This window comes from Belliella calami (assembly GCF_022549695.1).
In the GTDB taxonomy this organism is placed as follows: Bacteria; Bacteroidota; Bacteroidia; order Cytophagales; family Cyclobacteriaceae; genus Belliella; species Belliella calami.
Map to the genome: position 1 here is coordinate 1 of NZ_JAKZGS010000016.1, position 96,077 is coordinate 96,077.

The following is a 96,077-nucleotide window of genomic DNA, read 5'->3' on the forward strand; positions in this document are numbered from 1 at the left end:
TCCGCAACCAGTGGGCAGGCTTCGAGGGGGCTCCGATGACCTATTTTGGTTCATTGGAAATTGATGTTGCAGATTTTTCAAAAAGTGGCAATCCGGATAAAAACGCCTTGGGGGTGAATGTACTGCATGATGAATATGGAGCATTCATAGAAACAGAAATGATTGCTTCCTATGCCTCGAGGATTCAGGTATCTGAAAGAACCTCGGTCAGGTTGGGGATGGGAGTGAACTATAACAGGGTAAGGTTGGATGGGAACAACCTGACGACAGAGCAGTCAAATGATCCGAAAATAGCCCAATACCTCAATGGTTTTGCGAACATGCAGGTATTGGATTTCAACATAGGATTGGCGTTGACCCATCCCAATTACTATGTGTCTTATGCAGTGCACAATGTAAATCAGGGAGCTATAAATTCAGGAGATTCGTTTATGGATCGCAAACCCAGGGTAGGGATTGTTCAGGCAGGTTATAGAAATGCGATCAGTACAAATTTGGCAATAGCGACCAACTTTATGTATCGGAGCCAAGAAGATCTTCCCGACAATATTGAGTTCAATTTCAAGGTGTTGATGATGGACAAAATCTGGCTGGGTGCCGGCCATAGGATAGATTATGCAAACAATTTCCAGCTTGGTGTATTGCTGCCAATCATGCGGATAGGTTATGTATATGAATTGCCAATGAACAAATCCTACCTTTTGCCAAACACTACCCATGAGTTTTTGGCGGTGATTCCACTATTCAGGAAAAACATAAGGTCAGACAAAAAAGAGGTGCTTATATGGTGATTATTAAAGCAAATGCTAAAACTGGATACAAAAATTAAGATTTGATTTAAAGGGGATTTGTCGGGAATCAACAGAAAAGTTTGCTCTTATAAGTAAATCTAACACGCAAAGAAAAGGTGAAAAGTTTAGCAACTTTTCACCTTTTCTTTCATTGAAATACTATTGCAGAAAATCATGCCCTCATTAATCCCAGATTATTGTAGCAACTGACTTTGCAGGAATGGAGTAGGTTATCTGCCTATCATTTTCCTTTATTTTGATTTCTTTGGTGGTTTGGTTGTTGTTGGCGATTACCATTACTTTTTCTCCAGAATTATCTGAGAAGGCGACGTGCTCCAATCCTCCAAAATCACCTGAAGTAGTCGATCCAATCCTCCAATCACCTGGCCTCACGAATTTGGAAAAGTGACCCAAAGAATAATATTCAACATTTCTGGTCACTTGACCAGTAGAATTGTTGATGGTAACTACTCCTCGGCAATCTTGACAGCCATTGTTCAGTGGACCATGGTTTTGATCAAGAGCCAAATTCCACATTAGAACATTTTTAGACCAATTTCTCGTGGTTCCAATCAAAATATTGCTCATATTCCATTGGAGGTTGTCACTGAAATTAGTTGCCCATTCACCTCCAGAAATTTCTGTGAAATAAAGCCCTCTATCAGTATGCGCATTGTGAACGAGGCTCATGGAATTTACATTTCCTGCATACCCATGAAATGCTGATCCAGCTACAAAGGATTTCGTGATTGGATCGTTGAGAATAGAAATAGCATAGTTGGTATTATCCCAATTATGATCATAGAGGATGATTTCTGTTTGGACACCATTTTCTGCAAATTTTGGTCCTAGAAAATCACGGATAAAGACATTTTGCTCCGAAGGGGACATTTCCATACAAGGATAGCCTGCTGTAAAATGCAAAGGCTCATTTTGGACAGAAATAGATTTGATTCCGATATTTTCTGCTTTGTATGCCTCGATGTATTTGACAAAATAGTCGGAATAAACTTCATAGGATTCTGTTTTTAACCTTCCACCTCTCAAATTGTTATTTGTTTTCATCCATGCAGGAGGACTCCAAGGTGATCCCATGATATTGATAGCTGGGGCAATATTCGAAATTTCCTGTAAGACAGGTACCACATCTTCCTTATCCTTTGCGATGGAAAATTTTTCCAAATTGTAATCTGTTTGACCACTGGGCAGGTCATTGTATGTGTAATCGCTCAGTGAGAAATCAGATGCACCGATTGTCATTCTCAGATAGGACAAACCGATTCCCTGATTTGGATCGAAGAGCTCTCTGAGTAAATTGGTTCTTTGTGCAGCCGACATCTTTTGGTTGATCAAATAGGCTGAAGACCCTGTGACCGCAGCTCCAAACCCCTCAATCGTCTGTTTTTTATCACCCGAGTCAATGGTTATCGTCGGTATTTGGTTTTCAACAAGCTCGGTAATGGATAAATCTGATTCTTTGCTGAGTAACTTGCTCTGATCTCCTGTGGTCAGCCATATTTCAGCTTTTCCTAACTCTTCTATTTGCCTAGGCGGCTCAAAAGTTGGGTCTGTATCACTCGAACATGCGAGATTGAAACCTAAAATCCCTACTATAAATAAACTTAAGTTTCTGTTTTTTCGATATTGAAATTTACCTTTCTCCATAACTGACCTTACCATTTAAAACTAGCTACACTTCTGCCACTTACAGATGCGATCTTTTGTTCATCTTCAAACGCAATGACAAAATCTTGATCATCATTGTTTTGATTAAGTACAATAAGTACTGTTTCTCCATCTGGTGTCTTGAATGCTACATTTGGAAGGTTTTCCAACATGTTGGATTCAATCCTGATTGATCCCGATGGGATAAACTTCGATGCATGCGCCACAATGTAGTATGCCACATTTCTTTCTACAAAATTGTCACCTATTGTAAGCGCTCCCAAGCACATAGTACATCCACCATCCGAAGTATAAGGTCTCTGGGCTTCATCAGCTGCCAAATTCCACTCCAAGACAGTTTTTGCCCAATTTCTTGTGCCATTTATTATTAATGTATTCATGTGCCACATCAAATCATCTTCAAAATTTCCTTTTGCGGAAGTCCATTGTTCTGTGAAATATATGTTTTTATCAGGATGGGCATTTTTGACTTCGGACATCGCATCAATTTCACCTAAATACATGTGAAAGGCTGAACCATCAATATATTTTGCTGCCTCTGCATCATTCAAAACAGTAATTGGGTATTCTGGATGATCACAATTATGGTCATAAATTATAATTTTGGTTTCAATACCCTCTTTCACAAAAGCAGGACCCAGGTTTGATTTGATAAACTCAGCTTGTTCTTCAGCTTCCATCAACATGCTTGGATTATTGCCGGGATGCTCAGGTTCATTTTGGATTGTTACCGCGTAAATTGGAATACCATGCGAATCCATAGCTTGAAGGTATTTTACAAAATAGGATGCATATGTTTGATAAAACTCGGGTTTTAGCTTTCCTCCAATTTGACTGTCATTGGTCTTCATCCATGAAGGAGCACTCCAGGGAGACCCCATGATTTTGATTTTGGGGTTGATTTCAAGGATTTCCTTAAGTGTTGGGATCAAGTAGAGGGTGTCGTAAGCCAGGTGGAAATGTTCCAAATTTGGATTTGTTGAATCATCAGCATAAGAATAGACAGTCTCGTCCAAATCCGAAGCACCGATGGAGATTCTTAAGAAATTAATTCCAACAGCATCGTCTTTTCTGGAAAACAATTCTTCAAGAACTTCTTTTCTTTTTTTAGCATCAAGTTTTGTCTGAAGCAACATGGCGCTACCACCAGTAAGTGTAAACCCAAACCCATCCATTTCCTGAAAGGTTTTGGAAGCATCGATTTGAATGGTTGTTAGTCCGTCAGTTGCAATTTTTTCATCAATTTTTGTTTCTGCTTTTGTCAATAGAATTGATTGATCCGCCTTGGATTCAAACTTGACAAAATCTGCAAATATCGATTTAGTATTTTCACTATTTGATTTATTGCAGGATACCAAGAGTAAGAGAGATAATCCAAGAACTAGAAATGGGTGAAATGTTTTTTTTGAAAAATTCATTTATATATGTTTTTTAAAAAGGCTAGGCTTTGTCAACCTAGCCTTTGTGTAATTACTGTTTGACAAATGTGTAGGTACACTCACTGTAATCTTCTGCGATTGTGATGGTAACTAGATAAGAACCTGATTGGGTAATCCCTTTGAAGTTTGGCCCTTTGTTGACCATAGTTCCACTCAGTTGATTGCTGTCAGTGCCAAATTCTATATCCCACGGAGAGTTGATTTTGATATCAAACCCAGCACTTAGGTTGGTAGTAACCTCAAATTTATATGGATTGATATAAGTCATAGGGATTTCATCTCTATCATCCCATCCATTATTTGCATCATCCCAATGGAAAATTTTTAGGTTATAATATTTCCAATTGAGTTTTCCGGAATTGAAATCAACTGAAATCTCGTATGCTTGATTTCTTTCTACACCTATTGAACCATCACCGATGCTATTATAATTTTCACCAGATCCATCAGCTTGGTCATTTAGGAAATAAGTTTTATCACTTTCGAGTGCAACATATCCATCAGATCTGAAAGTAGTACCTTCAAGATTCAATGTAGCCACGGTGTTTCCTTCAGAAATCAAGAATAATTGAGCAGGTATTGTAAAAGATCCAAAGTCAAAATTCCCTGTGACAGCATCTCCATTGGGGTTGTTGCTTCTTCCAATTACAGCATTATTGTCAGTACTTGGAGGTGGGGTTTCCGTTGCTTCGATTTGATAGCGATAACCTGAAGCGGATAGGTTGAGGGATATTTTGTAGTTGCCTTCAGAAGGGCCAGGAAGGTCTTCTATTTCAAAGTCAAGTGACCTAGCTGCTGATTCCAAGAGCAATGAACCTCCAAGATTGTTTGAAGTACCGCTACCTAAAATTCTTTTCAGCAACATTCCCCAATTACCATTTGCCCTAAAGATAAATCCTGCACCATCATAAGGTTTAAAGAAAGGAATTTCAGCTTCCCATATGCTATTTCCTCGGTAAGTAAGAGGAACATCACCTCCCCAGCCACCTTCTACGGCGTCACCGACTAAGCTCCATCTTTCAATTTTTGTAAATTCAAAGGTGTTTTCTGCAAGGTTTACCTGCACTTTGTATTCACCGCTTTCTTCTATCTGTATTTCATCACCACAAGCTTGCAAAATGCCATTTTCTCCACCTATTTTTCTCGAACCAACCATAGCCCGATCCCTAAAGTGAAAATTTTGACCTGAAGTCAATGAAGTGTATATTTCAAATATTCCTGTTTCAGTTCCATCTGCTTTTATCAATTGACGCATTGGAATCGCATTGCTTGGATTGTCACCTGTTTCAGTTGCCATCCCTGTAATGAATAAACTGTTTGGTTGATATTCATCGGCATAGGGGGTGACAGTAATTTCATGTCTTGAAATCGCTTCCTTTTCAATGGCTTTGGCAATTACCACCCATTCAAGATCAACTGATTCACCTTGCGGATAGCATGCCGCCCACAAAGCGTAGTTGATATCTGATGCCCGTGGTGACACATTCAATGCCCGACCACTGTTTGCAGGGATCATTTCCATCAATGCATCAGAGAAATCGCTACTTCCTGCCGGAACTAGTAAAAACCTGTAGTTTACAATAAAGCGGTTGCTGGTGACAGCTGCTCCCCATTCGAAATTGATGGTTTCATCAGGCTTCGTTTGGTCTAAGACAATGTTTGTATTGGAAGTATTTAGAATTGGTTCTGAAATTGTCCAGTTTCCAACAGGTTCCATATTGCTTCCGATTTCACATGCAGCCATTAGAATCGCTAGCAATAGGAAGAAGACGTTATTTTTGATATTATTTTTCATTTTGGGAGTTCGTTAGTTGATTAATTGTATCCTGGATTTTGTGTCAACAGCGGATTGCGGTTGATTTCCTGCTGGGGAATCGGTAACAGGAGCTTATCCTGTGTCATGTTGAAATTCTTTGGTTGATTTGTTCTCAAGTCAATTTCTACCAAATTATTCATTACTTCCACAGCTCTTCCAGAACGCTTAAGATCATTCCATCTTTGCGCTTCCTGAGCCAACTCTAATCTTCTCTCATTTTCAATTAGTAATCCAAGCTCCTCCGAATTTGTGGAACTTAGCTCTGGTAAATTTACTCTAGTTCTGATGCTATTCAATGCTTCGAGGGCTTCAGCAGTTCTTCCAAGTGCATTCAATGCCTCCGCTTTTAGCAAAATGATATCTCCAAGTCTAAAAATATACTGTCTGTTGGTACTTGCCCATCCATTTGCTTCTTTCCATTTATAGGCAAAAGGAATGACGCCATTCACTTGGAGTGACCAAAACTCATCTGCCCAAGGGGCACTTTCAAATAGGATGCTTGATTCTTTTCTTATCACATCACCCGCCTGGTCAAATGCATTGATAAGATTTTTGGATGGAGTCATGAATTTTCTCCAAGTATCACCACTTACAGAAGGAGGGAGGAGTAATTGAGGTCCAAAATTCGCCTCTGGTCCACCTATAAACTGAACTTCCATTATAGATTCAGCATTGTTGTAAGTATTGCCATCAAATAGATTTCTGTAATCTGCCAATAACCTATAGCCAGCAGGGCTGTTAATTACTGCATCTGTATATTCGAGCACTTTTGCATAGTCTCTGTCAGGTTTTTGGGCATATACTTTTGCCAAAAGTGCATGTGCTGCCCCTCTGGTCGCCCTTGCTTTATTGACAGAGGCATCTGACCCGTAACTGTCTGGCAATTTTTCATCCAATGCAAACTCCAAATCACTGATAATTTGTGCATATACATCATTCACAGAGCTTCTTGGTACCTGGGTAACTTCAGGATTGGTAGATGCTACTGGCTCCAAAATCAATGGTACACCTCCCCATAAATTTACCAATTGGAAATAATGATAGGCACGTAAAAATGCAGCCTCACCAAGGATTTGGGCTCTTCTGTTGCCAACTTCGATTTTAGGGTCATTGATTTCCGGAACTTTCTGTAAGGTGACATTTGCTTTGGCTATTGCAGAGTATAGTTGACTCCAATTGCTGAATAAGCGACCATTTACTGGCTGTATATCAAGATCAGCAACAGAAAACACCTCTGGATTATCTCCACCAGCATAGTAATTGTCCGAAATAATATCTGAGAAAATAACATTGTCCCAGATGTAATATTCTGACTGAAAGGAATCATATACTCCTGTTAATACCGCTTCCGCATCACTGGCTGTATTGTAAGCGTTTGATGAAGTTGCATCGGAAATAGGATTGAGGTCCAAGTAGCTATCACAAGCCCCGAATAGTGGGAGTGAAGCCAATATAAATATTCTTATTGATTTAAATTTCATGGTTTGTTGGGTTTAAAAGGAAATGTTTACACCAAAAATTATATTCTGTGTTTGTGGGTAGGTTCCAAAATCCACACCCATAATAGTGTTGCTGGCACCAAATGCATTCACTTCTGGGTCAAAGCCTTTGTAACCAGTAATTGTAAAGAGATTTTCACCAGTCACATAGGCTCTCAATCCAGTCAAGTTCAGTTTACTAATCAATGATTGTGGCGCATTGTAGCCCAAGGTAAGTGCTTGAACCCTCAGAAAAGATCCATCCTCTACAAATCTTGTCGAAATCCTGGAGTTGTTAGTATTACCCCAAGTTGCTCTGGGGATATCAGTGACATCTCCTGGTGCTCTCCAACGGTTGGCAACTACTGCACTTTGGTTTTTGGCATCTGTCATCCCTTCAATTTCAATTCTTGTTGCGTTGAAGACATCATTGCCTTGGACACCTCTCAAGAAGATCGATAAATCAAAATTCTTATATGAAAGTGTGTTTGTCAATCCATAAATGAAGTCAGGATGTGGGTTTCCTATAAATGTCCTGTCATCGGAAGCCGGGGTGAAAGTACTTTCTCCATTTTTGTCGATATAAAAAGCGTTGCCTGTAGTTGGGTCAACTCCTCCATAAACATAACCAAAGAATTGACCTAAAGGACGGCCTTCTACCGAGTAACTCACATCTCCTCTTCCAGCGATTCCACCTGCAATTATTTCTTCTCCAATAATATTGACCACATTATTTCTATTGATTGAAATATTGAAATCAGTAGTCCATTTGAGCTTTCCTTGTGTATTTACACTGCTCAACTGAAACTCCAAACCCTTGTTTTGCAATTGTCCGATGTTTTGAATTCCGTCATTGAATCCTGTGGAGCGAGGAAGTTGAACATTCAAAAGAAGATCAGAGGTGTTTTTGATATAAGCATCAGCTACAAAAATCAACCTAGAATCAAAAAACGAAGCATCTACACCCAAACTCAATTGTTCCGTGGTTTCCCATTTCAAATTTCTGTTTTCGATAGAACTTTGGAAACTGCCAGGAAGTATGGCGCCACCAATAGGGTAATTAGCACCATATGATACTCTTCCAACATAGGCATAACTGGAATTGGATATTTGGTCATTTCCTACTATTCCATAACCAAATCTGATTTTTAGATCATTCAAAGTGCTTTCCAAAGGCTTCATAAATTGCTCCTCTGACAATCTCCAACCAACAGAAAAGGAAGGGAAATAACCCCATCTGTTTCCTGGTCCAAACGTAGAAGAACCATCAGCCCTAAAATTGGCAGTCAATAAGTATTTTTCATTGAAATCATAAGTAATCCTACCCAAAAATGAAGCATTTGCTTTTTCTGATTTCGTATTGCTCGCTGACTGTATGATAGATCCAGCACTTGTGGTAGTTACCACATCGTTTGCAAATCCTCGGGTTTCAATATTGTTGTTTTCCCATAGGTACTTTTGAACAACAGATCCCAATAATGCTGAAAAATTGTGGTTTCCAGTCTGTTTCGAGTAAGTCAAAGTATTGTCAATGATATGATAGCTCATGCGATCTGTATTGTTTCTTGCAATACCTTCCATAGCTCTACCATAGCTGGTTCTGAATGGATCAAGGAAATAATCATACACGCCATTGCTCTGATCAATACCTACATTACTTCTAAATCTCAACTCAGGAGTGAAATCAATTTCGGCATATAGATTTCCCAAAACTCTTTGGTTTTTATATCCTCTTTGAGAACCATCAGTACTCGAAACAGGGTTTTCCCAATCTTGAAATGGATTGCTTGTGAAAGTTCCGTCAGGATTGTAGATACCAATATTGGGAGGGGTAGATAACATCCCCAATATCACTCCACCTTGGTTTACTGCTTGGTTATCGGCTACATCCACATCATGGTATTGCATGTAGTTTACATTGGCGCCTATTTTCAACCAATCGTTTACAAATTGCTCAAGGTTAATTTTAAAGTTATACCTGTCCATTTCTGCACTTCTTACAGCTCCTGTTTGCTGTGTCCAGCCACCTGAGATGTAATAAGTAGTTTGCTCGCTTTTACCCGAAACAGAAAGCTGATAGTTTTGGGATGATCCTCTTTGAAAAATTTCGTTTTGCCAATCAGTATTTTCTGTGTACCTACTCCAATCAGTAATCTGACCAAATTCTGTCATCAGATCCCTATATTGTTCACTGTTCAAAACATCCAATGTTCTCCAGGGCTGGGAGAATCCTCCATAAGAGCTTAGCTCAAATCTAGGTTTACCTGCTTTCCCTTTTTTGGTGGTAATCAATACGACACCATTCGCACCTTGAGCTCCATAGATTGCTGCTGATGAAGCATCTTTCAATACAGATATGTTTTCAATATCTGCAGGGTTGATGGTTCTGGTGTCGGTAGTAGGAACTCCATCTACTACGTACAATGGCTCACTGCTACCAGAAATGGAGTTGGTTCCTCTAATTCGAATACTGAAACCAGCCGATGGTTTTCCTGAAGGAGTAATTACTTGTACACCAGCCATTTTGCCTTGGATTAGATTTCCGAATTGATTATTGGGTCTTGCATCGAAGACCTCGGATCCGACAACACTCACTGCACCTGTAATGTCTTTGCGTGACTGCTCCCCATACCCAACCACTACGAATTCTTCCAAAGACTTAATGTCAGGAGCTAAGGAAATATTTAGAGTGTTTGAATTTCCGACCGCAACTTCTTGGGAGGTATATCCAATGAATGAAAATACTAGAAGTGCGCCTTCATTTGCTACAGCTAAGCTATAGTTCCCATCTACGTCTGTGACAGTTCCCGTACCAGTTCCCTTTACTAATATACTTACTCCTGGAAGTGGAAGGTTGGCTTCATCAGTGACCGTTCCACTGATATTTTTTGTCTGAGCCTCGACTGAGATTGGTATGCTCAACAATATGATGAAGAGACTTTTTAGCAAAACAATCGATATTTTTTGCTGTAAAATTTTAGCTTTCATAAGGTTTTCATGGGGTTTAAATTTGTTAAATGAATTAATTCAATAAAAAGGCTAATAGGTTTGATCCACCAAATATATTTTATTAGGAATCAGGTGCATTATTTTGCTTTACACTTTAACCACTACATAAAAATATTGACTACTTCAATTCTACTTCATTGCTATTAAAGTGTCATTGAATCAGGTTTTTACAGAAAAAAAAATCAAAAAAAATAACAATAAGTTAAATTTGTTGAAGCAGGTTTATAAATTGTGATGCTTTTAAGTAAGGCCTTAATAATACTTAAGTAATATTTCCTCGCTATATCCATTTAAACTAAAATTAATTCCAGTAAGATTAAACCCAAAAATGCCTAAAACCTTTACTGTAAAATGGCTTAATTCCACGCTTTGGATTTTGCTGATTTCCTCAAACTTCATATTGAAAGCCGACCAGGTAAATTTGCAAAACTTGAGTGCTCCCAATATGATGGGAGTGCCTTCAATAATCCATTACAATAGGAGTGATTTCAATGCAGACCCTCAATTTTGGACCATGTGTCAGGATAAGGAAGGAATTATATATTTTGGGAATAATGATGGTGCTCTAATTTTTGATGGAGAAACTTGGCAAAAGGTTTTTCTTCCCAATGGCTCTTCGGTGAGAAGTCTACATTATAGTGAAAGCGGTGAAGTATTCGCAGGAGGGTTCAATGAATTTGGGAAAATCGAAAGAAATGAATTTGGTGTATATCATTTCGAGTCTCTTACTGAATTGCTAAATCCAGAAAACCAAAATTTCGAATCAGTCTGGGACATCCAAGAGCTCAATGGTAAAATTGTATTTAGGACATTCAGAATGCTTTATATTTTCGAAAATGGAAAGTTCACGCTTGTTCCTGCCGATCAAGCATTCACTTTTTCTTCAAATGTAGACGGCAAGTTATTCATTCAAGACAATAATAGATTGAAATTATTGGACTTGAATGGGTTAAATTACAAGACTTTATTGGTGAAAGAACAATTGCAAGGGGAAGATTTGGTAGCTGTTTTGCCGGGTGGGAAAGTCAAAGATCAAGTAGTCTTGATTACCAAACAAGGCTCTTTGTATAGTCTTAACCTAGATGATGACGAACTGAAATTCATAGAAAGAATAATTCCTTTGGGATCAAATAATCTAATTACCTGTGGGTTGAAAACTAGTGAGAAACGCTATGTTTTTGGAACATTAAGCTCCAATATCTTGATTCGGGATGAAAATGGCGAGAAAATCAATGTAGATCAAGCGTTTGATCAATTGCAGGATCAAACAGTATTGAATATATATGAAACTAAGGAAGGGAATATTTGGGCGCTTCTAAACAATGGAATTGATTGTATTGATTTGAATTCTCCAGTAACAAGCGTTTTTGATAAAGCATCAGTCTATGACGTAAAAATGGCTCATGGGAATATTTATGTGGCAAGTAACCAAGGAGTTTATCTAGCTAAATCCAATTTGTCACCATCATTTTTTTCAAAACTTGATTTCAAAAAAATTGAAGGTATGGAAGGTCAAACTTGGACGATTCAGTTGTTTGAAAATCAAATTTTGGCTAGTCATGACAAGGGTGTTTTTGTAATTAAAGACAATGGTGAGAGGTATACTATTCCTGGGATTACAGGTATTTGGAAAATCATTCCAATAGATGGAAGCGGTGATAAGTTTTTTGCATGTGCTTATGATGGTTTGTTTCTTTTGAAATTCAATTCAAAAGACAACAGATTTGAATTGGTGCAAAAAGTCGAAGGATTTGGGGAGTCATCAAGAGACATTTTGCAGGATTCAGACCCTAATATCATTTGGGTTTGCCATGGGTACAAAGGAGTATATCGGTTGAGATTAAATGAAGAGTTTACAAGGGTTACTGGCTTAGAGCACTTCAAGGATCAGAATGGGCTGCCATCTCCGTTTAGTATCAATGTTTTTGATTTTTTAGGAGAAACTGTCTTTACGACAAATAATGGGATTTTCAGATATGATGAAACTCAAAAGAAATTTAATCCTGTAGATAAACTGGATAGGGTATTTGGCAAGGAATTGAATGTCAGAAACCTTCAAGTAAAAGGGAATAGACTTTGGTTTGTCCAAGATGATGAAGCAGGTTATGTATCAATAGACGCAAATGGTAACCTGAATTCAGATGAAAATAGAGGCTTGTTTTTAAGGATGAAAGGCGAATTTAATAGGTCTATGGAATGTATCTATCCTGTAGATGAAAGGTTGGTCATGATGGGTACAAGAAAGGGTTTGTTTGCTTTTGATCTGACTTATGGCAAATCAAATTTAAACCACCAAGTTCTATTTAGGAAGGTGACATTTCAAAAAGGGGAAGAAGAATTGCTTGGATCAATTTTCTCCAATGAAAAAACACCACTTGAATTGCCTAACAATACGACAAACCTGAAAGTCGAATTTGCTATTCCAAGTTTTGATGACCAAAAGGAAGTGCAGTATTCCTATTTATTGGAAGGAGTTGGGTTAGGTTGGTCAACATGGGAAGAAAAAGCATTTGTGGATTTCAACTATCTGAAAAGTGGAAAGTATGCTTTGCTGGTGAAAGCGAGAAGTAGGGTAGGTGAAATTTCGGAGGTTAATTCATTTTATTTTACAATCCTTCCCAAATGGTATCAGACAGGATTAGCCTTTGTATCATTCGCTATTTTGGCTGTGCTTACACTTTTTATGGTCATCTTCTTTGTTAGAAAAAAAATTAGCATCGAAAAAGAAAAAGCAAGGATAGATCAAACAGAAAAAACAAAAGTTTTGGAATTGCAGATTCATCAGATGAAGCTGGAAAATGAAAAGAGAAAGATTGAAAAAGACAAGGAGATTCTTGAAGAGGATATATTGTCCAAAAGTAAAGAACTGGCAAATTATACCATGTTATTGGTAAGAAAGAAAGAGCTTCTAAATGAACTGAATGAAGAGCTTTCTTCCATCAAAGAAGTCACCATCAATGAGAAAGTAAGGTCAAGGTTAAGAAAAATCCAAACTAAAATTAATTCTAATCTTAGGGATGAAGAATATCTCAAAGTCTTCGATATCAATTTTGAAAGGGTGCATCAGGCGTTTTTTGATGAATTGAAAACTGCTTATCCATACCTTACCCCCAAGGAGTTGAGGCTTTGTGCATTTGTAAAAATGAACCTTACCAACAAAGAAATAGCTTCAATCCTAAATATATCGGTAAGAGGCATAGAGACTGCCCGTTATAGATTAAAGAAAAGGCTCAGCCTTGATCATGCCGTCAATATGGTAGAATTCTTAGATTCACTTTCACATTTGGATATTGAAGAGGAGGAGTCTGAACAAGATTAAAAAGGGCTCAGCCTTCCATAACTTAATGTTTCCCCTATACTTCTTTCACCAGAAAAATATCCTTGAATTTCAATTTAGGCAAAAAGCTTCGCAAAATGTATTTGCTTTCTTGGAATGGTTTGATTTTTGGAATATGGTCTAGAAGGTTTTCTGGGGTATCTACCATATCTTCTTTACTGATAAAAGAATAGCCGATAAACATACCTTTCTCAAAAAGCAATGCAGTCTCTTCATCTGCACTTCTACCTCTTTCTTTGATGATCAATGTACCTTCTTCATCAGTAGTTTTTTGGAGAAATTCTCTGACGCGAGCATTGTATTCAGGAGGAATTTCTTGTCCACAGCAAGCACCTTTGCATTGGTTGGTAAGGTAATCATAGCAGGCTTCATTGGCTTTTTGTATTCCGCATAGCTTTGGACATAACTCATATTTCTCTACAGCCTCAAGCAAATACTTCCAAGCTTCACCGTGACTTTCAAATTGTCTGAGGCATGCTTGGCTGGGTTTTATTTTGGAAACTTGAAAACGTAAAAAACCAGCATTGTCCTCGTATTCAATAATGCCCCAAGTGCTGCTGATGAATTTTTGGGATTTATTGTATTTTGGCCATAGTCTTTTGATTTCATGGAGTTCTAGTAAGTAAGCCAGAAATTCATTTCCTGTCAATTCCCAACTCACATCGTGAATCTCGTTTTTGAGGTTAAGTTTGTCTTTTCCTTTCGTGTCTCCAGAAAAATGTCCCTTAAACCTGCTTTTGATATTCAGTGCTTTTCCTACGTAGATGACTTTTCCATTTACATCATGGAAATAGTAAATTCCTGTTTTTTCAGGAAGATTGGTGAATTTTTCTTTGGTTATGTTTGGTGGCAAAAATGCCTCTCCATTATTTTTCTTCAACATAGCCAAAACAGCCTCAGCATCTTTTTGGTATATTTTCTCAAATAGATATGCCGTAGCTTCAGCATCGCCAAAAGCCCTGTGTCTTGCCGATATTTGGATATCTAGGTGTTCACAGATTCTCCCCAAGCTGTAAGATTTATATCCCGGAAAAACCTTCCGACTCATTCTCACAGTACAGAGTTTGGGAGCTTTGTAATTGATGTTTGATTTTTCTAGTGCTTTTTGAATAAAAGTATAATCAAAACCTACATTATGGGCTATGAATACTCTGTCTTTCAATATGCCAAAAATTTCCTCGGCTACTTCTTCAAAAGTCGGCGAATCAGCTACCATTTGATTGTCTATACCTGTCAGACCTGTGATAAACCCTGGGATCAATCTCTCTGGATTGATTAGTGTCTGATAGCTGCTGAGAATTTGCTTTCCATCATGAATTATAATTGCTACTTCGGTAATCCCACCACCATCTCCTGGATTTCCTCCTGCTGTTTCGATATCTACTATTGCAAACTCTTGTTTCACTGAGAAATATTTTTATTCTAAGGTAACAGTTTCTGCAGAGAGTTGATTTCTTTCTTTCAATAAAATTGGCAGAAATGTTATTGTTAGGGGGTGGGTTTATGTGATTGCCAGTACGACCATGCCAGTCATGATGGCTATTCCAAAGCTTAGCAGCGTACCGATTAGGATATACTCGGTAAGCTTTCTATCCTTGGATTCTTTGAGATCACCAAAGCGGAAGACTGATTTGGCTGCCAGCAAAAAACCAATCGCTTCCCATCTTCCTATGATTACGAAAGTAAATACGAGAAGGCGTTCTAAAATACCGATATATTTGCCGGCATTGTCAAGAGATTGATTCTTGCCATCATTGATAGCATTGGACCATTTGGCCATGATTACCTGAATCAAGATCCCTGTCACAGCAGTAAGGAAGAGAAGTGATGTGCCATAGATCCAAATGGTGGGGTTTTCCATCCATATTTGGATTTCCAAGCTCGGCTTGTACCAAATCAGCCAAAAAACCAAAATGCTGATCAAATGCAAAACTTGATCTATGACAAACCATCTTGTTTTATTGTTTTTCTTTTGAAGATTCAGTTTGGTCAAATCGATCAGTCCATGGATGGCCATGAGCATCAATGCAAGAAGCCAGTACTGTAAGTCCCATAGCACCAATAGAACGAGTAATCCGTGGATTAAAATATGGAAGTACAGTTTAGGTGACTTTGCTTTTCTTTTCTCTTTTTCCTGTACCCAAGATTTTGGCTGAAGTACAAAATCTCCAATCAAATGTGCGAATAATAGCTTTACTAATAAGATCATCAGATGAGTTTTTGAAGTTTTTCCCTAAACACCTTTTCGATTTTGAGCACTTCCTCGATGTTTGAGCGATTCCATCTTCCACTGACAGAATTCTGCTTTATTTTCAATATTTCACCGATTTCTTCTTGGGTAATATTTGGACTTGTCAATACGATTTCTGCCAGTTCAGCTGATGATACAGACCAACTGTCCATGAACTTCGCAGCTAGTCTCAAGTACAGGTTTATCTCATTGTCGAAATCCTGCCATTGACTTTGGATTGCCAGGTTGGTTTTTTCCTTTTTTAGTTTCTCGAACTTTTCCCCTGCATAGATAAAAGCTGGTCCATTGCTTTCTGACACACGTTTTCCCGAAAATGTCTTTTCTCCAATCCCTATGGACATTCTTACATCCAGTGTACTGAGAAGCTTTTTTGCATCCTTTGGTTCGATTTTTTTGATCAATGCCTTTATTTCCAATGCTTTTTGTAGCGCCTCTTGAGGATCACCGATTTCTAACTGAAAGAAATCACCCCATACCAGCTCCCACTGCTCGGGTGTGGTTCCCCACTGAGATAGGAGTGATTTTAGAGGCTGCAACCATTTTTCTTGATCCAAGAGCTTCCTGGAGGCGATGATATCTCCTTTGATTATTGCTATCATAATTCAAATATCGTCGAAATAAACGATAATTCAAAATATCGTCGATACCAAGGATATGTGTAAATATCCCGGATATCAATGATAAATTTAAATATCGTCGAAATCGATGATGTTTAATGTTTTTGATCTGTTTCAGAGGATTTAAAAAAAAAATCAAATATGATTATCCGCAATGACACCTGAAACAGCTTATCATGCGAAATGTAAAATAAAGAAAGGCCAACAATCACTAATTAAAGCAATTGTTGGCCATGTTCATATAGGTTTGATAGGTAATATATTTGAGAAATTTAATTGCTCGATCAAAACTTGTCATTCTCGGCAAAGAAATTTACTATGTCTGATTAATACAAAACCCTAAATCTAATCGTGCCAGGAATTTCTTTCATGGCGTCAATCACTTCAGGTGAATATGCTTTGTCAATATCTGTGATCACATAACCGATTTTTTCATTGGTTTTCAAATATTGCCCAACGATATTGATTTCATGTTTGGCAAGACTATTATTGATTTTGGCCAATACACCAGGTTCGTTTTGGTGAATGTGGATCAGTCTATGCGCATCTTTCAAGAAAGGTAATTGGATATTAGGGAAGTTTACAGAATTGTAAGTATTACCTGTGTTGATGTATTCCATGATCTTTCCAGGGACGAATCGTGCGATGTTTTGCTGAGCCTCCAATGTAGATCCCCCAATATGAGGTGTCAGGATCGTATTTTTCATTCCGATCAATTCAGAATCAAGTGGTTCGGAATTGTTTTTTGGTTCTTCAGGAAATACATCGATCGCTGCTCCGGCAATATGACCAGACTCCAAAGCATCTTTGAGAGCCTTGATATCGACTACATGTCCTCTGCTAAGGTTTAGCAAGTAGGAGCCAGGCTTCATTTTGGCAATCTTGGACTTGTCAAGAATATTTTTGTTGTCTTTTCGTCCATCCACATGCAACGAAATCACATCACAAGTGCTCAGTAGCTCGTCCAAAGAATCTACTTTGGTCGCATTTCCAAGTGCTAGTTTTTCGATAACATCAAAATAATAGACATCCAAACCCATATTTTCTGCCAATACGGAAAGCTGGGCACCGATATTTCCGTAGCCAATGATCCCGAGCTTTTTACCACGAATCTCAAAACTTCCGGTAGCGGACTTATCCCAAATTCCTTTGTGCATCCCAAGACTTTTGTCGTGGAATCCACGCATCAAAAAAATGATCTCTGCAATAGCCATCTCTACTACAGATCGGGTATTGCTAAAAGGTGCATTGAAGACAGCGATACCTTTTTCCGTACAAGTCTCCAAATCAATCTGATTGGTACCGATACAAAATGCACCAATAGAAATAAGTCTATTTGCATTTTCCAATACTTTTTTGGTTACATTCGTTTTGGAACGAATACCCAAAATGCTGACATTTTTGATTTTTTCGGCAAGTTCATCCTCTGAAAGTGCAGAAGAGATTACCTCTACATTGTATCCTTCCTGATTCATCAAATCTACACCGATTGGGTGTACGTTTTCAAGAAGCAATACATTGATTCGGCTTTTTGGGTAAGAGAATTTTTTGTTCATTTTGTTTACATAAAGAATTTCATCTAAGCTTGGAGCTATATGATCTGCTTTGGAAGTGACTTTTGGTCGCGCTATATTCTCTGTGAAGGCATAAAATTTATTGGCCATCCCAGAGGCTTTGATTTCATAGTCAGTATATCCATCACCGATTACATAAATCTCACCTTCTAAGTTAAGATTTTTGATGGTTTCGGGCTTACCCCCATTTTTGGAAAGAATATTTTCCCTATCAAAATCTATGATTTTTCCGGATTCATCATACACAAATTCATTTGCGTACACATTTTCAGCCTTGATTCCATATTCTCCTACGATAGGAGTGATGAAGTCTTTGAATCCATTAGAAATGATAATGATATTATCGGCATTTTCATTAAAAAACTCTTTGTTTCTCTGAAACGATTTCGAAACTTTTTGCCTTAAAGCATCAATCAATACAGAAATTTGTGGCTTTGAAGCTTCCAAAATCTCCAACCTTCTTTCCAGACTTTCCCTAAAATTCAGCGAACCTTCCATCCCCATATCGGTAATGTCTTTGATGGCTTTTAGTTTTTCTTCTCGTTTAGGATCTTTTTCAAGACTGATTTCCCCTAGGACATCCAGTGCTTCTACTTGTGTAAATGTACTGTCGAAGTCAATGATGAATTTTGTATTATTGGGCATTATTGTAATGAAGTTTTAATGAATTGAAGTCCAAAATTAGGATATTATTAAAAAATAAACACTTTTATTGACAAAAATACTTTTGCAATGCTAAAGAATTCGCTACGAAATCGTTTGTATTCTATTTAAATGCATTATTTCGAAGAAAATTATTTTTGCTAACATTTATTCTGTGATTTCATTTCTTTACAAATGATGATAGACCTTTGTAGCTTCCTTTCACTGCTAACGATAAATATTCAAAAAAAGAAATTAAAACAAAGAGCAGTCACCCAAGACACAAAATCTTGGGTGACTATTTCAATTATTTAATAGACTTGATAAGTCTATCATTAAGCCCAACATAATCAGGATTTTTGGCTTCTTGTGCCATTTCTTTTGACTTGTTAGCACTTGCTACGGCTTCTTTTTTCATACCCAAAGCAAGCTCAATTTTAGCTTTGAGATGCATTGTCCAATATTTAGGGTCTGATTCTACCGACTTGTTTATCCATTCAAGGGCTATCGGAAGTTCCTTATTTGTAGTGAAATAGTAATTGGCTGCTTGATAATACAATCCTGGATTCGTCGGCTCTTGATCGATCACCAATTCCTTGATCTGACTCATTACGATTTCGTCCACTTCAGTTTCTATCCTAAACTTGACGCTTGCATTTTCCCATTTGATGGCAACAGATGCTCCAGTATCTGTCATATCAATAAAGCCAATTTCCATAGTTTCATATTTAGGCTTTGCTTTGCCAGCTTTTACATTAAAACGTACCAGATCATCAGAAGCGCTATAGCCGACAGCTCCCCATAATTTTGTGTTTTTTGAAAGTATTATTGTCCACTCATTTTTATTTGGGATTGAGTAGAGTGCGTATGAGCCTTCAGGGACATTCTTTCCTTCGATCTTCACGTCAGTAGAGAAAGTTATTATGGTCGCAGCATTGGCACCTGTTCTCCAAACTTCACCATAAGGTACAAGTTCACCGAAAATCTTCCGACCTTTGGTACTTGGTCGGCTGTATTCAATTTTGACATCACTCAATCCGATTTTCTGGGAGATACTCGATGCAGGACTTGCTTGTGGCATTTCGATTTGTTGTGCCACCAAAGTCACAGACATGCCCAAAATCAAAATAAATAAGAGTAAGCTTTGTTTTTGATTCATTTTTGTATGTTTATTTATTTAAAATTATATTTGTTAATGATCTTTTGATATGCGAAGCGATTGAAAGGTTCCTATTTTTACAAAATTATTTGATCAATTCAGTAATCCGCATCTAAATTTGAGGATTCTTTAGCTATGCTACAAACGATCGATTATTTAAAATTCGACATTTTGATTATAAATATTAAAACACTTTAATTTTCATGGGAATAGCAATAATATCACCAAATAGAAATCCAAGTGTATGGGTTCAGAATATCAAGAAAATTGATGACAGTATAGATATTCAGGTATATCCAAATATTCCAAGAAAAGATGATGTTGATCTTGTGATATTGTGGCAACATCCCAAAGGGATCTTGAGGGAATTTAAAAACCTGAAACTAATCTGCTCAATGGGGGCAGGTGTTGATCATATTTTATCTGATGATACCATTGATCCAAAATTGCCAATTACAAGGATAGTCGATGAAAAACTTACTTTTTCGATGACGAATTATTGTGTAATGGGAGTTCTCAATTTTCATAGACAAATGAAAAGATTCAGTGTGCAACAGTCCAACAAAAATTGGGATATGTCTAACCCCGAAATTGATGTCCATGTTGGAGTCCTTGGAGTAGGGGAGCTTGGTGGTGATGTGATCAAAAAACTTCAATCCCTGAACATAAAAGTTTCTGGTTATGGAAATTCTCCTAAAATTGGGCTGGATTATCCTTATTTTTTCGGGGATGAGTTAGAATTACTACTCAAAAAAGTGAATTTAATCATTTGTTTATTACCTTTGACAGCAGATACTGAGAATTTTCTAAACAAAGACTTTTTTAGAAAATGCAGTGAAGGAACATATATTATTAATGTTGCACGGGGCAAACATTTGGTGGAAGAAGATCTTTTGGAAGCTATTAGAGAAGGACATATCTCTGGTGCTTTGTTAGATGTTTTTAGAACAGAACCACTTCCAACTGACCATCCTTTTTGGAATGAAGAGAAAATCTCTATTACTCCACACATAGCAAGTGTGACTAATCCAGATGCCGCTGCCCCTCAAATTGTTGAAAATTATAACCGTTTATTGAATAATAAATTTTTAAAAAATTCTATCGATAGAATTAAGGGCTATTAAAGTATAAAAAATGTATAACAATTTTAAAATCGTTTGTCCAGTAGATTTTTCAGAATGTTCGCTCAATGCAATCGAATACGCAGCCAAGCTTGGAGAAAAGTATCAAGCGACACTTTATCTATTTCACGTACCAAACAAAGAAGATTATCAAAAGCTATCTTCAAATGGTCTGATGGTAGGGGACCAATATTCCTTCATCAACAAAAAGTTGGGGAATTTGGTACAGACAGTCAAGGTTGAAAGTATCCCTCTTGGATTGAAAGCATGTGAAGCACAAATTAAGGATGGGGAAATCGTTGAAACTATTTTGGAGTTTGCCAATGAGATCAAAGCAAATCTTATCATTATGGGTACAGAAGGAGTCAATGATTTCAAGAAAAACTATATAGGATCAAGATCAGCAGATCTGATTGGGAAGTCTGAAATAGATGTACTGATGATTCCTAGAAAAGTATTTTTCAAAGTTCCGAGAAAGTTTGTGTATGCTACAGATTATCATGATGAAGATAAATTAGCAATCCAAAAAGTAGTTCAGCTAGCAATCTTTTACGACTCTGAAATTGATATGGTTCATGTAAGTTCAAGAGCAAGGGGAATAGATAAACTTACACATCAATCTATGATCAGTGAACTATCCCCGTTAATCAAATACGAAAAAATAGCTTTTGTTCTCAAAACATACAGGGACTCGCCGGGTTTGGGTTTGGAAAATTATCTTATTTCTGCAAAAGGTGACATCCTGATTACGCTGAGCAAAAAAAAGAGCTGGTTTGACCAACTCTTTGCACAAAATCTCTCGAAAAAAATGTCTTATTTTATCAATAAGCCATTGTATGTGATCAAACAACCTTAAGGTTTTTTTCCTTTGAGACCAGAACCTATAAATTCAACAAATTCACTCCAAGTAGATTTATCTGTAAATACCTTTTTGAAAATTTTCATGTACTTTTCAAAAGATACTGTTCGACCTGAGTTTTCTTGTTTCGGCATAGTAAACTCAGGTTTTCTATGTTCCGATTGCTGAGTCAAGTCACTTTTTGTATTTTGGTTAGATTTGTAGCCTACTAATTCATCTGCCTTTTCGAAACTTTTCTTTGATCGTGAAATGTGTCCCATTTTCTCTTCTACCAACCCACGGTTGTTGTAAGCCACCGCATCTTCAGGATCCATTTCTATTGCCTTGTCATAATCATCCAATGCTCCTTGAAAATCCCCAATTCTATCTTTAAAATAAGCTCTGCTAGAATACCGATAAGGATTGCCTGGTTCTAAATTCAAAGCTCTATCGAATTCAGCGGCAGCTTCTTCATTCCTTTTCAAAAGGTGTAAAACTACAGCCCGATCACTAATGTAACTTGGATTATAGGGTTCAAATTGAATCAAGTAATCGAAATCCTCTAGGGCTAAGCTAAAGTTTCCCATTCGTGAATGTACCCTTGCTCTGAAAAAGTAATACTCGGTATTTTTTACATCATTTTCAATGCAGGCATTTACTGTATCCAAAGCCTCTTTAAACTTACCTTCTTTGAAGTATCCAACTCCTGTTTCAAAATTTGCCACTTGATTTTAATTTTGTTCTATTTAAATACAAAAATATACCTTAGAAAGTTTAGATTTTAGTAGTTTTGATTTAAAAATGCGCTTTTTAAAAGATGAAATCTTTCTATCTTTGAACTGTAAAATTTAGCTATGCCAAGTAAACCAGAAGATGTAATCAAAGACCTGAAAGCAGGTAAATATGCCCCTATTTATTTTTTGCAAGGTGAAGAACCTTTTTACATTGATGAAATCACAGATTTTATAGAGAAAAATGCTGTCCCTGAACATGAAAAGGGTTTCAATCAAACAGTCATGTATGGAAAAGATTCTCAGATGAGTTCTATCATAGGGAATGCCAGAAGGTTTCCCATGATGGCAGATCGTCAGGTAGTGATTGTCAAAGAAGCCCAAAATATTCCAAATTTAGGAAAAGAAGATACTGATACGCTGTTGTTGAACTATATTCAAAACCCGCTTCCTAGTACCATTCTGGTATTTGCCCACAAGTACAAGGTATTGGATGGAAGAAAAGCCTTGGCAAAGGAATTGGACAAAAAAGCTATACTTGTCAAATCTGAAAAAGTGCCCGAGTATAAGTTGGCACCGTGGATTGAAAATTATGTTTCTTCAAAAGGGCATAAAATTGATAACAAAACAGCAACCCTGCTGGCAGAAAGTATTGGGAATAACCTGGAGGTGATGACCAACGAAATCGGCAAAATGCTTATCAACTTTACAGAGAAAACACAGATTGACACCAGCCATGTCCACAAATATGTCGGTATCAATAAAGATTTTAATAATTTTGAACTTACAAAAGCCATAGGGGTAAAGGATATCATTAAGGCCAATAAAATCGTTCATTATTTTGGACAAAACCCTAAAGGTCACCCACTAATCCCGATGATTGCATTGATGTTCAATTACTTCAGCAAAATAGCAATCACCCACGATATGAAAGGTGCTTCTGATGCTGATTTGGCGAGAAAATTGGGAGTGAATCCATACTTCGTAAAAGAATACACCATAGCAGCCAAAAATTATCATTTGGGCAAGGTTATTGATGCCTTCGAATACATAAAAGAGGCAGATCTTCGATCCAAAGGAGTAGATGCCAACGGGATGAATGAATCCCAAATCCTTAAAGAATTGATATTCAAAATTATGCATTAACCAGCATATTGACATTATGAAGAAAACACTCGCATTGCTTTGGATGGCCATCACCGTTCAGCTGTCTTTTGCTCAGTCGGGCTTGTACCAAACAGGATCACAAAAAATTTTAGATGATAATTTCGAATTATTTGATAAGCAACTTTTTAGTGCATCTAAATATGAATTTGAAGAACTTAAAAACAAAGATCTTTCGAAAAATGACGAGGTTTTTGTAGACTTTCATCATGCTATCTCTGCATTGAAGATTAACAATCCAGGAGCATCAGATTTGGTATATAATTTTATCAGAAAACACCCTGATCATCCAAAAATCAATGAAGCTGCTCATATTTTGGGAAACTATTTTTTTGAAGGGAGAAACTACAGAGAAGCTATTCCTGCATACCAAAAAGTAGATGTAGATAATATTTGGCCTGAACAAAGAGCTGAAGTGCTTTTCAAAATGGGCTACGCACAGTTTCAACTTCAGGATTACAACAATGCATTGGTGAATTTCAATCTTGTAAAAAGAGAAAGGACAGAATATACACCTGATGCGAATTACTATGCGGGTTTTATCCACATGGAAAACAAACGATACGAAGAAGCAATTTCAAATTTTAAAGAGGCTGACAAATCAAATTTCTATTCTGGAAAAGTGCCCTACATGCTATCGGGAGTATATTACAGACAAGGACTTTATGACGACTTGATTGCTTATGCCGAACCAGTCTTGACAAACAGAAAAAATCTAGATAGAAAGGAAGAAATCCATCTTTATTTGGCTGAAGCTTATTTCGAAAAAAGAAATTTCCAAAAAGCGGGTCAGCAATATGATGAATTTGTAAATACCAGAAAAGGGACTTTGGAAAGACCACAAATCTACAAAGCTGGAGTAGCACAATATGAAGTTCAAAACTATCAGCGTGCAACAGATTATTTCAAAGTATCAGCAGTCGAAAATGATAAGATTGGACAGGTTTCAAGTTACTATCTCGGTCACTCTTACTTGAAATTGAATAACCCACAATTTGCTTCCACAAGTTTTAATGCTGCTTACAAAAGCGATGCAGATCCCAATATAAAAGAGGAAGCTTTGATAAATTATGCCAAGGTTAATCTTGAAAAAGGGAGTTTTCAAGAAGCGGTTACTGGACTTGACTCTTATTTGGAGATTTATCCTAGAGGGCAATACGCTAAGGAAGCAGAAGATCTTTTGGCCGATGCATTGATCAATACCAGTAATTATTTGCGTGCTATTGAGCAGATTGAAAGAATGCCTAGCAAATCAACACGGATCAATGCTGCATACCAGAAAGTTTCTTTTTATCAAGGTATTGTTTATTATCGAGATAAAAGAAATGATCTCGCTACAGCCTATTTTGATAAGGCAATCAATACACCTGCTGACAAGGATTTGGTGAATCAGGCACTTTTTTGGAAAGCAGAGAATTACGCAGCTAGGGAAAATCTTCCAGAAGCAATAAAGTCATATGAAAGACTACAAGCTCAAAGACCTCGATCAAATGACCCTTATTTGATCAAATCACACTATGGACTTGGTTATGCATATTTCAACTCCCAACAATATGTAAAGTCGGAAGCGCAGTTTAAGCTCTATACAGACAAGATCCAAAGAGCTGAAGACAAAGAAAACTACGATGATGCGATTATTAGATTGGGAGATACTTATTATGTTCAGAAAAAGTTTTCTGATGCTTTGAATACTTTCCAACGTGCCGTAAGGGAAGGCAATAACTACACTGATTATGCACATTTTAGATCAGGAGTAGTCTATAATTTTCAAAACAATAATCAAGAAGCCATCAATCAATTGAATCGGGTGATAGATAATTTCCCTTCAAGCTTGTACTTGGAAGATGCAATCTTCCAAAAGGCTCAAATAAACATGGAGATGACTAGGTATGCTGAAGCAAAAAGCGGCTTTAGCAGATTAATCACATCAAGACCAAATAGCCAATTTATCCCATTTGCACTGGAAGGTAGGGCAATTGCAAGTTACTCTTTGCAGCAGTATGAGGAGACGATCAATGATTATAAGAAAATTCTCGAAAACCATCCCAATTCCACCAATTCTGAGTCTGCTTTGGTGGGTCTTCAGGAGGCCTTGGCTTTGCAAAACAGATCAGGGGAATTTTCCAACTATCTGTCTCGCTATAGAAATGCAAATCCGGACAATAAAAGCTTGCAAAATGTGGAATTTGAAGCAGCGAAAAATCTTTTCTTCTCCAATTCTCACCAGCAATCAATCCGAGCTTTTGAAGAATATTTGAAAAACTATCCGCAATCCGCCAATAGGGCAGAAGCAATCTATTTTATTGGTGACGCTCATTCCAAACTAGGCAATCAGACTGAAGCTTTAAAATATTTCTATCAATTGGATGGCTTGAAAGAATCTCCACAAAGACTTAGAGCAGTACAAAGAATCGCTGCTTTGGAAGTAGAGAATAAAAATTATGTGAAGGCTCTACCTTACTTACGTGAATCTTCCAAAAGTGCTAGAAACAAACTGGAAGAATACGAAGCTTTCAAAGGTTTGATGGATTCGCATTATTATACCAACAAATATGACTCGGCTGTATTCTATGCTGATAGGATTATCAATTTGGGAAATGTAATGGCTGATGCAATTCCTTCTGCAATGCTCTTGAAATCAAAGGCATTTTTCCAAACTGGTAATGTAAATGCCGCAGAAGATGCTTTGATGACATTGATCAACGAATACAAGACGGTTCATGGAGCTGAAGGACTTTATCTTCTTGCAGAGAGTTACAATAAGAAGAAAAATTTCAATCAATCTAACGACGCAATTTTCGATTTCGCAGCACCATTTTCCGCCCATGCATATTGGTATGGCAAATGCTTTATTCTTCTTTCGGACAATTACCTTGCACTTGGTGAAGATTTCCAAGCCAAAGCTACTTTGGAATCGGTCGTAGAGCAGGCTCAAGATGAAGGAATCAAAAAATTGGCTCAAGAAAAATTAGCTCAAATCAAATAAAATCCGAGAATTATATTTAAATAGTTATGAATAAGAATTTGATTTTCAGATATATATTTATTGTATCTTTCTCCGGATTGTCTTTGCCTAACTTTGCCCAGCAAAGAGGTGAGGTGCAAGATCAAGAGTTCGTGATAAGAAAGGACAGGGTTTTGACAGTGCCTGTTCAGCCTAGGAATTTTGAAAGAATCCCTGTATTGCCAACCCCTAAGAGCACAGCAAACTTCAATTATTTGGTCAAACCATTCTTCTTGAACTTACCTCCATTGGAGATTGCACCAGAAGCTTCCCTTAAACAATTCCCGAGGACGAATGAAGAGTTGTTTCCAGGTTTTGTACGTGTAGGATATGGAAATTATGCTTCTCCAATTTTAGAAGCTAGGTATAATCTATGGGAAGATGGTGATTATAATATAGGTGCAAAAATTAAACATGAGGGTTTTTACACCGGCCCAGTAGGTGGAAAAAATTCTGCTGAGAACCACACCAATGTAGGCTTAGATGGGACTTTATTCAAAGATTACTTTGAGTTGTACGGCCATGTAGATTACATAAGGGATTTATACAATTTCTATGGATATGATCCGGAAAATGTGAATTTACAGGAATTTGTTACTCCCCAAAATATATTCAACACCTTCAAAATCAAAGCAGGTATTTCAAATTTGGAAAAGATGTCTGATTTGAATTATGATGCAAATCTAAACGTGAGACTTTTTAATGATAGTTTCATGGCAGTTGAAAATGAAATTGGAATTAATGGTCGAGCGGATTTTTGGTACAATGAAAACCTCAGAACGGCGGTTGATGCGAATTTATCCTTGACTACACCTTCTGATGAGTTTTATGCAGACATCAACAGAAACTATTTCAAAATCAAGCCTTATGTGGAATATAGGAGACAGGGATTGAGTATATTGGCAGGTGCAAATATTGTATTTGAAAACGACATCACAACGAATAAGAAATCAGACTTCCACATATTTCCGGCAATTTCAGGAAGCTATATGTTAAATGAAGCTTTTGGGATTTATGCAGGGGTGGAAGGTGATGTGAATAGAAAGACTTACTATGATTTTGTAATGGAAAATCCATTTTTGGGCCCAAGTGATGAGCTGCTGAATACTATTCAGAATTTTGTGGCTAGCGCTGGAGTAAAAGGAACCATCAATGCTGAGTTTACTTATGAAGCAGGAGTGAATGTTGGTAAATATGCCAACATGCATTTTTTCACAACCGCTCCAAGTGATAGTTTGAGATTCAATTTGGTATATGATACTGACACCAGAGTAATAAATTATACAGCCAGTGTAGGTTGGGAATACCAGGATTGGTACAAGCTGACTGGGTCTGTCAATTATTATCAATATACTCTGAATGATTTGTCTGCAGCTTTTCACAGACCAGAATGGGAGTTGATTTTGGGAAACACATTCAAGCCAACAGAAAAATTCCTGATCAATGCAAACATCAATGCAATGGGAGGAATTGTCGCTTACAAACCTACATTGGATGTGACTGAAACATTACCGACAATATTTGATTTGAACGTAAAACTTGACTATAAAATCAACAATCAAGTATCTGTATTTGCGGTCGGTAACAACTTGCTTAATCAATCAAATCAAAGATTTTTGAATTATCCTGTGAGAGGAATTCAGGGAATTGGAGGTTTGACAATTAAGTTTTAAATATATTAAGTGAATCCTTGGATTCTATAATTTGCGAATTGAACCAATTGTCTTAGTTTCGTAGATTGAACCAGAAAAAGAATTGATGTCCAATGAAGGAAAATAAAAACAACATAGATAATCAAGACCAAGATTATGGTTTTCCTTTTGTGGAATTAGTGCCGCTCAATGACTTTACAGCAGATCTTGTAGAAGGTATTGAGATCGAAGAAAATGTAGAGACACCAGAAGAAGTTGAAAGTCAGGTGATACTTACTGATTTGATCGCTAGTACAAACAATGAAGAAAAACCAGCTGCACAAATAATTGAAGCGAAGAACCGATTTAATGATCCCAAAAGTGAAGAGAAGAAAAAATCGGCAACTCCATTGATACTGGGGCTTATTTTATTGTTGTTTGCTGTTTTGGGTAGTATGGCTTATTTCTTGTACTATGTGCCAAATGCTGATAAAGATAAAACTTCCGATGCTATAGAATCCACCCAAACCCAAGAAGAAACTCCAAGTATAGTATCAGAAGAATTAACTGCAAATGATATAATTGAGGAAGAGGTTGTGGAAGTTGAGTTAGAGGAAGAAGAAATAGCTGTAACTAGCTCTGAACCTGAGCTGACAATCATCAATAGCAGAGAGGCAAATCCAAGATACTTTATTGTGGTGGGGAGTGTAGTCGCAGAGAGATATGCAAGAGAAGAAGTAAAGCAGTATCTGGAAAAAGGATATAATTCCTGGATCATTTTCCCTTATGGAGATATCAAAAATTACCGTATTGCCGTTGGTAAGTTTGACAATATAGAAACGGCCACCGAAGCTTGGGAAAAAGCAAAAGGTGAATTTGGAGATGCAATTTGGATTTTGAAATATTAATATGATTCTACTACAAACACTTTCTACTGACAACAACATGATGGTAGATAGTCTGGCAATTATGGACGCTGGAAACGGAGACATTGGTCTTCTAGATTTATTGATCAAAGGCGGATACATGATGATCCCGCTGTATGCTTTGTTTGTTTTGGCTATTTTCATCTTTGTCGAGCGGATCATTACGCTCAGGAAAGCTGAAAAATCCCCAAAACATCTGATGGATCAAATCAAAATCCTAGTCCAGGGCGGACAAGTTGAAAAAGCTAAAATTCTTTGTCAAGGTGAAACTAGCCCTGTTGCGAATATGATTGCCAAAGGCTTGGAAAGAATAGGCAGTCCTTTGAAAAACATTGAAGTGGCTATAGAGAATGTAGGTAAAATAGAAATCTATAAACTTGAAAAGAACCTTAATCTGTTAGCTACTGTTTCAGGAGCAGCGCCAATGATTGGGTTTCTGGGTACAGTTGCTGGTATGATTCGCGCGTTTATTGGAGTAGCCCAAGAAGAAGGAATGGTATCGCCAAAGTTACTTTCTACAGGTATCTACGAGGCGATGATCACTACTGCAGCTGGTTTGGTTGTAGGTATCATTGCATATTTGGGTTACAATTTCCTTGTCTCCCGAGTATCAAAACTAGTTCACAACATGGAGTATACCTCCATTGAGTTTATGGATATTTTACAAGATAAATAAGGATGGCACTACAATCAAAACACAAAGTAGAATCATCATTTAGCATGTCTTCAATGACAGATATTATTTTCTTGTTATTGATTTTCTTTATGTTGACTTCATCGTTTATCACTCCATCAGGTTTGCCTGTCAATCTGCCTTCTAGTGAAGCATCGGATATTGTAATGCAGGAAGTTACAGTTACTATAACCAAAGACCTTCGGTTTTCTGTTAATGATAAAGTATTAGATAGAGAAGCTATCAAAGGTGAATTGACTAATTTATTGAAAGAAAAGAAAGGTCAGGTCGTTCTACATATAGATAAGGAAGTTCCTGTCGAGTATTTGGTAGAAATAGGAGGTATTGCTGCCGGCCTAGAAGCGAATGTTTCCATAGCCACTAAACCATACAAATAGAAATGCAAGTTTGGGAAGAAAATGAAGAAGAAGCAGATAGCAAGCGCAAAGCTTGGATCATTACCATCGTTGTAAACGTGCTGGTACTGCTATTCATTTATTTCATGGTGGTTTGGAGACAACCTATCCCACCTTTACCTCAATATGGTTTGGAGTTGAATCTAGGTTTTTCTGACTTTGGAAGTGGAAATACACAAACACTTTCTCAGCCGAATGATGTAAAATCTGAAGTGACTACACCACCAGCACCGGGAGAAGTATCTTCAACTCCAACAGAACGCGCTACACCAGTTGCACAGCCTTCTGAAGCTGCTAAACCATCTACACCATCGAAATCGACTCTAGAAGCTAAATCAAAAACTGCTAGTCCTCTCAAAGGTGCTGAGAAAACTACACCAGTTACCAAAGAATCAACTCCAGTCAAAAAAGAAGCTACTTCAGTAACCCAACCAGCAAAGGCAGAGGCAGAAAAAACTACCCCAAAAGCTGTAGAACAACCTAAAGTTGACCAAAGAGCTTTGATGGGTGCTGGTGGTACTTCAGGAACAGGAAATCAGGCTGCAACAGGAAGTGCCCAAGGTTCTTCTGAAAAGTCTGGTGATGAAGGTAAACCTACTGGTACTGTAGATGGTCGGTCTTTGATGGGGTCAGGTACAGGACCAGGTGTAGCTGGACCAGGTGCTGGATACAATCTGGACCTTGCAGGATGGGATTTTGCATCAAAACCAAATATTAGAGATAATGTCTCTTCAAGAAATGGAAGGATAGTTTTTAAGATCACGGTAGATGATTCAGGGAAAATAGTGCAGGCTATTCCATTGGAATATAATGTTTCAAATGAGGTACTCGCTTATTACAGAACAGTCGTAAATCAAGTTTCCTTCAAACGTCAGAGTGGAAATCGAACTGCTGATTATTCTTCTGGGAAAATTACTTTTATCATCAAAGTAGATTAATTTTGGGTATGAATTATTCGCAAACATTGGACTATATGTTCAATGCACTACCCATGTTCCAAAGAATTGGTGCAGCAGCATTCAAAAAAGACCTTAGCAATACCATTTCCCTTTGCAACCATCTCGGTAATCCTGAATCCAAATTCAAGAGTATCCATGTAGCTGGGACAAATGGGAAAGGTAGTACATCACATTCCCTGTGCTCGATTCTGATGGAAGCAGGATATAAAGTAGGATTGTACACATCTCCACATCTCAAATCATTTACTGAAAGAATAAAAATCAACGGAAAAGATATTCCGGAAGGATCAGTCGTAGAATTTATAAATCAAAATAAGCCCTTTTTAGACGAATTGAAGCCAAGTTTTTTTGAAATGACCGTTGGGATGGCTTTTTGGTTTTTTGCACAAGAGGAAGTTGATATCGCGGTAATTGAAGTTGGAATGGGAGGTAGATTTGACAGTACAAATGTGATAGTTCCAGAAGTCTCTGTAATTACAAACATTGGTTTTGACCATGTTCAGTTCTTGGGTAATACGCTAGAGGCTATAGCGGGAGAAAAGGCAGGGATCATCAAAAAAAATGTTCCTGTAGTCATCAGTCAGAGGCAATCGGAAACAACCGACGTATTTGAAATTAAAGCCAAAGAAAATTATTCTGAAATTTACTTTGCTGAAGACACTTATTGTATAGAAAAAATTGGGGTTACTCCAGATTTGGAAGAAACTGTCTATAGAGTAGGGAAAGGTTCTGATACTTTTAGATTGAATCTAGATTTGATGGGAAACTATCAGCAAAAGAACCTAGGTGGAATTTTGAAAACCATCGATGTGCTTATTGCAAAAGGATACAATATCCACTTTTCGGATATTGAAATGGGAATTTCACAAGTTGTCAAAAACACAGGGCTAAAAGGGAGGTGGCAGACAATTTCCGATTCTCCAAAAGTCATCTGTGACACAGGACACAATGAAGAAGGTATAAAGTTTATTATCGATCAGATCAATCAAACTAAACACAATCAGCTATTTATGGTTATTGGAATGGTGAGTGATAAGGATGTATCAAAAGTTTTGTCAGTACTTCCCAAAGATGCATATTACTATTTTGTACAAGCAAATATACCAAGGGCGATGAAAGCAAATGATCTTTTCAATCTAGCTATCGTGGAAGGATTGAATGGTGAAGTAATGGAAGATGTGAATGAAGCTATTTCTACTGCTAAGAAAAAGGCAGACAAAGATGATTTAATATTTGTTGGAGGTAGTACCTTTGTGGTTGCAGAAATTAATGAGTTATAAAAATGGGTAGGAACAAGCTACAAAGATTTAAGGAGAACGAAGAAAACAGAAATGTTGTTCAAGATGGTAAGGAGATTTTTAAAAGTATAAAAGGAAATTGGAATAAGCTTCAATTTGAGAATTCACAACCTTTGGTAGTCGAGTTAGCTTGTGGAAGGGGAGAGTTTACGGTAGGATTGGCAAGAGAATATCCAGAACAGAATTTTATTGGTGTTGACATCAAAGGATCCAGAATCTGGAAGGGGAGTAAAATCGCAATTGCTGAAGGATTGGAAAATGTTGCATTCCTGAGAACCCAAATCCAGTTGCTTGAAGAATTTTTCGAGGAGGGCGAAATCTCTGAGCTTTGGATTACATTCCCTGATCCATTTCCTCGGGATGGAGATGAAAAGAGAAGACTAACCAGCCCTAGGTATTTGGATATGTACAAGCCAATGATCAAAGAAGGGGGGATTGTAAATTTCAAAACAGACAATACAGGATTGTTTGACTATACTTTGGAAGTGGTATCGGAACGCAGTGATTGTGAAATATTAGCCCATACCCATGATTTTTACCAATCCGAATTCAAAGATGATCATCATGGCATCAAAACTCGCTATGAAGGGATCTTTAGCGAAAAAGGGGAGAAGATCAAGTATTTAAAGTTTCGTTTCCAATAGAACTTATCCTGTTATAAAGCCCCGAAATATAAGATGATTCTCAGGATCTCGGAGTAAGGGTGTTTATAGTCATTTTACATTGTTTATGCGGAATAACTTATATGGTTCAATGACTATCTTCTTACTTACCGAAAGGCAAACAATAGATTGTTGGATGAATGATTATACATTCGGATGCTAACTTTTGTCAGTTTACCAGTATCCGCAATGTTGCAACTTCAAAAGCTACAACATTGCAGATACTCCTATTAAGTTTTTTTATGGGAAAAGTCTTGTAATCAGACAATATTGGAAATATCAACATTTTGTAAGTAAAAGCATTTTTTCACTTTGAGGTACAATTCATCCATGTCGATGGGTTTGGTAGTGTATTCATCCATCCCAACTTCCTTTACTTTTAGCTTGGCTTTTTCAGTAGCATCAGCTGTCACTGCTACTATTGGGATATTTTTGTTTTCAAAGCCACTTGCACCTGTTCTGATTGCAATAGTAGCTTCATAGCCATCCATTTCAGGCATTTGAAGATCCATTAGGATCAAATCAAATTTTTGGTTTTTTAGTTTTTGGATCGCTTCGATACCATGGTTCGCTATATCAAATGTTGTGTTTTTCCATTTTCGAAGTACTGATTTCATGACAAGTTGATTGACTGGGTTATCTTCCACTATTAGGATGTTTTTGCCTAACAGATCATATTCTCCGTCTTCTTCCTTGAGGTGAAAGCTGCTTTCAAAGGTATTTTGGGGTACATCAAAATCCATTTGTAAATTTACATTAGTGCCTTTTTCTGGGACACTAGTAATATTTATTTCACCCTTATGAAGCTCTATGAGTGCTTTCACGATACATAGCCCAAGACCAAACCCCCCAAATTTTCTTTTGTCATCAATCTGGGCTTGGATAAATGATTCAAAAACCCTGTCTAACTTTTCTTTTACAATACCGACCCCAGTGTCAGTGATGTTAATGCTTAACTTTAAAGTATTATCTTTTGAAGTTTCTGACTTGATTGTAAGCTTTACTTCACCGGTATTGGTGAATTTGATGGCATTATTGAGAACATTGATTAGGATTTGTTTGAATCTATCTTTGTCACCTAGGATATACTTTGGAAGTTGATTGATCTCCTCATATCTGAAATTCAGATTTTTTACTTTAGCTTGGTTTTCAGCTGTAGTCCTTATCTCCTTTATGATTTTTGGAAGATCAATTTGCTTTTTTTCAAGTTTCAACTCTTTCTTTTCTATTTTGGAATAATCAAGTATAGAATCAATAGAAGTCAGCAATTCAAGTGATGAAAATTGAATGATTTCAAGGTCTTTGTTGATCTTATCATCATTGGTATAAGACTGAATGGACTTTGATAGACCTATTACCGCATTCAATGGTGTTCTTAGCTCATGGCTGATGTTGGAAAGAAAAAATGATTTTATCTCGTTCGATTCTTGAGATCTTTGAAGTGCAATAGTTTGCATTCTGACTTTTTCTGATTTCAATTTTCTGATTCTGTTTGCCATAGATAAGGATAGAAAAATCACTTCGAAACCTGTGCCTATTTTTGAAGAGTTTTCGGTTATGAATGAATTCGGAATTAGACTGAAATTGTTTAAAATGAAAAAAATAAATCCCAGAAAAAAACTAAGAATACCCAAACTAAAAAATATATCCGGACCTGATTTTTTGATGTAAGAATTAATCACGGAAGTCACTATCAAAACCAAAAGAATAATCCCTAGGAAATTTACTAATGGATAATAAAGGTGTTTGTAATCACCAAGTATTATGACTGCTGAGATAAAAACAAAAACAATTGTATGAAGAATATTGAAAGCTTTATGAAGATTTAGATTGAATGATTTGACATCAAGATACACTTGGGAATATCTCCCAAATGCCAATGTAGAAAATGCAGCTGCAAACAGAATGCTATTTCTAGATAACCAATTTGCATTGGAGGAAATGTATTGGACAAAATATCCATCTAAAGAGAAATGTAAAAATCCTATCGAAAGGACGTATAGGGTGTATAGAATAAAGCTTTTTTCATTTATCCCAAAATAAAAAAACATGTAGACAGAACCAGCTAGCAACAAAATCCCATAAAAAACACCAAATACAAATTGCTCGAGATAGGATTCGATCATCAAGGAATTTGTGCTATGCAAGTTGAGTGGTAAGTTAATGACTTCTCCATCGCTTTGATATTGGATATAGAATTCGGAGGTTGAATTTGGATCCAATTCCAGAGGGAATATAATTTTTCTATGTTCGATAGGTCGATCACTGAAAGGAATCAAATCTCCACTCAACTGGGTGGAAATGCTACCGTCTTTCAGAATCTGGTGAAACTCGACAATATCTGTGATAGGTCTTCCAGTTTCAAAGAATAAGTTTAGTTTATCCGAAGAGTTGTTTTTAACCGAAAATCGTAGCCAATAATTGTCTTTTGTAAATCCCAAGTTGGTATTATCTCCTTCAATTTTCTGATATTCCAAATTAGGTGATCTCTCAATGATTTCCTCAATTGAAAAGATTGAACTTCCTACATTTGTGATTTGCGAAGATTCAAAGGTTGATATTGGTAAGAGAAATGAATCATCTTGAATTTCCGTCTGGGCAAGGATAAGTTGGTGATTGAAAAAAAATATAAGGAAATTAAGTAGAAGTGTGGTGAGTAGTTTTTGCTTCATTCAACATCATTTTGATCTATAATGATGCTATTTACGAATAAAAAATTAAATTGAACTTATCTAATAAAAATAATTTTAATTTGATACAAAATTGAATATTACTAAGTTTTTATTAAACAAAAATTAAAAAATCGTTTAAAAACAAAGTGATTAGTTTGATGATTGCTTTGTTAACTCGAAAGTGTATTTTGTTATAAAATTAGTGGTTTTTGTGAGTTGTGGCTGTTTAAATAGTATGTCCTCCATCAGCAGAAAATACAGCGCCGGTCGTATAAGATGCGCTGGTACTTGCCAGAAATAAAGCCATCAAACCTATTTCATCAGGACTGCCAATTCTTTTGATAGGCAATGTTTTCATCATTTCATCCATGGTTTTTTCATTACTCCAAAGAGGCTCGGAAAATTTTGTTTTGATCAATCCAGGACAAATAGCATTTACCCTGATTTTGTTTGAACCCCATTCTTTGGCAAAACCCTTGGTCAAAGATATCAAAGCTGATTTGCTTACAGAATATATTCCAAGTCCAAATTCGGGGGATATCCCACCGATTGAACTTATATTGATGACAGAAGGCGAGGAGGATTTTTTTAAAAAAGGGTAGCATAACTTCATCAATTCAAAAGGAGCCTTTACATTCACTTGCATTATTTTATCAAATGCCTCAAGGCTGGTTTCATGAATTGGACCAAAAACTGGGTTTGAAGCCGCATTGTTTACCAAAATATCAATTGAACCATATTTTTCAATTGTCATTTTTACCAATGTTTCCAATTCTTCTATTTTACCCACATTGCATGCAATCCCAAATACTTCATAACCTTTGCTTTTTAGTTTATCAGCTATTTGATTCAGAGTTTCTTGCTTTCGGCTTGAAATGACCACTTTGGCACCTGCAGCTGCAAAAATTTCGGCTATAGCATATCCAATTCCTCTACTGCCACCTGTAATCAATGCTACTTTATCATTCAGTGAAAATGCATTTGATAAATCCATTGTTTGTTTATGTTTTATTGGTTCATTAATTCTTTGAAATATGCCTATTGGACACTAGTTTCTATTCTAAGCTATCATTTTGCTTTCGTGTATCTAGGATGATTATTTAATGTTTGTAAAGATCATTTGACTTTATTTTTGCATTTAAGATAATCATATTACTTCCTATTGAGATATTAAAAGTACACTATAATCTTTGTATTGTCAAAAAAAATCCCATCCAATATGGAAGGGATTTTTTGTTTAAAAGTCAATTAATTGTGGTTGTGTTAAGCTTATTTTGTCAAGGCTTTTTCTCTCTGAACCTCGAGCATATCAGTAGGAGGAGGGGTATTGTCTCCCAATAGGTGTTGAACAAAATAATCTCCCATTCTCCAGAAGAAGTACTCTGTCATATCACCAAATCCATGTCTCTGTCCTGGTAAAATGATAAAATCAAACCGCTTATTGGCTTTGATCAAAGCATTTGCCATTCTGATGGTGTTTGCAGGATGTACGTTGTTGTCAACATCCCCAGTGACCAATAGAAGTTTACCTTTGAGGTTGTTTGCCAAATCTGGGTTTTTTTCAACTTTGTAAACAAAAGAAGTGTCTCCTTTTGGAGAAATCAATTCCTGAACACCATGATGCTTCTCTGACCACCATCTGTTGTAAATATTGTTTTCATGATTTCCAGCTGAAGATACGGCTACCTTGAAGAAATCAGGATAAACCAACATGGCTGCAGTTGACATAAATCCGCCTCCAGAATGTCCATGGATACCAACCCTATTTCTGTCGATAAATGGATGTCGATCTGCTAATTGTTCTACAGCTGCTTTTTTGTCCGCCAAACCATAATCCCTAAGATTTCCATAGCCATAATTGTGATACCATTTTGATCTTCCTGGATGACCACCCCGATTTCCTATAGTCACCACAACAAAGCCAAGTTGTGCTAATCTGTCTGTTCTGTCAAATCCTTTGCTGAAAGATTTGTTTACTGCCTCTGTCTGAGGCCCTGGATACACATATTCAATGATTGGGTAGATCTTTGTAGAATCAAAGTCAAAGGGCTTGTACATCACTCCAAATAGATCTGTGATCCCGTCATCAGCTTTGAATTTGAATGTTTCAGGGAATTTATATCCTGCGGCAAAAAGATTGGATAAATCTGCAACTTCCAAATCCATGATTTTCTTTCCTGTATTGTCATACAGCGAAGAAGCAGGAGTGGTGTTAACTCTTGAATAATTATTGACAAAATAATTTCCTTTGTCATTGGTAGATGAATTGTGGTTGAAATCACCAGGATTCAACAAAGTAATGGCTCCACCGTTTAAGCTGACTTTGTAAAGATGCTCATAATATGGGTCTTCTCCACTTTCTTTTCCATTTGCAACAAAGTAAAGAAACCTGCCTTTCTCATCTACTGTAGCAATTCTATCGGTATGAAAAGATCCTGATGTAAGCTGCCTCTTGAGGTTTCCATTTTTATCATAAAGATAATAATGTCCCCAACCGTCTCTTTCTGACCAATGGATTATTTCATTACCATTATTTATAAGCTCTGGTTTGTTGATGTCAATGTAAGTGTTGCTGCGCTCTTCTATTACTACAGTTTTGGTTCCTTCTGAAAGATTCCACCGAACGATATCAATCTTTTTGAGATCTCTGGATGTAATCGACAAATAGAAGCTGTTTTCATCACCCAACCAAGTGATTGGTGTAAAGTCGTCATCTCTAGTGACTTTGAGTCTTGAAGCTGTATAAAGCCCAATTGTCTGATCTTTGAAAGTGTTTACATATAACTTAGACATGTCCTTGGATTCAAAAGAATAATGCATCAGGTCGGTGATAGGCTGTTCTTTCTCACCAGGCATGGCATATTTATAGGTTTCCAAAGTAGGTCTTGGATCCTTTGTATTTTGGATTACCCATAGATCCTTCACTTTTCTTACATCAGACCTTGTGAAAATAAACTGATTGCTGTTTTCAGACCAAATTATCCCAGCACGTTTTCTTTTGTCTTTATTCTTTTCTTCATCTACATTATCTTCTCCACGACCACCACCATAAGAAAAGTCCTTTTCACCATCTTCTGTCAATTGATTCTCTACAATCGTGCTGTCTTTTTCATCTTTGACTGCTTTCAGGAAATTTTCCTTGTCCATCCAAAATAGATTGTCATGTTTTGCAAAAACCACTTTTGAAGAATCTGGAGAAATATTTGCCCAAGCCAGTCGCTTTGCATCTTCTTCAGGATCCTCTACCTCGGTCAGCTGCTGGTTTTGCAAATTGTATCTGAAAACAAAGGTCTTTTTCTCAAGAGAATCCTTAGCACTCTTGTTTTTTTCTTTGATTTCATCCCAATCCTTCTTCAATACATCTTGGGTACTTTTGATTTTGAATTGGATAGTGTTTTCATCTTCCAAAAACTTTAAGCTTGTAATATCTAAATGTTGTCCATCAAATGGATCTTTGACGATTTTTGTCAACTCAGCAGCTAATTTATCTTTGTCAAAAAACTCCTTCTTGGTTTTTGCAGCTGGATCTACGATGTACCAATTCTTACCATTGGTAGTTTCGTAAGTGTACCAAAACCGATCAGACTTTTTAAGCCAATGAGGATCCACATCTGTCGAGAATACCATTTTTTTGACTTTTTCTGGAGAAAATCTCGAAGCAAGTTCGTAGTTTCCTTTTTTGGGTGATTCTTGTGCTTCAACAATTCCTATAGAAATGAACAACACAAGAAAAGCGTATATTTTCTTCATAAATGTATTTGATAATTACGTAAAAATATCAAATCGTCTCGCTAGGATCGAACCACTGATGTAAAACTTAGCAAGAGTAACCCTTTCTCTTTTAAAAGGTCAAGAACCTCTACCTTGAAAAATTAAAAATGGCAAAAGCAAAGTTGATAATTTGGATACTCTAAAATTCTAAGGGTTATAAAAAATGTAAGCAGCTAGTTTTTTTACTTCAATTGCATTCTCAAAATTGGATAAGGATTCCCTTGATCATCCAATTCAGTTCTTTCATACGCAACAAATCCAAATTTCTGATAAAATCCCACTGCATGTATATTTTGCTCGTTGACATCTACTTTGTTAGCTTTCAATTCATTCACGGCATACTCAAGCAGCATCCTCCCCAAGTTTTTTCCAATGTAATCAGGAGAAAAAAACAACATTTCAATTTTGAAGTCAAAAACCCCAATAAATCCAATCAGATTATCACCCTGGATCAAACAGAAAACATCTAGCTCACTGAAATCCATAGACTGGACCAATTTTTTGATTGATTCAAAATCTGATGGTATTAAAAATGAATGTGTTGCCAAAACTGACTTTTCCCAAACATCAATTAGTTGTGCGCTATGGTTGTTCGAGTAAGGGATTATTTGAAATTTATGATTTTCCAAGATTTTGAAATCAAATTTTTAATTAAAATAAGCTGCCCTGTACAATGTTTGGTTTTGTTGCTTGGATTGTTCCTTTTAGCATGTCTTGCATCAACTTGATAAATCCAGGCTTCCAATTGTCAATATGGATTTTTATTTCTTTGTTTTCATAATTTACTGGTCCACTTAGTCTTTCATATCCTATCAGCATGCTCCAAATGGTATAAAATGTGATTTCAGGTTGTAATTCAGGCCTGATACTTCCATCTTTGATTCCTTGGGAAACCATCTGAATTCCAAATTTGCCACAGTCATGGTGAATGTCGAGTAATTTTTGGAAATGTACACTTTCTAAGATCAGAGGGTCTATTTTTTGCCTCGTATTTTCATCATTGTAAAGACTCAAAACGCCAAGGAAATTGAGTATAGCATCATAGTACATTCTGTTTTGCAAGCTGTAATCCAAATATTTTTGAACCAAATCAACCAGCATTTGCATTCCGTTTTTACCTTTTGAACGAAATACTTCTCTAAATACATCTTTTAGCCCCTCGAAAGCCTTTCTAGTAACTGCCATGTAAAGGTCTTCTTTGTTTTTATAATAAAAATAAGTTAGTCCTTTTGATATTTTGGCTCCTTTGGCGACATCGTCCATTTTGGTCGCGTGAAACCCTTTCTCCATAAAAAGTTTGATAGCAGATTCAAGGATAAGTTTTTCCTTTTGTGTTCTTTCTTGTGCTCCCATGACTTATTCTAGTGTTTGAATAGAATTCAAAGGTATTAAACAAAATTCAAAATATAGGTTTGAAATATTGGGTAATTATGTAATAGAGTGGTATTGAGGGCGAAAAAATGAAATTTTCTGAAATTAACTTTTCTTAGTAGATTTTGACAATCTTGGGATTCAAAACTCAATAGAATTAATTTGGTTTGGGGATCGGAAGATTTCCAAATCTGTTTGTAGCAAAAACAGATTTAATTTGCCTTCCAATCCCCAATTTTGATTTATTATCAGATCATTGAATGCTATTTGACCTCGATGATGTAGTAGTTTTTCTTTCCTTTCTGCACAAGAAGATATTTCTCTTGTAACAAAATCGCTTCGACAGGTGAATTGGGATCATTGATTTTCTCCTTGTTAATACTCACACCACCACCTTGGATCATTTTTCTGCCTTCACCTTTCGAAGGGAAAATGGCTTGGCCTGCTTTCTCAGCTAAAAGATCCAAAACAGTACCCGTGCTTTCTAAATCTGTTTTTGAAATCTGTACTTGCGGAACTCCATCAAAAACTTGTAAGAAAGTCCTTTCATCCAATGATGCTAAGTCCTCTGTTGAAGATTTCCCGAATAGGATTTCGGAAGCTTTGACTGCCATTTCGAAGTCTTGTTCACTATGAACCATGATTGTCACCTGCTTTGCAATTTCTTTCTGTAAGGCACGTAGGTGCGGGGCTTCTTGATGCGCTTTTTCGATCTGCAAAATTGCCTCTTCGTCGAGGGTAGTGAATATTCTTATATACTTGGCAGCGTCTTCGTCTGAGACATTTAACCAAAACTGGTAAAATGCATAAGGCGATGTTTTCTCAGGATCAAGCCATACAGAACCTCCCTCGGTTTTCCCGAATTTGGTACCATCTGCTTTGGTGATCAAAGGCACAGTAAGGGCATAAGCAGATCCAGATCCCATTCTTCGGATCATTTCTGTCCCAGTTACTATATTTCCCCACTGATCTGAACCTCCGAGTTGGATGCTTACATTGTTGTTTTTCCAAAGATGATAGAAATCATACCCTTGGATCAACTGATAAGTAAACTCTGTAAACGAAAGTCCATTTCCATCTTCCAGCCTTCTTTTTACTGAATCTTTGGCCATCATATAATTGACCGTGATGTGTTTTCCGACATCTCTGATAAAATCCAAAAATGAAAAATCAGCCATCCAATCGTGATTGTTAACCAACTCAGCTTTATTTTCAGAACCCTGATTGAAGTCTAGAAATTTCCCCAACTGCCTTTTGATACAGGAGATATTGTGGTCTAAGGTTTCTTTATCCAATAGGTTTCTTTCTGCTGACTTGAAACTAGGATCACCAATCATACCAGTAGCTCCACCAACCAAAGCGAAAGGTTTGTGTCCTGCTCTTTGGAAGTGTAAAAGGGTCATTACACCAACCAAATGGCCGATATGCAAAGAATCTGCCGTTGGATCGAAACCTAGATATGCAGAAGCCATGCCTTTATTTAGGTGTTCTTCGATTTCTGGTGTCATGTCCTGAAGCATTCCTCTCCAGCGCAATTCTTCGATAAAGTTGTTCATTGTAATCAGTTTGTTGTTTTTTGAAGGTGCAAATATAGTATAATGTTTTTGGAAGCAAGCAAGCAACGATTCTCCATTTTTTCTTTTCCTATACTATTGAAATGTAAAACTATTTCGAAGCCATTCAACCTACTGAATAGTGAAAATAAATAGGATCTATGATGAAAATAGGAGGGATTATTGCTTATGTGAGAGTATTGTGATACATTTAGTCTCTTTATAAACATTGATCACCAATTACAAGAGCAATTCTACATGCATTCATTTTTTCTTTATTTGATGAGTGGCCTATATATTTTTGCTGGAGTAATGCATTTTCTAAAACCGAGAATGTTTCTTCGCATAATCCCACCTTACATTCCTTATCCGAAGATAATGAATTCATTGGCAGGAGCTTTTGAAATTCTTTTTGGAATTTGTTTGTTGTTTCCTCTGACGAGGCAATATGCAGCTATTGGGATTATCATTTTATTGATAGCAGTTTTTCCTGCCAATCTTTATATGTATCAAAAAGGAGCGAAAGGAATACCAAAATGGGCCTTGCTGCTTCGACTGCCTTTACAATTAGCATTGATTGCTTGGGCTTATTTATATACTTAAAATCACTATAGTTTTGAATTTCAATAGTTTTAATTTTGAGGCGTCATTACAAGAAGGACTTGACGCCATGGGTTTTGAAAAGCCAACACCCGTACAAGAAATGGCAATCCCAATTATTTTAGAGGGAAAAGATATCATCGCTTGTGCACAAACAGGTACAGGGAAGACAGCAGCATTTATCCTACCAGTCTTGAATAAAATCGCAAAATTGGGAGATAGCAAGCTTAATACTTTGGTGTTGGCACCTACTCGCGAACTTGCGATACAGATTGATCAGCAGATTCAGGGTTTTGCATACTTTTTGGGAATCAGTTCGATTTCGATCTATGGAGGAGGAGATGGCTTGGTCTGGGAACAGCAGAAGCGGGCTTTGGAACAAGGTGCTGAAATAGTCGTGGCTACACCCGGTAGACTGATCGCTTTGTTGGCAGGTGGAAAAATCAACCTCGATAGTTTGAAGCATTTGATCTTGGATGAAGCTGACAGAATGCTCGACATGGGTTTTTCAGATGACTTGCTCACCATTGTGAATTATCTCCCAAAGGATAGGCAGACAATTTTGTTTTCTGCCACAATGCCTCCTAAAATCAGACAGTTTTCCAAAAAGCTTCTGAATAATCCTGAAGAAGTAAGTTTGTCTTTGGGCAAAACTGCAGAAGGTGTTACACAAGCAGCATATCTAGCATATGATACGCAAAAAGAAGATTTGGTAAAACATATCCTAAGGCAGAAAGAGTACGAGGCTGTGATCATTTTTGCATCTACAAAGGACAAAGTAAAAAGCCTTTTCAAAGTATTGAAAAAAGATTTTGAAGTAGAAGCTTTTCATTCTGACTTAGAGCAAGTTGAGCGTGAACAGATCATGTCAAGATTTAAGAATAGGGCATTGAGGGTTTTGGTTGGAACCGATATTATTTCCAGAGGAATCGATGTGGTGGGAATCGAGTTGGTAATCAACTTTGATACGCCAAATGATCCAGAAGATTATGTCCACAGAGTTGGTAGAACAGCAAGAGCCGATAGCAAAGGAGAAGCGATCACTTTTGTCAATGAAAAAGACAAATTCAAATTCAGTAGGATAGAAGGCCTAATTGGAATGGAAATAGAAAAACTTCCTTTGCCAGAAGGTTTTGAATCAGGTCCAAGCTATTCATCTTCAGCGAGCGCCAAGCCGAAAAGTGATTTTAAGAAAGGTAAAAAGCCTGCAAGTCATGGAAACAAATCTTCCAATCATCCAAAATCTGATCATAAACCACATAGAAAACCGAGGGAAAATACAGCTCAACCACATGTAGTCAAAGATCAGGAGAACCCAGAAACACAAGGTGGCTTCAAGCCAAGGCAGAACCCTAAAGTGGAAAAAAGTCCTGAGTTTGATCAGAAACCGAAAGAATCAAAGTTCGGCTCTAGAAAAAATGTGGTTGATTAAATCCACATTTAATTGATATAAATTTGTCCTTTAAGTCACTTCTTGAATACTTGAAGGACATTTTTTGTATCAATTGATGATTTTTCCTTGGAAATTTAATTTAGTTATGACTTCAATTTATCTGCTAGAGCATCATAAAAACTACTGCTAACTGGAGCTGTTTTGTTTTCAAGTGTAACTTGATGTTTTTCTATTTTTTGAATCTTTTGAGTATTGATCACGAACGATCTATGGGTTTTGACAAAGTGGGAGGGAAGAAGCTTTTCTGTTTCTGCCAAAGTCATTCTGCTGAGAATTTTTTCTTTGGCAAGGTGGAAATTAACATAATTGCCATTTGCTTCGCAAAAAAGAAGCTCTTCAAAACTGATTTTCACTTGTTCGTAACCTGTTTTTATAAAAATAAAGCTATTTGACTGGTTCTGCCCATTTTTAAGTTCGAAGAGTTCTTGGGCTTTCTGACAAGATTTCAAAAATCGACTTAGGTTGAAAGGTTTTAATAGATAATCTATAGCATCCAGTTCAAAACTTTTGACAGCATGCTCAGAATATGCGGTTGTAAATACCACCATACTGTCTTTGGGAATCAACGTGGCCAATTCCAAACCAGAAATATCAGGCATCTTGATATCCAAAAAGATCAAATTTACTTGATTGGTTTTAAGGTATTCTAGAGCTTTGATGGCATCTGTAAATGTTTCTTTAAGCACAACAAACGGAACCTTGGAAGCGTGGTTTTTCACGACTTCCAAAGCCATTGGTTCGTCGTCTATAGCGATAGCTGTTAGCATTCAATTTTTGATTTTAGAAGGTAGATTTTAGATTTAGTTGGAAACAATTTTCAAAGGTGGATTGGAAGATTGAGGGGGAATGGTTGGAATGTTTTAAAGTTGGAAAGTTTAAAGGTTTTGAGAGCTTGGAAGAACTTATCCGCCGTGGTGGATTGGAAGATTATAAGAATTTGTCCGTTGTGTTGGATTGGAATATTGGTATCTGATAGGTCTTTCTAGTTTTTTAATTGTGTTCCTTTAATCCTTGTCTAGTCCTGAAAATAGTTGACATTTTTTCTTACAAATAGTAGAGTTCAACCCGCTTCGGGGTTGTTGCTCTTAAACATCCTCGTTATTCACCGCATTTCATACGGGGATATTTAAGGTTTAACCCCTTTCGGGGTTGTGTTTTCTGAATCCACATTAATCCTCAGATTGCGACCCAGAGTTACTTAAAGTTTACCCCCCGTACCGATAGCTATTGGTAGGGGACAGGCACTTCTTGGTTTCATCTTGTTATACATCTTACTTGTCTCATGTCTCACATCTCATATCTCATTTTTCTCGCTTCTAAAGCTTAATACTCAAATGTACAAAATACTCAAGATCATTTTCTCTTACTATCAAATCGTGCTTTTCTGGATAGAGGATTTTAAGTCTTTGTTTGACATTTTCTAAGCCTATTCCGGATGATTTCCGCTCAGGATCCTCTTCGTTGCTGCGATGTATGCTGTTATTGACATCCAAATGTACTGATCCATCTAGGCAACGTAAACTTATTTTGATCCATGATTTTTTCTGAAAACTGATACCATGTTTGAAGGCATTCTCTACAAATGGAATTAATAACATGGGTGCAATTTGGCCAGGACAATTTTCCTCGTTGTGGCTAAAGACAATTTCTACATTTTCTTGGTCTTTGAGTCTTAGGTTTTGAAGATCTACATAATTTACCAAGTATTCCTTTTCCCTCATTACAGGAATTTGGTCTTGATTGTTTTCATGAAGCATGAAGCGCATCATGTCGCCAAGCTTTTGGATTCCTTCTGCAGTATTTTCAGCATTTTCATGCAATGCATTTCCGTAAAGTGTGTTCAATGCATTGAATAGAAAATGTGGGTTGATCTGGGAACGAAGAAAGGAGAGGTCTGCTGTACTGCGATCTACTTTTGTACTGAGTGTATTTATTTGACTAAGAAAGCTATCGTATTTTTTGAAGAAAATATTAGAAATTGGAAATAAAATAACCATAATACAAAATATAATCATTATCCCAGGAACTAGAAACTCACTATCACCTTTTGCAATGGAAAAGAATATAAAAAATCCAGCAATAATAATAATTAGAAATACGTAGAATGCTGTAGCTTCACCTTTTCTACCTTGTTTTTTCAAATCATAAATCAGGAAGTAATTGTAAAGTATAAGCCCAAGAATACATGGTACAATGACAACAAACAAAATGGCTATGGCTTCGCCAGCTATTCCTTGAAACTGAAGGAGGAATATGACCACAAATATATATATCAAAACAAAGCGAAGGATATTGTAAGGTTTGAAATCTTTGCTTTTATCAGTCAATAAGATTTGATTTAGAATGTAAATAATGGCTCCATATCCTGCATAGATAGCAATGGAATTGAAGTAAAATGGCATCAAAAAGTCGGAACTAAAATTAGCACCTACTGAAAATGCACCTATGGAAATAAAAGATCCAAAAAAGGTTAAAATTGAATAAATGATTAATTTAGATTTTTTTCCATCTTCTAGGAAATTTGGGAATATCTTCATGTGGAAAAAGTAGAAGGATGCCAAAAATATCAGAGGAATAAAAATTTTGGCAAAATATATCATACTTTGATTGTAATTCAGATTGAATGTGTGTGTTGAAACCACATTGGAAAGGATGATACTCACAAAAAGGAAGGTAACTACCCACCACTCGATTTGTCTAAATGGTAAAACTCTGTCTTTCATAATTTATTGAATATAGTGTCTGTTGATTGAATTGAAGTAGAATCTATGGTAATATTTTCCAATTTGTTTTTTTCAATTTCACTTTCCTTTTTTGCAAAAAGGATGAAATTGTAAAGCAATCCTGTAAATATCAAGAAGTAGTAGATTCGTTTATTCTTTTTCATTGCTCAAAAATTAGTATGACACAAGAATAAGAGAACTCTTAAAATCTGGCAAAAAAATGTGATGAAGTAGGGGGATTTAGGGATGGATTTGATGATATGTTAATTGATTTTGCTTTCTACAAAATTTTTGAAAATGATAAAATCATTTTGATTAACCATTGCAGATTTTGGAATCCATATATTCCTCTCGGATTTATTTGTAATCAGGTTTCTTTATTTGAATAAATCTCAATTACTTTCAAATTGACAATTAGAAATTTATTAATAAATTATTTTCACAAAACCCTTATCCCTAAAAGTTTAAAAAAGAACTTGTTCGACTTACCAAATTTAAACCTTAAAACTTCTTTGTTTTACAATCTTAAAGCCTTAGTTTGGTGAGCAGGATAAGTTCATTCAATATTAAAATTTTCTAATCTTCAATCCCTAAACCAGCTTTTCCCTAAAAAACTTCACTGTTCTTTCCCATGCTAATTTTGCACCTGCTTCGTCATATCTTGGCGTAGAATGATTATGGAATCCATGATTAAGATCTTTGTAAAAATGTACTTCATAAGATTTGCCATGCTTATCCAATGCTTCTTTGTAAGCTTCCCATCCAGCATTTACCCTTGTATCCAATTCTGCAAAATGTAATTGTAGAGGAGCATTGATCGAAGGTACATCTTCTTCACTGGCTTGACCTCCATAATATGGAACAGCAGCCTTGAGCTCAGGAACACGGACAGCCATCATATTTGAAATCCAACCACCAAAACAAAACCCGACTACCCCAATGTTTCCATTGCAATCAGGATGATTTTTTAATGTTTCGAATGCAGCAATAAAATCTTCCAACATTTCATCTCTATTTCTTTTGGCTTGCATAGTCCTACCTTCATCATCTGTGCCTGGATATCCGCCAAATGGTGTCAAAGCATCAGGAGCTATGGCAATAAACCCATCAAGAGCACACTGATGTGCTACATCTTCTATATATGGATTAAGTCCTCTATTTTCATGGACGACAACTATGCCAGGGAGTTTGCCAGTCATGCCAGCTGGCTTTGTCAAAAGAGCTTTCATCTCACCAGCTCCTTTTGGGGAGTCATAATTGATATATTCAGCATCAAATCGTTTATCACCAATCTCAAAACGCTTTGCTTGAACATAATTTGGCATCAAAAAACTCATTAAAGCAGACAAAGTTACTCCACCTGCAGTATAAAGAGAAAGTCGTTCCACAAATTGTCTTCTATCTATCTTGCTATGTACATATTCATCATATATGTCAAATACATCTTGGCTGATATCTTCCTTCTTGATTGGTTTCATCTTTTTGCTTTTATGTTTTTGGTTTCTTTAAAAATTCTAATGCTTTGAACTTACTGAATTACAATACATAAATTAGTTAATTTGTTTTGAGAAGTTTCAATAAATATATCAATGGAAAAAAAGCCATTTAAATATGTCCAAATCATCAATTAATGAATTATTCAGATTTGTTTTTCACAACCTTGCCGTCCTTGATGATTACAGAAAACTTATCTTCATACTGGGAAAGAATTCCAATATTCTCAAGTGGATTGCCATCTATCAAAATCATATCGGCTAACGCACCTTCTTCAATTAATCCTAATTTTCCGGAGTATGGACTTCTTAATCCCGAAAGCGCTAATAATTGGGCATTGTCATGGGTTACCATTTTTAAGATTTCATAAGGTGTAAACCATTTTTCCAATTTCACAATGTAGTCATTTTGGGTATCCATCAATGAAGGTTCGAATAGAAAATCTGTTCCCCATGCGAGTTTCATTTTTAATTTTTTGGCAAGAGGCCAAATCACTTGTTGACCTTGCAAGACAGGAGCTCGCTTGATGATTCTACTTTCATCCATGTCAGGTGTGTTATCTACCAATCTTTGAGTACTAAGCCAGACACCTTTTCTTTTCATCAGTTTCAAGGTTTTTTTATCCAAAAGTTGGCCATGTTCCACACATTTGACTCCTGCTTTTATAGCTCTTTGCACAGCTCGGTTGGTATATGCATGGACAGTCACATAGGTTCCCCAATCTTCTGCGGCTTCAACAGCAGCTTTCATTTCATCGAAAGTATATTGAGTCACATCCAAAGGATCGTAAGCTGAAGAAGTACCACCTCCAGCCATAATTTTGATTTGACTGGCTCCATCACGCAAATTTTCTCTTACTGCTGTCAATACTTCATCTCTACCGTCAGCAATAAATGTGGCTCCGAGAGCTTCAGCCCGCGAGATTGGTCCAAAAAACCTGCGTGATTTTTCATGAGGCAATCTCATATCTCCATGGCCAGAAGTCTGACTGATAGTTGCTCCAGAAGGCCATATCCTTGGACCTGATATTTGTCCTTCATCAATGGCTTTCTTCAGAGGGAAGATTGGCCCACCTGCATCTCGAACTGAGGTGAAGCCACGAAGAAGCATGTTTTCGGATTGAGTGGACACATTTTTGAAAATAATATCTTCTCCTAGGTCAGGAGATGCCATTTGAAGCATCGAAAGGGATCCGAAGATCATATGAACGTGTACATCAATCAAACCAGGAATTATCGTCTTTCCAGTTCCATCTATCAAAATCACATTTTCTCCAACTGTGATAGGGTCTACTGAAATCTTTGTAATCTTATTTCCTTCGATCAATATGTTTCTTTTCAAAAGTAGATTTTTACTTTTCCCATCAAAAATATCTACATCTTGAAATACTATAGCTTGAGATTTCTCTGATTGAATTGCAAAAGAAATGTTAGAGGCAAAAAAGGTTAAGAACACGGTAATAATGAACTTTATAAAGTCATTTTTCGTCCAAAAACTAGATTGGCTTTTATTTATCACTGAAAAATATTTTGGTTGGTAAGTAAATGTTTTTTGCATGTTTAGGGGTGATTTGAAGACAAAGTCTAAGTCAATTTTGTAACTATTTTTTCAATTGTATTTAAATTTTGCGTTGTTATATCTTTTCCAAATAGCTTTTCCAATATTTCCATTCCTTTTGATTTTCAAGCGTTTTTAAATTTTTTTCTTGACTTTCAAAGATTACATTTCCCGAATTTAAGATGGTAATGATGCTTGAAAACCCCATTTGGTTTAGTAAAAAACTAAGTTCTTTCATTGGAACCTTATGATGCCCACCGACATTTATTCCTAGAATGAATGCAATAAATCTATTTAAGTTTATATTCATTGAACTAGCTTATAACCTATCCAGTTTGCTTTTTCTTTTGATCAAGTTTTTGTAATCCCATTGGATTTCAGCTTTCATTTTTTCTAAGACATTTGTGTTCCTAATGGCCACATGTTTCTGGCAAAGTCCATAAAGGTGCCTCTTTTATCAGGATCTTGTTCGCTTACTTTTGGTTTAAATTCCTTTTCCATGATATTAAGCTAATCATTTTTTAGGTTTTCGACAATGTATCAAAATATATATATTGGTTTTTAAATGATTCAGCATAATAAATGCTTTAAAATCTATACGCTGCTTTCAAGATGTTAGGACTTTAGATATTTAGTATATGGATTTTAAAAAACCTTAACCACCCCTTACACCAATCCACACAATGACTTACGCAATAGATAAACTCACTAAAATAAAACTTTATAAATACTCCATGATCCTAAAATCAATGTTATCAGCCAGATTATTCCTCCAACAATGTTTAGAAACATCGAATTGACATGATTTTTCATGACAGACTTTTTATTTACTATCCATAGGATGTAGGCACTTAGCAGTGGAAGCAATATTCCATTAGCGACTTGTGCCCAAGTGATCAACTGAACAGGTTTGATTCCTAACGATGAGAAAATTAACCCTAATCCCAAAATGAAAATAATGCTAAGTCTCATTGGTTTACTTTTGATATCCATAGACCATCCAAAACAGCCGGAGACTACCAAAGCGCCAGCTAAAGGTGCTGTAATTGCCGAAGTGACGCCTGCAGCAAACAACCCAAATGCCATGAAATACTTTGCGAAAACACCAAGTAATCCTTCTAATCCGACCGCCAAATCAGCAGCTGAATTCACATCTATAGCATTGCCCATAGCAGCAGTAACCACGATAGCCATTGAAACGATGCCTCCTAAAACAACGGAAATAATGGTATCAAATCGAATATACTTTAGATCAGATAATGTATTCCATTTTTGACTAACCAAAGATGAGTGAAGGAAAAGGTTGTAGGGAACAACAGTTGTCCCGATTAATGCTACTATTGTAATTATATTTTCAGTACTTATTTTTGGCACGAAGCCAGCCATTAAATCACTCCAATTTGGACCAAGGACAATTGCATTTGTGATAAATGCAAGACTCATCAATATGACCAACACTGTCAAATACTTGCTGATTGTTTTGAAACTTCCCAGCATCAAAAGTAATAAAGCTATCGCACCAATGACGAGGTTAAGCAACTTCATCTTAAATTGACCAATATTCAAATCAGGCAATAACACAATCAATTCAGCACCCATAGCACCTCCAGAGATGTTTCCAGCTTCATAGGCAGCATTTCCAATTACTACTGCAAGCATCACTAGGGAAATCGAAAAATATCTGACAACCCCAATATGGATTGTGTCAGAAATTACTGATGCGAGGCCTTTTTGGGCTAATAGGCCTATTCTAGCAGCCATTTCTTGCAATACAATCGTAGCGACAATCGATAGCCCCAATGCCCATAATAAGTCAAAGCCAAAGTTGACTCCTGCGAGTGTACAAACAGTCACTGTACCTGGACCAATAAAGGCAGCAGCGACCAAGGGCCCAGGTCCTATATATTTTTTCCAACTCATTTGGCACCTTGTTGCAAGGCATACACTGCAAAGCTTCCGAGCCAATGTGTACCCTCGTAGTTATCATCTACAATGGAGGGAAGCGAATAATTGATATGTTCGTTAGCAATGACATCCAAATGCCCATATTGACTCGGGTATGCTCTGGATAGTCCGTAAATACACCAAGCTCTACTAAAATTCAACCCATCTAAATGGACTAATTTCCCATCTGTTCTATCACTTACTTCACCAGGTGCCAGCTGAAAATCTTTATTTTTAAGTCCAGGCATAAATTTCGTTACCCATTTGTCAAAGGCTTCTTTTTCCAAAACCTTTCGCATAATATCCAATTCCTGAAAACAGGGTGATAAAAAATCATATCCGCTAGGTTCCCAATCCAATGGGCAGTTTTCATCATTCAAAAACCAATCCTTAGCACGTTGGCGGATCATTTCTGACAGGTTCTTTTCATTGACAGTTTCGGCATAATCAAATGCAAGTGACATCCCGAAAGCAATATTGCTGTGTTCTCCTACGCGAATTGGATAGTTTAATTTGGGTAGAAAGTCAAGATATTTTTTTACCATTAGATCAGTCAGTGGCTGAAGATTCTTTTCCAATTGCTTTGCAACAGGATCGTCCCAAAGGTAAAGTTCCTCTGCCAACTTCAATACCCAAGCCCAGCCATAAGTTCTTTCATAACTTGAATTTTGAGGTTGAAAAAAGTAATTTACTTCAGCTAGAATATTTTGATAACTGATATTCTCCAACAGAATTTCTTTTATTTCTTCTTTATTTTCCAAATCTGGAAATTGACGAAGCAAACTGACTAGCATCCAATGTCCATGAACGCTTGAATGCCAGTCAAAACAACCGTAGAATGCTGGATGAAGTTCTTTGGGCCCTTTTAGATAATCTTCAGAAGCCAAAGTTTGGTTGAGTTTGTTTGGGTATTCCACCTGTAGACAATGAAGAGGCATTTTTGCAAGCCTATTAGCTTCTTGGATCGTCAAATTAATAGTTTCAATTTTTTCTTTCGGTTCGGGTTTCTGGCAAGAAAAAATGATGGCAAATAGAGTGATAATTGAAATTACTGATTTCTGCATTCGTTTTAGCATAATGATAGTTTCGATTAGATGTGGTAAAAGTAGAGAAACACATTTTTTAATATTCGAAAATTAAGCCTTAATTTATGGAAACTTGCTAATATCTGTTCAAAAATGCTAAAACTCTTTGTATTGATTTTCAAAATTGTTGTTTCGCTAATCGTTTTGATTGGATTGGCTATTCTTTTAAGCTATAGATCAGATATTGATCCAGAAGTTTTAGTGGAGAAATATTCAAGTGAATCTTCCTATTTTGTCCATGTAGAAGGCATGGACCTACATGTAAAGGTAAAAGGGGAAGGAGAGCCTATATTTTTGATTCATGGGAGTTTTTCATCACTCCATGCTTGGCAAGATTGGGAAGAAGAACTTTCACAATATTTTATGACAATATCCATGGATTTACCTGGGCATGGCTTGACAGGTCCGGATCCCCAAAAGCGCTACAATGTCAACGACTACGCAAGTTTGCTTTTTGTATTGGCTGATAACTTGGGTTTGGAGGAATTTCACATAGCAGGCAATTCTATGGGTGGTGGAGTAGCTTTAAAAATGGCATCAGATAAGCCTGAGCGAGTACTTTCATTGAATTTAATTGATTCTTCTGGGGCACCTCGAAAAATTTCTGATAATACAGAACCAACAGCCAAAAGGAAAAATACTACACCTTCAATTATTCGACTTGCTCAAACGCCACTATTTTCAAAAATACTTCTGAAATGTACCCCGGAATTTTTGTTTAGCAGAAATCTCAAGCAGGTCTATTATGATCAGAGAAAAATCAAGCCTCAACAAGTCACGCGCTATTATGAATTGATGCGAAGAGAGGGAAATAGACAGGCTACAATCGATCGTCTGACTTCTAGGAAACCTTTGGAAATAGATTTCGAAAAGATAAAAATGCCTGTTTTGATCACCTGGGGAAGGGAAGATACATGGATTCCTTTGGCGAATGGCAATATCTTGGCGGAAGCCATTCCCGGCTCCAAACTGAAGGTTTTCGATCAAGCTGGTCATGTACCAATGGAAGAAATACCGACAGAGACTGTCGCAGAATATTTGTCATTTCTAGGGATTCAGTCGAATATCGACTACTTTTCAGCTCCCAAATATTATAGTCATGTCGGTAGAAAATCCAATTTATTTCCTTTTGTTAATTCAGACATTTCTTCTTTGCTACCTGATTTATAAACAAAGTCAGAAAGGAAGAGGCGATCAAGAAAGAAAAGCGGAGTTTCAGGATCTCAAAAGTGAGCTGAACAAACAAATGCAATCCAATAGAGCAGAGATCAATCAAGGGTTGATGCATCAGTTTGGATTGGTTTTCGAATCATTGCGAGCCAATAGTAAAGAGCAATCAGAAGTTTTGAGGGATTTTGGAAAGCTTTTTAGGGAAAATGTCAAGGAATTCAATGAGCTACAAAGAGAGAAATTTCAAGAGTTGATCCAAAGGCAGGAGCGAATGCTCCAATCTACCGAAGAGCGTCTGGAGAAAATGCGTGAAACGGTTGATGAAAAACTTCAAAAAACACTGGAAACTAGACTTGGTCAATCTTTTGAACTTGTGACCAAACAGCTTTTGGCAGTTCAAAAAGGTTTGGGTGAAATGCAGAATCTTGCCACAGGGGTAGGGGACCTAAAGCGCGTATTGAGCAACGTAAAAACACGAGGAGTGCTTGGTGAATACCAGTTGCAGGCAATTTTGGAAAATGTACTGGCACCAGATCAATATGAATACAATGTTCAACTGAAAAAAGGTATCACTGAGCGGGTAGAATATGCTATCAAAATGCCAGGGAATTCCGATGATGGACCGATCTATCTACCAATTGATGCTAAATTTCCCCAAGAATCCTATTACAGATTGCTTGATGCTTATGATTTAGGCGAAAAAGTTCTAATCGATACTGCGAAAATTGAGTTGTTCAAAGCAGTAAAAAAAGCAGCACAAGATATCAGCAACAAATATATAATCCCTCCATATACTACAGATTTTGCCATACTTTTTCTTCCAATGGAAAGTCTTTATGCTGAGATCATCAGAGATGGAGATCTAGCACAGCTATTGCAGAGAGAGTATAAAGTCATTTTGGTAGGACCTACCACATTGGCTGCAATGTTGAATAGCCTTCAAATGGGTTTCAAGACCTTAGCAATCCAACAAAGAAGTAGTGAAGTCTGGAAAGTTTTGGGAGCCGTGAAAGCCGAATTTTCAAAGTTTGGAGATTTGATTAGCAAAGCACAAAAGAAGATAACCGAGGCAAGCACTGATTTGGATACTTTGGTAGGAACTAGAACAAGAGTAATCCAAAGGAAGTTGAAGGAAATAGAAGAACTACCCGAAGAAGAGGGGAAAAAACTATTGGATTAAGAAACTATCCTGTAGTTTTAGTTTTAATTAAGAATGAGTTTATGAAATATGTATTTGCAATAGTTGTGTTTTTTCAGTTTTTGGGCGTTCAAGCACAAGAAGTATATGAAGTAGATCCAGAAGAAAGAAATAATTCTATCGTCATAGCCAAAACAGCCCAAGACATGATTTCAAAAGGGAATTATGAAACGGCATCTAAAATTTTGGAACCTGTGATGGATAAAGACCCTACATTTCATCCAGCTTATGTCAATTATTACAATGCTATCAGAAATATTCCTCAAAAAACAGATAAATTGATTGAAGCCCTGAAATCAGCAATGGAAATATTTGAGGAAGATGATGAGTTAGCTTATTATTTGGGAAATATTTATCAAGAAAGAAAGCAATATGATGATGCTATCAAGGCCTATTCATCAGCGATAGCATATAGCAAAATCAACGGAGAAGATTTTCCAATTGTTTGGGCTTATCATTTCAACAGAGGTAATTGCCATTTGAAAACAAAAAAATTTGAAAGAGCTATCTCTGATTATGACTATGCCTTGAAGCTGAGCCCCGACAACTCAGATATTTTGACCAATAGAGGAACGAGTCATTACCAAGCCAATAACACTGTTAAGGCCTGTGAGGACTGGAAAGAGGCAAAGCGTTTAGGGAATAATTCTGTAGATAAATATCTCAATTCATTTTGTAAATAATTGAATAATAGATGATAATGAATAGGGATGGTGCTTTAGCCCATCCTGAAAGGTTAGAATTTCTATTCAGGCTTTAGCCGAATTTTTTTTATCAGATCTGAAATCAACCAATCCTAATATGAAAAGATCTAGGGATTTATTTTTTGGCTAAAGCCTGAAATATACAATATTCTATCATTTTCCTCCAGCTAAAGCAGGAGGGAATTGAATAGCGGATTAATCTCAATATGAAGTGGAAATTTTGCTGGCTATTGCCAAATTAATTTATTGAGCTATTAAAATAAATAGGGATGGTGCTTTAGCCCATCCTGAAAGGTTAGAATTTCTATTCAGGCTTTAGCCGAATTTTTTTTATCAGATCTGAAATCAACCAATCCTAATTTGAAAAGATCTAGGGATTTATTTTTTGGCTAAAGCCTGAAATATACAATATTCTATCATGTTCCTCCAGCTAAAGCAGGAGGCAATTGAATAGCGGATTAATCTCAATATGAAGTGGAAATTTTGCTGGCTATTGCCAAATTAATTTATTGAGCTATTAAAATGAATAGGGATGGTGCTTTAGCCCATCCTGAAAGGTTAGAATTTCTATTCAGGCTTTAGCCGAATTTTTTTTATCAGATCTGAAATCAACCAATCCTAATATGAAAAGATCTAGGGATTTATTTTTTGGCTAAAGCCTGAAATATACAATATTCTATCATTTTCCTCCAGCTAAAGCAGGAGGGAATTGAATAGCGGATTAATCTCAATATGAAGTGGAAATTTTGCTGGCTATTGCCAAATTAATTTATTGAGCTATTAAAATAAATAGGGATGGTGCTTTAGCCCATCCTGAAAGGTTAGAATTTCTATTCAGGCTTTAGCCGAATTTTTTTTTGATCAATTCTTAAATCAATCAATCCTAATTTGAAAAGATCTAGGGATTTATTTTTTGGCTAAAGCCTGAAATATACAATATTCTATCATTTTCCTCCAGCTAAAGCAGGAGGCACTTAAATAGCGGATTAATCTCAATATGAAGTGGAAATTTTGCTGGCTATTGCCAAATTAATTTATTGAGCTATTAAAATGAATAGGGATGGTGCTTTAGCCGATACTAAAAGAAATTCTAATTTGGATTTTAGTCTTTCAAAAATAATTAGGATTCGAAAAAAACTAAATGTAAATTTTGATTTTAAAATTGTTTTAATCGTTCAACCTTAATTTTTATTTATGTCTTACATAAAAGTTTACATACATTTTGTTTGGAGCACGAAAAACAGAGAGCCTCAGCTTGTAACAAAAGAAATAAGGAAAATGGTGTGGAGCCATATTCAAGAGAATGTAAAGAAAAAAGGGATATTTATCGATTTTGTAAATGGATATTCAGACCATTGCCATTGCTTGGTTTCTTTGGGGGTAGATCAAAGTATTCAAAAAGTAATGCAATTAATAAAGGGAGAATCATCATTTTGGATAAATAGAAACGATATAATTGTTCCTACTTTGGGTGGGAAAAAATTTGAGTGGCAAGATGAATATTTTGCTGTTTCAGTTTCAGAATCTATGATTGAGAAAGTAAGGAACTATATAAAAAAACAGGAAGAGCACCATAGTAAGAAAACTTATCAAGAAGAGTTTGATGAATTCATTAATAAATTTGGGTTTACTAAATTCCATGATTAAAACCTTTTATTTCCTCCAGCTAAAGCAGGAGGCAATTGAATATAGGAGCAAATCTAAACACAGGAGCAAATCTAAATATATGATGCAATTCAAAAGGAAAGAATTTTATCATGTTTTAGAGAGTTTTAATGAATAGGGATGGTGCTTTAGACCATCCATAAAGTATTAAATTTCTATAGCCGAATTTTTTTGATCAGATCTGAAATCAACCAATCCTAATTTGAAAAGATCTAGGGATTTATTTTTGGCTAAAGCCTGAAATCTTCATTATTCTATCATTTTCCTCCAGCTAAAGTAGGAGGCAATTGAATACTGGACCAAATCTAAACACAGGAGCAAATCTAAATATATGATGCAATTCAAAAGGAAAGAATCTTATCATGTTTTAGAGAGTTTTAATGAATAGGGATGGTGCTTTAGCCCATCCTGAAAGGTTAGAATTTCTATTCAGGCTTTAGCCGAATTTTTTTGATCAGGTCTGAAATCAACCAATCCTAATTTGAAAAGATCTAGGGATTTATTTTTGGCTAAAGCCTGAAATGCACATTATTCTATCATGTTCCTCCAGCTAAAGCAGGAGGCAATTGAATACTGGACCAAATCTAAACACAGGAGCAAATCTAAATATATGATGCAATTCAAAAGGAAAGAATCTTATCATGTTTTAGAGAGTTTTAATGAATTAAGAATGGTGCTTTAGGCTAGATGAATCATAAGACAATTTTTCTATAATTTTTAAATATTGTAATCTTCCAATCCCTTTCTCCCAATTAATTCATTCTAAGTCATTACATTTGTGGTCAAATCAAATGATATTTCACCTATATGGGAATGAAAATAGTCATTGCAGGAGCAGGGGATATGGGATACCATCTTGCACAGCAATTGAGTTTTGATAACAAGGATATTGTCATGATCGATACTGACAAGGATGTCTTGGACAATGTTTCTTCGCACTTGGATGTTCTCACCATCGTTGGTGACTCGACCTCTTTGGAGGTATTGAAAAATGCCGGTGTCAATGATGCTGAGATGGTCATGGCTGTGACGACTTCAGAAAAGTCAAACATTGTGACTGCCGTTTTGGCAAAGCAACTAGGTGCAAAAAGAGTGATTGCAAGGGTTAGAAACCATGATTATTTGGATCCTGAAAATGATGTGTACTTCAAAAATATTGGAATTGATAACATCATTTCTCCCTCAATGTTGTGCAGCTCAGAGATAAAGAGAATGCTCAAAAATTCTTCATTTACAGATGTTTTTGAATTTGAAGAAGGTAAATTGAACGTAGTGGGGATCACACTAGACCAATATAGTAGCTTGGTCAATAAGGCAATCTCTGATATGAGCCAAAACATTTTGTTTAGAGATATCAAGATTATAGCGATTGTAAGAGATCAAATGACGATAATCCCACGAGGAAATACCATCATCAGAAACAATGACCACGTATTTTTTATTTCTAACAAAAAAGCTGTAGAATCGATCTTGGATCTTCTTGGACAAAAAGAAGTCACCATAAAAAATGTGATGATCATCGGTGGAGATGATATGGCTTACGCCACAGCGTTGAAGCTAGAAGATTTTTATAGAGTAACCCTCATTCACAAAGACAAGGAGAGATGTAAATGGCTCTCTGAAAGACTTGATAAAACATTGGTTATCAATGGGGATTATAAAAATATTGATCTTTTGATTGAAGAAGGTTTAGAGCAAATGGAAGCATTTATTTCAGTGACGGAATCTTCAGAAACAAATATTATAACTAGTCTAACAGCCAAAAACCACGGAGTTTACAAGACAATTGCCCATGTTGATACTAGGGAATACATACACATTTCACATAGTATTGGAGTGGATTCATTGATCAATAAAAAATTAGTGGCTGCCAACCAAATCACAAGGTTTTTAAGAAAAGGTAATGTAGAAGCTGTCTCGGGAATCTATGGGGTGGATGCTGAGTTTGTTCAGTATGTAATTACCAAAAATTATAGGATCACGCGAAAAGCACTCAAGGACTTACATTTCCCGGAAAGTGCTATGGTAGCAGGCGTCATCCGTGGAGAAGATGTTTTTATTCCAGATGGAGATTTTGTTATGCAAAAAGATGATAAAGTGATTGTTTTTGCACTTCCTGCAGCAAAGAATTCTTTAGAAAAACTATTCCATTAAAAAATGATCCATTACAAAGCAATTGGAAAAATCATGGGTGCTTTATTGATGCTATTGGCATTTCTAATGCTCCCGGGATTGGCATTTTCTTTCTATTTTGGAAGTCAAGATGAAATGGCACTAATCGGCTCTGCATTCATATCCTTTGTGGTAGGAGCGTCATTATATTTTTCATTTTCAAAGCAAGATCAAAACATCAGGAAAAGGGAAGGTTATTTGATTGTTTCTTTGAGTTGGTTGTTTATGTCACTTTTTGGGATGTTACCATATATTCTGAGTGGTTCGATTCAAAATATTCCAGATGCTATCTTCGAGACGGTTTCTGGATTGACCACCACTGGAGCGAGTATTTTGAATGATATTGAAGCAATGCCAGCGGGAATTTTGTTTTGGAGAAGTATGACCCAATGGATTGGTGGATTGGGGATTATTGTATTGACAGTTGCGATTTTGCCATTGTTGGGAATAGGAGGGATTGAGTTGTTTGTGGCAGAATCTCCTGGTCCTACATCTGACAAGCTTCATCCAAGGATTAGGGAAACAGCCAAAAGGCTTTGGTTTGTCTATTTGGGACTTACGATCCTTGTGAGTATTCTATTCCACTTGGGCGGAATGAACATTTTCGATGCAATCAACCATGGGTTGACGACCATGGCTACAGGTGGTTTTTCTACTAAAAATGCCAGCATGGCCTATTACGATAGTGCTTTCATTCAGTATGTCGCAATTGTCTTTATGTTTTTGGCAGGTACCAATTTTACAATAATTTATTTTGGATTGATTGGTAAGTTCAAGCGCGTCTGGAAGTCTGATGAATTCAAGACTTATTTGTTTGTAACGGTATTTTTGGCTGCAGCATTTGCGGCTCCAATTTATTATTATAGTGGACAGGAATTCGAAAAATCTTTTAGAGATGGTTTGTTCCAAATCGTTTCACTAATCACTACTACAGGATATGTGACTGCAGATTATACTTCATACCACCAAGGATTGACGTTGTTGTTTTTCATGATGTTGTTTTTGGGAGGTTCTGCTGGATCCACTGCCGGTGGAATAAAATTTGTCCGTCATTTGACATTTGTAAAGAACACATGGCTGGAATTCAAAAGAATAGTACACCCTAGAGCTGTAGTTCCCCTTAAGATCAATGGTGATAGAGTAACTGGAAAAATCATTACCCATATTATGAATTTTCTTTTGATTTACCTTATGATTTTTGTAATTGGTTCAATCGTAATGACACTAATGGGCTATGATATACTTACTTCTTTTGGAGCTGTTGCTACGAGTCTGGGAAATGTCGGCCCTGGAATTGGGCAAGTGGGACCTTTAGATAATTTTGCTTTTTTCAGTCCATCTGCCAAAATTTTCTTAAGCTTCTTGATGTTATTGGGCAGATTGGAGTTGTTTACGATTTTGATATTGTTTACACCATTCTTTTGGAGGGCAAATTAAGCTTTGGGTAAATTAAAGTAAAATGAAGATCCAGTACCATACTCACTTTCAACCCAGATTTTACCATTATTGATTTGAACAAGTTCTTTAGTCAAAATCAGGCCTATTCCTGTTCCTTTTTCTTGGTGTGTACCCATTGTGCTAAAAAATTCTGAATCAAACAATCTTGATAAATTTTCTTGCATAATTCCAACCCCATTGTCATCGACTCTGATGGTCAGTTTGTCATGCTCATCATAAGCGCTAATGTTGATGTGATCGCTTTTTTTTGTGAATTTCAATGCATTAGAAAGTAGGTTTCTAATTATAATTTCAACCATGTTTTTATCAGCTACGACCCAGACATTTTCATCTAAATCGTTTGTCAAGATTTGACCTTTGTAATAACCCGAATAATGCAAATATTCAATGTTTTTTTGAACAAGGGATTGAATATTCAATCGGGTGTAATTGGCTTCCAATCCATTCATTTGGCTTCTAGACCAAACCAAAAGGTTTTCCAAAAGAATATTATTATTCCCAAGATTTTCGGCAAGAAGTGGGATATAAGACACAAATTCCTCTTGCGTAAGATTATCTTCTTGGATGAGTTTTACAAGTCCACTTAGTGAATTGAGTGGTCCTTTCAAGTCGTGTGCAAGAATTGAAAAAATCTTATCCTTCATTCTGTTTAATTTTTCTAAATCTTTTGATTGATTTTCGATCTTTTTGTTCTGTTCATAAAGTTTTGCTAGATTTATTTTCTCTCTATTTAGAGCCCTATAAACTGTAAGATAGGCTACTGTAATGATCATTAGTGAAACAATTAAACCAAATAATAAAAAAAGCTTAAATTTTTCATTTTGATCTAAGAGGTCTTTTTCTCTACTTAAAAATTCTATTTCTTCTTTTTGCTTTTGAATTGTTAAAGCTGCAAGATGAACTTTTGTTTTTTCTGATTTTATAACATTTCTTTCTGCTTGCAAAAGGTTTTGATATTCTTGGGATTTTTCAATATTTCCCAAATTAAAATACACTTGATTTATCAATTGATAAATTCTGATCATTGATTCTGAAAAAGGCTTTTGCTGATGAATTTCCTGTGCCATTTCTGCATAACTAATGGCGGCTTTCTGGTCACCCGTTTTTATTTTTAATTCTACTAGTTTTTCCAAAGCATTGATAGCCCTTACTTTGTCGTTATTGATTCCATAATCATAAAGTTTCAAAATATCATTTTCTGCTTCATAAAAATTTCCTAAATCCATTAGAATATCAGCTTTGTTGAACTTGGAAACCATGAGCTGGCGTGTTTGTCCTAGTTTATCTCTCAGGTCGATGGCTTTATCAATTTTTTCCAATGCTTCCTGGTATCTACCCAATTCTGCCAAGACCAAACTCATTCCGGTATAATTATAACCAAGACCATTTTTATCATCGATTTCAATGAAAATTTGCTCGGCCTGCTTGTAATAATCAAGTGCTTCGTCAAAGTAATCTTTGTAATAATACATTTGGCCTATATTATTGTACGAATGGCCTATTTGGCTCTTTTCTCCTGATTCCAAGCTTAGCTCCAATGCCTGTTCATACAAATTCAAGGCATCTTCCTGAAGATTCATGTTTCTAAAATAAACTCCAAGCCTGTTTAAGTTTTGGGCTTGTAACTCTTTGTTTTTTAATAGCTTTGCTAAATTAATTGCTTCTTGATAATATTTTAAGGCAGAATCGGAATAATGGATTTCTTGTACAAGTTTTGAAACTATGAGAAGCCTCATACTGTCACTTTGTGTTTTTTGGTATATTTTAAAAATACTATCAGCTTTTACACGATGTAATTCTTGTTGAAAAGCATGAATTTGGCAAGGGTAAAAGCATGCCAAAAGGATTAAAGAACAACTTAAAAGTTCAGTTCTAAATATGTGAATTTTTTGCATTATACTGAGGAGGGTGAATACAATATTTAAATTTAATTCATTGTATTGATTCTACAATATAAGTTTTGAATATTTTTAGTTTATTAAATTAGCTTTCATTTTAGCAATTCTATCTTCCAAGTTTTCAGATGATAATGTCGCCCTCAACCTATCAACCATAATTGGAAATGAAAAAGGTGTGAACTGACCAGGTTTTTTTACAATGATCCGCTGACGGTTTATTTTTCTAATGACTTCCTGGATCTGATATCTGTCCATTTGCATATCCAATACCTCTCTCTGTGCTTGCTTTAGCAGCAGGTTTTCAGAATCATATTCTTCAAAAACACCAAAAAGAATGGAGGAATTTGATTGGAGATGTTTGAATTTCATGGGTTTTCCTGGATATCCTTGAAAAACTAATCCTGAAATTGTTGCAATATCCCTAAATTTCCGTTTTGACATTTCACTCTCATTGATGCAAGAAATGATGTCATCTAGTAAACCTTTTTCAGTAAATAAATCCTCTTCAAGTATATCCTCGATAGGAATATCGCTGTCAGAAAGCAGTTCAAATCCATAATCATTCATCGCAATACTAAAGGTAATCGGATAGCTTACACTGATCCTATATGCAACCAAAGCCCCAAGAATCTCATGTACCATCCTTCCCTCGAAAGGATAAAAATAAACATGATAACCTTCTTTGGAGATGTTTTTTTCGATCAAAAATGTATTGTCATCTGGAATCAGCGATAACTTTTGTTGTAATTCAAGCAATGGAGCTATAAATTCAATTTCCTCTGTTGCCAAAATCCCATTAGAGGCATCTTCCAAAATAGCCCTGATTTTTCCTGCAAGTTTTGAAGTAAGGGAAATCCTGCCTCCCATGTATGCAGGAATATTTTTGGTCTTTTTTGTTGAAAGGCGAACCTGTACCAATTGAACCTTGATCTTCAAAAACTCCAAACTTCTCCCTGAGAAAAAAAAGCGATCTCCTGGTTTCAACTTAGATATGAAGTATTCCTCAATCATTCCCAAAAATGCGCCATTCATCAACTTAACTTTGAGCATAGGGTCAGAAACGATGGTTCCCATAGAAAGCCTATGGCGCATTGCGGTTTTTCTGTCTGTCACTTTGTACAATCCATCTTCTTGTATTTCCACTTTTGAGAACTCTTCATAGCTCTGCAAGCTTTCTCCTCCTTGGGTAATAAATGAAAGTGCCCACTGAAATTCATTCTCCGTGATTGTAGAAAAAGAAAAAGTGCTTTTCACAATCTCAAAGAGACTTTTAGGAAAAAATCCTTCACCAACAGCCAATGTTACCAAAAACTGAATCAATACATCAAAAGTCAAAATGGGGCAGGGGATACTTTCCATTTCACCTGTGGTGACAGCTTGTCTCAAGGCCGCAGCTTCTACAAGTTCTAGAGAATTGGTAGGAACGAAATATATTTCACTCGCTACACCAGGTCGATGTCCAGCCCGACCAGCCCTTTGAACAAACCTCGCAACACCTTTTGGACTCCCAATCTGGATCACTGCTTCCACAGGTCTGAAGTCTACTCCAAGATCCAAGCTAGATGTACAGACCACTAGCTTCAACTTGCCCAAATGGAGTGATTCTTCAACCCATGTTCTGACTGACTGATCGAGTGACCCATGGTGAATAGCTACCCATCCAGCCCAATCTGGGCGCTTTTCCATGATTCTTTGATACCAAATCTCTGTTTGGGCTCTGGTATTTGTAAATAGTAGTACAGAACTCTTTTCTTCTATTATCGGAATGACTTTATCGATAAGTTGAATACCCAAATGTCCTGACCAAGGGTATTTTTCCAGTTCATCTGGATAGACTGTTTTTAAATCTATTTTTTTATCTATTTCAGCTTTGACAATGTGATTTTCCGCTTCTTTTCCCAAAAGAATCATACAGGCTTCTTCCAAATTTCCAATCGTGGCTGAAATACCCCATATTTTCAGGGGTTCTTTTAATCTACTTTTGATAAAAGCCAAAGCCAATTGTACCTGAACACCTCTCTTGTTGCCCAACAATTCGTGCCATTCATCAATAACAATTGCCTTGAGGTCTTGGAAAAGCTTTGAGTTGTCTTTTTGAGCCAATAATATGTGAAGGGTTTCTGGTGTAGTGACTAGGCATTCAGGAGGATTTCTTTTTTGTGCTTGCTTTTGTTTATCACTCGTGTCTCCGTTTCGAACCTCTACCCGCCAAGGCAAGCTTATTTGGTTACAAACTTCTTGCATAGCAAGGGCAATATCTTGTGCCAAAGCGCGTAATGGAGTAACCCAAATTATTTGAAGTCCATTTTTTTGAGGTTTTTGCCAAGTTGATGGATTCTTATTGATGTATTCTGAAATCACCGGCATCCAAAGTGCAAATGTCTTTCCACTTCCTGTTGGTGCATTGAGCAAGCCAGATTTTCCATCCAAATAATCTTTCCAAGTTTCTTCCTGAAAAGGAAAAGGTTTCCATCCTTTAGAATTAAAATATTTATTTGCCTGAACGAATCTCTTATCCACCATAGAGCGAAAGTAATGCTTTTAAGTCGCCCAAAGTATTTGCTTCTGCTATTGGTTTATCTTTTCTCCATCTCTGAATCCGTGGAAACCTTAATGCAATTCCTGACTTGTGTCGTGGACTTTCTTGTATTCCCTCAAATGCAATTTCAAAAACCAATCCTGGTTTTACTGTCCTTACAGGCCCAAATCTTTCCAATGTATTCTTTTTGATATATTGATCTACTTCTTTCATCTCAGCATCTGTTAGACCAGAATATGCTTTTGCAAAGGGTACTAACTTTTCGTTTTCCCAAACAGCAAGCGTGTAATCAGAATACAAATCAGCTCTACGACCATGACCCTTTTGTGCATACAAAACTACTCCATCTATTGTCAATGGGGCGATTTTCCACTTCCACCAATTTCCTTTTTTTCTCCCAACCTCATATTGCGAGTTTTTATGTTTTAGCATAAATCCTTCTGCAAGCATTTTTCTGGATTCCTGATGCAGCAAAGATAACTCTTCCCAAGTCTTAGTTTCTACAAGTGGAGAAATCTTAAAATTTTCTTCATTTAGATTTGCTATGATCTGTTCTAGTTTCTTTCGCCTTACACCGATTGGTTGATCTCTGATGTCTTTTCCATCGATTTCCAACAAGTCATAGGCTATAAATCCTACTGGTGCATCCAAAAGTAATTTTTTTCCTATTGTTTTTCTTCCAATTCTGGTTTGCAACAAAGAAAATGGAAGAGGCAAGCCTGCTTGCATTGCAATGATCTCACCGTCCAAAACAGTTCCTTCAGGAAGCCTTTGACTTATGGTCAACAACTCTGGAAATTTATCAGTCACCAATTCTTCCCCTCTTGACCATATAAAAACTTCATTTTCTCTTTCTATGATTTGGCCACGAATCCCATCCCATTTCCATTCAATCTGCCAGTCATTTATATCACCCATATCTGAAGCTTCACCTTCTATTGGATAAGCTAAGTAAAACGGATATGGCCTTGATAGATCATCTGAGAAATTTTTTGAAAGTATCAATTTCTGAAAACTTGTATTTTCAGGTGTCCAATTTCCCATTAACCTATGAGCAACTTCCGTCTTTTCCATTTCAAAAACACTTGCTACGGCTTGGGTAATAAGATTTTGACTTACTCCAACCCTGAATCCACCAGTAATGATTTTATTGAAAACAAAACGCTCTTGTGAATCCAAAGTTGACCATGCAGCCAGTAAGTTGGATTTCTTTTCCAAGTCATCCATGTTATGGAGAGATTTCAAAAAATCAATCCAATAAGTTAAGCTAAAGTCTGAAGTAGCAGTAGGATTGGGTAGGAGTAATGCTATAGTTTCCGCCAAATCCCCAACTGTTTGATAAGATTCTTCAAATAGCCATTCAGGAATTTTGGCAATCTCAAGACACCAAGTTCTTAATTGCTTTGTGTTGATTGCTCTTTTGGGTTTTTTGTGTGTAAACAATGCAAGCGTCCAGAGCTTGTCTTCATCCGAAGCTTGAACCAAATAACTTTCTATCGCCTTCAGTTTGTCAGAGGTTTTGTTGCTTTGATCAAGCTTGGAATACAAGGAGGTGAAAAGCTTCATGGATTTTGGTTATGAAAATAATTGGGAAATTATATCATTCTGTGACTTTATTCCCTTATTGATTAATAATTATTCTTTAAATTTAAATTATGAATTAACTATATTGAAATTAATTCCGTTATTGAAGTACAAACAGCATTTACCATGAAAAAGTTAATCCTTCTATTGTTGACCATTCCATTCTTTTTTGCCTGCAGCGATGATAAAGAAGAGAAATATACAACCAATTCCATAGAATATAACCTTTATCAAAGTTCTGATTTTGATTATGAAGGATTGTTAACAGTAAGAGAGTTGACTTCAGGTCAGGTAGAATTGACTGTAACCTTGGAAGGAAAAAGAGAATCTGACCCATATTTTTTTCCAACGCATCTGCATTTTGGACGTTATGATAATCCTGATTCACCAATTGCATTTATGCTAAACCCAGTAGATATCCGTGACTTAAAAAGTACGACAGTCCTTGGAACCTTATCGAATGGCAACACTTTGACTTTTCAAGATTTTAAAAACTTTGATGGCCATGTAAAAATTCATCTTGCAGAAAGTGGCCCTGATTATGCGGTAATTTTATCGGCTGGGAACATTGGGCAGAATGATAATTCATCAGCTGCATTCAATTTGGAGGAAATGGCAATTTGCTCACCTACCTACTAAAAACTTGATTATCAACAAGATAACTGAGTTACAATTTCTAATTCTCCTGTTGATAATCAAATATACTTTTTTATCAAGAGTTAGAATCTTCCATTACTTCTGGAACCATCTTTCTAGTAAATCTTTTGTGTAGATCAAGAATTTCACTGTGCATCACTTGCTGATATGCTTTATGTTCTTCATTTGAAAATTCTTTCATGGGATTGTGAACATGATATTTTCTTTGGACTTCATCATCATGAGAATGCTCGAATCCTGGAACTTCAATGATATCCTTGTCCCAAATTTTGAGTTCTTCTTTCAATTCAGAATATTCGATGTTTGCTTCTTTGAGTTGTTTTTCAACCAACAATAATTCCTCTCTGAGATCTAGGGAAGCTTGATGAAGTTTATTTGCTTCGATTAGATTTTCATCTTCCACCACTTCATGGTCGTGATCGTGGCTTGATTTGCTGTTACAGGCAAAGAAAATTATCGCAGTGAAAATTATAATGTTGATTGTCTTGAAGATAGTGTTCATTATTTTGGTTGATTTGATTTTAGTGTAAACGAAAAAGAGGAAAACCGAATGGATTTTCCTCTAAATATAAAGCATAAATTATATTAATCTATGTGAACTTCATAAGTCTTTTGTGTTACATTTCCTTGGATATCTTCTACCCAGATGATCAATTCTAGGTGATCTTCTCCAGCAGGAAGGATGATAGCATTTTCCCCAGAAAGGATTTCTGATAAGTTTAAGGTATTGTTATTTGGTAAGTCTTCTCCCACTAATTCTTGTCTCCAGGTAGATTCACCCCACATTTTTTCATAAAACTCACCATCATTTATCCTTCCATGGTTATGTCCATGATGATCATCTTCTTCAACTAACCTAATCCAAACAAACTTGATCTCTGAGCTCAACTCATGATTTCCTTTGCTAATAGATCCTTCTACGGCTAAAGCTTCACCAGCTTCTCCTTCTATTTCTCCATCATGTAAGTTCGTTACTTCTGTTACAGGAGCATAGGCTCTTTCGATAAAGAAAGTTGTCAAATAATTGCTGTCATCTGCAAATCCTGTTTGGTTTCCATGAATATCTACAGCAGAGATTATGATGTCATAAGGTCCAGCCAAAATGTTTCCTTCAACCCTTGAAGTAGCACCCGCCCAATAAATATCTGTTGACGAATTGTCAACATTCAATGTTTTTGCACCTTCAGGGAATCTGAAAATTGGATTCTCTGCATTGGCACTGTAAATATCTTTTACACTTAATTTCTCAAAAGTATTTGATAGTCTTCCATGAGTATGACCATCAAATGTATTATGGATATCTACCAATACCTGACCTATGCCTGACTCATCCGTAACACTAAATCTAATATGCATGTGGTCTGTAGTAGTAGCACGTACTTCATTTTCCATAGGTCTGAAGCTATCTCTTCCTTCTGCAAACCCTATTACAGGTGCATCAAGATCAGTTACACTCGGATCTTGATCCTCAGTACATGAATAATTCAATGCCAATAATCCGATTGATAATAAAATTGGTAATTTTTTCATTGTGGTATTTTTGTTGTAAATCATATGCAATTGTGTTGCAAATATAATGCAATAAGGTTGCAATAAAAATATTTTGCTCAATTTATCTTATTGATATAGGGATTTTCAAGTTTACAGTAACATTTCTTCCTTGTTCGGGAAGATTCAAAAGTCTATACCTGCTTAAGTGGTTTAAGTAGAATTCATTTGTCAAATTTTGACCTGCTACTTGGAATTGGAGTTTCTGGCTTCTCAATTTCATTTCCCAGCTCAAGCCAGCCCCTAAAAGTTTGTATCCAGCTGTTGTTCTTTCATTTCTATCAACTCGATTTTGATCTGCAGCTAATCTTCCATCTACAAAAATCCTCATGTTGTAAATGAATTTTGAATCTAAAGGTAAGCGATATTCTACTGCCGCAAATGTACTAAAAGGAGGAGTCAATGGAAGTGGCAAGCGGGAGTCTAAATTTTGGTTATAGACATATTCAGAGCCAATGTTCAAGGTAAGATCTTTTACTATGTTTATATCCGCGCTCAATTCCCCACCAAGAAAAATCGCATCATTTTGTCTGTATTCCCAAAGTATACTTGATCCGGGTAAAGTAGAAAATCTAGCAGAAGGAGCCAAATAAATATAGCCATCAAAATACCCAACAAAAGGACTTAGATTAACGGAGACTTTTCTGTTTGAGAAAGCAAAATTAAGATCTGCTTGATAGCTTCTTTCGCTTTCAAGCTTTGGATTTCCAACTTCGTGTCGGAAGTTTCCATGATGTACACCATTTGATGAGAGTTCAATTGGTGTTGGAATCCTATAAGCAGAACCAAGATTGATTTTTAAATTATAATTTTCTTTGAATACCCATGACAAACCAGATGAAGCACTCCAGTTTACAAATGATTTTTGAATATCCGGATTCCGCTGATCTATTTCACCAGTAGGACGGGAATTTCTATAAATTGGCTGTAAATGTTCTTTTATATTGTGGAATGCTCCATCGATTCTAGCACCGGTATTGAAAATTAGGTTTGGGGAAAATTTGATTTCCCTAAAGTAGAAAAGCCCTCCTTGAATTGATTCATAGTTTGGCAAGAGAAATTCAAATCCACTTTGCTGATTTCTGGAAAACTGCGTGTTGAAGCCAAGTATAGCTTGCCCTTTGTTATTTTTTTGTTGACTTATTCTTGCGTTGGCTGTAAAAACATCCAAATTCAAGGAAAGTGCCAAGTTTCCAAATGTATTATCTGGCGCTACTTCTTGTGAATGGGGTATCGAATACTCTTCTCTGATGTTCTTTTGATAACCAAAATCCAACTCAAGCCATCTGTCATCCAACATAATACTATTATTCCAGATCACTTTCAAATGCGAGCTTTCTTGGCGGGGTATGTCAATATTTCTTGAATTTCCGTCAGGTATAAGATTGTAAGACCTCGGAACTCCAACTGCCCCAACAAATAATCCAGCCTTTTGCTGAAACCTGCTTATTGTAATTGTAGAATAGCCCCATTGCTTTTTTACGCCTGCCATTGCAGAAAAATGTCTCTCTGAACCAGCAGTATTTTTTAGTCTGTTTTCAAAAATAGGGAGTACAAATCCAGCATAGGTGAAATTCTCTGCAGGTACTCTGTAATCTGCAAAGTCTTGCATAGTAAATCTCCCACTAAAGACAAAGTCACCTTCATTTCCTGCAAAGGATGCAGAATTTGAAATCATGTCATTGTTGCTTCTGTACATACTGTTAATAGTAGCCTCGATTTCACCATCCTGTTTGAATGCAGGAGGTGAGATATTGATTACACCAGCCATCCCGTCCGATCCATACATCAAAGATGCTGGACCTTTGATGATTTCTACTCTATCTACATCAAAAGGATCAATTTCCAAACCATGATCAGTTCCCCATTGCTGTCCTTCTTGCTTGATTCCTCGATCATTGATAAGAATCCTGTTGAAACTCATTCCCCTGATCACAGGTTTTGATATTCCAACTCCTGTATTGATTGTGCTGATTCCGGGGAGTTTTTCAATCGTATTTGCAAAAGTCCCTGCATTGTTTTTCTCAATATAATCCCTATCAATCACCAAAATAGTTTGTGATTGTTCCAAAGGGCCATTTTTGAATGGATTTGCTTCAATGGTTAGGCTTTCTAATTGGATAGCTGAGGCGATCATTTGAGCTGACAATTCCACATCTGAATCCTTAATAGCCAAAGTCTTGCTTTGTGACTTATAACCAATATGAGTAATATGGAGGTGGTAGTTGCCGGGCCTTAGCTTGTCGATTTCAAAATTTCCATCAATGTCAGCTGCAGTTCCTTTACCTAGCTCATGTATAAAAATTGATGCCATTAGCCCCTCACCAGATTCATCGATTATGCGGCCTGAGAGTTTGAAATCAGTTTTTTGCTGCGCAATTAGACTTTGTCCTAAGAGCAGTAGTATAAATAAAATTAAGACTCGTTGTGGGGTAGTAGTAAGCAATTGATTTTGAAATAAAGCCCAAATTTACTTGATATTTATTTCTAACACCAATTAGATGATACAAAGTTGCATTTAATTTCTTAATTTTTTCAATTGATACAAAATATCCTCTAATCCGTTCAATCTGATTTCGTAAAGTGTATGGAGCCACATCCCCAATTTCCCTTCTGGAAAACCTTTTCCATGCATCCAAACCAAATAGTGTTCAGGGATATCGCAGAGCAATTTTCCTTTATACTTACCAAAAGGCATCTTTTTAGTTACCAAATCCATCAAAATTTCTTTATCCATCATGTAAAATTAGTATAACTTTTTCAAAAGGCTATTTGCATATGGGAGTTTAGGAAATTAGTTTAGAAAATATGGATAATTCAGCAGTTATAGACTATTAACTTTTTTGACAATACGAAAAATCTAAAAGAGACTTAATTCAAAAGCAACATAGGGAATAAGTAAATATCCTAAAAACATTGAATTTCAAAATTAGGGATGTTTAAAAAAAAATACTCGAAGAAACGATTTAACACCTGTAGTCATACAAATTAATAAAACTTAAGTCAATGGATGTACTATTAGCATATTCACTGACAAATAATAATGTATATTTCTTTGATTTTTTTTAGATTTTAAACTATTGGTTTCATTGAGGATAGCCATATTTTTTTATATTACATTCGAAAAATAAAAATTACTCTATCATGAAATCTAAATTTTGCATTTTGGCACTGCTAATATTTATCAACTTCAACAGTTTTTCGCAAGATATTGCGGGAAGTTGGAAAGGTGATTTGAAAGTAATGGGACAGACCATTCCGCTGATCACGCACTTTGAAGAAGTAGATGGAGAGTGGACAGGTACAATGGATAGCCCAAACCAAGGGGCAATGGGAATTCCGATGAAAAAAGTTCTTGCAAACCAACTTATGGTAAGCTTTGAAATGAGTGTGATGAACGCTTCTTACGATGGAGTCATGCAAGGTGATGAAATAAAGGGGAATTTTTCGCAAGGAGGAATGAAATTTCCACTTGATCTAAAAAGAGTGACTTCTGGGGAACTGGAAGGATTAGGGCCAAAAAGACCTCAAACACCCGTTGGACCATTTGATTATGATGCTGTCGAAGTGGGTTTTGAAAACCCTTCTGAAAACATAAAACTAGCAGGAACACTGACAAAGCCTAAAGGGGAAGGTAAATTTCCAGCAGTTATCTTGGTGACTGGTTCTGGGCCTCACAATAGAGATCATGAAATGGTTGGGCATAAACCTTTTTGGGTAATGGCAGATTACTTGACAAAAAACGGCATAGTTGTATTGAGATATGATGAAAGAGGAGTGGGGGAATCTAATGGGAATTTTTCTACAGCTAACATAGAAGACTTAAAAAATGATGTAGTTTCAGGGATTGAATTTTTGAAAAAGCATCCCTCAGTAAATTTGGAAAAAATAGGTGTTGTCGGACATAGTGAAGGTGGTTTGATTACTTGGATTCTTGGTTCGGAAGGGCACGATTTATCTTTTTTGGTTTCTTTGGCAGGTCCTGTAGTTCCTATCAAGGATTTGATGACCAAGCAGACAGAAGAAATTGTAAAAGTCTCCGGAGCATCGGAGTTTTTAGTAAAGTTAGAGACCAATCAAAATAGAAAAATTTATCAAGCAGTAATTGACAGTAAATCAGATGAAGAGTGGAAAGCTGCATTGAAACCAATTTTTGAAGCATCACTGAAGGAACAGAATATTCCTGAAAGTCAATGGCCGAATGCAATCATTAGATATCAGGAAGCTTATGAACGTCAGTTGACTCCTTCAATGATTTATTTTTTGAAGATGAATCCAGAAAATTATATCAAAGAAATTGATGTACCAGTTTTTGCAGGTTTTGGTTCAAAGGATTTGCAGGTTGTGGCGAGTCAGAATGGAAATAGATTGATAGAGTGGTTTGAAGGGAAATCTGATTTACTCACGCTAAAAGTTTATGATAATTTGAATCATTTATTCCAAACTGCCAAAACAGGAGGTATTAATGAATATGGGGCCATAGAAGAGAGTTTCAATGAAAAAGTGCTCCTTGATATTCTCGAATTTATTAAAAAGCAGTACTAGGATTTAGCCGCTAAGCCCGCAAAGGTTGTGGTTTCATGTGAATTGCCGCGAAGTTCGCAAGGTAGCGCAAAGGGGATTTGTTGGGTTGGTTATAGATTAAAAAAACAATCTCTTGATTTAGCTTAGATTTTCTTGATGTGTTGTAAGAATTGCCGCGAAGTTGGCAAGGTAGCGCAAAGGGGATTTGTTGGGTTGGTTTTAGATTAAAGAGTAATCTCTTGATTTAGCTTAGATTTTCTTGATGTGTTGTAAGAATTGCCGCGAAGTTCGCAAGGTAGCGCAAAGGGGATTTGTTGGGTTGGTTTTAGGTTAAAGAATAATCTCTTGATTTAGCTTAGATTTTCTTGATGTGTTGTAAGAATTGCCGCTAAGTTCGCAAGGTAGCGCAAAGGTATTTTGTTGGGTTGGTTTTAGATTAAAGAATAATCTCTTGATTTAGCTTAGATTTTCTTGATGTGTTGTAAGAATTGCCGCGAAGTTCGCAAGTTAGCGCAAAGGGGATTTGTTGGGTTGGTTATAGATTAAAAAAATAATCTCTTGATTTAGCTTAGATTTTCTTGATGTGTTGTAAGAATTGCCGCGAAGTTCGCAAGGTAGCGCAAAGGGGATTTGTTGGGTTGGTTTTAGATTAAAGAATAATCTCTTGATTTAGCTTAGATTTTCTTGATGTGTTGTAAGAATTGCCGCGAAGTTCGCAAGTTAGCGCAAAGGGGATTTGTTGGGTTGGTTTTAGTTTGGGAAAATAGTATTTATGTTACGAATAAATAAAAAAGTTCTGAAAGATATATGGAGGGTGGAAATGAAGAAGAATGGTTCAGAACGAGCTTTTTATTAACTTAAAAAATGCGATTCTAGTATTTTATAGTTTCAATGAATTATCTCCGATTTGCTATTAAATTTCCAAATATGATAATTATCACTACTCCAAGCAAAGTTACGATGATCGGAACTGCCGAAGTCAAATTGGGCATTTCAAGCCAGATGGATACTGGATAAGAGATAATGCATAAAACTCCCATTATACAGAATAGAATAAAAGCAAAAAACGGTAATCCATTACTCGTAGCTCTTTCTTGATCCCTTTGAGATAAACTGTGATAACCAGCGAGAATATTAGGATAAACTCTTACTCCAAAACCAATAATTAAATAAAGAACTCCTGACATCAATGCATCCATAATTTTTTCTTTTTATCTGTCAAATATTTTAAAGACGACCATGTTTATTCCAATTCTCCTCACAACTTGAATCACTAAAAATTAAGGTTTAAGATATATGTAAATTTCGATATTTGAAAGTTTTTTAGAATATTGTTAGTAATGTCAGCTCCATACTACCTTACGGTTTAAAACTATATTGAAGGCTGATCGTCTTAAAGGAAGTTGTATGAAAATTAAAAATGGATCAAACGAGATCCATTTTTAATTTTTCGAGTGTTAATTCTCTCTACTCTATCAATAGCCCACTGCTGTATCATCACCCCTAGGATCTGCTCCTCCTTCTAGTTTCCTATCTTTCATAACCAAAATCGCATCTACTTTACCAATTATTGGCGATGGGGATTCATTGATCAAATATCCTTTTGATTTCAATGCTTCCAAAGTTTCTGATGTAAATACATTTTTCTCAAACCTGATTTCATCAGGGAGCCATTGATGATGGAATCTAGGAGCATTAACGGCTTCTTGCATACTCATGTCAAATTCAAGGACATTCAGGATAGTCTGTACTACGGAAGTCATAATGGTCGAACCTCCTGGAGTTCCTACTATCATCAATATTTCCCCGTCTTTTTCTACCAAAGTAGGAGACATGCAGCTGAGCATTCTTTTTCCAGGTTCTATTTGGTTGGCTTCTGCTCCAATTAGCCCAAACATATTCGGAACGCCTGCTTTTGCCGAGAAATCATCCATTTCGTTGTTAAGGAAAAAACCCAAGTCATCGCAAAACAATTTTGAACCAAAAGCACCATTGAGTGTAGTGGTGATAGCTAAAGCATTCCCATACTGATCCATGATGGAGTAGTGGGTTGTCTCATCACTTTCTTGAAATTGTATATTTCCTTGGGAAACATCGGAAGAAAGCGTTGCCTTTTCTTTATTAAAAGTTGACATTCTATCTTTCAGGTAATTCTTGTCCATCATTTTTGCCAATGGAACTTCCACAAAATCTGGGTCACCCAAATAATAATTACGATCTGCATATGCTCTTCTCTCAGCTTCTACTAATACTTGGATGTATTCAGGAGAATTATGCTCCATTGATTTTAGATCAAATTCTTCAATCATACCCATTATCTGGGCTATCGTAATACCACCGCTGCTTGGTGGTGCCATCGAAATAAGCCTATGACCTCTATAGTCAAACACAATAGGATCTCTCCATTGTGCTTCATAATTAGCCAAATCCTCCATTGTTATTATTCCGCCTTTTTCCTGGATAAAGTTTACCAATCTTTGGGCAGTTTCTCCTTTGTAGAATTCGTCTCTGCCATTTTTCGAGATTCTTCGGAGTGTCTCGGCCAAAGAAGGATATTTAATGGTATCATTGACTTCAAATTCTTGAGCAAATAGTGAATTTTCACCACTAACTTCAGCTATGATTTTCCTATTATTTCGAAGTCCAGATGCTTGTTTTTCTGTTACAACGGCACCTCTTTCAGCAAAAGCAATAACTGGAGCCAATATTTCTTCCAAGGGTAAAGACCCAAATTTCCTATGTACTTCCAAAACTCCCGCAACAGTACCGGGAACACCAACAGCAAGTGCTCCTGTGGTGCTTAGACCAGGGATTACTTCACCATTTTCATCTAAATACATATCTCGGGTTGCCGCCAAAGGAGCTTTTTCTCTATAATCTATCGATCCGATACTGCCGTCAGGCTGTCGATAAACCATAAAGCCTCCTCCACCCAAATTCCCTGCGAATGGAAATGCAATAGCCAAGGAAAGCTCAGTCGCAACCATCGCATCAAATGCATTACCACCTTTTTGAAGAATGGAAATGCCTATTTCAGAAGCTTCTTTTCTTGCTGAGACTATCATTGCTTTTTCTGCAATCAAACCAGTCTGAACTTCCTTGCTTGGTACATTTTTACAGGCTGATAAACATAAAAAAGTAATCAGCACTAACCCGAAAAATGATTTGGTTTTCATATTTTCAAAATTTTAGTTTTAATAAAATAAATGTTTGATATGGTTTACAATCACCTAATAGCGATTGCAAACCATATTTGATAAAGGTTAATTTAATAAAGTTGAATTAAATAACTTTAAAATTCTTTTGTATTCATCTGTCCAGCTGCTTGGTTCTACAAATCCATGATCTTCAACAGGATAAACTGCCATTTCCCAATTGTCTTTTTCAAGCTCGATCAATCTCTGAGCAAGCCTTACTACATCTTGAAAATGAACATTGGTATCGATCATACCATGTGCGATCAATAGATTACCTTTCAATCCTTCAGCGAAATAAATAGGAGAGGAGCGTTTGTAAGCAATAGGGTCATTGAATGGTTCATTCAAAATATTGGAAGTATAGCCATGATTGTAATGTGCCCAATCTGTAACTGACCTTAAAGCTGCTCCAGATCTGAAACTTTCAGGTGCATTGAAAAGAGCCATTAATGTAATAAATCCACCATAGCTTCCACCATAGATTCCAACTCTTTCAGGATTTATTCCATGATTATCGGCTAAATATTTGGCTCCATCTACATGATCGGAAAGATCCTTACCACCCATGTGTCTGTATATTCCTGTTCTCCAATCTCTTCCATATCCAGCAGAGCCTCTATAGTCAATATCCAAAACTGTGTACCCCAAATCAGTTAAAAGATTATGAAACATGTATTCCCTAAAGTAACTAGACCACCATTTGTGGACATTTTGCAAATAACCTGCACCATGCACAAATATCACTGCAGCTCCATTGTTTTTTTCAGCAGTAGGTTTGTATAGCCTTGCCGGTACTGAAGCTCCATCTTGTGCAGTAAAGTTTATCAATTCTGGCTCTCTCCAATTGTAGGATTTGAATTCTTCTGATTGACCTGAAGTCAGCTGTTTGGCTTCTTCCTTCGCATTGTTTGGTTTGAGATACAATTCCCAAGGCTTATTGCTGTAAGAGTAAAGGATTGCAATGTGCTTTTCATCGGGGGAAAGACTGACATCATTATTTCCTGTCATAGTGGTCAATTTTTCCATCTTACCACCCATTAATGGCATTTTGTAGAAATGTCGCTCACCTGGATGGATTTCTGATGTAGTCAAGTACCAAGACTTTTGATCTTTAGAAATAAAAGGGTTGAAAACCTCAAATTTACCACTTGAAAGTGCTTTTTTCTTGCCGGTAGTAACATCTAGAAGATAAAGATGTGAATAGCCACTTTCTTCAGATTGGAAATAAATGTGCTTATTGTCTGGTAACCAACCTAAGGTGCCTCCGCCATAAGCGGATCCAATACCTGGACCAGCCACCCAAGCTTCGTCCCTTTGTCTATCAAGGACTTTTAGATCTCCTGAATTTAAGTCAAGTTGTGCTATCCACCTGTCTTTATTATCAGCGGATCTGATATTTACGATAGCAAACTTGCCATCATTCGAAAAAATCGGGGATGATAATGTAACAACACGATCTTTTTCTTCCCATGTTTTTTCAGGATAATCTTTAGCGTAATCAGGTAAATCTTGGATGCCATATAGTTTGCTTACGTCAATTATGGTAACTTTTTCATTTTCCAAATCATAAAGTGCCAACTCAACTTTCGTTGGGTCATCACCAACCTTTGATCTTGTATTGATGTCTGTAGTGTACCCCGAAGCGTGTGTATAGTCAGGTACTACAGTTCTTTTACCATCGGCTCTTGTGACCAAATTAAATGTAGCGTATTTTTCATCGGGACTCAACTGAAGGGATGTGGCGGATTTGTCACCTAAATAATATGTAAAAGGCTCTTTTTCAGCTGTAGCTTCTCTGTATGCTTTGGAAATTTCCTTTTTCTCTTCTCTATCTTTCACGACTTGAAGAAGTTCTAGATTATCTTCCTTTAACCAAACTTCTCTATCGTTGATTTTTGAGCCTTCTTTATCGATTAGTTTGTTTCCAGATTTGATATTGGTAATTTTGTTGATTTTCCCAGTTTCCATATCAAGAACATACATATTCCCTCCAGATTCGAAAGAAATGCGATTTTCATTGGCTAAAAATTTAGGAGTACCAATCCTATCTCCCCAGTTAAATAGTGTTGTTTTCTTGCCTGTGGTTATTTCATAAAGTATAATTTCTCCATCTTTGACAAAGATTTTTTTGGTTTGATCTTTATTGCTGTTTGCAAATCGCGGAATAAATTGGCGCTGTTCTTCCAAAGACACTTTTTCAATTGCCCCAGTTTTATTGACGGCTATTTTATATAAAGAATCAGAAGGATTTCCTTCTGGGTTGTAATTGAATAAGATATGTTTTCCTTGGTCATCCCAATTTACATTTGAAGGGAAATTCCCCATCCACTTGGGGTCTTTCATGATTTTTTCTACAGTCAATTCTTCTTGCGAAAAGCCAATAAGAGAAAAATTGAACAAAACGAATACAATAAACGACAGTTTCCTCATGTGCATTTTTTTTTCTAAAAATAATGATTCAAATGTAGAAAAAGTAAAAAAAATTATAGAAGGTTGGAAAATTGTAAGAGGTTATAGATTCTCAATAAAATGGCTAAGTTCTTTTTCAAGAATAGCTATATTTTCTTTTAGATTTTGATAAAGTTCTCTAGAATTTTCAAGTTCACTCTCAATTTTTTCCAAAATTTTTCTTGTTCCCAAGGCGCCTATATAGCTCATACTTGGTTTTGATTTGTGACACTTTTTCTTGATATAATCAAAATCCTTGTTTTCATAAAAGATGTCCAATTGCTTTAAATCATGCAAATTGGTGTCAATTATAATATTTATCATTTCTATGATCATTTCCTTATCATCTTCTCCAAAATATTGAAAAATTGACTGTGGATTGATTAATTTATACATAATAGTTGGTGGAAGGTGAAAACATTCTATTTATTTGAATGGTTGATTCAAAATTAAGTTAAAATTGTTAGAAAGTTATTTTTTTCTGAAAGGCTCCTATGAAATTTATGAAACAGATTTCTCTAGACAAAATCAAAGATGTTCTATTGGTGCCATTCAGATTAAGTTTATTGATGGTTTTGATTTTTTGGGTAGAAATTAGCTTTAATTTGAAGCTGAATTTTCTGGGAATTTTGCCACTAAGCATTTCGCACATTCCAGGTATTGTGATTTCATCGTTTGTTCATGGCAATCAAGGACATCTATTGACAAATCTTATTCCATTTTTCATATTGACCAAAATGTTATTTCTTTTTTACGAAAAAATTGCAAATCAAGTCTTTCTAAGTTGTTTGATTTTCACAAATATGATCGTGTGGTTTGCTGGAAGACCTTATATACATATTGGTGCTAGCGGATTGATCTATGGATTGGTGTTTTTTATGATTTTCTTGGGTTTGTTCAAAGGAACTTACAAGACCATTTTGATATCTATTTTCATCTTGCTGCTCTACGGAAGTATTGCTTATGGAGTAGTTCCAACTGATGGGAGGATATCATGGGAGTCACATTTAGCAGGGGCATGTGTAGGTGTAGTCACAGCATTTTGGATGAGCAGAAAAGTCTGACATATGAATTTTTTATCTATGTTGATTGTACTATTTTTGCACAATTGAAAACCGAATACCTCAATAAGCTGTTAGGATACCAATAATTATGAACAAGAATAAGCTGATCTTTCTGATAATCGCAGGAATATTTTTATTAGCCATGTTATGGATTGGTTATGATATTTCTTCCAGAACCACTTTTCCTGGTGCAAAAGGAAACTTAAAAGAAAGAATAGCTCCAAGTGATAGCCTAAAAGTAGATGAGCAAAAAACAAAAAATTGATGTAGATAAAATTGATCTCGATAGGATGAAGGAAATGACTACCGAGAATCCGGGATTATTGCCCTATGCACATACATCCGGTGGGGCGATCATCAGGCCAGAGGACAAAGGTAAGATTACTGGTAGAGCAGTAGCAGCCATGCATTCACAAACAGACATGCAAATGGCTCAAATCTATCAGCAAATGCAGCTTTTGGCTGATCAAGCAAAATTGATCCAAAAAAGGGTAGAGGTTTCAGAGAGAATTTATCAAGCAAGTATAAGTTTTGAGCCATTGATCAATCACATATATTATTTGTATGAAAAAGAGGATGGTACAGATTTTTTGAGCATGATTGCACCAGAAGAATGGGGTAGGAAAAAAGGTTTTGCTAGCTTTGTGGCAGAAATCAAACTTCTCGCTGACCATACTTGGGAAATCTTGCGGGAAGGTACATCTAACTCCTAATAAAAAGTGCATCAAATCAAAGTAAACAATCTAATCCAAATTTTAAAAGATTCTGAATATCAGATAGAAGAGGACTTTTACATTGAGGTCAATAACGAATATCTAAAAGGAAAAGGTGAAGTTTTACTTGCAGAGATTTTTGAAACCTTAGGAGGAAATGGTCACCATTTGCCTTTGTTAGAAAGGTTGAAATTTGATTTTAAAATAAACAGATTTTTGTTTGTTTATGACGATCAAGTTCACTTCAATAGATACAGGTTATCTACTTTGAAAACAGATCTTTATGATACCTTTTCATATTCATGGTCTGATGGATACAAGCGGCTTTGCAGGACATTTGAAAAGGACTGTTTGAAAGCAGGATTACAGGAAAGGATTTGGTTTGGACCTCCCATAGCGTCGAAGGTTTTTGGAAAATCTGAAGAGCCAGCAGACTTGTCAGGCAATGGCTCCGCAGGATGGAAGCTCAATGCATACAATGATGCCCAATACGATTTGCTGACAAGACTACATGGTTACAAACTTATAAGAATCCCTGTTTATGAAAATATCATGACAGGAGGTAGTTTGAAAAAAATTGATGATTTGCTCCTTAACCCAAAAGAAGAAACTTATCAAACAATTAAGAATTGGTTGTTTAGGAAGTTGGTTTAATGATAATGTTAAGTCTATCAATTACTTTTCTAGATTTAATACCTGAAATCAAGTTGTTGTGAATTAGTGGAATGGTTGATTGGTTTTGGAAATCTATATCATTAGTCTATGATAGACATCATTTTTGAAATTTAGATTATCTGATTTCCTATTAATTGGAAATCAACCGACTGTCAACTCAATCCACTATTCACTGATATACAGATAATTGATTGACTGATGAACAAATTCACTGTTTACTGATTGCGAATCAGGAAAATAAACCGAAAATCTCACGATCGACTTGTCCAACAATGGCAGAGAAATCTTCTTGATTTGCTACAAAATCCATATCATTTACATCTACGATCAACAATTTACCTTTGTCATAGGCAGCGATCCAATCCTCATAATGTGAATTGAGGTTTTTTAGATAATCAATTCTGATAGCGTTCTCATAATCTCTTCCTCTTTTTTCAATTTGTCCGACAAGCTTTGGGATATCGGCTTTCAGATAGATCAATAAATCCGGAGCTTTCACAAAATTGATCATCGAATGGAATAGATTTAGGTAGTTGTCATAGTCTCGCTGACTGATCAAATTGGATTTGTAAAGATTTGCTGCAAAAATATAGGCATCTTCATAGATCGTCCGATCTTGGATGATGGAAATATTGCTATTTTGAATCAAATTGATCTGATTGAAGCGACTATTTAGAAAATAAACCTGCAAATGGAATGACCACCTTTTCATATCTTCATAAAAATCAGCCAAGTATGGGTTGTTGTCCACTGCTTCAAACTCAGCTTTCCAGCCATAATGTTTGGCAAGTTTTTCTGTTAGGGTAGTTTTTCCACTACCAATATTTCCTGATACCGCTATATGCATTTTTTTAAACTAAATTTGAAAGAGTCCTTTTATATTTGCCTCTTTAATAACATTTCAATGCCGTTAAGATAAGACCTGCCAGGTTTTCTATTAAATTAGTACAGGTCACAAATTTGGCAGGGAAGACCAATAAATGATTTAAACCTTACAGGTCTGGTATCTAAACTAAACGACATTGAATAATAATTCTGAATGATATTATTTTATTTATTCCCAATTAGATACCTAGAGCAACTTATTAATGTGTTCACAATACTTGTAGAAGCTGTTGTCAGTTGACAATTGAATTTATCCGAATGATCTTCCTAAGTGTTAATTTACCTTCAGGTGTCATTGAGGATAATCATATTTCACTTTTTGAATTGTGAAGAAACAACTACCTCTTTGCTTCCTGCTGTGTACTTATAAAATCCTTCTCCTGTTTTTGATCCTTTGAATCCAGCTTCCACCATATTTACCAAAAGAGGGCATGGTGCATATTTTGGATTTCCAAAACCTTCATGAAGTACTTTCAAAATAGAAAGACATACATCCAAACCAATGAAATCTGCCAGTTGCAAAGGACCCATTGGATGTGCCATTCCCAATTTCATGACAGTATCGATTTCCTCTACACCAGCGACACTTTCATAGAGGGTATAGATTGCTTCATTGATCATTGGCATCAAAATCCTGTTTGCTACAAAACCAGGATAGTCATTTACCTCTACTGGTACTTTTTCCAACTTGCGAGATAAATCCATGATTTGCTTTGTCACTTCATCTGAGGTTGCATAGCCTCTGATCACTTCGATCAACTTCATCACTGGAACTGGATTCATAAAATGCATTCCAATTACCTTATCTGCTCTTGAAGTAACCGCGCCTATTTTGGTAATAGAGATCGACGAAGTGTTGGAAGCTAAAATGGTATGTTCAGGACATAATTTATCCAACTCCCTAAAAATGTCTAATTTGATATTGACGTTCTCAGTTGCTGCTTCGACTACCAAATCGACATTTTTCACTCCATCTTCAGTAGAAGTGAATGTTTCAATGTTTGCTAAAGTATTTGCCTTATCAGTTTCAGAAAGCAATCCTTTGGAAACTTGACGGTCAAGATTTTTGCTGATAGTGGCTAATGCTTTCTCCAAAGCATTCTGATTGATATCTATCATCGAGACTTTGTATCCATGCTGGGCAAAAACGTGTGCAATACCATTGCCCATGGTTCCTGATCCGATTACTGCTATTTTTTTCATGTATAAAATGGGTTTATATGATCTTTTCGATTTTCAAATCTAAATCGATTCGCCTCCTTTTCCAATTTCTACTTCAAGTAATTTAATTACCTTTGGGATATGAAAGAATTGGGGAAAATCAATAGCCTATTGATCAATAGGTTTACAGCCAACGGTGCTTATTTGGCACTTCACGATGGTGAGGAAGTTTTATTACCTAAGAGTTATTTACAGGAAGATTTCAAAGAAGGTCAGGAAGTTGAAGTATTTGTATATACAGATAGTGAAGATCGTCCAGTTGCAGTAACTAACCGACCAGTAGCGTTGTTAGATGAATTTGCAGTGATGGAAGCCAAAGAGATCACCCGATTTGGGGCATTTATGGATTGGGGCTTGCCAAAAGATCTATTCGTTCCCAAATCGGAGATGCATGTAGAAATGGAAGAAGGTGAAAAGTACTTGGTTCGTGTATGCATGGATTTCAAAACCGACAGACTGATAGGAGTTAGTAAATACGAAGACTTTTTGGAGCTTGAGACTAGAGGATTTGAGGAAGGGCAAGAAGTAGAGGCATTGATTTTTGCCGAGACAGATTTGGGTTTCAAAGCTTTGATTGAGAATGCATTTGAAGGTTTGATTTATAAGAATGAAGTGTTTACATCAATAGAATTGGGCGATAAGGTAAGAGCTTTTGTCAAAAAAAGGAGAGAAGATGGGAAATTGGATTTGAGATTGGAGCCTGTTGGGCGGGAAAAATACGAAGAAGGGGCTGAAAAAATCCTTTCTGTTTTAAAAGTAAAGAAATTTTTGCCCCTTCATGATAAATCATCCCCTGAATCCATCAAAGAGTTATTGGGAATGAGTAAAAAGCACTTTAAGCAGTCTATTGGTCAATTGTATAAAGCTAAGATAATCAAAATTTTAGACAATGGAATTGAACTTGTCTAATTTAATTTGAGTATTTGATTTGGTGAAGTGCAAAGCACTGCTTTGTTTTTCATAATGGCGATAGGAGCCTTGATCAAATGCGGATATCGCACTAAGATCTGCAACCAGCTATCATCATCCCAGGTTTTGCCTGCAATATGATTTTGATAGTCAGGATGAGCTCTATTAAGTAGGTCCTTGGGACGCATGGATAATTTATCAAGAATTGACCTCCAACCAGTTGTAGTGATCTTTTCCTTATCCATGTCGATTAAATTTACATGGTTTGCTACTGCATGAGCATAAGCTCTGACTTGCTTATCAACACTATGAGAAGGGTTGTAGTAAAAGAATAGTTCGTTTGGGTGCATTTTCATGATTTATTGAGTGTTTGAAATTTAATATAGGGTTATTCTAAGTTAAATCAAAATTTAATAATTATTTTAATTACAGCAACAGTATTTTATACAGGTGATTATTGGTAATGGATTTAGAAAGTTTCAATAAAAAAAATAAAGCTGAGTACAACAGCAACAAAAAGATCAAGGAGAAGCTTAAAAACATCAAATCAAAAACACTTGATATGATGTTTGAAAAGGCTCATGATGAGAAGTTTGAAAGGATTGATTGTCTCTCTTGTGCCAATTGCTGCAAAACTACAAGTCCAATTTTCATTCAGACCGATATTGACAGATTGGCCAAAGTTTTCAGGATGAAATCTTCAGATTTTATCGATACTTATCTTTTCAGAGACGATGAGGGAGATTATGTATTGAAAAGTTCACCATGTCCTTTCTTAAATGAAGACAATACCTGCTTTGTATATCAGGAAAGGCCGAAAGCTTGTAGGGAATATCCCCATACAAACAGAAAAAACATGCAGGGAATTCTTAACCTTTCGCTTCAAAACACACTAGTTTGTCCAGCAGTTTTTGAAATTTTTCAAGACTTTGGCAAAGAATTTAGGAAGTAAAGCTAAGACTTTACTATTTTAGGGCTCTAAACCTATTGAAGAATAACTATGGATAATAAAGAAGAGCATTTTTTAGGTGTTGACGTTGGAGGCACCCATTTGAAAATCGGCTTGGTAAACAAGAAAGGTGAGATTGTATCTTTTGACAAGGAAGACACCACTCCTTATAGAGATGATCCAAGAGGATTTAACACCTGCTTTATAGAAGGAGTAGGGAAGTACCTCGAGAAATATCCTGAAGTAAAAAAAGTTGGTATAGGACTGCCAGGTCTTATTTCAAAAGACAGAACCACCACATTGGAAATCCCAGCCATTCCAGCCTTGAATGGATTCAACCTCAAACAAGGACTGTTGGATAAATATCCAAATATAAAATTTTGCCTTGAAAATGATGCTGCTGCTGCTGCATTGGGCGAGTTTCGCTACGGAAAGTCGAATCCTTCTGATAATTTCCTTTTCATTACTATGGGAACAGGTATTGGAAGTGCCATGATAATGGATGGTAAGGTTTTCAAAGGATCAAGAGGTAATGCAATGGAAATGGGCCATATGCTATCAAGAGGCAATGAAGGTCTGGAAAGGATAATTGGTAGAGATGGAATTTTGAGAATCATGGATAGAATGATTCGTGCTTATCCAGATCTTGCTGGAGAATTGGTGGGGCAGGAATTGGGTACACACCTACTAGTAGATACTGCCAAAAAAGGAAACCAAGTTTCATTGATGGTTTTTGAAGAAGTCGCAAGGGTTTTGGGAGAAGCGATTGTTTCTACAATCCGGATTTTAGATGTGACTGAAGTTTACTTTGGAGGTGGAATTTCCGCAGGCTTGGAATTTATGATGCCGTCATTGGATAAAACTGTGAGACAGTTTTTGACCAAATATTATGTTGAAGACTTGAAGTTAAGCAAGGCTACTTTGGAAAATAATGCAGGTACGCTAGGTGCTGCTGCATTGTGTTTTATGGAAGATTAAAAATTAGGATTATCCGCAAAGATTTCAATAGTTGAATTTGCCAATTAAATCATGCGCATAATTGTTATTAGTTGTTTAGTTAAAAGTGCATAAATTGACTTAAAATATATCAATTTATTTGCCTACTAGAAAGAAAGTAGATAACCATATTTAAAAATTGAATTGATTCTCAAAGTATTTATTTACCCTATATAAAAAGACTTATTTCAATAAAATAAAAAAGCCTTTGAAAATCATTTTCAAAGGCTTTAATTTTTATGGATCCAATCTACTTATCGTGACTTCACTGACTTTGTTGATGGCATTGAGTCTAAACATTACCTTCAAAGGTTGTTTAGATTCGTCATGATTGTCGCAGTTATCGCTGGGTTCGAGGAAGTAAAAAAAGAAACTCTGGCTTTTGTCAACAAGCATTACCCTGTCAGGCCTTCCAAATGTTTTGATTAATTGTTGGTTATTCGCACCCAAAAAATCATTTTTAATCCTTTGGATTTCATCCATTTGCTGAATCCTCAAACCATTACAGCCATATCTGTCCTTTTTCCAGTTTTCAATATCAAGATTTCCTACTTCTAGTTTTCCTGAGCAGGAAAATGTACCCAAACCTACTATGAAAATAAATAGATAAAATGTGTTACGCATGTTGCTGTTCATTGGTGATGGATTTTTGGAATTTTTTGACGACATTTTCGTTTTTCCAAAGCCAAAAGTAAGAGGAGAATCCATACATAGAAAGCACAATGATGATTATATTTTGAGGTAAGAAATCCAAACCTATATACCAAGCTGCAATTAGAAACAATGCAACTCTTGCAATTTCTTGAACATGATACATTCGACTTTGTTCAAAAATCCCAGAAAAGCTAACTGTACTCCAAACGATAAGAAAAGACAAGCCGACTTTCAAAGGCCAATCAAAATTTTCTAAATTGAAAAGAAAGTAAGCTGTGATTCCCATCAAAACCACATATTGAAAAAATACATAATAGTTCAATGCCTTTGGAACAGTTGTGTCAAACTTTCTGTAATTTTCATCTACTTCTTTTACTCCTCGATATCCTCCCAGATAATCTGGCAGCCAGCCTGGTTTATTGAACATATACCTTATTTTATCAGACCAATTTGGGATTTGCTTCATTTCTTCTTTCATCGAAACGTAATGTGACAAATTGACCCAAACAGGATTCCAGCTATTTACAGGAACAGTAATGCCATAAGTTGGTTTTTCTTCTTCTTCCTGAAAAGTCCCAAACCATCTGTCAAAGATGATAAAAGTACCTCCGTGATTTTTGTCAATGTATTTTGGATTTCTGCCATGGTGTACCCGATGATGTGAAGGTGTATTCATGAATTTTTCCAAAAAACCCATTTTTCCAATTGCTTCTGTATGAATCCAAAATTGATAAAGAAGATTCAGCCCAGATACCAATACCAGGAAAACTGGATCAAAACCCAAAAAGGCCAAAGGTAGATAGAAGAAAAATGTCCAAATAGTCTGTGTAGAACTTTGCCTTAAAGCTACTGATAAATTGTATTCCTCACTCGAATGATGTACTACATGTCCACCCCAAAAGAGATTGATTTCATGGGATTTTCTATGAGCCCAATAATAACAAAAATCATAGAGAAAAAACAGGATGAAAAAGGTCCAGATATTGTTTTGAATCTCAAAAAAAGCAAATTGCTCGTAAAGAAATGTGTAAACACCAATCGAAAGAACTTTTATAAATACACCTGAAACTTGTGAGACCACACCGAGGTTAATATTGGTAATAGCATCATTCATCCGGTAGCTGGGATTTTTTTGAAATCTCAAGACGATCAACTCTATTCCCATCAAAAGAAAATATATTGGAATGGCAATTATTACTGGACTCAGATTCATCTTACATTCAGGTTATTGGGTAAAATCTGCTTGAAAACTACTGATAAAAACTGAATAAAGGAAAAAACCTATTCGATTTTGCTAAGCATAAATCTTTATATTAGCGCCTTAAAACTATCATCATTATGTATTACCGATTTGGAAAAGTATTTCATTTTATATCAGTTCTGGTATTTACCGTATCATTCTTGTATATCTACGCCTCATTATCAGATATAGTCGCGTATCAATTAGATGAAAATGGCGGCTTCCTGAAAAGTGTCCCGAAAGAAACCTTTTTTTATTCTGGAATTGTCCTTTTTATAGTTTTGAATGTACTCATGATAGTACCAGGCAAAATGATAGAGAATGGAAGTACTACAAACCTTAAAAGAATTTTCCCAAAAGGAGAGTTTCTAAGTGATGTCATGATCGCATGGATATACAGTTTTGTAGGCATTATCAATATTTCCTTGACGATAATGACGCTGTTTATCCACAGTATCAATAATCAAAATGAAATTGCATCAAGTCAATACAATGTTTTTTTCTATCTCATTCCAGTGTTGTTTGTGGTATGGATAGGAGGTCTTTTTTGGATTTTGATTCAGAAATTTAAGGCTGTTCAAGCCAACAGTTTATAATATTTCCCAATAATTAGTAACTATTTCAAATGGCAGAAAACGTTCAATATACCGAAGACAGTATCAAATCACTTGATTGGAGAGAACATATCAGGCTTAGGCCAGGGATGTATATCGGAAAGCTTGGTGATGGTAGTGCTCAAGATGATGGTATTTATGTATTGGTTAAGGAGATTCTTGATAACAGTATCGATGAACATATGATGGGTTATGGGCGAACGATAGATATCAAGATTTCCGAACATAAGGTTGAAGTAAGGGATTATGGTAGAGGAATTCCATTGGGAAAGGTGATCGATTGTGTTTCCAAAATTAACACAGGCGGAAAGTATGATTCAGGAGCTTTCCAAAAATCAGTTGGTCTGAATGGAGTAGGTACCAAAGCTGTAAATGCACTTTCGGATTTTTTCAAAGTTCAATCATATAGAGAAGGGGAAACGAAAGTTGCTCAATTCGAAAAAGGGATTCTTGTAGAAGACAGAAAAATCGAAAAATCTTCGGACAGAAATGGTACAAAAATCATTTTCTCACCTGATTCCAGTGTTTTCAAAAATTACCATTTTATCCCTGAGTACTTAGAAAACCAGATTTGGAATTATGCATTTCTAAACGCAGGTCTTACGATCAATTATAACGGCAAGAAGTTTTTCTCTGAAAGAGGACTTTATGATTTGTTGACCAGAAAAGTAGATGAAGAAAGTGCGAGATATCCGATCATTCACCTCAAAGGTAATGATATAGAGGTAGCAATTACTCATAGCAACCAATATGGTGAGGAATATTACTCATTTGTAAATGGGCAATTTACCACCCAAGGAGGAACGCATTTGGCGGCCTTTAGAGAAGCGATAGTAAAAACCATAAGAGAGTTTTACAAAAAAGATTACGACGCTTCAGATATACGCCAAAGTGTGGTAGCAGCCATTGCAGTCAGGGTGCAAGAACCCGTATTCGAATCTCAGACAAAGACAAAACTTGGATCCCAAACAATTGGTGGAGATGGGCCGACATTAAGGACATTTGTAAATGATTTCCTCAAAGTTGAACTTGATAATTATTTACATAAAAATCCTGCTGTTGCAGATGCTCTGTTGAAAAGAATTTTGCAATCAGAAAGAGAGAGAAAAGAAATCTCAGGTATCAAAAAGCTTGCAAATGAAAGGGCAAAAAAAGCAAATCTCCACAATAAAAAATTGAGGGACTGCAGAGTTCACTATGATGATCCGAAAAGTGATGAAGAAAAAAGAAACAATACCATGCTTTTTCTTACTGAAGGAGACTCTGCTTCAGGATCTATTACAAAATCAAGGGATGTTCAGACACAGGCAGTTTTTTCATTGAGGGGAAAACCTCTGAATTGCTTTGGAATGACCAAAAAAGTGGTGTATGAAAATGAGGAATTTAACCTTCTTCAACACGCTTTAAATATCGAAGATGGGATAGAAAATCTAAGGTATAGAAAGATCGTAATCGCTACAGATGCAGATGTAGATGGCATGCATATTCGCTTGTTGATCATGACTTATTTCTTGCAATTCTTTCCGGACTTGGTGAAAAATGGTCATTTGTATATCTTGGATACGCCATTATTCAGGGTAAGGAACAAAAAAGAAACAATCTATTGCTATACGGACGAAGAGCGCCAAAGAGCTATCCATAAATTGGGCAAAACAGCTGAAATTACTAGGTTCAAAGGTCTTGGTGAGATTTCTCCAAGTGAATTTGGGACTTTTATTGGTGAGGATATCAGGTTAGAACCAATTATCCTAAACAAAGAAACCAAAATAGCTGATCTTCTAGGTTTCTATATGGGAAAAAACACTCCTGATAGACAAACTTTTATCATTGATAATTTGAAAATTGAAAAGGACATTGTACACAATGATCCTGAGAAAGATCAAAAAGAAAACGAAGAAGAAGCAGCGTAACCGAAAGCAATAGAATTGAAATACAAAAACAAGTATGAGCGATCAAATCAACGATAAACCAGAAGACAAAGAAGGAGGTCTGCATGAATCAATTCCTGTCACAGGAATGTACAAGGAGTGGTTTTTGGACTATGCTTCTTATGTGATTTTAGAAAGAGCTGTACCCGCAATAGAAGATGGTTTGAAACCTGTTCAACGTAGAATCCTTCATTCCATGAAGGAAATGGACGATGGACGATTCAATAAAGTAGCCAATATCATTGGTCAATCCATGCAGTATCACCCTCATGGAGATCAGTCTATCGGTGATGCCATTGTCAATTTGGGGCAAAAGGAATTATTGATCGAGACGCAGGGTAACTGGGGAGATATCAGAACAGGGGATGGCGCTGCTGCTTCTCGTTATATAGAAGCCCGATTGTCCAAATTTGCCCTAGAGGTAGTTTTTAATCCACAGACTACAGAGTGGCAACTGTCTTACGATGGAAGGAAAAAAGAACCTGTCACTTTGCCTGTAAAATTCCCTTTGTTGCTAGCACAAGGTGTCGAAGGGATTGCGGTGGGATTGTCAACAAAAATTCTTCCACACAACTTTATAGAACTTATCAATGGTTCAATCCAAATCCTTCAAGGAGAAAGACCTTACCTTTTACCAGATTTCCCTACAGGTGGATTAGCTGATTTTTCAGAATATAATGAAGGACAAAGAGGCGGTCGAGTAAAGGTTAGAGCAAGGATTGAAGAAGGGGATAATAAAACTCTTTTAATCAAAGATATACCATTTGGAACTACGACTAATTCATTGATTGAATCCATTATCAAAGCAAATGATAAAGGAAAAATTAAAATCAAAAAAGTAGTTGATAATACTGCCAAAGATGTAGAGATTCAGATCCAATTGGCACCAGGTCAATCACCGGATATGACTATTGATGCATTGTATGCATTTACGGATTGTGAAGTAAGCATTTCGCCAAATGCATGTGTGATCATCAAGGACAAACCTGTATTCCTGTCAGTAAACGACATCCTTCAGTACAATACAAAGCAGACCAAAGAGCTCCTCAAAAGAGAACTTGAAATCCGTAAGGCTGAATTGATGGAGAAATTGCTTTTCTCTTCTTTGGAAAAAATATTCATCGAAAATAGAATTTACAGAGATATAGAGGAATGTGAAACCTGGGATGGAGTAATTCAAACAATCGATAAAGGTTTGGATCCATTCAAACCAGATTTTTATAGAGATATCACAACAGAAGATATTATCAGATTAACTGAAATCAAGATCAAGAGAATCTCGAAATTTGATGCTTTCAAGGCTGATGAATTAATGCGCAAATTGGAGGAAGAGCTCAAAGAGGTTAATTATAATCTGAAGCACCTTACTGATTATGCAATCAAGTATTATGAAAACTTGCTGACGAAGTACGGAAAAGGAAGAGAAAGAAAAACTGAAATTAGAACATTTGACCAAATTGAGGCCACAGTAGTAGCAGCGAACAATGCCAAACTTTATGTGAATAGAGCTGATGGGTTTGTTGGCTATGGTCTAAAAAAGGATGAGTTTGTCTGCGATTGCTCTGATCTTGATGATATCATTGTTTTCAGAAAAGATGGAAAATGTATTGTCAGCAGAATTCAAGAGAAAGGGTTTGTTGGAAAAGATATTCTTCACGTTGCAGTCTTTAGAAAAGGGGATGAGCGTATGGTTTATAACCTTATCTATCTAGATGGTGTGACAGGCAGGGCAATGGTCAAAAGATTTCAGGTTCTAGCTGTTACTAGAGATCGTGAATATGAACTTACAAAGGGTACCAAAGGCTCCAAAGTCCTTTATTTCACAGCAAATCCGAATGGAGAAGCAGAGATTGTAACAATCTATCTAACGCAAGGGGCGAAAGCCAGGGTAAAAGTTTTTGATTTTGACTTTAGTTCAATAGAGATTAAAGGTAGAGGAGCAGGTGGAAATATCATGACGAGATACCCAATCAGAAAGATTCAACTTAAGATGGAAGGTGTGTCTACTCTTGGGGGTCTAGATATTTACTTCGATAAGTCAGTTGGCAGATTGAATACAGATCAAAGAGGTGTTTTGATAGGCAATTTCCTTGGTGAAGATAGAATTGTCGTTTTCTACAAAAATGGTGAATATGAGTTGACCACATTTGAATTGACAAATAGGTATGAAGCTCAAAATGTACTTCTGATCGAGAAATTTGATGCGCAAAAAGTAGTGTCAGCAATCTATTTTGATGGAATTTCCAAAACTTACTTCGTAAAGAGATTCCTTATCGAAACATCTACTATCAACAAGAAATTCAGTTTCATTTCAGACCACAAGCAATCCTATTTGAAGATCATATCTACAGACAAACAGCCTCAGGTGAAAGCTAAACTTCAGAAAGGCAAAGAAGTAGAAGAGAATGAATATGATTTGGATATGCTGATAGATGTCAAAGGATGGAAATCTGTAGGAAATAAATTTTCCTCGCATCAAGTATTGGAAATGGAATTGATCCAACCAAAGAAAGCGCCTGAGCCGGAAGTTGACGATCATGAAAACCCTGATGACCAATCGGATTCTGATGATGCTGACGATTCCTTGGAAATAGGATCTACAATTGATTTGAATATCAAAAAGGACGATGAAGAACAACTTGGATTGTTTTAGAAATCAACCTATCATCTGAATTTAGAGTTATGGATGCAATTGAGAAAGAGTTCTTGGCTTATCTGAGTGGTTATATTACACCTCATAAGCTGGCACTGATAGAAGACATCTTGTCAAAAAGAACTCGCTATTTTACAGTTGTATTAGAAGATATCTATAAGCCACACAATGCTTCAGCCGTTCTTAGGACGGCTGATTGCTTTGGTATTCAAGATGTTTATATTGTCGAGAAAAGTCAAGAGTACAAAGTAAATCCCTATGTAACCAGAGGGGCAGCCCAATGGGTAGATATCCATCGCTATAGTAATTATGGAGGGAATGCTGTGGCTTGTTGTACCTCTGACTTGAAGAGTAAAGGTTTCAAAATCTACGCAACCAGCCCACGTGAAGATAGTATCTCGATCCATGATTTGAAAGTAGATGAAAAAATTGCATTAGTTTTTGGTAATGAACATGAAGGGGTGAGTGAGGAGATGATATCACAAGCAGATGGGTTGGTTCATATTCCTATGGATGGCTTTACAGAGAGTTTCAATATTTCTGTAGCAGCATCGATTTTTTTGTTTGACATGCAAAGAAAAGCCTCGGCATCAAATATCCCTGATTTTTACATTGATGAAACAGAGAAAGAACTCTTAAGATCAAAATGGTATAGGGAAATAGTCAAGTATTCAGAGATTCACGAAAAAGAGTTTTTGAAAAACTACAATCCCAATATGTAAAATAGAAATCAGGGTTGTGATAAATCCTGCCGATAAGAGGCATTTATTCAAACTCAAATATAAACAAAAAGCCTCTTTTGTTTGAATTCTAGGGGCAGAGCCCTTAGTTCTTCGTAGAAAAAAGTATTCGAAGTTAAAAATTAAGGGGCGTAGCCCTGATTTCTAAATTCCTGCAGATAAATATAAGAATTCAGGGCTACGCCCCTCGTGGGGTGGATGTCTTGAAATTTGCTACGAAGATAACAGGGATAACGCCCCCTTTTTGAATCGTGCTATTTCATTATGAAGCTTTTCCTTCATTAAAAAAATCAATTCTGATTTCTCTATTGGTATTTGTGTTAATGTTACGTCAAGGGCAGAGCCCTTAGTTCTTCGTAGAAAAAAGTATTCGAAGTTAAAAATTAAGGGGCGTAGCCCTGATTTCTAAATTCCTGCAGATAAATATAAGAATTCAGGGCTACGCCCCTCGTGGGGTGGTTGTCTTGAAATTTGCTACGAAGATAACAGGGCTAACGCCCCTTTTTTGAATCGTGCTATTTCATTATGAAGCTTTTCCTTCATTAAAAAAATCAATTCTGATTTCTCTATTGGTATTTGTGTTAATGTTACGTCAAGGGCAGAGCCCTTAGTTCTTCGTAGAAAAAAGT

76 protein-coding genes are annotated in these 96,077 nt (G+C 36.3%); 35 read left to right on the top strand and 41 right to left on the bottom strand.

What is annotated here, in order from left to right:
• Positions 1–791, top strand: a 791-nt coding sequence (locus MM236_RS15660) for a PorP/SprF family type IX secretion system membrane protein (protein WP_241275936.1), incomplete at its 5' end; no start/stop codon positions are given.
• Positions 792–974: 183 nt separating this feature from the next.
• Here the strand turns inward: MM236_RS15660 and MM236_RS15665 are convergent.
• The 5 genes from MM236_RS15665 to MM236_RS15685 are packed head-to-tail and all read right to left on the bottom strand — an operon-like array spanning position 975 to position 10,198.
• Positions 975–2,456, bottom strand: a complete 1,482-nt coding sequence (locus MM236_RS15665) for a glycoside hydrolase family 30 protein (RefSeq protein WP_241275937.1) — start codon at positions 2,454–2,456, stop codon at positions 975–977.
• A gap of 8 nt (positions 2,457–2,464) precedes the next feature.
• Positions 2,465–3,895 carry a glycoside hydrolase family 30 protein gene (locus MM236_RS15670; protein WP_241275938.1) on the bottom strand — a complete coding sequence of 477 codons (1,431 nt, stop codon included), beginning with the start codon at positions 3,893–3,895 and terminating at the stop codon, positions 2,465–2,467.
• Between the two features lie 52 nt (positions 3,896–3,947).
• The gene (locus tag MM236_RS15675) at positions 3,948–5,711 is read right to left on the bottom strand and encodes a hypothetical protein (RefSeq protein WP_241275939.1); all 1,764 of its coding nucleotides are present in this window, start codon (positions 5,709–5,711) and stop codon (positions 3,948–3,950) included.
• Positions 5,712–5,731: 20 nt separating this feature from the next.
• A complete protein-coding gene (locus MM236_RS15680; protein WP_241275940.1) occupies positions 5,732–7,213 on the bottom strand; it encodes a RagB/SusD family nutrient uptake outer membrane protein in 1,482 nt (493 codons plus the stop codon).
• A gap of 12 nt (positions 7,214–7,225) precedes the next feature.
• Positions 7,226–10,198 (bottom strand): SusC/RagA family TonB-linked outer membrane protein, encoded by a 2,973-nt coding sequence (locus MM236_RS15685; protein ID WP_241275941.1) that lies wholly within the window; start codon positions 10,196–10,198, stop codon positions 7,226–7,228.
• A gap of 349 nt (positions 10,199–10,547) precedes the next feature.
• Between MM236_RS15685 and MM236_RS15690 the strand changes: the two genes are divergently transcribed.
• Positions 10,548–13,538, top strand: a complete 2,991-nt coding sequence (locus MM236_RS15690) for a helix-turn-helix and ligand-binding sensor domain-containing protein (RefSeq protein WP_241275942.1) — start codon at positions 10,548–10,550, stop codon at positions 13,536–13,538.
• A gap of 34 nt (positions 13,539–13,572) precedes the next feature.
• On the opposite strand, the gene MM236_RS15695 is transcribed toward MM236_RS15690, so the two are convergent.
• From MM236_RS15695 to MM236_RS15715, 5 genes are all read right to left on the bottom strand, one after another.
• Positions 13,573–14,961 carry an exonuclease domain-containing protein gene (locus MM236_RS15695; RefSeq protein ID WP_241275943.1) on the bottom strand — a complete coding sequence of 463 codons (1,389 nt, stop codon included), beginning with the start codon at positions 14,959–14,961 and terminating at the stop codon, positions 13,573–13,575.
• Positions 14,962–15,057: 96 nt separating this feature from the next.
• Positions 15,058–15,765 carry a DUF3307 domain-containing protein gene (locus tag MM236_RS15700; RefSeq protein ID WP_241275944.1) on the bottom strand — a complete coding sequence of 236 codons (708 nt, stop codon included), beginning with the start codon at positions 15,763–15,765 and terminating at the stop codon, positions 15,058–15,060.
• Positions 15,765–16,406 (bottom strand): SatD family protein, encoded by a 642-nt coding sequence (locus tag MM236_RS15705; protein WP_241275945.1) that lies wholly within the window; start codon positions 16,404–16,406, stop codon positions 15,765–15,767. Before MM236_RS15705 ends, MM236_RS15700 begins: the two co-directional genes overlap by 1 nt.
• 344 nt (positions 16,407–16,750) lie before the next feature.
• A complete protein-coding gene (serA, locus tag MM236_RS15710; protein WP_241275946.1) occupies positions 16,751–18,643 on the bottom strand; it encodes a phosphoglycerate dehydrogenase in 1,893 nt (630 codons plus the stop codon).
• A 304-nt stretch (positions 18,644–18,947) separates the two neighbouring features.
• On the bottom strand, positions 18,948–19,799 hold the full coding sequence (locus MM236_RS15715; protein WP_241275947.1) for a DUF2911 domain-containing protein: 852 nt from the start codon (positions 19,797–19,799) through the stop codon (positions 18,948–18,950).
• 203 nt (positions 19,800–20,002) lie between these two features.
• Here MM236_RS15715 and MM236_RS15720 point away from each other — a divergent pair, with 203 nt between their 5' ends.
• A complete protein-coding gene (locus tag MM236_RS15720; protein ID WP_241275948.1) occupies positions 20,003–20,923 on the top strand; it encodes a 2-hydroxyacid dehydrogenase in 921 nt (306 codons plus the stop codon).
• A 10-nt stretch (positions 20,924–20,933) separates the two neighbouring features.
• Positions 20,934–21,776, top strand: a complete 843-nt coding sequence (locus tag MM236_RS15725) for a universal stress protein (protein ID WP_241275949.1) — start codon at positions 20,934–20,936, stop codon at positions 21,774–21,776.
• Here the strand turns inward: MM236_RS15725 and MM236_RS15730 are convergent.
• Positions 21,773–22,483, bottom strand: a complete 711-nt coding sequence (locus MM236_RS15730) for a tetratricopeptide repeat protein (protein ID WP_241275950.1) — start codon at positions 22,481–22,483, stop codon at positions 21,773–21,775. The genes MM236_RS15725 and MM236_RS15730 overlap by 4 nt on opposite strands.
• Before the next feature lie 129 nt (positions 22,484–22,612).
• Between MM236_RS15730 and holA the strand changes: the two genes are divergently transcribed.
• The 9 genes from holA (at position 22,613) to trmB (ending at position 33,204) form a co-directional block, all read left to right on the top strand.
• Positions 22,613–23,635, top strand: a complete 1,023-nt coding sequence (gene holA / locus MM236_RS15735) for a DNA polymerase III subunit delta (RefSeq protein WP_241275951.1) — start codon at positions 22,613–22,615, stop codon at positions 23,633–23,635.
• A 16-nt stretch (positions 23,636–23,651) separates the two neighbouring features.
• Positions 23,652–26,639, top strand: a complete 2,988-nt coding sequence (locus tag MM236_RS15740; protein ID WP_241275952.1) for a tetratricopeptide repeat protein — start codon at positions 23,652–23,654, stop codon at positions 26,637–26,639.
• 26 nt (positions 26,640–26,665) lie between these two features.
• Complete coding sequence (locus MM236_RS15745; protein ID WP_241275953.1) at positions 26,666–28,330, top strand: TonB-dependent receptor; 1,665 nt, start codon at positions 26,666–26,668, stop codon at positions 28,328–28,330.
• Between the two features lie 92 nt (positions 28,331–28,422).
• Positions 28,423–29,196: an SPOR domain-containing protein gene (locus MM236_RS15750; RefSeq protein ID WP_241275954.1), complete on the top strand. Its 774-nt coding sequence runs from the start codon at positions 28,423–28,425 to the stop codon at positions 29,194–29,196.
• Position 29,197: 1 nt separating this feature from the next.
• Positions 29,198–29,890 (top strand): MotA/TolQ/ExbB proton channel family protein, encoded by a 693-nt coding sequence (locus tag MM236_RS15755; RefSeq protein ID WP_241275955.1) that lies wholly within the window; start codon positions 29,198–29,200, stop codon positions 29,888–29,890.
• A 2-nt stretch (positions 29,891–29,892) separates the two neighbouring features.
• Positions 29,893–30,285 (top strand): ExbD/TolR family protein, encoded by a 393-nt coding sequence (locus tag MM236_RS15760; protein ID WP_241275956.1) that lies wholly within the window; start codon positions 29,893–29,895, stop codon positions 30,283–30,285.
• 2 nt (positions 30,286–30,287) lie between these two features.
• Entirely contained in the window at positions 30,288–31,241 is a 954-nt protein-coding gene (locus MM236_RS15765; protein ID WP_241275957.1) for an energy transducer TonB, read from the top strand.
• Between the two features lie 8 nt (positions 31,242–31,249).
• Complete coding sequence (locus tag MM236_RS15770; protein WP_241275958.1) at positions 31,250–32,542, top strand: bifunctional folylpolyglutamate synthase/dihydrofolate synthase; 1,293 nt, start codon at positions 31,250–31,252, stop codon at positions 32,540–32,542.
• A gap of 2 nt (positions 32,543–32,544) precedes the next feature.
• The gene (trmB, locus tag MM236_RS15775) at positions 32,545–33,204 is read left to right on the top strand and encodes a tRNA (guanosine(46)-N7)-methyltransferase TrmB (protein WP_241275959.1); all 660 of its coding nucleotides are present in this window, start codon (positions 32,545–32,547) and stop codon (positions 33,202–33,204) included.
• Positions 33,205–33,482: 278 nt separating this feature from the next.
• On the opposite strand, the gene MM236_RS15780 is transcribed toward trmB, so the two are convergent.
• The 6 genes from MM236_RS15780 to tyrS all read right to left on the bottom strand — a co-directional run bounded on the left by MM236_RS15780 (position 33,483) and on the right by tyrS (position 42,592).
• The gene (locus tag MM236_RS15780; RefSeq protein WP_241275960.1) at positions 33,483–35,894 is read right to left on the bottom strand and encodes a hybrid sensor histidine kinase/response regulator; all 2,412 of its coding nucleotides are present in this window, start codon (positions 35,892–35,894) and stop codon (positions 33,483–33,485) included.
• 226 nt (positions 35,895–36,120) lie between these two features.
• Positions 36,121–36,888 carry an SDR family NAD(P)-dependent oxidoreductase gene (locus MM236_RS15785; RefSeq protein ID WP_241275961.1) on the bottom strand — a complete coding sequence of 256 codons (768 nt, stop codon included), beginning with the start codon at positions 36,886–36,888 and terminating at the stop codon, positions 36,121–36,123.
• Positions 36,889–37,163: 275 nt separating this feature from the next.
• On the bottom strand, positions 37,164–39,644 hold the full coding sequence (locus MM236_RS15790; protein WP_241275962.1) for a S9 family peptidase: 2,481 nt from the start codon (positions 39,642–39,644) through the stop codon (positions 37,164–37,166).
• A gap of 203 nt (positions 39,645–39,847) precedes the next feature.
• Positions 39,848–40,294, bottom strand: coding sequence for a GNAT family N-acetyltransferase (locus MM236_RS15795; RefSeq protein ID WP_241275963.1), 447 nt, complete (start codon positions 40,292–40,294; stop codon positions 39,848–39,850).
• Between the two features lie 22 nt (positions 40,295–40,316).
• Positions 40,317–41,018: a TetR/AcrR family transcriptional regulator gene (locus MM236_RS15800; protein ID WP_241275964.1), complete on the bottom strand. Its 702-nt coding sequence runs from the start codon at positions 41,016–41,018 to the stop codon at positions 40,317–40,319.
• A 281-nt stretch (positions 41,019–41,299) separates the two neighbouring features.
• A complete protein-coding gene (tyrS, locus tag MM236_RS15805) occupies positions 41,300–42,592 on the bottom strand; it encodes a tyrosine--tRNA ligase (protein ID WP_241275965.1) in 1,293 nt (430 codons plus the stop codon).
• 255 nt (positions 42,593–42,847) lie between these two features.
• On the opposite strand from tyrS, the gene MM236_RS15810 reads away from it, so the two are divergent.
• The gene (locus tag MM236_RS15810) at positions 42,848–43,192 is read left to right on the top strand and encodes a DoxX family protein (protein ID WP_241275966.1); all 345 of its coding nucleotides are present in this window, start codon (positions 42,848–42,850) and stop codon (positions 43,190–43,192) included.
• 13 nt (positions 43,193–43,205) lie between these two features.
• Positions 43,206–44,621, top strand: coding sequence for a DEAD/DEAH box helicase (locus MM236_RS15815; RefSeq protein ID WP_241275967.1), 1,416 nt, complete (start codon positions 43,206–43,208; stop codon positions 44,619–44,621).
• A 104-nt stretch (positions 44,622–44,725) separates the two neighbouring features.
• On the opposite strand, the gene MM236_RS15820 is transcribed toward MM236_RS15815, so the two are convergent.
• Positions 44,726–45,409, bottom strand: a complete 684-nt coding sequence (locus tag MM236_RS15820) for a LytR/AlgR family response regulator transcription factor (protein WP_241275968.1) — start codon at positions 45,407–45,409, stop codon at positions 44,726–44,728.
• A gap of 56 nt (positions 45,410–45,465) precedes the next feature.
• Here MM236_RS15820 and MM236_RS15825 point away from each other — a divergent pair, with 56 nt between their 5' ends.
• On the top strand, positions 45,466–45,615 hold the full coding sequence (locus MM236_RS15825) for a hypothetical protein (protein WP_241275969.1): 150 nt from the start codon (positions 45,466–45,468) through the stop codon (positions 45,613–45,615).
• A gap of 343 nt (positions 45,616–45,958) precedes the next feature.
• Here MM236_RS15825 and MM236_RS15830 read toward each other — a convergent pair whose 3' ends face one another.
• From MM236_RS15830 to MM236_RS15855, 7 genes are all read right to left on the bottom strand, one after another.
• Entirely contained in the window at positions 45,959–47,365 is a 1,407-nt protein-coding gene (locus MM236_RS15830) for a sensor histidine kinase (RefSeq protein WP_241275970.1), read from the bottom strand.
• Entirely contained in the window at positions 47,362–47,529 is a 168-nt protein-coding gene (locus MM236_RS15835; RefSeq protein ID WP_241275971.1) for a hypothetical protein, read from the bottom strand. Before MM236_RS15835 ends, MM236_RS15830 begins: the two co-directional genes overlap by 4 nt.
• A gap of 426 nt (positions 47,530–47,955) precedes the next feature.
• Complete coding sequence (locus MM236_RS15840) at positions 47,956–48,843, bottom strand: dienelactone hydrolase family protein (protein ID WP_241275972.1); 888 nt, start codon at positions 48,841–48,843, stop codon at positions 47,956–47,958.
• Positions 48,844–49,000: 157 nt separating this feature from the next.
• On the bottom strand, positions 49,001–50,416 hold the full coding sequence (locus MM236_RS15845; RefSeq protein WP_241275973.1) for a metal-dependent hydrolase family protein: 1,416 nt from the start codon (positions 50,414–50,416) through the stop codon (positions 49,001–49,003).
• Between the two features lie 76 nt (positions 50,417–50,492).
• A complete protein-coding gene (locus MM236_RS19810; protein WP_369415214.1) occupies positions 50,493–50,726 on the bottom strand; it encodes a DUF1697 domain-containing protein in 234 nt (77 codons plus the stop codon).
• Positions 50,727–51,124: 398 nt separating this feature from the next.
• A complete protein-coding gene (locus MM236_RS15850; protein ID WP_241275974.1) occupies positions 51,125–52,336 on the bottom strand; it encodes an NRAMP family divalent metal transporter in 1,212 nt (403 codons plus the stop codon).
• Positions 52,333–53,424 carry a DUF2891 domain-containing protein gene (locus MM236_RS15855; RefSeq protein ID WP_241275975.1) on the bottom strand — a complete coding sequence of 364 codons (1,092 nt, stop codon included), beginning with the start codon at positions 53,422–53,424 and terminating at the stop codon, positions 52,333–52,335. The genes MM236_RS15850 and MM236_RS15855 overlap by 4 nt, the downstream gene beginning before the upstream one ends.
• A 114-nt stretch (positions 53,425–53,538) precedes the next feature.
• Between MM236_RS15855 and MM236_RS15860 the strand changes: the two genes are divergently transcribed.
• From MM236_RS15860 to MM236_RS15885, 6 genes are all read left to right on the top strand, one after another.
• The gene (locus MM236_RS15860; RefSeq protein ID WP_241275976.1) at positions 53,539–54,615 is read left to right on the top strand and encodes an alpha/beta fold hydrolase; all 1,077 of its coding nucleotides are present in this window, start codon (positions 53,539–53,541) and stop codon (positions 54,613–54,615) included.
• The gene (locus MM236_RS15865; RefSeq protein WP_241275977.1) at positions 54,545–55,795 is read left to right on the top strand and encodes a DNA recombination protein RmuC; all 1,251 of its coding nucleotides are present in this window, start codon (positions 54,545–54,547) and stop codon (positions 55,793–55,795) included. The genes MM236_RS15860 and MM236_RS15865 overlap by 71 nt, the downstream gene beginning before the upstream one ends.
• Positions 55,796–55,836: 41 nt before the next feature.
• Positions 55,837–56,496 carry a tetratricopeptide repeat protein gene (locus tag MM236_RS15870; RefSeq protein WP_241275978.1) on the top strand — a complete coding sequence of 220 codons (660 nt, stop codon included), beginning with the start codon at positions 55,837–55,839 and terminating at the stop codon, positions 56,494–56,496.
• Between the two features lie 1,215 nt (positions 56,497–57,711).
• Complete coding sequence (tnpA, locus tag MM236_RS15875) at positions 57,712–58,164, top strand: IS200/IS605 family transposase (protein ID WP_241275979.1); 453 nt, start codon at positions 57,712–57,714, stop codon at positions 58,162–58,164.
• Positions 58,165–58,989: 825 nt separating this feature from the next.
• On the top strand, positions 58,990–60,336 hold the full coding sequence (gene trkA / locus MM236_RS15880; RefSeq protein WP_241275980.1) for a Trk system potassium transporter TrkA: 1,347 nt from the start codon (positions 58,990–58,992) through the stop codon (positions 60,334–60,336).
• Positions 60,337–60,339: 3 nt separating this feature from the next.
• Positions 60,340–61,791, top strand: coding sequence for a TrkH family potassium uptake protein (locus MM236_RS15885; RefSeq protein WP_241275981.1), 1,452 nt, complete (start codon positions 60,340–60,342; stop codon positions 61,789–61,791).
• Here MM236_RS15885 and MM236_RS15890 read toward each other — a convergent pair.
• The 3 genes from MM236_RS15890 to MM236_RS15900 all read right to left on the bottom strand — a co-directional run bounded on the left by MM236_RS15890 (position 61,788) and on the right by MM236_RS15900 (position 67,815).
• On the bottom strand, positions 61,788–63,548 hold the full coding sequence (locus MM236_RS15890; protein WP_241275982.1) for a sensor histidine kinase: 1,761 nt from the start codon (positions 63,546–63,548) through the stop codon (positions 61,788–61,790). The genes MM236_RS15885 and MM236_RS15890 overlap by 4 nt on opposite strands.
• A 234-nt stretch (positions 63,549–63,782) precedes the next feature.
• The gene (locus MM236_RS15895; RefSeq protein WP_241275983.1) at positions 63,783–66,233 is read right to left on the bottom strand and encodes a ligase-associated DNA damage response DEXH box helicase; all 2,451 of its coding nucleotides are present in this window, start codon (positions 66,231–66,233) and stop codon (positions 63,783–63,785) included.
• On the bottom strand, positions 66,223–67,815 hold the full coding sequence (locus MM236_RS15900; protein ID WP_241275984.1) for an ATP-dependent DNA ligase: 1,593 nt from the start codon (positions 67,813–67,815) through the stop codon (positions 66,223–66,225). The genes MM236_RS15895 and MM236_RS15900 overlap by 11 nt, the downstream gene beginning before the upstream one ends.
• Before the next feature lie 144 nt (positions 67,816–67,959).
• Here MM236_RS15900 and MM236_RS15905 point away from each other — a divergent pair, with 144 nt between their 5' ends.
• Complete coding sequence (locus MM236_RS15905; RefSeq protein WP_241275985.1) at positions 67,960–68,472, top strand: hypothetical protein; 513 nt, start codon at positions 67,960–67,962, stop codon at positions 68,470–68,472.
• 73 nt (positions 68,473–68,545) lie between these two features.
• Here the strand turns inward: MM236_RS15905 and MM236_RS15910 are convergent, their stop codons facing one another.
• The 4 genes from MM236_RS15910 to MM236_RS15925 form a co-directional block, all read right to left on the bottom strand.
• On the bottom strand, positions 68,546–68,992 hold the full coding sequence (locus MM236_RS15910) for a hypothetical protein (protein WP_241275986.1): 447 nt from the start codon (positions 68,990–68,992) through the stop codon (positions 68,546–68,548).
• An 83-nt stretch (positions 68,993–69,075) separates the two neighbouring features.
• Entirely contained in the window at positions 69,076–70,020 is a 945-nt protein-coding gene (locus MM236_RS15915) for a DUF4625 domain-containing protein (RefSeq protein WP_241275987.1), read from the bottom strand.
• Positions 70,021–70,102: 82 nt separating this feature from the next.
• The gene (locus MM236_RS15920; protein ID WP_439648024.1) at positions 70,103–72,445 is read right to left on the bottom strand and encodes a TonB-dependent receptor; all 2,343 of its coding nucleotides are present in this window, start codon (positions 72,443–72,445) and stop codon (positions 70,103–70,105) included.
• A gap of 111 nt (positions 72,446–72,556) precedes the next feature.
• Positions 72,557–72,775, bottom strand: coding sequence for a DUF3820 family protein (locus MM236_RS15925; protein WP_241276010.1), 219 nt, complete (start codon positions 72,773–72,775; stop codon positions 72,557–72,559).
• A 407-nt stretch (positions 72,776–73,182) separates the two neighbouring features.
• On the opposite strand from MM236_RS15925, the gene MM236_RS15930 reads away from it, so the two are divergent.
• Entirely contained in the window at positions 73,183–74,583 is a 1,401-nt protein-coding gene (locus tag MM236_RS15930; RefSeq protein ID WP_241275989.1) for an alpha/beta hydrolase family protein, read from the top strand.
• Between the two features lie 875 nt (positions 74,584–75,458).
• Here the strand turns inward: MM236_RS15930 and MM236_RS15935 are convergent.
• The 4 genes from MM236_RS15935 to MM236_RS15950 all read right to left on the bottom strand — a co-directional run bounded on the left by MM236_RS15935 (position 75,459) and on the right by MM236_RS15950 (position 80,603).
• Positions 75,459–75,761, bottom strand: coding sequence for a DUF3784 domain-containing protein (locus tag MM236_RS15935; RefSeq protein WP_241275990.1), 303 nt, complete (start codon positions 75,759–75,761; stop codon positions 75,459–75,461).
• 276 nt (positions 75,762–76,037) lie between these two features.
• The gene (gene ggt / locus MM236_RS15940; RefSeq protein ID WP_241275991.1) at positions 76,038–77,738 is read right to left on the bottom strand and encodes a gamma-glutamyltransferase; all 1,701 of its coding nucleotides are present in this window, start codon (positions 77,736–77,738) and stop codon (positions 76,038–76,040) included.
• An 87-nt stretch (positions 77,739–77,825) separates the two neighbouring features.
• Positions 77,826–80,189, bottom strand: a complete 2,364-nt coding sequence (locus MM236_RS15945) for a S9 family peptidase (RefSeq protein WP_241275992.1) — start codon at positions 80,187–80,189, stop codon at positions 77,826–77,828.
• A gap of 81 nt (positions 80,190–80,270) precedes the next feature.
• On the bottom strand, positions 80,271–80,603 hold the full coding sequence (locus tag MM236_RS15950) for an Hpt domain-containing protein (protein WP_241275993.1): 333 nt from the start codon (positions 80,601–80,603) through the stop codon (positions 80,271–80,273).
• 107 nt (positions 80,604–80,710) lie between these two features.
• Between MM236_RS15950 and MM236_RS15955 the strand changes: the two genes are divergently transcribed.
• The 4 genes from MM236_RS15955 (at position 80,711) to MM236_RS15970 (ending at position 82,638) form a co-directional block, all read left to right on the top strand.
• Complete coding sequence (locus MM236_RS15955) at positions 80,711–81,271, top strand: rhomboid family intramembrane serine protease (protein ID WP_241275994.1); 561 nt, start codon at positions 80,711–80,713, stop codon at positions 81,269–81,271.
• Positions 81,272–81,359: 88 nt separating this feature from the next.
• Positions 81,360–81,536, top strand: coding sequence for a hypothetical protein (locus MM236_RS15960; protein WP_241275995.1), 177 nt, complete (start codon positions 81,360–81,362; stop codon positions 81,534–81,536).
• Positions 81,514–81,984: a DUF2452 domain-containing protein gene (locus tag MM236_RS15965; protein WP_241275996.1), complete on the top strand. Its 471-nt coding sequence runs from the start codon at positions 81,514–81,516 to the stop codon at positions 81,982–81,984. Before MM236_RS15960 ends, MM236_RS15965 begins: the two co-directional genes overlap by 23 nt.
• Before the next feature lie 6 nt (positions 81,985–81,990).
• Positions 81,991–82,638 (top strand): DUF7255 family protein, encoded by a 648-nt coding sequence (locus MM236_RS15970; RefSeq protein WP_241275997.1) that lies wholly within the window; start codon positions 81,991–81,993, stop codon positions 82,636–82,638.
• 250 nt (positions 82,639–82,888) lie between these two features.
• Here the strand turns inward: MM236_RS15970 and MM236_RS15975 are convergent, their stop codons facing one another.
• Both MM236_RS15975 and MM236_RS15980 read right to left on the bottom strand, forming a co-directional pair.
• Positions 82,889–83,506: a deoxynucleoside kinase gene (locus MM236_RS15975; protein ID WP_241275998.1), complete on the bottom strand. Its 618-nt coding sequence runs from the start codon at positions 83,504–83,506 to the stop codon at positions 82,889–82,891.
• A gap of 350 nt (positions 83,507–83,856) precedes the next feature.
• Positions 83,857–84,747, bottom strand: coding sequence for a 3-hydroxyacyl-CoA dehydrogenase family protein (locus MM236_RS15980; RefSeq protein WP_241275999.1), 891 nt, complete (start codon positions 84,745–84,747; stop codon positions 83,857–83,859).
• A 99-nt stretch (positions 84,748–84,846) separates the two neighbouring features.
• On the opposite strand from MM236_RS15980, the gene MM236_RS15985 reads away from it, so the two are divergent.
• Positions 84,847–85,674 carry a CvfB family protein gene (locus tag MM236_RS15985; protein WP_241276000.1) on the top strand — a complete coding sequence of 276 codons (828 nt, stop codon included), beginning with the start codon at positions 84,847–84,849 and terminating at the stop codon, positions 85,672–85,674.
• Here MM236_RS15985 and MM236_RS15990 read toward each other — a convergent pair.
• Positions 85,671–86,030 (bottom strand): arsenate reductase family protein, encoded by a 360-nt coding sequence (locus MM236_RS15990; RefSeq protein ID WP_241276001.1) that lies wholly within the window; start codon positions 86,028–86,030, stop codon positions 85,671–85,673. The two genes, MM236_RS15985 and MM236_RS15990, sit on opposite strands and share 4 nt — an antisense overlap.
• A 107-nt stretch (positions 86,031–86,137) precedes the next feature.
• Between MM236_RS15990 and MM236_RS15995 the strand changes: the two genes are divergently transcribed.
• Entirely contained in the window at positions 86,138–86,626 is a 489-nt protein-coding gene (locus tag MM236_RS15995; RefSeq protein ID WP_241276002.1) for a YkgJ family cysteine cluster protein, read from the top strand.
• Between the two features lie 48 nt (positions 86,627–86,674).
• Positions 86,675–87,601 (top strand): ROK family protein, encoded by a 927-nt coding sequence (locus tag MM236_RS16000; protein WP_241276003.1) that lies wholly within the window; start codon positions 86,675–86,677, stop codon positions 87,599–87,601.
• Positions 87,602–87,856: 255 nt separating this feature from the next.
• Here the strand turns inward: MM236_RS16000 and MM236_RS16005 are convergent, their stop codons facing one another.
• Positions 87,857–88,243: a hypothetical protein gene (locus MM236_RS16005; RefSeq protein ID WP_241276004.1), complete on the bottom strand. Its 387-nt coding sequence runs from the start codon at positions 88,241–88,243 to the stop codon at positions 87,857–87,859.
• Entirely contained in the window at positions 88,236–89,486 is a 1,251-nt protein-coding gene (locus MM236_RS16010) for a sterol desaturase family protein (RefSeq protein ID WP_241276005.1), read from the bottom strand. The genes MM236_RS16005 and MM236_RS16010 overlap by 8 nt, the downstream gene beginning before the upstream one ends.
• A 125-nt stretch (positions 89,487–89,611) precedes the next feature.
• Here MM236_RS16010 and MM236_RS16015 point away from each other — a divergent pair, with 125 nt between their 5' ends.
• From MM236_RS16015 to MM236_RS16030, 4 genes are read left to right on the top strand one after another with little or no spacing between them, the layout of a single operon-like run.
• Positions 89,612–90,109: a DNA topoisomerase IV gene (locus tag MM236_RS16015; RefSeq protein WP_241276006.1), complete on the top strand. Its 498-nt coding sequence runs from the start codon at positions 89,612–89,614 to the stop codon at positions 90,107–90,109.
• Between the two features lie 29 nt (positions 90,110–90,138).
• A complete protein-coding gene (locus MM236_RS16020; protein ID WP_241276007.1) occupies positions 90,139–92,037 on the top strand; it encodes a DNA topoisomerase IV subunit B in 1,899 nt (632 codons plus the stop codon).
• A gap of 34 nt (positions 92,038–92,071) precedes the next feature.
• On the top strand, positions 92,072–94,708 hold the full coding sequence (locus MM236_RS16025) for a DNA gyrase/topoisomerase IV subunit A (protein WP_241276008.1): 2,637 nt from the start codon (positions 92,072–92,074) through the stop codon (positions 94,706–94,708).
• A 29-nt stretch (positions 94,709–94,737) separates the two neighbouring features.
• Positions 94,738–95,430, top strand: a complete 693-nt coding sequence (locus MM236_RS16030; RefSeq protein WP_241276009.1) for a TrmH family RNA methyltransferase — start codon at positions 94,738–94,740, stop codon at positions 95,428–95,430.
• Positions 95,431–96,077: the final 647 nt, after the last annotated feature.

What these genes read in the sequence shown, in the direction of transcription:
- MM236_RS15930 (WP_241275989.1), top strand. Translation starts at nt 73,183, where the DNA reads ATGAAATCTAAATTTTGCATTTTGGCACTGCTAATATTTATCAACTTC.
- MM236_RS15810 (WP_241275966.1), top strand. Translation starts at nt 42,848, where the DNA reads ATGCATTCATTTTTTCTTTATTTGATGAGTGGCCTATATATTTTTGCT.
- tnpA (WP_241275979.1), top strand. Translation starts at nt 57,712, where the DNA reads ATGTCTTACATAAAAGTTTACATACATTTTGTTTGGAGCACGAAAAAC.
- MM236_RS15900 (WP_241275984.1), bottom strand. Translation starts at nt 67,815, where the DNA reads ATGAAGCTTTTCACCTCCTTGTATTCCAAGCTTGATCAAAGCAACAAA.
- MM236_RS15895 (WP_241275983.1), bottom strand. Translation starts at nt 66,233, where the DNA reads ATGGTGGATAAGAGATTCGTTCAGGCAAATAAATATTTTAATTCTAAA.
- MM236_RS15860 (WP_241275976.1), top strand. Translation starts at nt 53,539, where the DNA reads ATGCTAAAACTCTTTGTATTGATTTTCAAAATTGTTGTTTCGCTAATC.
- MM236_RS15850 (WP_241275974.1), bottom strand. Translation starts at nt 52,336, where the DNA reads ATGAGTTGGAAAAAATATATAGGACCTGGGCCCTTGGTCGCTGCTGCC.
- MM236_RS15760 (WP_241275956.1), top strand. Translation starts at nt 29,893, where the DNA reads ATGGCACTACAATCAAAACACAAAGTAGAATCATCATTTAGCATGTCT.
- MM236_RS16015 (WP_241276006.1), top strand. Translation starts at nt 89,612, where the DNA reads ATGTATTACCGATTTGGAAAAGTATTTCATTTTATATCAGTTCTGGTA.
- MM236_RS19810 (WP_369415214.1), bottom strand. Translation starts at nt 50,726, where the DNA reads ATGAATATAAACTTAAATAGATTTATTGCATTCATTCTAGGAATAAAT.
- serA (WP_241275946.1), bottom strand. Translation starts at nt 18,643, where the DNA reads ATGCCCAATAATACAAAATTCATCATTGACTTCGACAGTACATTTACA.
- MM236_RS15885 (WP_241275981.1), top strand. Translation starts at nt 60,340, where the DNA reads ATGATCCATTACAAAGCAATTGGAAAAATCATGGGTGCTTTATTGATG.
- MM236_RS15870 (WP_241275978.1), top strand. Translation starts at nt 55,837, where the DNA reads ATGAAATATGTATTTGCAATAGTTGTGTTTTTTCAGTTTTTGGGCGTT.
- MM236_RS15750 (WP_241275954.1), top strand. Translation starts at nt 28,423, where the DNA reads ATGAAGGAAAATAAAAACAACATAGATAATCAAGACCAAGATTATGGT.
- MM236_RS15835 (WP_241275971.1), bottom strand. Translation starts at nt 47,529, where the DNA reads ATGAAAAAGAATAAACGAATCTACTACTTCTTGATATTTACAGGATTG.
- MM236_RS15680 (WP_241275940.1), bottom strand. Translation starts at nt 7,213, where the DNA reads ATGAAATTTAAATCAATAAGAATATTTATATTGGCTTCACTCCCACTA.
- MM236_RS16025 (WP_241276008.1), top strand. Translation starts at nt 92,072, where the DNA reads ATGAGCGATCAAATCAACGATAAACCAGAAGACAAAGAAGGAGGTCTG.
- ggt (WP_241275991.1), bottom strand. Translation starts at nt 77,738, where the DNA reads ATGAAAACCAAATCATTTTTCGGGTTAGTGCTGATTACTTTTTTATGT.
- MM236_RS15855 (WP_241275975.1), bottom strand. Translation starts at nt 53,424, where the DNA reads ATGCAGAAATCAGTAATTTCAATTATCACTCTATTTGCCATCATTTTT.
- MM236_RS15845 (WP_241275973.1), bottom strand. Translation starts at nt 50,416, where the DNA reads ATGCAAAAAACATTTACTTACCAACCAAAATATTTTTCAGTGATAAAT.
- MM236_RS15990 (WP_241276001.1), bottom strand. Translation starts at nt 86,030, where the DNA reads ATGAAAATGCACCCAAACGAACTATTCTTTTACTACAACCCTTCTCAT.
- MM236_RS15740 (WP_241275952.1), top strand. Translation starts at nt 23,652, where the DNA reads ATGAAGAAAACACTCGCATTGCTTTGGATGGCCATCACCGTTCAGCTG.
- MM236_RS15675 (WP_241275939.1), bottom strand. Translation starts at nt 5,711, where the DNA reads ATGAAAAATAATATCAAAAATAACGTCTTCTTCCTATTGCTAGCGATT.
- MM236_RS15755 (WP_241275955.1), top strand. Translation starts at nt 29,198, where the DNA reads ATGATTCTACTACAAACACTTTCTACTGACAACAACATGATGGTAGAT.
- MM236_RS15770 (WP_241275958.1), top strand. Translation starts at nt 31,250, where the DNA reads ATGAATTATTCGCAAACATTGGACTATATGTTCAATGCACTACCCATG.
- MM236_RS15765 (WP_241275957.1), top strand. Translation starts at nt 30,288, where the DNA reads ATGCAAGTTTGGGAAGAAAATGAAGAAGAAGCAGATAGCAAGCGCAAA.
- MM236_RS15890 (WP_241275982.1), bottom strand. Translation starts at nt 63,548, where the DNA reads ATGAGGCTTCTCATAGTTTCAAAACTTGTACAAGAAATCCATTATTCC.
- MM236_RS15995 (WP_241276002.1), top strand. Translation starts at nt 86,138, where the DNA reads ATGGATTTAGAAAGTTTCAATAAAAAAAATAAAGCTGAGTACAACAGC.
- MM236_RS15980 (WP_241275999.1), bottom strand. Translation starts at nt 84,747, where the DNA reads ATGAAAAAAATAGCAGTAATCGGATCAGGAACCATGGGCAATGGTATT.
- MM236_RS15715 (WP_241275947.1), bottom strand. Translation starts at nt 19,799, where the DNA reads ATGAATCAAAAACAAAGCTTACTCTTATTTATTTTGATTTTGGGCATG.
- MM236_RS15800 (WP_241275964.1), bottom strand. Translation starts at nt 41,018, where the DNA reads ATGGGAGCACAAGAAAGAACACAAAAGGAAAAACTTATCCTTGAATCT.
- MM236_RS15975 (WP_241275998.1), bottom strand. Translation starts at nt 83,506, where the DNA reads ATGCATATAGCGGTATCAGGAAATATTGGTAGTGGAAAAACTACCCTA.
- MM236_RS15745 (WP_241275953.1), top strand. Translation starts at nt 26,666, where the DNA reads ATGAATAAGAATTTGATTTTCAGATATATATTTATTGTATCTTTCTCC.
- MM236_RS15700 (WP_241275944.1), bottom strand. Translation starts at nt 15,765, where the DNA reads ATGATCTTATTAGTAAAGCTATTATTCGCACATTTGATTGGAGATTTT.
- MM236_RS15780 (WP_241275960.1), bottom strand. Translation starts at nt 35,894, where the DNA reads ATGAAGCAAAAACTACTCACCACACTTCTACTTAATTTCCTTATATTT.
- MM236_RS15725 (WP_241275949.1), top strand. Translation starts at nt 20,934, where the DNA reads ATGTATAACAATTTTAAAATCGTTTGTCCAGTAGATTTTTCAGAATGT.
- MM236_RS15950 (WP_241275993.1), bottom strand. Translation starts at nt 80,603, where the DNA reads ATGTATAAATTAATCAATCCACAGTCAATTTTTCAATATTTTGGAGAA.
- MM236_RS16010 (WP_241276005.1), bottom strand. Translation starts at nt 89,486, where the DNA reads ATGAATCTGAGTCCAGTAATAATTGCCATTCCAATATATTTTCTTTTG.
- MM236_RS15865 (WP_241275977.1), top strand. Translation starts at nt 54,545, where the DNA reads ATGTCGGTAGAAAATCCAATTTATTTCCTTTTGTTAATTCAGACATTT.
- MM236_RS15820 (WP_241275968.1), bottom strand. Translation starts at nt 45,409, where the DNA reads ATGCTAACAGCTATCGCTATAGACGACGAACCAATGGCTTTGGAAGTC.
- MM236_RS15705 (WP_241275945.1), bottom strand. Translation starts at nt 16,406, where the DNA reads ATGATAGCAATAATCAAAGGAGATATCATCGCCTCCAGGAAGCTCTTG.
- MM236_RS15720 (WP_241275948.1), top strand. Translation starts at nt 20,003, where the DNA reads ATGGGAATAGCAATAATATCACCAAATAGAAATCCAAGTGTATGGGTT.
- trkA (WP_241275980.1), top strand. Translation starts at nt 58,990, where the DNA reads ATGGGAATGAAAATAGTCATTGCAGGAGCAGGGGATATGGGATACCAT.
- MM236_RS16005 (WP_241276004.1), bottom strand. Translation starts at nt 88,243, where the DNA reads ATGCGTAACACATTTTATCTATTTATTTTCATAGTAGGTTTGGGTACA.
- MM236_RS15685 (WP_241275941.1), bottom strand. Translation starts at nt 10,198, where the DNA reads ATGAAAGCTAAAATTTTACAGCAAAAAATATCGATTGTTTTGCTAAAA.
- MM236_RS15955 (WP_241275994.1), top strand. Translation starts at nt 80,711, where the DNA reads ATGAAACAGATTTCTCTAGACAAAATCAAAGATGTTCTATTGGTGCCA.
- MM236_RS15790 (WP_241275962.1), bottom strand. Translation starts at nt 39,644, where the DNA reads ATGAAGAAAATATACGCTTTTCTTGTGTTGTTCATTTCTATAGGAATT.
- trmB (WP_241275959.1), top strand. Translation starts at nt 32,545, where the DNA reads ATGGGTAGGAACAAGCTACAAAGATTTAAGGAGAACGAAGAAAACAGA.
- MM236_RS15960 (WP_241275995.1), top strand. Translation starts at nt 81,360, where the DNA reads ATGAACAAGAATAAGCTGATCTTTCTGATAATCGCAGGAATATTTTTA.
- MM236_RS16030 (WP_241276009.1), top strand. Translation starts at nt 94,738, where the DNA reads ATGGATGCAATTGAGAAAGAGTTCTTGGCTTATCTGAGTGGTTATATT.
- MM236_RS15840 (WP_241275972.1), bottom strand. Translation starts at nt 48,843, where the DNA reads ATGAAACCAATCAAGAAGGAAGATATCAGCCAAGATGTATTTGACATA.
- MM236_RS16000 (WP_241276003.1), top strand. Translation starts at nt 86,675, where the DNA reads ATGGATAATAAAGAAGAGCATTTTTTAGGTGTTGACGTTGGAGGCACC.
- MM236_RS15665 (WP_241275937.1), bottom strand. Translation starts at nt 2,456, where the DNA reads ATGGAGAAAGGTAAATTTCAATATCGAAAAAACAGAAACTTAAGTTTA.
- MM236_RS15690 (WP_241275942.1), top strand. Translation starts at nt 10,548, where the DNA reads ATGCCTAAAACCTTTACTGTAAAATGGCTTAATTCCACGCTTTGGATT.
- MM236_RS15965 (WP_241275996.1), top strand. Translation starts at nt 81,514, where the DNA reads ATGAGCAAAAAACAAAAAATTGATGTAGATAAAATTGATCTCGATAGG.
- tyrS (WP_241275965.1), bottom strand. Translation starts at nt 42,592, where the DNA reads ATGAACAACTTTATCGAAGAATTGCGCTGGAGAGGAATGCTTCAGGAC.
- holA (WP_241275951.1), top strand. Translation starts at nt 22,613, where the DNA reads ATGCCAAGTAAACCAGAAGATGTAATCAAAGACCTGAAAGCAGGTAAA.
- MM236_RS15945 (WP_241275992.1), bottom strand. Translation starts at nt 80,189, where the DNA reads ATGAGGAAACTGTCGTTTATTGTATTCGTTTTGTTCAATTTTTCTCTT.
- MM236_RS16020 (WP_241276007.1), top strand. Translation starts at nt 90,139, where the DNA reads ATGGCAGAAAACGTTCAATATACCGAAGACAGTATCAAATCACTTGAT.
- MM236_RS15785 (WP_241275961.1), bottom strand. Translation starts at nt 36,888, where the DNA reads ATGGATTTATCAAATGCATTTTCACTGAATGATAAAGTAGCATTGATT.
- MM236_RS15910 (WP_241275986.1), bottom strand. Translation starts at nt 68,992, where the DNA reads ATGAACACTATCTTCAAGACAATCAACATTATAATTTTCACTGCGATA.
- MM236_RS15985 (WP_241276000.1), top strand. Translation starts at nt 84,847, where the DNA reads ATGAAAGAATTGGGGAAAATCAATAGCCTATTGATCAATAGGTTTACA.
- MM236_RS15830 (WP_241275970.1), bottom strand. Translation starts at nt 47,365, where the DNA reads ATGAAAGACAGAGTTTTACCATTTAGACAAATCGAGTGGTGGGTAGTT.
- MM236_RS15670 (WP_241275938.1), bottom strand. Translation starts at nt 3,895, where the DNA reads ATGAATTTTTCAAAAAAAACATTTCACCCATTTCTAGTTCTTGGATTA.
- MM236_RS15905 (WP_241275985.1), top strand. Translation starts at nt 67,960, where the DNA reads ATGAAAAAGTTAATCCTTCTATTGTTGACCATTCCATTCTTTTTTGCC.
- MM236_RS15915 (WP_241275987.1), bottom strand. Translation starts at nt 70,020, where the DNA reads ATGAAAAAATTACCAATTTTATTATCAATCGGATTATTGGCATTGAAT.
- MM236_RS15935 (WP_241275990.1), bottom strand. Translation starts at nt 75,761, where the DNA reads ATGGATGCATTGATGTCAGGAGTTCTTTATTTAATTATTGGTTTTGGA.
- MM236_RS15925 (WP_241276010.1), bottom strand. Translation starts at nt 72,775, where the DNA reads ATGGATAAAGAAATTTTGATGGATTTGGTAACTAAAAAGATGCCTTTT.